The 113481-nt window shown below is 69.8% G+C and carries 104 protein-coding genes and 7 pseudogenes (1 of these 111 only partly in view); 58 read left to right on the forward strand and 53 right to left on the reverse strand.

The annotated features are described in order from the left end of the window. Positions 1 to 264, reverse strand: a 264-nt coding sequence (locus QIS96_RS04875; RefSeq protein WP_282541118.1) for a helix-turn-helix domain-containing protein, incomplete at its 3' end; no start/stop codon positions are given. Positions 265 to 334: 70 nt separating this feature from the next. On the opposite strand from QIS96_RS04875, the gene QIS96_RS04880 reads away from it, so the two are divergent. Beyond that, positions 335 to 628: an EthD family reductase gene (locus QIS96_RS04880; protein ID WP_282541356.1), complete on the forward strand. Its 294-nt coding sequence runs from the start codon at positions 335 to 337 to the stop codon at positions 626 to 628. Between the two features lie 231 nt (positions 629 to 859). Further along, entirely contained in the window at positions 860 to 1909 is a 1050-nt protein-coding gene (locus QIS96_RS04885; RefSeq protein WP_282541357.1) for an LLM class flavin-dependent oxidoreductase, read from the forward strand. Between the two features lie 188 nt (positions 1910 to 2097). On the opposite strand, the gene QIS96_RS04890 is transcribed toward QIS96_RS04885, so the two are convergent. After that, positions 2098 to 2301, reverse strand: a complete 204-nt coding sequence (locus QIS96_RS04890; protein ID WP_282541119.1) for a hypothetical protein — start codon at positions 2299 to 2301, stop codon at positions 2098 to 2100. A 576-nt stretch (positions 2302 to 2877) separates the two neighbouring features. Between QIS96_RS04890 and QIS96_RS04900 the strand changes: the two genes are divergently transcribed. Then, a complete protein-coding gene (locus tag QIS96_RS04900; RefSeq protein WP_282541120.1) occupies positions 2878 to 4707 on the forward strand; it encodes a TIGR03767 family metallophosphoesterase in 1830 nt (609 codons plus the stop codon). Positions 4708 to 5008: 301 nt separating this feature from the next. Here QIS96_RS04900 and QIS96_RS04910 read toward each other — a convergent pair whose 3' ends face one another. Further along, complete coding sequence (locus QIS96_RS04910) at positions 5009 to 5272, reverse strand: hypothetical protein (RefSeq protein WP_282541121.1); 264 nt, start codon at positions 5270 to 5272, stop codon at positions 5009 to 5011. 20 nt (positions 5273 to 5292) lie between these two features. Between QIS96_RS04910 and QIS96_RS04915 the strand changes: the two genes are divergently transcribed. Continuing rightward, positions 5293 to 5466 carry a hypothetical protein gene (locus QIS96_RS04915; protein WP_282541122.1) on the forward strand — a complete coding sequence of 58 codons (174 nt, stop codon included), beginning with the start codon at positions 5293 to 5295 and terminating at the stop codon, positions 5464 to 5466. 79 nt (positions 5467 to 5545) lie between these two features. Here the strand turns inward: QIS96_RS04915 and QIS96_RS04920 are convergent, their stop codons facing one another. Next, positions 5546 to 6013, reverse strand: a complete 468-nt coding sequence (locus QIS96_RS04920) for a hypothetical protein (protein WP_282541123.1) — start codon at positions 6011 to 6013, stop codon at positions 5546 to 5548. Between the two features lie 187 nt (positions 6014 to 6200). Here QIS96_RS04920 and QIS96_RS04925 point away from each other — a divergent pair, with 187 nt between their 5' ends. Then, the gene (locus QIS96_RS04925) at positions 6201 to 7118 is read left to right on the forward strand and encodes a hypothetical protein (RefSeq protein ID WP_282541124.1); all 918 of its coding nucleotides are present in this window, start codon (positions 6201 to 6203) and stop codon (positions 7116 to 7118) included. A gap of 439 nt (positions 7119 to 7557) precedes the next feature. Here the strand turns inward: QIS96_RS04925 and QIS96_RS04930 are convergent, their stop codons facing one another. The 4 genes and pseudogenes from QIS96_RS04930 to QIS96_RS04945 all read right to left on the reverse strand — a co-directional run. Next, on the reverse strand, positions 7558 to 8142 hold the full coding sequence (locus tag QIS96_RS04930) for a hypothetical protein (RefSeq protein WP_282541125.1): 585 nt from the start codon (positions 8140 to 8142) through the stop codon (positions 7558 to 7560). A 239-nt stretch (positions 8143 to 8381) separates the two neighbouring features. After that, positions 8382 to 8756, reverse strand: coding sequence for a DUF1707 SHOCT-like domain-containing protein (locus QIS96_RS04935; RefSeq protein ID WP_282541126.1), 375 nt, complete (start codon positions 8754 to 8756; stop codon positions 8382 to 8384). Positions 8757 to 8765: 9 nt separating this feature from the next. Further along, positions 8766 to 9335, reverse strand: a complete 570-nt coding sequence (locus tag QIS96_RS04940) for a winged helix-turn-helix domain-containing protein (protein ID WP_282541127.1) — start codon at positions 9333 to 9335, stop codon at positions 8766 to 8768. Positions 9336 to 9480: 145 nt separating this feature from the next. After that, positions 9481 to 9744 (reverse strand): annotated as a pseudogene (locus QIS96_RS04945) (ATP-binding protein); the annotation flags it as partial. A 413-nt stretch (positions 9745 to 10157) separates the two neighbouring features. On the opposite strand from QIS96_RS04945, the gene QIS96_RS04950 reads away from it, so the two are divergent. The 4 genes from QIS96_RS04950 to QIS96_RS37655 are packed head-to-tail and all read left to right on the forward strand — an operon-like array spanning position 10158 to position 12581. Further along, positions 10158 to 11117 (forward strand): site-specific integrase, encoded by a 960-nt coding sequence (locus QIS96_RS04950; RefSeq protein WP_282541128.1) that lies wholly within the window; start codon positions 10158 to 10160, stop codon positions 11115 to 11117. After that, the gene (locus tag QIS96_RS04955; RefSeq protein WP_282541129.1) at positions 11114 to 12043 is read left to right on the forward strand and encodes a tyrosine-type recombinase/integrase; all 930 of its coding nucleotides are present in this window, start codon (positions 11114 to 11116) and stop codon (positions 12041 to 12043) included. The genes QIS96_RS04950 and QIS96_RS04955 overlap by 4 nt, the downstream gene beginning before the upstream one ends. Beyond that, a complete protein-coding gene (locus tag QIS96_RS37965) occupies positions 12040 to 12480 on the forward strand; it encodes a site-specific integrase (RefSeq protein ID WP_282541130.1) in 441 nt (146 codons plus the stop codon). Before QIS96_RS04955 ends, QIS96_RS37965 begins: the two co-directional genes overlap by 4 nt. Next, entirely contained in the window at positions 12387 to 12581 is a 195-nt protein-coding gene (locus QIS96_RS37655; protein WP_456316811.1) for a hypothetical protein, read from the forward strand. The genes QIS96_RS37965 and QIS96_RS37655 overlap by 94 nt, the downstream gene beginning before the upstream one ends. Before the next feature lie 94 nt (positions 12582 to 12675). Here the strand turns inward: QIS96_RS37655 and QIS96_RS04965 are convergent. The 3 genes and pseudogenes from QIS96_RS04965 to QIS96_RS04975 form a co-directional block, all read right to left on the reverse strand. After that, positions 12676 to 13206: pseudogene (locus tag QIS96_RS04965) on the reverse strand (ATP-binding protein); the annotation flags it as partial. Then, a pseudogene (gene istA, locus QIS96_RS04970) lies at positions 13203 to 14841 on the reverse strand (IS21 family transposase). The pseudogenes istA and QIS96_RS04965, both read right to left, overlap by 4 nt. Before the next feature lie 198 nt (positions 14842 to 15039). Continuing rightward, positions 15040 to 15207: a proton-translocating transhydrogenase family protein gene (locus QIS96_RS04975; protein WP_282541132.1), complete on the reverse strand. Its 168-nt coding sequence runs from the start codon at positions 15205 to 15207 to the stop codon at positions 15040 to 15042. A 26-nt stretch (positions 15208 to 15233) separates the two neighbouring features. Here QIS96_RS04975 and QIS96_RS04980 point away from each other — a divergent pair, with 26 nt between their 5' ends. From QIS96_RS04980 to QIS96_RS04990, 3 genes are all read left to right on the forward strand, one after another. Next, complete coding sequence (locus QIS96_RS04980; protein ID WP_282541133.1) at positions 15234 to 15569, forward strand: hypothetical protein; 336 nt, start codon at positions 15234 to 15236, stop codon at positions 15567 to 15569. Positions 15570 to 15587: 18 nt separating this feature from the next. Further along, positions 15588 to 16625, forward strand: a complete 1038-nt coding sequence (gene add, locus QIS96_RS04985; protein WP_282541134.1) for an adenosine deaminase — start codon at positions 15588 to 15590, stop codon at positions 16623 to 16625. Between the two features lie 233 nt (positions 16626 to 16858). Then, positions 16859 to 17788, forward strand: coding sequence for a calcium-binding protein (locus tag QIS96_RS04990; protein WP_282541135.1), 930 nt, complete (start codon positions 16859 to 16861; stop codon positions 17786 to 17788). A 112-nt stretch (positions 17789 to 17900) separates the two neighbouring features. Here QIS96_RS04990 and QIS96_RS04995 read toward each other — a convergent pair. Then, a pseudogene (locus QIS96_RS04995) lies at positions 17901 to 18231 on the reverse strand (transposase); the annotation flags it as partial. A gap of 525 nt (positions 18232 to 18756) precedes the next feature. After that, positions 18757 to 19185 (reverse strand): HIT family protein, encoded by a 429-nt coding sequence (locus QIS96_RS05000; protein WP_282541136.1) that lies wholly within the window; start codon positions 19183 to 19185, stop codon positions 18757 to 18759. 123 nt (positions 19186 to 19308) lie between these two features. On the opposite strand from QIS96_RS05000, the gene QIS96_RS05005 reads away from it, so the two are divergent. Next, positions 19309 to 19962, forward strand: a complete 654-nt coding sequence (locus QIS96_RS05005) for a class I SAM-dependent DNA methyltransferase (protein ID WP_282541358.1) — start codon at positions 19309 to 19311, stop codon at positions 19960 to 19962. Between the two features lie 246 nt (positions 19963 to 20208). Continuing rightward, entirely contained in the window at positions 20209 to 20796 is a 588-nt protein-coding gene (locus QIS96_RS05010) for a hypothetical protein (protein ID WP_282541137.1), read from the forward strand. Positions 20797 to 20931: 135 nt separating this feature from the next. Here the strand turns inward: QIS96_RS05010 and QIS96_RS05015 are convergent, their stop codons facing one another. Continuing rightward, entirely contained in the window at positions 20932 to 24096 is a 3165-nt protein-coding gene (locus tag QIS96_RS05015; RefSeq protein ID WP_282541138.1) for a BTAD domain-containing putative transcriptional regulator, read from the reverse strand. A 129-nt stretch (positions 24097 to 24225) separates the two neighbouring features. On the opposite strand from QIS96_RS05015, the gene QIS96_RS05020 reads away from it, so the two are divergent. The 5 genes from QIS96_RS05020 to QIS96_RS05040 all read left to right on the forward strand — a co-directional run bounded on the left by QIS96_RS05020 (position 24226) and on the right by QIS96_RS05040 (position 28618). Continuing rightward, positions 24226 to 24975, forward strand: a complete 750-nt coding sequence (locus QIS96_RS05020) for an SDR family oxidoreductase (protein ID WP_282541139.1) — start codon at positions 24226 to 24228, stop codon at positions 24973 to 24975. Between the two features lie 74 nt (positions 24976 to 25049). Next, on the forward strand, positions 25050 to 25640 hold the full coding sequence (locus tag QIS96_RS05025) for an NAD(P)H oxidoreductase (protein ID WP_282541140.1): 591 nt from the start codon (positions 25050 to 25052) through the stop codon (positions 25638 to 25640). After that, positions 25637 to 27196, forward strand: a complete 1560-nt coding sequence (locus QIS96_RS05030; RefSeq protein WP_282541141.1) for an MFS transporter — start codon at positions 25637 to 25639, stop codon at positions 27194 to 27196. The genes QIS96_RS05025 and QIS96_RS05030 overlap by 4 nt, the downstream gene beginning before the upstream one ends. Before the next feature lie 512 nt (positions 27197 to 27708). After that, on the forward strand, positions 27709 to 28005 hold the full coding sequence (locus tag QIS96_RS05035) for a hypothetical protein (RefSeq protein WP_282541142.1): 297 nt from the start codon (positions 27709 to 27711) through the stop codon (positions 28003 to 28005). A 274-nt stretch (positions 28006 to 28279) separates the two neighbouring features. After that, positions 28280 to 28618, forward strand: a complete 339-nt coding sequence (locus tag QIS96_RS05040) for a low temperature requirement protein A (protein ID WP_282541143.1) — start codon at positions 28280 to 28282, stop codon at positions 28616 to 28618. Positions 28619 to 28662: 44 nt separating this feature from the next. Here the strand turns inward: QIS96_RS05040 and QIS96_RS05045 are convergent, their stop codons facing one another. The 4 genes from QIS96_RS05045 to QIS96_RS05060 all read right to left on the reverse strand — a co-directional run bounded on the left by QIS96_RS05045 (position 28663) and on the right by QIS96_RS05060 (position 33778). Continuing rightward, positions 28663 to 29115, reverse strand: a complete 453-nt coding sequence (locus QIS96_RS05045) for a VOC family protein (RefSeq protein ID WP_282541144.1) — start codon at positions 29113 to 29115, stop codon at positions 28663 to 28665. 308 nt (positions 29116 to 29423) lie between these two features. Then, complete coding sequence (locus tag QIS96_RS05050) at positions 29424 to 30158, reverse strand: dienelactone hydrolase family protein (protein WP_282541145.1); 735 nt, start codon at positions 30156 to 30158, stop codon at positions 29424 to 29426. A gap of 395 nt (positions 30159 to 30553) precedes the next feature. Continuing rightward, positions 30554 to 32227 (reverse strand): amidohydrolase, encoded by a 1674-nt coding sequence (locus QIS96_RS05055; protein ID WP_282541146.1) that lies wholly within the window; start codon positions 32225 to 32227, stop codon positions 30554 to 30556. 57 nt (positions 32228 to 32284) lie between these two features. Continuing rightward, on the reverse strand, positions 32285 to 33778 hold the full coding sequence (locus QIS96_RS05060) for an amino acid permease (RefSeq protein ID WP_282541147.1): 1494 nt from the start codon (positions 33776 to 33778) through the stop codon (positions 32285 to 32287). Positions 33779 to 33917: 139 nt separating this feature from the next. Here QIS96_RS05060 and QIS96_RS05065 point away from each other — a divergent pair, with 139 nt between their 5' ends. Then, the gene (locus tag QIS96_RS05065; RefSeq protein ID WP_282541148.1) at positions 33918 to 34946 is read left to right on the forward strand and encodes an Lrp/AsnC family transcriptional regulator; all 1029 of its coding nucleotides are present in this window, start codon (positions 33918 to 33920) and stop codon (positions 34944 to 34946) included. A 34-nt stretch (positions 34947 to 34980) separates the two neighbouring features. Here QIS96_RS05065 and QIS96_RS05070 read toward each other — a convergent pair whose 3' ends face one another. Next, positions 34981 to 36030, reverse strand: coding sequence for an Lrp/AsnC family transcriptional regulator (locus QIS96_RS05070; RefSeq protein WP_282541149.1), 1050 nt, complete (start codon positions 36028 to 36030; stop codon positions 34981 to 34983). A 119-nt stretch (positions 36031 to 36149) separates the two neighbouring features. On the opposite strand from QIS96_RS05070, the gene QIS96_RS05075 reads away from it, so the two are divergent. From QIS96_RS05075 to QIS96_RS05090, 4 genes are all read left to right on the forward strand, one after another. Continuing rightward, positions 36150 to 37340: a M20 metallopeptidase family protein gene (locus QIS96_RS05075; protein ID WP_282541150.1), complete on the forward strand. Its 1191-nt coding sequence runs from the start codon at positions 36150 to 36152 to the stop codon at positions 37338 to 37340. 72 nt (positions 37341 to 37412) lie between these two features. Beyond that, positions 37413 to 38834, forward strand: a complete 1422-nt coding sequence (locus QIS96_RS05080; RefSeq protein WP_282541151.1) for an MFS transporter — start codon at positions 37413 to 37415, stop codon at positions 38832 to 38834. Between the two features lie 412 nt (positions 38835 to 39246). Continuing rightward, positions 39247 to 39393 (forward strand): hypothetical protein, encoded by a 147-nt coding sequence (locus tag QIS96_RS05085; protein WP_282541152.1) that lies wholly within the window; start codon positions 39247 to 39249, stop codon positions 39391 to 39393. A gap of 62 nt (positions 39394 to 39455) precedes the next feature. Beyond that, complete coding sequence (locus QIS96_RS05090; RefSeq protein ID WP_282541153.1) at positions 39456 to 39866, forward strand: hypothetical protein; 411 nt, start codon at positions 39456 to 39458, stop codon at positions 39864 to 39866. A 95-nt stretch (positions 39867 to 39961) separates the two neighbouring features. Here the strand turns inward: QIS96_RS05090 and QIS96_RS05095 are convergent, their stop codons facing one another. The 6 genes from QIS96_RS05095 to sigJ form a co-directional block, all read right to left on the reverse strand. Next, positions 39962 to 40363, reverse strand: coding sequence for a hypothetical protein (locus QIS96_RS05095; protein WP_282541154.1), 402 nt, complete (start codon positions 40361 to 40363; stop codon positions 39962 to 39964). Positions 40364 to 40724: 361 nt separating this feature from the next. Next, positions 40725 to 43391 carry a SpoIIE family protein phosphatase gene (locus QIS96_RS05100; protein ID WP_282541155.1) on the reverse strand — a complete coding sequence of 889 codons (2667 nt, stop codon included), beginning with the start codon at positions 43389 to 43391 and terminating at the stop codon, positions 40725 to 40727. 208 nt (positions 43392 to 43599) lie between these two features. Further along, positions 43600 to 44058, reverse strand: a complete 459-nt coding sequence (locus tag QIS96_RS05105) for a carboxymuconolactone decarboxylase family protein (protein WP_282541156.1) — start codon at positions 44056 to 44058, stop codon at positions 43600 to 43602. A 100-nt stretch (positions 44059 to 44158) separates the two neighbouring features. After that, a complete protein-coding gene (locus QIS96_RS05110; RefSeq protein ID WP_282541157.1) occupies positions 44159 to 44626 on the reverse strand; it encodes a cupin domain-containing protein in 468 nt (155 codons plus the stop codon). Positions 44627 to 44641: 15 nt separating this feature from the next. Next, positions 44642 to 45562: an NADP-dependent oxidoreductase gene (locus QIS96_RS05115; RefSeq protein ID WP_282541158.1), complete on the reverse strand. Its 921-nt coding sequence runs from the start codon at positions 45560 to 45562 to the stop codon at positions 44642 to 44644. Positions 45563 to 45709: 147 nt separating this feature from the next. After that, complete coding sequence (sigJ, locus tag QIS96_RS05120; protein WP_282541159.1) at positions 45710 to 46600, reverse strand: RNA polymerase sigma factor SigJ; 891 nt, start codon at positions 46598 to 46600, stop codon at positions 45710 to 45712. A 187-nt stretch (positions 46601 to 46787) separates the two neighbouring features. On the opposite strand from sigJ, the gene QIS96_RS05125 reads away from it, so the two are divergent. Beyond that, positions 46788 to 47000 carry a hypothetical protein gene (locus QIS96_RS05125; RefSeq protein WP_282541160.1) on the forward strand — a complete coding sequence of 71 codons (213 nt, stop codon included), beginning with the start codon at positions 46788 to 46790 and terminating at the stop codon, positions 46998 to 47000. Between the two features lie 74 nt (positions 47001 to 47074). Further along, positions 47075 to 48436 carry a MocR-like pyridoxine biosynthesis transcription factor PdxR gene (gene pdxR, locus QIS96_RS05130; protein ID WP_282541161.1) on the forward strand — a complete coding sequence of 454 codons (1362 nt, stop codon included), beginning with the start codon at positions 47075 to 47077 and terminating at the stop codon, positions 48434 to 48436. A gap of 207 nt (positions 48437 to 48643) precedes the next feature. Here pdxR and QIS96_RS05135 read toward each other — a convergent pair whose 3' ends face one another. Continuing rightward, positions 48644 to 50392 carry a CocE/NonD family hydrolase gene (locus QIS96_RS05135; protein ID WP_282541162.1) on the reverse strand — a complete coding sequence of 583 codons (1749 nt, stop codon included), beginning with the start codon at positions 50390 to 50392 and terminating at the stop codon, positions 48644 to 48646. Next, positions 50364 to 51701: an MFS transporter gene (locus QIS96_RS05140; RefSeq protein WP_282541163.1), complete on the reverse strand. Its 1338-nt coding sequence runs from the start codon at positions 51699 to 51701 to the stop codon at positions 50364 to 50366. Before QIS96_RS05140 ends, QIS96_RS05135 begins: the two co-directional genes overlap by 29 nt. Positions 51702 to 51861: 160 nt before the next feature. On the opposite strand from QIS96_RS05140, the gene QIS96_RS05145 reads away from it, so the two are divergent. The 4 genes from QIS96_RS05145 (at position 51862) to QIS96_RS05160 (ending at position 56227) form a co-directional block, all read left to right on the forward strand. Next, a complete protein-coding gene (locus tag QIS96_RS05145; protein ID WP_282541164.1) occupies positions 51862 to 52638 on the forward strand; it encodes an IclR family transcriptional regulator in 777 nt (258 codons plus the stop codon). 375 nt (positions 52639 to 53013) lie between these two features. Beyond that, positions 53014 to 54210 carry an FAD-dependent monooxygenase gene (locus tag QIS96_RS05150; RefSeq protein WP_282541165.1) on the forward strand — a complete coding sequence of 399 codons (1197 nt, stop codon included), beginning with the start codon at positions 53014 to 53016 and terminating at the stop codon, positions 54208 to 54210. Positions 54211 to 54299: 89 nt separating this feature from the next. Further along, complete coding sequence (locus tag QIS96_RS05155; protein ID WP_282541166.1) at positions 54300 to 55166, forward strand: dioxygenase family protein; 867 nt, start codon at positions 54300 to 54302, stop codon at positions 55164 to 55166. Further along, positions 55163 to 56227 (forward strand): maleylacetate reductase, encoded by a 1065-nt coding sequence (locus QIS96_RS05160; protein WP_282541167.1) that lies wholly within the window; start codon positions 55163 to 55165, stop codon positions 56225 to 56227. Before QIS96_RS05155 ends, QIS96_RS05160 begins: the two co-directional genes overlap by 4 nt. A gap of 978 nt (positions 56228 to 57205) precedes the next feature. On the opposite strand, the gene QIS96_RS05165 is transcribed toward QIS96_RS05160, so the two are convergent. The 3 genes from QIS96_RS05165 to QIS96_RS05175 all read right to left on the reverse strand — a co-directional run bounded on the left by QIS96_RS05165 (position 57206) and on the right by QIS96_RS05175 (position 60074). After that, a complete protein-coding gene (locus QIS96_RS05165) occupies positions 57206 to 57805 on the reverse strand; it encodes a hypothetical protein (protein WP_282541168.1) in 600 nt (199 codons plus the stop codon). Between the two features lie 443 nt (positions 57806 to 58248). Continuing rightward, positions 58249 to 59130: an ABC-2 transporter permease gene (locus tag QIS96_RS05170; protein ID WP_282541169.1), complete on the reverse strand. Its 882-nt coding sequence runs from the start codon at positions 59128 to 59130 to the stop codon at positions 58249 to 58251. Then, on the reverse strand, positions 59127 to 60074 hold the full coding sequence (locus QIS96_RS05175) for an ABC transporter ATP-binding protein (protein ID WP_282541170.1): 948 nt from the start codon (positions 60072 to 60074) through the stop codon (positions 59127 to 59129). Before QIS96_RS05175 ends, QIS96_RS05170 begins: the two co-directional genes overlap by 4 nt. A gap of 96 nt (positions 60075 to 60170) precedes the next feature. Between QIS96_RS05175 and QIS96_RS05180 the strand changes: the two genes are divergently transcribed. Further along, complete coding sequence (locus QIS96_RS05180; protein WP_282541171.1) at positions 60171 to 60791, forward strand: hypothetical protein; 621 nt, start codon at positions 60171 to 60173, stop codon at positions 60789 to 60791. Positions 60792 to 60861: 70 nt separating this feature from the next. Here the strand turns inward: QIS96_RS05180 and QIS96_RS37805 are convergent, their stop codons facing one another. Continuing rightward, the gene (locus QIS96_RS37805) at positions 60862 to 60960 is read right to left on the reverse strand and encodes a hypothetical protein (RefSeq protein WP_282541359.1); all 99 of its coding nucleotides are present in this window, start codon (positions 60958 to 60960) and stop codon (positions 60862 to 60864) included. Positions 60961 to 61162: 202 nt separating this feature from the next. On the opposite strand from QIS96_RS37805, the gene QIS96_RS05195 reads away from it, so the two are divergent. From QIS96_RS05195 to QIS96_RS05215, 5 genes are all read left to right on the forward strand, one after another. Next, positions 61163 to 61492 (forward strand): type VII secretion target, encoded by a 330-nt coding sequence (locus QIS96_RS05195; RefSeq protein WP_282541172.1) that lies wholly within the window; start codon positions 61163 to 61165, stop codon positions 61490 to 61492. A 67-nt stretch (positions 61493 to 61559) separates the two neighbouring features. Continuing rightward, a complete protein-coding gene (locus QIS96_RS05200; RefSeq protein ID WP_282541173.1) occupies positions 61560 to 62885 on the forward strand; it encodes a hypothetical protein in 1326 nt (441 codons plus the stop codon). Positions 62886 to 62944: 59 nt separating this feature from the next. Then, positions 62945 to 63442: a hypothetical protein gene (locus QIS96_RS05205; RefSeq protein ID WP_282541174.1), complete on the forward strand. Its 498-nt coding sequence runs from the start codon at positions 62945 to 62947 to the stop codon at positions 63440 to 63442. Between the two features lie 52 nt (positions 63443 to 63494). Further along, a complete protein-coding gene (locus QIS96_RS05210) occupies positions 63495 to 64010 on the forward strand; it encodes a hypothetical protein (protein WP_282541175.1) in 516 nt (171 codons plus the stop codon). A gap of 908 nt (positions 64011 to 64918) precedes the next feature. Next, entirely contained in the window at positions 64919 to 65287 is a 369-nt protein-coding gene (locus QIS96_RS05215; RefSeq protein WP_282541176.1) for a hypothetical protein, read from the forward strand. 392 nt (positions 65288 to 65679) lie between these two features. Here QIS96_RS05215 and QIS96_RS05220 read toward each other — a convergent pair. Both QIS96_RS05220 and QIS96_RS05225 read right to left on the reverse strand, forming a co-directional pair. Continuing rightward, a pseudogene (locus tag QIS96_RS05220) lies at positions 65680 to 66515 on the reverse strand (IS5 family transposase). Between the two features lie 678 nt (positions 66516 to 67193). Then, the gene (locus QIS96_RS05225; protein ID WP_282541178.1) at positions 67194 to 67937 is read right to left on the reverse strand and encodes an IclR family transcriptional regulator; all 744 of its coding nucleotides are present in this window, start codon (positions 67935 to 67937) and stop codon (positions 67194 to 67196) included. A gap of 113 nt (positions 67938 to 68050) precedes the next feature. Here QIS96_RS05225 and QIS96_RS05230 point away from each other — a divergent pair, with 113 nt between their 5' ends. From QIS96_RS05230 to QIS96_RS05245, 4 genes are all read left to right on the forward strand, one after another. Beyond that, complete coding sequence (locus QIS96_RS05230) at positions 68051 to 69433, forward strand: SLC13 family permease (RefSeq protein WP_282541179.1); 1383 nt, start codon at positions 68051 to 68053, stop codon at positions 69431 to 69433. Positions 69434 to 69447: 14 nt separating this feature from the next. Further along, positions 69448 to 70224 (forward strand): enoyl-CoA hydratase/isomerase family protein, encoded by a 777-nt coding sequence (locus tag QIS96_RS05235; protein ID WP_282541180.1) that lies wholly within the window; start codon positions 69448 to 69450, stop codon positions 70222 to 70224. A 22-nt stretch (positions 70225 to 70246) separates the two neighbouring features. Beyond that, a complete protein-coding gene (locus QIS96_RS05240; RefSeq protein WP_282541181.1) occupies positions 70247 to 71674 on the forward strand; it encodes an acyl-CoA synthetase in 1428 nt (475 codons plus the stop codon). 329 nt (positions 71675 to 72003) lie between these two features. After that, a complete protein-coding gene (locus tag QIS96_RS05245) occupies positions 72004 to 75057 on the forward strand; it encodes an amidohydrolase family protein (protein WP_282541360.1) in 3054 nt (1017 codons plus the stop codon). A gap of 227 nt (positions 75058 to 75284) precedes the next feature. Here QIS96_RS05245 and QIS96_RS05250 read toward each other — a convergent pair whose 3' ends face one another. Beyond that, on the reverse strand, positions 75285 to 75626 hold the full coding sequence (locus tag QIS96_RS05250) for an aspartate racemase/maleate isomerase family protein (RefSeq protein WP_282541182.1): 342 nt from the start codon (positions 75624 to 75626) through the stop codon (positions 75285 to 75287). Here QIS96_RS05250 and QIS96_RS05255 point away from each other — a divergent pair. Continuing rightward, positions 75577 to 76020, forward strand: a pseudogene (locus tag QIS96_RS05255) (alpha/beta fold hydrolase); the annotation flags it as partial. The gene QIS96_RS05250 and the pseudogene QIS96_RS05255 overlap by 50 nt on opposite strands. 85 nt (positions 76021 to 76105) lie before the next feature. Continuing rightward, entirely contained in the window at positions 76106 to 76348 is a 243-nt protein-coding gene (locus tag QIS96_RS05260) for an alpha/beta fold hydrolase (RefSeq protein ID WP_282541371.1), read from the forward strand. Between the two features lie 657 nt (positions 76349 to 77005). Here QIS96_RS05260 and QIS96_RS05265 read toward each other — a convergent pair. The 4 genes from QIS96_RS05265 to QIS96_RS37660 are packed head-to-tail and all read right to left on the reverse strand — an operon-like array spanning position 77006 to position 82272. After that, the gene (locus tag QIS96_RS05265) at positions 77006 to 78991 is read right to left on the reverse strand and encodes a solute carrier family 23 protein (RefSeq protein WP_282541183.1); all 1986 of its coding nucleotides are present in this window, start codon (positions 78989 to 78991) and stop codon (positions 77006 to 77008) included. Next, complete coding sequence (locus QIS96_RS05270; RefSeq protein ID WP_282541184.1) at positions 78988 to 79614, reverse strand: glutathione S-transferase family protein; 627 nt, start codon at positions 79612 to 79614, stop codon at positions 78988 to 78990. The genes QIS96_RS05265 and QIS96_RS05270 overlap by 4 nt, the downstream gene beginning before the upstream one ends. 10 nt (positions 79615 to 79624) lie before the next feature. After that, a complete protein-coding gene (locus QIS96_RS05275) occupies positions 79625 to 81355 on the reverse strand; it encodes a Rieske 2Fe-2S domain-containing protein (protein ID WP_282541185.1) in 1731 nt (576 codons plus the stop codon). Beyond that, entirely contained in the window at positions 81355 to 82272 is a 918-nt protein-coding gene (locus QIS96_RS37660) for an aromatic ring-hydroxylating dioxygenase subunit alpha (RefSeq protein WP_349017366.1), read from the reverse strand. The genes QIS96_RS05275 and QIS96_RS37660 overlap by 1 nt, the downstream gene beginning before the upstream one ends. A gap of 847 nt (positions 82273 to 83119) precedes the next feature. On the opposite strand from QIS96_RS37660, the gene QIS96_RS05285 reads away from it, so the two are divergent. Continuing rightward, positions 83120 to 83512 (forward strand): CPCC family cysteine-rich protein, encoded by a 393-nt coding sequence (locus QIS96_RS05285; protein ID WP_282541187.1) that lies wholly within the window; start codon positions 83120 to 83122, stop codon positions 83510 to 83512. Next, positions 83509 to 83658 (forward strand): hypothetical protein, encoded by a 150-nt coding sequence (locus QIS96_RS05290; RefSeq protein WP_282541188.1) that lies wholly within the window; start codon positions 83509 to 83511, stop codon positions 83656 to 83658. The genes QIS96_RS05285 and QIS96_RS05290 overlap by 4 nt, the downstream gene beginning before the upstream one ends. Here QIS96_RS05290 and QIS96_RS05295 read toward each other — a convergent pair. Continuing rightward, a complete protein-coding gene (locus tag QIS96_RS05295; protein ID WP_282541189.1) occupies positions 83651 to 84058 on the reverse strand; it encodes a hypothetical protein in 408 nt (135 codons plus the stop codon). The genes QIS96_RS05290 and QIS96_RS05295 overlap by 8 nt on opposite strands. A gap of 399 nt (positions 84059 to 84457) precedes the next feature. Here QIS96_RS05295 and QIS96_RS05300 point away from each other — a divergent pair, with 399 nt between their 5' ends. Then, positions 84458 to 84712, forward strand: coding sequence for a hypothetical protein (locus QIS96_RS05300; protein WP_282541190.1), 255 nt, complete (start codon positions 84458 to 84460; stop codon positions 84710 to 84712). 295 nt (positions 84713 to 85007) lie between these two features. Here the strand turns inward: QIS96_RS05300 and QIS96_RS05305 are convergent, their stop codons facing one another. The 3 genes and pseudogenes from QIS96_RS05305 to QIS96_RS05315 form a co-directional block, all read right to left on the reverse strand. Next, positions 85008 to 86156 carry a baeRF2 domain-containing protein gene (locus tag QIS96_RS05305; RefSeq protein WP_282541191.1) on the reverse strand — a complete coding sequence of 383 codons (1149 nt, stop codon included), beginning with the start codon at positions 86154 to 86156 and terminating at the stop codon, positions 85008 to 85010. A gap of 38 nt (positions 86157 to 86194) precedes the next feature. Next, positions 86195 to 86555: pseudogene (locus QIS96_RS05310) on the reverse strand (DNA polymerase/3'-5' exonuclease PolX); the annotation flags it as partial. A gap of 186 nt (positions 86556 to 86741) precedes the next feature. Continuing rightward, on the reverse strand, positions 86742 to 87434 hold the full coding sequence (locus QIS96_RS05315) for a GmrSD restriction endonuclease domain-containing protein (RefSeq protein WP_282541192.1): 693 nt from the start codon (positions 87432 to 87434) through the stop codon (positions 86742 to 86744). Positions 87435 to 87888: 454 nt separating this feature from the next. Here QIS96_RS05315 and QIS96_RS05320 point away from each other — a divergent pair, with 454 nt between their 5' ends. Continuing rightward, complete coding sequence (locus QIS96_RS05320) at positions 87889 to 88371, forward strand: hypothetical protein (RefSeq protein WP_282541193.1); 483 nt, start codon at positions 87889 to 87891, stop codon at positions 88369 to 88371. 436 nt (positions 88372 to 88807) lie between these two features. Here QIS96_RS05320 and QIS96_RS05325 read toward each other — a convergent pair whose 3' ends face one another. Continuing rightward, positions 88808 to 89107, reverse strand: coding sequence for a hypothetical protein (locus QIS96_RS05325; RefSeq protein ID WP_282541194.1), 300 nt, complete (start codon positions 89105 to 89107; stop codon positions 88808 to 88810). A 153-nt stretch (positions 89108 to 89260) separates the two neighbouring features. Between QIS96_RS05325 and QIS96_RS05330 the strand changes: the two genes are divergently transcribed. Then, positions 89261 to 89674 (forward strand): contact-dependent growth inhibition system immunity protein, encoded by a 414-nt coding sequence (locus QIS96_RS05330; protein ID WP_282541195.1) that lies wholly within the window; start codon positions 89261 to 89263, stop codon positions 89672 to 89674. Between the two features lie 43 nt (positions 89675 to 89717). Here QIS96_RS05330 and QIS96_RS05335 read toward each other — a convergent pair whose 3' ends face one another. Further along, positions 89718 to 90956, reverse strand: a complete 1239-nt coding sequence (locus QIS96_RS05335) for a hypothetical protein (protein WP_282541196.1) — start codon at positions 90954 to 90956, stop codon at positions 89718 to 89720. Positions 90957 to 91253: 297 nt separating this feature from the next. Here QIS96_RS05335 and QIS96_RS05340 point away from each other — a divergent pair, with 297 nt between their 5' ends. Continuing rightward, positions 91254 to 92969, forward strand: a complete 1716-nt coding sequence (locus QIS96_RS05340) for a hypothetical protein (protein ID WP_282541197.1) — start codon at positions 91254 to 91256, stop codon at positions 92967 to 92969. Between the two features lie 94 nt (positions 92970 to 93063). Here QIS96_RS05340 and QIS96_RS05345 read toward each other — a convergent pair whose 3' ends face one another. The 4 genes from QIS96_RS05345 to QIS96_RS05360 all read right to left on the reverse strand — a co-directional run bounded on the left by QIS96_RS05345 (position 93064) and on the right by QIS96_RS05360 (position 98651). Further along, the gene (locus tag QIS96_RS05345) at positions 93064 to 94086 is read right to left on the reverse strand and encodes an endonuclease/exonuclease/phosphatase family protein (RefSeq protein WP_282541198.1); all 1023 of its coding nucleotides are present in this window, start codon (positions 94084 to 94086) and stop codon (positions 93064 to 93066) included. A gap of 47 nt (positions 94087 to 94133) precedes the next feature. Next, complete coding sequence (locus tag QIS96_RS05350; protein WP_282541199.1) at positions 94134 to 95081, reverse strand: endonuclease/exonuclease/phosphatase family protein; 948 nt, start codon at positions 95079 to 95081, stop codon at positions 94134 to 94136. A gap of 623 nt (positions 95082 to 95704) precedes the next feature. Continuing rightward, positions 95705 to 96733 (reverse strand): hypothetical protein, encoded by a 1029-nt coding sequence (locus QIS96_RS05355; protein WP_282541361.1) that lies wholly within the window; start codon positions 96731 to 96733, stop codon positions 95705 to 95707. A 142-nt stretch (positions 96734 to 96875) separates the two neighbouring features. Next, positions 96876 to 98651 (reverse strand): bifunctional metallophosphatase/5'-nucleotidase, encoded by a 1776-nt coding sequence (locus QIS96_RS05360; RefSeq protein ID WP_282541200.1) that lies wholly within the window; start codon positions 98649 to 98651, stop codon positions 96876 to 96878. 340 nt (positions 98652 to 98991) lie between these two features. On the opposite strand from QIS96_RS05360, the gene QIS96_RS05365 reads away from it, so the two are divergent. Next, positions 98992 to 99987, forward strand: coding sequence for an MBL fold metallo-hydrolase (locus QIS96_RS05365; protein ID WP_282541201.1), 996 nt, complete (start codon positions 98992 to 98994; stop codon positions 99985 to 99987). 143 nt (positions 99988 to 100130) lie between these two features. Here the strand turns inward: QIS96_RS05365 and QIS96_RS05370 are convergent, their stop codons facing one another. The 3 genes from QIS96_RS05370 to QIS96_RS05380 are packed head-to-tail and all read right to left on the reverse strand — an operon-like array spanning position 100131 to position 102813. Beyond that, the gene (locus QIS96_RS05370; RefSeq protein WP_282541202.1) at positions 100131 to 101672 is read right to left on the reverse strand and encodes a pyridoxal phosphate-dependent decarboxylase family protein; all 1542 of its coding nucleotides are present in this window, start codon (positions 101670 to 101672) and stop codon (positions 100131 to 100133) included. Between the two features lie 6 nt (positions 101673 to 101678). Continuing rightward, positions 101679 to 102278, reverse strand: a complete 600-nt coding sequence (locus QIS96_RS05375; protein ID WP_282541203.1) for a DUF6875 domain-containing protein — start codon at positions 102276 to 102278, stop codon at positions 101679 to 101681. After that, complete coding sequence (locus QIS96_RS05380; RefSeq protein ID WP_282541204.1) at positions 102268 to 102813, reverse strand: EF-hand domain-containing protein; 546 nt, start codon at positions 102811 to 102813, stop codon at positions 102268 to 102270. Before QIS96_RS05380 ends, QIS96_RS05375 begins: the two co-directional genes overlap by 11 nt. A gap of 357 nt (positions 102814 to 103170) precedes the next feature. Here QIS96_RS05380 and QIS96_RS05385 point away from each other — a divergent pair, with 357 nt between their 5' ends. After that, complete coding sequence (locus QIS96_RS05385; protein ID WP_282541205.1) at positions 103171 to 103491, forward strand: DMT family transporter; 321 nt, start codon at positions 103171 to 103173, stop codon at positions 103489 to 103491. 80 nt (positions 103492 to 103571) lie between these two features. After that, positions 103572 to 103973 (forward strand): DMT family transporter, encoded by a 402-nt coding sequence (locus QIS96_RS05390; protein WP_282541206.1) that lies wholly within the window; start codon positions 103572 to 103574, stop codon positions 103971 to 103973. A 212-nt stretch (positions 103974 to 104185) separates the two neighbouring features. On the opposite strand, the gene QIS96_RS05395 is transcribed toward QIS96_RS05390, so the two are convergent. Then, positions 104186 to 104938, reverse strand: a complete 753-nt coding sequence (locus QIS96_RS05395) for a helix-turn-helix transcriptional regulator (protein ID WP_282541207.1) — start codon at positions 104936 to 104938, stop codon at positions 104186 to 104188. A 183-nt stretch (positions 104939 to 105121) separates the two neighbouring features. Here QIS96_RS05395 and QIS96_RS05400 point away from each other — a divergent pair, with 183 nt between their 5' ends. Both QIS96_RS05400 and QIS96_RS05405 read left to right on the forward strand, forming a co-directional pair. Continuing rightward, entirely contained in the window at positions 105122 to 105793 is a 672-nt protein-coding gene (locus QIS96_RS05400) for a TetR family transcriptional regulator (RefSeq protein ID WP_282541208.1), read from the forward strand. 38 nt (positions 105794 to 105831) lie between these two features. Continuing rightward, entirely contained in the window at positions 105832 to 106473 is a 642-nt protein-coding gene (locus QIS96_RS05405) for a ScbR family autoregulator-binding transcription factor (RefSeq protein ID WP_282541209.1), read from the forward strand. Positions 106474 to 106532: 59 nt separating this feature from the next. On the opposite strand, the gene QIS96_RS05410 is transcribed toward QIS96_RS05405, so the two are convergent. Beyond that, a complete protein-coding gene (locus QIS96_RS05410) occupies positions 106533 to 107075 on the reverse strand; it encodes a TetR/AcrR family transcriptional regulator (RefSeq protein ID WP_282541362.1) in 543 nt (180 codons plus the stop codon). Positions 107076 to 107275: 200 nt separating this feature from the next. Here QIS96_RS05410 and QIS96_RS05415 point away from each other — a divergent pair, with 200 nt between their 5' ends. The 5 genes from QIS96_RS05415 to QIS96_RS05435 all read left to right on the forward strand — a co-directional run. Continuing rightward, positions 107276 to 108121 (forward strand): SDR family oxidoreductase, encoded by an 846-nt coding sequence (locus QIS96_RS05415; RefSeq protein WP_282541210.1) that lies wholly within the window; start codon positions 107276 to 107278, stop codon positions 108119 to 108121. A 270-nt stretch (positions 108122 to 108391) separates the two neighbouring features. After that, positions 108392 to 110503: an acetate--CoA ligase family protein gene (locus QIS96_RS05420; protein WP_282541211.1), complete on the forward strand. Its 2112-nt coding sequence runs from the start codon at positions 108392 to 108394 to the stop codon at positions 110501 to 110503. A 48-nt stretch (positions 110504 to 110551) separates the two neighbouring features. Then, positions 110552 to 111766 carry an acyl-CoA dehydrogenase family protein gene (locus QIS96_RS05425; RefSeq protein WP_282541212.1) on the forward strand — a complete coding sequence of 405 codons (1215 nt, stop codon included), beginning with the start codon at positions 110552 to 110554 and terminating at the stop codon, positions 111764 to 111766. 83 nt (positions 111767 to 111849) lie between these two features. Further along, on the forward strand, positions 111850 to 112605 hold the full coding sequence (locus QIS96_RS05430) for an enoyl-CoA hydratase/isomerase family protein (protein ID WP_282541213.1): 756 nt from the start codon (positions 111850 to 111852) through the stop codon (positions 112603 to 112605). A gap of 123 nt (positions 112606 to 112728) precedes the next feature. After that, on the forward strand, positions 112729 to 113481 hold the 5' portion of the coding sequence (locus QIS96_RS05435; RefSeq protein WP_282541214.1) for a purine-cytosine permease family protein. The gene runs 732 nt beyond the window's last position; only the first 753 of its 1485 coding nucleotides appear in the window; the start codon lies at positions 112729 to 112731; the stop codon falls past the right edge of the window.

The raw sequence follows: 113481 nt of genomic DNA on the forward strand, positions 1-113481 counted from the left end.
CTTAGCCAGCTCCGCCTCCAGCTGGGCGAACTGCTTCTCGCTCAGCCTCGGCAGCGACGCTGGTCCCTGCGACCGCAGAGCCCGCGGACCGCCCTCGTCCCACGTCCGCCGCCACCGCTGCACCGATCGGACGCTGACTCGCAGGTCGTTGGCGATCACCGAGCTCGACTCGCCCCGGGCGAACCTCTCAGCCGCCTTCAGCCGTAACTCCTCGCGGAACTGCTGCCGTTCGACGGTCAGCCCGCCCCCTTGTGGATACCGCATGCCCCGGTGATACCGCAGCAGACGACCAGCCGTCAGCCCCTACGACACCACGAGTTCAACCTCAGTAGTCCTGTATTCCGAGCCTGCGGACCCTGACCCCTTCCGCGATTACTACGTGACCAACCACCTTCCGCTGGTCGGGAATTGGCCCGGCCCGCTTGTGTGGCGCTACAGCTTCGACGTGGCGGCGACCGAGGGAGCAGCTCCGTATTTCGCGGTCTTCGAAGCCGACTTCGCTGACGCCGCCGCCATGGACGCGGCGCTGACGTCGCCGCACGGCGAACGGCTGTCCGCCGATGTCGCCGACTACGCCACCGGCGGTGTGGCCGTCATCACCTATCCGGTGCAGGACGGCACCGGCTGAGCGAGTCGGTACGCTCCGGTACGCGTTCGGTCGGCCGTTTGAGGCCGGCGTTTGAGGAGGCCCCTCCGGCAGGACTTTCGACCTTCCTGCCGCCTGCGTACGGGAGTTGCTTGCCGGCGGACAAGGGCGAAGTTGGATGAATCAGCGGCGCCAGGGCTGAAGGACGTGCGATGTGGGCAGAGCGCATGCGTAGGACGCCGCATGCCGTTTCCCGTATCGAAGGTGCTGCTTGTGAAGTTCAGCTATGCCATGCTCCCCGACTACCCCGTTGCCGAGTCCTTGGAGTCCATTCGATTAGCCGATGACCTGGGCTTTCACGCCTGTTACGCGGCCGACGAGACCTGGCACAAGGATCTGTGGCTGCTGTTCGCGGCGGCGGCCGGCCGTACCGAGCGGATTCGGCTCGGGCCGAGTGTGTCGCCGGTGACGTTGCGGGAGCCGACGCTGATCGCGCAGGCACTCGCCACCCTCGACGAGCTCACCGGCGGTCGGGCCGAAGGCGTGCTGTCCAGCGGCAACTTCGGGCTGCTCGCGCAGTACCGGATCGACTGGGCGCGTACGAAACCGCTGTCGCGCGTGAAGGAAGCGCTGCAGGTGATGCGTACGTTCCTGGACGAGGGCGCCATCACGCACGAGGGCGAGTTCTTCTCGTACGACGGGCTCTTCACCTTCGCGCGGCCCGTGCAGGAGCGGATGCCGTTGAAGCTCGGCGCGATGCGCGGGCCCAAGTCCTTCGAGGCAGCAGGGGAGTTGTCGGACGGCTGCCACCACGCGCTGAGCTACACCCGCGAGGCGTACGAGTACGCGGTGCGGCACATCCGTGCCGGGGCCGAGCGTGCCGGCAAGGACTGGCGCTCGCTCGACATCGGGGCCTGGGTGGTCTTCGCGACCGGGCCCGACTCGGCGGTCGCCAAGGAGGCGGCGCGCAGCATGGTCGGCATCTACGCCTCCTCCATGCCCGAGGAGCAGCTGCTCCGCAACGGGGTCGACCCGGCCGAACTGAAGCCGGTCATCGAGGCGATCGCCGCCGGAGACCTGGCCCGCGGCATCGAGCTGACCTCGCCGCAGGTCGCCGAGCGGCTCTCCATCGCGGGTACGCCCGAGGAGTGCCTGGACAAGATCCAGCGGGACATCGCGCCCACCGGCGTCAACCACATGATCTGCGCCATCACCGACCGCACCATGGTCAAGGCCTTCACCGGCCGCGACCTCACCGATGCGGCCGACGTGAACACCCAACTGCGGCTGATCAGCGAGCGGATCATGCCGGCTTTCGCCTGACCCGGTACGTGAACGGACCCGCGGGGTGCGGTCCTCGTACCCGATGAGGGCAACGCCGGCAGCGCGGCGGTGGGGTCGAGCTCGGCACGGATCCCGCCGAGGCGTGCTCGGGCGTGACGGGTCGAGCAGCGCACAAGCGGCGGCGCTCACCCCCGAGCTGGGGGTGAGCGCCGCCGCATGGGATGCCGTCAGCCGGCGTCCTCCGGAGCGATCGGCATGTGGCCGTCCTGCGGAGCGATCCCCGCGTGGTTCTCCGGCGGAGTGATCGACGCATGCTCGTCCTGCGGGGTGATCGTCGCATGCTCGTCCTGCGGCTCGACCCCCATGTGATCATCCTGCGGAGCGATCGACACGTGTTCGTCCTGCGGCGTGATCGACGCGTGTTCGTCCATGGTGAACCCCGTTCCGGTGTCGTCCTTGCCGGTCAGCTACGCAGATCACTGTGCACTCTCGTACTAAACGGCCACTAAACGGCCCTTCAGGTCGGCCGCGGAACCGTTGTCGAGGAGGTGGCTGCACCACACGCAGGCCGATCCGCACATCTGCTCTTTGCTGAGCCCCTTGGCACTGGGAAGGGCGGCCACCTTGCTCGCGCTTCACCGCCGGCGTAGTCCGCGGGGGTGGGGGTGTGTCCGGTGCGGCGCAGTTCGAGGAAGCGGAGCACGGAGTGGTCGAGGTAGAGGGGCAGGTCGTGGGAGCGGGCGGTGATGGTGGCGGCGCCCACCCCGCATACCGCACCACCCGCCCGCAGCTCGGGGCCGATGAGGGGCTGTTCGTCTCTGACGAGGCGGCGGGCGAGGTAGTCGTCGCGGTCCGGAGCTTGAGTCGATTCATGATGGCGGTCGTGAGCGGGGGGAGGCAGGGGCCGTGCACACGGACGGTCCACGTTCCGGCGTCGTTCATGTTCAGGACATTCCGGCCATCCAGGGTAATGAATGAGAGATTCCGCTTAGCCCCGGAGGACCCCCGTGGCCAGGACCGGACCTGGATCCGCCATCAACCGCCGTCACTTCCTGCTTACTTCCGGCGCCGCCGTTGCGGGAACGGGGGCGGCGTGGGCGCTGGTCCCCCGGCAGCGCCAGCACACCACTCCCCCGCCTGCCCCGGCCCCCGAGCCCGTGCGCCGCAGGCGGCCCGCGCCGTACGGAGCGACCACGCTCGACACCACGGCGCGCCACGAAGGCTCCGGGACCGGCGGCACCGGCGGTTACCGACGGCTGGGCCCCGGCCCCGGCTGGCCGCTGGTCGTACGGGAGGAGCTGACCGCGCCGCGGGCCGGGCGGCAGGACCGGCGTACCGCCCTGGCGTGCTTCGTCCAGCTCACCGACCTGCACCTGACCGACGTACAGAGCCCGCTGCGTACGGAGTTCATGCGCGCGCAGGGGCCGGGCTCGTGGCGGGCCCAGGAGGCACTGACGGCGGCGGGCGCGGTCGCGATGGTGGACCAGATCAACGCGCTCGGCGGCGGCCCGCACACCGGCCGGCCGCCCGCGTTCGTGATGAGCACGGGCGACAACGTCGACAACAACTCGTCCATCGAGCTGGAGTGGTTCCTGACGGCCCTGAGCGGCGGCCGGATCACGCCCAACACCGGTGACCCGACGACGTACGAGGGCGTGCAGAACTCCGGCCTCCCGCTGTTCTGGCACCCGGAGGAGGCCGGGCTGCGCGACGCCGACAAGCGGCGCGGCCTGCCCGCGCTGCCGGGCTTCCTCGACGCCGCGATCCGCCCCGTCACCAGCCCCGGACTGCGCATCCCGTGGTATTCGACGGTCGGCAACCACGACGACCTTCCGGGCGGCTGCCTCGCCCCGGCGGACCCGCTGCTGAGCGCGTACGTCACCGGCTCCCGGAAGCTGCTGACGATCCCGGAGGCCGACGTGGCGGCGTACGCGCGGGCGGTCCGGACGGGCGACGACCCCGCGAGCGAGATCCTGAAGGACATCCTGCCCCGGTACGCCTCGAAGGCGCGCACGGTGACGCCCGACGAGGGCCGCCGGATGTTCACCCCACACGAGTACCTGGCCGCTCACCTGGACCCGAAGTACACCGGGCCGGGTCCGGTCGGCCACGGCTACACCGAGGACAGCCTCGACGGCGACCGGATGTACTACGCGTTCGAGGTGGCCGAGAACGTCATCGGCATCAGCCTCGACACCACCTACCGCAGCGGTCACTACGAGGGCTCGCTCGGAACGGACCAACTCCGCTGGCTGGAGCGCACTCTGGCCGCCCACAGCTCCCGCTCCTACGACGCGGACGGCAGGCTCGTACGCAACGCGGCGGCCGACGACGCGCACGTCCTGATCTTCAGCCACCACAACAGCCCGGCGATGAAGCGCCGCCCGGACGCCTTCCGCCGGGAGGAGCCGCGCCATGACGGAGCGGAGCTCATCGCCCTCCTGAGCCGCTTCCCCAACGTCCTGGCGTGGATCAACGGCCACAGCCACGTCAACCGCATCACCCCGCACGCCCACCCGACCACCCCGCACCGCTCCTTCTGGGAGATCAACACCGCATCGCACGTGGACTATCCGCACCACGCGCGCGTGATCGAGCTGGTCGACAACGGCGACGGAACACTGTCCCTCCTGACCACTCTCATCGAATCCGCTGCCCCGCACCGTACGGACTTCGACGACCTGTCGGCGGTGGGCCTCGCGTCTCTGTACCGCGAGTTGTCCTACAACGCCCCGGGCGTGGCGGACGCCCTGACCTCCGGGGTCCACGAGGGCTGGGCGGGCGCGCCACGCGACCGCAACACGGAGCTGCTGGTCACAGCAGCTGGTCGATCGTGATCGGCGAGGAGCGGATGCGACGGCCCGTCGCGTGCTGGACGGCGTTGGCGATGGCTGCAGCCATGCCGACCAGGCCGATCTCACCGAGCGGAGGCAGGGGAGTCCGGGCGCAGGTCCAGCTGCCGGGTGGAACGCGACAGCGGCGACGTGGTGGGGGCTGGGTTGTGGGGCGACGGCCGTGGCGATGTCGGGCCAGCGGTCCAGGATGCTGCCGCCGGCGGTCGGGAGCTCCCAGGCTCGGTCGGCCATCAGCCCGTCGAGTACGGAGGCAACACCCCGGAGGGCTCCCACCCCTCCCGCTTCACCGTGGTCGGGCGGCGCCGCCGAGGGCTTGGGCCTGGCCGTCGTCCACGAGCGGGAGTCGACGCCCGCTGAACGCGATGCCCTGGAGCAGCTGCTTCTCGCCCGGGGCGCTGAGATCGCCGCCTGCTACGACGAGCAGCGGCCCACCCCGTAACCGGCCCGTCGACCCCCTCCTACCGCCGCCCAGGTCAGCACCGAGGCGGCCGACACCGGACACCTGCGGGCCGGGGCGCAGATCATGATGGAGGAGATCAGCCTCCACCTCACCTGTCCGGGGTCGCGGTGCTGCTGCGCCAACTCGCCGACGCCGCCGAGACACCCGCGACCGCCGTCGAACTCTCCGACCTGATCGGAGAACTCCGGTTCCTGGAGGGCAAGGTCGCCGACCACGCCCGCACCTTCGACCGCCTGGGCCTTCGTTCACGCCGGATGGCGGGCGCAGCCAAGCGAGAGTGACATTCAGGGGGCTGTGGGACACAAGCTCCCACAGCTCATCCGACACCAGCCGCTCAACAATCCCCACGACCTGTCGCGCCTACGACTTGCTGGAGCAGGTGGTTTCGGTCCAGGTCGCCTGGAGGTCACGGCAGACAACGGTGAGGGTGCCGTCCCAACAGGCGATCTCGTGGCTGCAGCCGTCCCTGTGCGGAAGGATCTCGTCGAGAATCACAGCCCCAAGGTCCGTCCCTCGGTCCTCGTCAACGGGATCGATGCGGAAGCCGGACACTCCCACGTAGCAGATCAGCAGGTCTTGGTCGTGCTTCCAGCAGTTGTGCTGGAACTCGACTTCCATCTCCTCACCACCGGCATCCCGGACGGCCCGGAGCGTCAGGTCCTTCACGCATCGCCCGCTGCGGAAGTCGTAGTGGTCCGGGGACGTGGCGAAAGCCCAGGCGCCCGGCGGCAGGTCATCAAAGATCGAGGGGAGGTGGCTCAGGTAGCGAGCCGGGTCCAAGACCCCTGACAGGTCGCCGACCCGCGCATCGAGATTGACGTACTCCATCGGCCTTCGCCCCCGCTCATGACTTCCCACGGCCGACGAATCGTCGCACGGACTCGCCCATGAGATGACGTCCAACTAGCGGCAATCACAAGGGAGTTCCGGCGTGGCAGGTGCGTAGATCGTGAAGGTTCACGGCCCCCCTGTCTCCGTGGGCTGCCACGAAGCCGGGGTCTTTATGGTGTCAGGCATGACCGAGCCGATACAGCCGCCGCACGACAGCGCACCCGGGCGACAGCTTCAGGAGCGGACCGACGGGATCCCCGGGATGCTCGAGCACGCGCAGGACATCATGGAGACCTGGGATGTCCCGGTCGATTTCTCCCCCGCATCGCTTCTGGTCCTGGAGGCGCTGCTGCTGGACCTGTATTCAGCCGGCCCCGCGCTCAACCTGGACGACGCCACGCTCCGAGCTGCTGCGGCCTACCTCGGGGAAAGCCTCGCCCACGTCACGGGTTGGGAGTGGGCGTGGAGCACGAGCCCCGCAGGATCCGGGCAGCCGGTCGTCCACCCCGACGCGGACCTGGACCCCATCGCGCCGTACGCACTGATGACCCGCGCACTCACCGCCCGCACCGGCACCGCGTTCGCAGTCGAGGCCAGGCGGCTGCGGAACGCCATGGCCGCGGCAGGCCGACCGGTGGCCGGCCCGGAGCCGGACCCGCAACTGGAGGAGTGGCTGGCCGAGCGCGAGGCGGATTTCCCGGCGTGGGCCGAGGAGGCGGGCGGCGCCGCGGACCGCTGGGACTTCGGCGTCGCGTCCCTGGACGACCTCGCCGCCGTACTGCGGTCCCGGTACGGGTCCAACGACGCACTGACCGAGGCCAGTGAAGCGGGCACCTTCGTCGACGGCGCGATCTGGTACGCGGGCGAGGTGGCCCGCCACACGAAGGGCGCCGTATGGCACGCACCCCCCTCCTGGGACTACGAACCCGACGACGACGAGGCGGACGCGTACGACAAGGACGAAGACCTCTGGTATGACTCACCGTTCGTCAAGCACCCCGACCGCTATATGCCGGTCACCGACATACCGATGGCCTGCTTCCACCTGGTGGTCTCCCGCGCCGACAAGAATCTCCGGACCTGGCTGAACGTCTTCGAGTGACCGTCTTGCGCTGCGGCTCTGCCGGTCCCGCCTGCCGGCGTACACCCCGTCGCAGCACCGTGCCGTCCGTCCCCCCACAGGCCGCCTCCCCCGGGTGCCATGAGCCGCGCGTACGCAGCGTCCGGCGCGTGGTCGAGGGCGGCGGCCGCGCCGAGGCCGAGACACTGCGAGCCGAGCTCGGCAAGCTCGACAACCCCGCCGACTCCCCGTACGCCGCGTGGTCCCGCGCGGCGTACGGGTGGGGTGGTCGCCGGACGGCACCGAGCAGCCCGTCTGAGCGTTCTACGACGGGCCCGAAACCGCCAGTTGGCGCGAGGTCGGGGCGTACCTGATGAGCGAGGAGAAAGCGATACGTCCCCACCCTGAAGGTGGTCGTGTGCAGGTCGGGGAGCCGGGGCTGCCCGACCGCTCCGCCACTCGCCTCGAGGAGTCGTCGCCCTCAGTGGACCGTTGCGCCCAGGTAGTCGAGGGCTGCACGGGCGAATCCCGGTGCGGTACGCGGGCATTGCCAGCGGGCGAGGATCTCCGGCCCGGAGAGATTCGCGGGCTCGGCCTCCTCGTCCTCAAGTGCGTCCAGGTAGTACGTGGAGAGCAGGTCCTCGGGGAGCAGGCCGTCGAGGACCTCCTCCACGGGGGAGCTCAGCAGCAGGTCCTCGGGAAGGTACTTGAGCACCTCGTCCACCTCGACGTCGTACGGATGCCAGGCGTGCTCGCACGACTGGCCTTCGTCACGGCTCGCGGCCCGGCGCAGTACGGCGACGGCCTCGTCCTCGACTCCCGGGCCGGGGTTGCCGAATGCCACGTAGGGGGCGACATGCAGCAGGCCCAAGGTCCAGAACAGCACGAGATCGCTCTGCGGCCCCGATCCTGACACCGCGCCCGCTGCTGATGCCGTTTCGTCCAGCCGGCGGGCGCAGTCCCGTGCCGTCTCGTCCTGGTCCCCGGCGGGGTAGCCCTGTCGGAGCGATTCCCAACCACCGAGCATTTCCTCCCAGTTGTCGGGCACAGGTATGACCGTCGACATGTATTCGTGTTTCCCTCCGCGAGGTCCCGGCTCCTCGGGCATTGGATCACACCGACGGGCGCCGTCACCCAAGGACGGCCACCACACCCGTGGCTGCGTCACTTGCCGTGGATGTCATGTCGACGCGAGTTTGGGAGTCACTTGCCGCTCGTCTGCATGATCAATGTCAATGAGAATTGATGTCACTCGGCCTTCGGAGCGATCGGGAACAGAGGCCATCGGCAGGAGTGATCACGGGGCTAGATCGGTCTCCTTGTTCGGGCATCTTCCACGGCCTGGGGCCGAGAGTCCCCTCGACGTGCCGCGCGTTGGCAGATGAGCCAGTAGATGAGCGCCGCGGGTGGCGCGACGCACAGCAGGACGATCAGCAGGCGGGAGTCGATCACATGAGTGTGTGACGGAGGCTGTTGCGATTCGCTCGGCAGGTCCCTCAAGAGGGCATCGAGTTGCCCTCGGGTGCGCGCTTCGTAGGCCGCGACCACGCGTTCTTCGAGTTCGGGAAGGGTCAGCCGACCAACTGCGTAGTGGTGTTGCAGTTGCGCTTCGACCTGGTCGCGGTCGGTGTCCGAGGCGCGTAACGCGGGGCTGGTGGTGTGCTCCTCGCTCTCATGCATGGTGGCCTCTCAGTCGGGGGTAGCGGCGTTCGGGGATGGGCGGTCTTGCAGGTCGACGACCGCGACAACCACACGCGTCCACACCCCTGGGGCATCGCAGTCTCCGAACCGGGCGGCAAGTTGTTCGATGTGACCGCGCAGCTCGGCGAGGGCCTCGTCGGTGAGTCGCAGCGCACCACGGTGCACGTCGATCTCCCGGCGGCCTCCGGCCTGCTTGGACTGGTAGGCAGCGTTGATGTCGGCCCAGGTGGCGTCCAGCATCGAGCCGAGGAACTCAGCCATCTCTTCCGGGTTCGCAGCATCGCTGGGTGGTTCTGTGACCGCGGGGGTGTAGACGCGCTCGACCTTGCCGCGGGCCAGCGGCCGGTATTCAGCGATCTCGATCAGCCCGGCCCGTTCCAGTTGATTGAGGTGGTAGTAGAGCCGGTCAGCTGGAAGGTCAACGAGGGCGGCGAGTTCGCGTGCGGACTGTGGCGTCTCCCACAGCGCCTCCAGGAGCCTGATGCGCAGGGGATCGGCAAGCGCCTTGTGCACACCGTGCCACCGCCGGATCGATGCACCGGAGCCTTGTGCGCTCACGAATCGCCTCCTTCAGTGCACCAGACTTCACTGATTGGAAAGTACTACAACCAGTGGGTTTGCGCGGCCAGTTGGAGTTGTTGATAGTGAGCCAGGGCAGGGATTTCCCTCCCGAACGGGCCGGTGCAATGCTTAGGCGACCGCGTCATCCAGCCGAGGCTTGCAGGGCTTGTGCCTTGGTGTGTGCGAGCCGGTAGGACTCGGTGCCGGTCTGGATGATCGCGCCGTTGAAGGTGAGGCGGTCGACGATGGCCGCGCAGAGACGGGGGTCGGTGAAGGTCTTCGTCCAGCCGCTGAAGGACTCGTTGGAGGCGATGGCGACGCTGTTCTTTTCCTCGCGTTCGGTCAGCACCTGGAACAGCAGCTCAGCGCCCCGCCGGTCGAGTTCCATGTAGCCCAGTTCGTCGATCTATGCGGACATCCGCATAGATCGACCTATGTCGAGCCCGCGACTATGCCGAGTTTGGGCTCGACGAGGCTCTCTTTCGCGTGAACGTCGGGGGGTTGGTCTCTGCATAGTCCCGCTGCCGGGCACGACCTTGATCGTGAGGGCAGGGGGCCCTCGGGGAGGGGGCGGCGGTGGCGAGTCCGCGCAGGAAGGCCGGTGCTCTTGCATCGCAGGTCGAGGGCTATCGGTCCTGGCTGGCGGAGCATGGCTATACGAAGCCAACGGTACGGAACATGCTCAAGGATCTGGGGCACGTCGGAATGTGGCTGTCCCAGCGGGGGCTTCAGGCCGTTGACCTCAACGAAGAGCGTGTACGGCAGTGCTTGTCCGACCAGCGGCAGGCCGGCCGTCGCCGAGTGCCGGGTCCGCGCGGCATGAGGCCGCTGCTAACGTACCTGCGCGAGGTCGCGGTCGTCCCGCCAGTACAGGCGGAGCCGTCCCCGCTGGACGGCGTGTTGGAGCAGTACCGAGCCTGGATGGCAGTCGAGCGCGGCCTGGCTGCGGCCACCATGGTGCGGTACGCGAGAACCGCCCGCCGCTTCCTGGCCGAGCAGGCGATGGTCGGCGGAGTTTTCGCACCGGGCGGCCTGACCGGAACGGACCTGAACGCCTTCCTGCTGCGGGAGTGCGGTCGCGTCTCGGCCGGTTCGGCGAAGGGGCGGGTGGCCGAACTCCGGTCGCTGATGCGGTTTCTCCACCTGCGCGGTCACACACCGATGAGGCTCGGCACGGCCGTGCCCCCGGTCGGCGGCTGGCGCCTGGCGGCCATCCCACCGACGATGGCCCCGAGTGACATCCAGCGGCTGCTGGACCACTGCCCGCGCGAGGACGCCGTCGGCATCCGCGACTACGCGATCCTGATGCTCCTGGCCCGCCTGGGGCTGCGCTCGATCGAGGTGGCCCGGCTTCAACTGGATGATATCGACTGGCGGTTGGGCGAGATCGCGATCCGCGGTAAAGGGCGCCGCGAGGACCGCCTCCCGCTGCCGAGCGACGTCGGCCAGGCCCTCGTCGCCTACCTCCACGAGTCCCGGCCCCGATCGAGTACCCGCCGGATCTTCGTCACCTGCAGGGCTCCCCGCGGACCGATCCGGGCGGACCTGGTGGGCGATGTGGTGGAACGGGCCTGCCTGCGAGCTGGGTTGCCCACGGTGGGCCCGCACCGGCTGCGGCACGCTCTGGCCGGGGAGATGCTGCGGCAAGGCTCCGGACTGACGGCGATCAGCCAAGTGCTCCGCCACCAGGACCTGGCCACCACCGCGCTCTACGCCAAGGTCGACTTCATCGCGCTGCGCGCGGTCGCACAGCCCTGGCCCGAGACGGGGGCAGCATGAGCGAGCTCGGCCAGGCACTACAGGACTACCTACGGCTTCGCCGGTCCCTCGGCCACAAGATGGCCGAGGCTGGCTGGCTGCTGCCGGACTTCATCGACTTCCTGGACGAGCGCGGGCAGACCAGGGTGACGGTTGCTGCCGCGCTGGCCTGGGTGAAGGAGCGTGAGGGCGAGACGGTGACAACGGTGAGCCCGCGGAGGATCACCGCGGTCCGCGGCTTCGCCCGCTATCTCAGCGGCATCGACCCGGCCACCGAGGTCCCGCCACTGGGCCTGGTGCCGCACCGGCAACGCTGGCGGCAGCCGTTCCTCTACTCCAACACCGACGTCACCGCCCTCATGACCGCCACCGAGATGCTCGGCCCGCCGCTGCGGGCAGCGACCTACCGCACGCTCGTCGGGCTGCTGGCCGCCTCCGGACTGCGCGTCGGCGAAGCGATCAACCTTGACCACGACGACATCGACTGGACAGAAGGCGTGCTCCGGATCCGCGAGACCAAGTTCGGCAAGTCCCGCCTGGTTCCTTTGCAGTCCAGCACCGTGAACGCGCTGCGGGAGTACGACACTTCACGCACCCAAGCGGTCCCGCGTCCCAAAGACCCGGCATTCTTCATCTCCCGCACCGCCCGGCGTCTGATCTACGCCGTCGTCGCCCCGACATTCCGGCAGTTGGTGACCACCGCACGTGTCGGCACCCGCGCACCGCACCCACCACGGCTGCATGACCTCAGGCACTCCTTCGCCATCCGCACCCTTCTGACCTGGTATCGCGCCGGTGTCGATGTCCAGGCGAAGATCCCGTCGCTGTCCACCTACCTGGGACACCGCGAACCGGCCTCCACCTACTGGTATCTCTCCGCAGCCCCGGAACTGCTCGGCCTGGCGGCGGCCCGCCGCGAAGGCGTCGGGAAGGCGGCCCGGTCATGACGCTGATCGCGCCGACCCTGCAGGCGTTCTTCACCGACCGGCTCGCCCGCGAGCGCCAGGTCAGTCCGCGCACCATCGCCGCCTACCGCGACGCGCTCCGTCTCCTGCTCTGCTTCGTCCAGCAACGCACGGGAACCAGACCGGAGAAACTGGACTGGAACGACCTGAACGCGGAAGTGATCTCCGCGTTCCTCAACCACCTGGAAGACGAGCGCGGCAACAGTGCCCGGACCCGCAACGTCCGGCTGACCGCGATCCGCTCCCTGTTCTCCTACGCGGCCCTCCAGCACCCCGAACACATCCTGCTCATCCGCACGTCCTGCGGCACAGTTGCGCGATGTCCTTGCTGCAGGCCGGAGTTGATACCACGGTCATCGCACTCTGGCTCGGCCACGCCGGCGTCCGGTCCACCGACGCCTACGTCCACGCGGACATGACCATCAAGGAGAAGGCCCTCGCCCGCACCACACCGGCGGGTGTCCGGCCGGGCCGCTACCAGCCCACCGACAAGGTCCTCGCGTTCCTCGAGCGTCTGTGATGCAGCCGCGACTATGCGGAGCACCACGGGTTCCCGGTCCGCATCTTCCGGATCCACGAACGTGTGGCTCGGCATAGTCGCGGGCTCGACATAGGTCGATGCATAAAAGATCGACGCGTCCGTAGCGGGCGATGGTCTTCGACAGCTGCTTGTCGTCGGCGGCCTCGACCAGCTCGTTGACGAGCTTGGTGGCCAGCGCGTAGCGGACCCGGAAGCCCTGCATGGCCGCCTCGGTGCCCAACGAGATCAGCAAGTGGGATTTGCCGGTGCCGGAGTCGCCGATCAGGCAGAGCGGCTCGCCCTTCTTGACCCACTCGCAAGTCGCGAGCGTGTTGACGGTGGCCGGGTCGACGTTGGGGTTGGCCTCGAAGTCGAAGGCCCGCAGGCTCTTCTCGCGAGGAAAGGACGCCGCCCGGATGCGGCGTTCGGACCGGCGCCGGGCCCGGTCGTCACACTCCGCCATCAACAGCGCAGCGAGGAAGGCCCGGTAGGACATCTGCTCGCGGGCCGCGCCGTCGGTCAATTCCTTGAACTGCTGTCGGATGGTGGGCAGCCGCAGCATGCGGCAAGCCTGGTCGATGGAGGCGGTCGCGGCTTCTTCGGTCAGCCCACGCTTGCGCATCATGATCCTTCTTTCTCGCTGGCCGTGCGGCCAGGCCGCCGTTGCAGAAGCTGGTCGTAGTGGGCCACCGAGGGCAGCGGCGGGGTGTCGGGCGGGAGATGGGACAGTTTCCAGTCAGCGAGCGAGGTGACCGACGCGGTCGGGCCCTCGTCCCCCGTCGCCGGCCCTGCTGCGGCATGGTCCGGAAGGGCGGGTTCGCCCTCGGACTCGCTGAGCTTCCGGGCCTCCAGGGCCACCGCATCGGCGGTCAGAGCCCCTGCGCGGTAGGCGGCGGCCAGCCCGGCCACCATTTGCTCGTGGTCCATGTGCCGGGCCAGCAGCAGCACTTCGATCAGGGCCCGGGTGCCGGCCGCGTCGCCGTGGGCGGCCTTCGCCGCGGACGACCACTTGTCGTGGACTGGCGTGAACCGGCCTGCTGAACGGGCCTGTTCGAGGGCCGTCGAGCCGGGAAAGGCGCCCGGCTTGCGCATCAGGGCCTCCAGGTAGTGGTCCAGGACTAGGCGGGAACCGTGTCGGCCACCGAGCCGCTCGTGGAGGGTGACCACGTTGCGGCCGTCATAGACGACGAGGTCGTTGGCGTGCAGCAGCACCCGCAGCTGACGCCCGATGTAGCGGACCGGAACCGAGTAGGCATTGCCGCGGACCCCGATCTGGCTGAACCGGTTGACCCTCGGGGTGAACCAGCGTCCCGTCTCGAACAGTTCGGTCGGCAGCGGCCTCAGCAGATCCCGTTCCTGGTCGAAGTAGTCGCCGATGGTGCGAGTGCGGCCCCGCAGCCGCCGCACCTCATCGGCCTGGTCCCACTGATCGACCATCGCGTTGAGCTCGGTTAGCGAAGCGACCTCGGGGACCGGAACGAAGTGGTTGCGTCGGAAGTAGCCGATCTGCCCCTCGTCCCCGCCCTTCTCATGAGCGCCCTCGATGCCGGGCCGGCAGTAGAACGCCTCAACTCCCCAATGCGACCGGAACGCCGTCCAACGGTCCGCCTCCACCCGCCCGCGGGAGAAGCCCAGCACGCGTTCGACCGCGGCCCGCAGATTGTCGTAGCGAATATGAGCCCTCGGGACACCGCCCAGGACCCGAAAGGCATGCACGTGCCCTTCGAAGAAGGCTTCCTGACCCGAAGTGGCGAACACCCGGTGCACCGCCTTGCCCGAATACGACAGCCGTAACGAGAAACAGATATACCCGGGTCAGCTGGCCCGCCAGGACCACGTGCAACTCGCCGAAATCCACCTCCGCTTCGGTCTGCGGCACGAACATCGCCTGCGGACCGACGCCGGCATCCCGCCGAATCTGCGGCCGACGGTCCCTCACATAAGTGCGGACCATGGGATACGAGATGTCGACGGCCCCGTGCTCGTCGACGAGCCGGTCGAAGATCCGTTGAGCGGTGTGCCGTTGCTTCGACGGCGCGTCCACATCCGCCCGCAGGATGTCGTCGATCAGCGGCTTGTAAGGATCAAGCCGTGACTCCCGCTGCCGCGGCTTGCGACGCTCCTCCGGCCACTGACCGTCCACAGCCCGCCGTACCGTCCGCCAGGTGACGTTGTACTTGCGCTGAAGAGCCCGCAGCGACATGCCGCCGCGGTGGTCACGGCGGATTGCGGCGTACAGATCGACCTTCGACTGAGACATCCCCATCGAGCCCCCTACGGCAGAAGCACAATCCACCGTCCCACCGCAAGCACCCAGGTGACATCAAAACAAACTGACACCGCAAACCCGGTCAGAAGGCGACTCCCACAGTCACCTCGAAACGACTCCCGCCCTCAGATACAAAGCCAACCACGCCCTGTCCGAGCTGAGCCGGCACCTCGAAAGCGGCTACGTCCTCTACGTTTCCGGTGACTCAACCTGCCACACGCTCGTCGCGGTACGGGCGAGGACCAGGCCGCCGAGCAGGACGACGCCGTGGATCGCGTTGGTACCGGACATCAGGGGGGTGTGCAGGGTGTTGGGAACCTTGGAGATCACGGCGTGGCCGACGAAGCCGGCCAGCACCAGGATCGCCCTTCACCCCCGGGCTGTTGCTCACCGTCCTCAACCTCAGCGGTTACGTCGGCATCCAGTTCGCCGCAGGGTGGCTCGCCCTCCTCTTCGGGCGCCGCACCACGGCCCTGTCCGTCAGCACCGGCATCACCACCGGCTGCCTGCTCGCCATCGCCCTCTACCTGGCAGGCGTGGAGATCGGCGGCATCAACATCGGACTCATCGCCCTGCTGGTCAACCTCGCCCTCGTCTTCGGACTCGGACGCCTCGGCCGCGGCACCGCACCCCACACCCCCATCGCCCGCACCCCCGCAGGCCACCGCGCCCCCACCTCATCGGCCCAACCCGCCCAGCACACCACCGTCAACCCCTGAGAGACGACAAGGAGCCCCGTGGACACCGAAACCTTCCTACGCCGCCTGCCCAAGGGCGACCTCCACCTCCACCTGGCCGGCGCCCTCCGCCCCGCCACACTGGTCGAACTCGCCCGCAAACACGACGTCCCCCTGCGCACCACCGACCCCCAGCACCTCTACAACTTCGCCGACTTCTACGACTTCCTCGACGTCGTCCGCGCCGCCGCCTCCTGCATCCGCGATCACGGCGACTTCGCCCGCGTCGCCTACGAATGCCTGGCCGACGCCGCACAGGCAGGAAACCTCAAATACGCGGAGATGTTCTTCAACCCCACCGACTACCTCCCCGCAGGCGTCCCCTACCGCACCATGGCCGAGGGCTACGCCGAGGGCATCCGCCAGGCCGAGGCCGACCTGGGCGTCACCGGACGCCTCATCCCCTCCATCAACCGCGAACTCGGCCCCGACACTGCACGCCAGATGCTGGACGCGGTGCTCGAGCACCGCATCGAGCAAGTCATCGGCATCGGCATGGACGGCGCCGAACGCAGCGGCCCGCCCGAGCAGTACGCCGAGGTCTATCAAGCAGCAGGCCGCGCAGGGCTGCGCCGCACCGCCCACACCTGCGAGGACAACCAGACCCTCGCCGAGGCCCCGCCCGCCAACATCACCACCACCCTCGACGCCCTCGGCTGCGACCGCATCGACCACGGCTACAACATCCTCGGCGACCCAGCCGTCGTACGGCGCTGCGCCGAGGAAGACACCCCCTTCACCGTCTGCTCCCACACCTGCGTCCCCCAGCGGCTGACCACCCGCTGGAAGACCCTGCGCACCATGCAGCGCGCTGGCCTGTTCATGGTCGTCTGCACCGACGACCCGCCGATGTACCGCACCGACATCGGCACCGCCTATGTCACCATCGCCCGCGAACTCGCCCAAACCCCCGCCGAAGCCGCGCAATCCGCCCTCGCCGCGCTCGACGCCACCTGGCTCGACGACACCGACAAGCGCGCACAACGCAAGGCCTTCACGGACGAAATCGCCGCCCTCACCATCGCACTGGAGAACTGAGGGCACGGGCGGAGGGCGCGCATCGCACCGAGGACGCCACGTCCCGTGACGCAACCCCTGTGCGACACGACACCGTGGGGTGATGGGCCTCACACGCCTCAACTGGCGCGCGCGTACAACCCTTTCGCTGGACCGATGATCAAAGCTGTGCGGCCGCTGTGGCCGTGCGCGATTCGGACCCGCCCGTCCGCGGCCTGCATCCGCCTGTCAACAATCGAAAATGGAGCTTCCACATGTCCCAGCACTCCCGCAGGAAGTGGACGTCCGGCAAGAAGGTGACCCTGGGCGTCAGCGCACTGGCCGCCTCCGGGCTCGCCGTCGGCCTGCTCGTCACGCCGTCCGCGACGGCGGGCGAGACCGGCGCGGCCGAGGCACTGGAGCAGAGCAGGGCCGCGGCCGCCGACGCGGCGGCGGCGAAGGACGCCGCGCCCAAGGCCAGGACCCTGGCCGCGAGCACGGCAGACGCCACCGTCGTCTCCGGTATCACTGTCAACGGCGGCAACAGCGCCCGCGTCGGGACGACGAACACGCAGACGATCACCGTGAAGTGGACGGTCAGCGGCGGGTCGACGCTCTACGGCAGCCACGCGGCGATCTGGCGCGGCACCGACCAGGACAGCGGACTGAAGCAGTACATGCTCTCCGAGCAGTTCGAGGCGGACACCGACCCCTGCATCCAGTCCGCCGACACCACGTTCAGCTGCACGGCCACCTTCAAGATCGACCCGCAGAGCGACCTGACGAACGAGGACGCCGGAGCCTGGAAGATCGAACTCTATGCGGTCACCGACGCGACCACCGACGTGGACACCGACAACGCCATGACCTGGCACCTCAAGCGCTGGTCCCGGCTGAGCAACAACGCGGCCCCCGAGCCGGTCGCCAAGGGCAAGACGATCACGATCACCGGCACGCTGGAGCGCGCCAACTGGGACACCCACAAGTACGCGGGCTACACCCAGCAGACCGTCCGCCTCCAGGAGCGTTCGCTGACCGGCTCGTACGCCACCACCAGCAGCCACCTCACCGGCACCGGCAGCCTGGCAGGCGTAGAGAAGCAGACTCGCACCGCCACCTCCGACCGCTGCTACCGCTACAAGTTCGAGGGCACCTCCACCACCCCGCCCGTCACCGCCACCGGTGACTGCGTGGACGTGCGCTGAGCCTGACGCCGCCGTCGCGGATCAGCCCACCGGCTGATCCGCGATTCCTCACGCTTCGAGATATCGCACCGGTGACGCCAAACCCCGTGACATAAGCTCTGGGCAACAGTGGTCGACCGCCGAACCGGAGGCCCTTCTCGCTGCGGATGCGGGCGCGTTCGCGGCGCTGGGCGGCCAGGAGCTCCGGGTGGCGGGCGTTGGTGTTGCGCCAGCGCAGCTAGCGGTGCAGCTCACAATCTGAACCGTGTGGTTGGGGTGGTCGGAGCTGGCGATGGTGAACTGCCGCACCGGCCCGAAGTGCCCCTCGATCGGGCCCAGGAGGCGTAAGTCGGGGTGAAGCACAGCTCGGCCTTGTTCCTCGCTGCCCACCGGCGGATCCGTCAATTCTTGTGCGCGGACAGGTTGTCGAGGATGACGGTCGGGACGCCGTCGACGCGAGCAGCAACCCGGTGAAGGTTTCCGGTCACAGCACTAGGCGCCGAGAGCGTCAACGCGCCCCCTCCTCAACCCGCGGTCCCGTCTTGCTTGCTGGGACGCGCGCGGGGGCGTCAGACATCAAGTGACGAGACAGTGTGGCCGGATTCGCTCTGCCCGCCCCCAACCGCTGGCTCTGCCCCGCCGAGCGGGACGTTCGACCTTTACGACGACCACCTCGTCTCGACCGAGCTGGCCTCTGCAGTGCGAACTGTCACGGGGGCAGAGCGCCGTGGCTGGGGCATCATCGGCATGCGCTGCTGACCGCGCTGGAGACAAGTCGTCCGGTTACGCCGAATGATGGCGCTTGACCCGCAGTTGAGGCGGATGGTTCCGCCAGGGTCAACCCTCGTAGGGGGTGGGACGGCGGTCCAGGTCGTGGATCCAGGCGGCGCAGGCTTCGGCTACCTGGACTAGCTCGGCGCGCAGCTTGGCAGGGTCTCGTTCGGCCCGACTTCGGCGACTTCCTCAGTGAGAATGTCGTTTCAGGTGCCTCAGCCCGCGCCGAAGGCGTCTCGCACCAGTTGCGGGCAGATTTGACGTAGTCCTGCCAGGGGAGTGGCAGCCCGTCGTCGCCGTACGCGGGGCCAGGTGCACGTGGAGGAGACGGTCTGCGTGGCGAGGGTGCCGACGCTGGTGATGACGTTGAGGTCGCAAGCGAGTTCGGCGCCCAGCTCGGCGGCGCGGGCCATCGTCAGGGCGGTGATGGCCGGGTCGACGACGGCGTTGTCGACGTGGCGGCGAGGGATGACCAGGGTGTGCCCGGAGTTGACGCCGCCGCGGGGCTTGATCCCGAAGGCGTCGTCCCAGTCGCGTACGACGGTGGCGGGCTCGGTGCCCGCAACGATGTGGCAGAACACGCACGTCTCGCTGATGGCCGGGGCACGGTGGACGAGCGGCCCGGCGATGTGGCGGTGGACCACGGTGGTGTCGGCGCCGCGGACGCGCAGCCAGTGGCGAATCTTCGGCTACGGCGACGGCACTTTTCCGGACTAAGACGTCATCCCGTTCGGGCTGTTGAATAGCCTGCAGGCGTGGAAATCGAGCTGAACACTGACGGCTGGTTGGAAGACACACGGACGTCCTATGACACCGTCGCCGCGAGCTATGCGGACCAGGTGCGCAACCTCCTGGACGAAACACCCGAGGAGCGCGCGGTCCTGGCGCTGTTCGCCGACCTGGTGGGCTCCAACGGTGGTGGGCCGGTCGCAGACGTGGGATGTGGGCCGGGGCGGATCACGGCTCACTTGCGCCAGTTGGGCGTGGACGCGTTGGGAGTCGACCTGTCGCCCGGGATGATCGAGGTGGCCCGGCGTGACCACCCCCGCCTGCGGTTCGAACTCGGCTCCATGACGGACCTCGACCTCGGCGATGGCTCGATGGCCGGCCTCGTCGCCTGGTACTCCCTGATCCACATCCCCGACAACGAGATCGGCACGGTCTTCAGGCACTTCCATCGAGTGCTGCAGCCAGGCGGACCGCTGCTCCTCAGCTTTCATGTCGGGGACGGGTCGAAGGCGAAGACGGAGGGCTACGGCGGCCACCCGATGAAGGTCCACGTCCATCGTCGTCGGCACAGCCAGATGATCGGCTGGCTCAACGAAGCCGGCTTCACCGTCGACGAACACAGGACACTCACCTCTGCCGAGAGCGCCCTCGGCGGAATCATCCTCGCGCGCCGTCAGCCTGACACCCAGTGAGATCCCTCATCTGGTAGGCCACCGGTAGCAGATGAGAGGGGCGGGGTAGCCAACGAAGGCGAGTAAGTGTTTGGCGGCATACGAGGTTCTCTCCCCAGGGGCGTACGGGCGAATGTCCGCGGCTGTGGCCGCCGCATGGCCGTTTCTGCGGGCCGGGCGTGGTGGCTGTCCTCGGGTGACGGCGTCCGCCGGTGTGATCCAATGCCCGCGGAGCCGGGACGGGACTCGCGGAGGGAACACGAACACATGTCGACGGTCATACCTGTGCCCGACAACTGGGAGGAGCTGGTCGGTGATTGGGACGGTCTCCGGAACGGCTACCCGCACGGGGACATGGACGAGACGGTACGGGACTGCGTCCGCCGGCTCGGCGAGACGCTGTCGGGGGCGGGCGCGGCGTCGGGTGCGGGGCCACGGGGCGATCTCGTGCTGTTCTGGACCTTGGGCCTGCTGACGGTCGCTCCCTACGTGGGCTTCGGCAACCCCGGTGCGGGAGTCGAGGACGAGGCCGTCGCCGTACTGCGCCGGGCCGCGCGCCGTGACGAAGGCCAGTCGTGCGCGCACGCCTGGCATCCCTACGACATCGACGTCGACGCGTTGCTCGAGGACCTTCCCCTCGAGATGGAGCTGCTGAGCTCCCCGGTCGACCAGGCCCTCGACGGCCTGCTTCCCGAGGATCTGCTTCCCCAGATCTACCGCGATCAACTCGAAGACGACGAGGCCGAACCCGCAAACCTCTCCGGGGCCGAGATCCTCGTCCGCTGGCAATGCCCGCGTACCGCACCGGGATTCGCCCGCGCGGCCCTCGACTACCTGGGCGCAACGGTCCGCTGAGGGCGGCGACTCCTCGGGGCGAGTAGTGGAGCGGTCGGGCAAGCACTCAGCAGGGTTCAGGGGAACTCGCGGAATGTCGCACACACGGGTCGTCCGGAGTGTGCATCGCACTGCGAACGGCGACCGCGGGCCCGGCTACCGGGCCACGGCCGCCGCCACCGCCGCCGAGGCGGGGCCCGCGGCCTCGCCGCGCCGGTATGCAGCTGTGAAGGCCGACTCGCCCAGCGCCTCCCGCGCCCGGTCGGTCGTGCGGTCCACATCGCCGCGCTCCGCCGGGGGCAGCGGGGCGCCGGTGGCGGCGCGGGCGGCGGCGGCCGCGCCCAGCAGCAAGGCCGCCGGCTCCGCCTGCCCGGCCAGCGCCGACGCGGCGGCCAGGCCCTCCAGGGCGAGGGCGACCGCGCGCGGGTCGCCGGTGCCGCGGGCTGCCGTGTATCCCTGCTGGTGGAGCGTCCATGCTCCGGCGGCGTCGCCGCGGAGTTCGGCGATGAAGCCGAGCTCGGCCAGTGGCAGCGCGTTGGCGCCGTCCAGGCCGACTTCTCGGTGCCACGCCAGCACCGCCCGCAGGTGTGTCTCCGCCTCGTCGAGGAGGCCCTCGCGGCGGGCTCCGAGCCCCAGCCCGAGCCGGGCGTTGAGCTCGCCGGCGCGGAATCCGAGTTCCGCGGCGGAGCGCCGGGATTGCTCGTGGTGGTCCCGGGCGGCGCCGAAGTCGCCGGTCAGCAGCGCGATCCGGCCGAGCCCTGAGAGCAGGTCGGCGGCCTGGGTGGTGATGCCGAACTCCCGTGCCGTCGCCAGCGCGTCCCGGTGCAGCCCGGTCGCCCGCGCGTAATCGCCGTGGATCTCGGCCAGCCGCGCCTGCGGATACACCAGCCACAGCCGCCCGCAGGCGTCGCCTACCGCGTCGAACAGGCGCAGGCTCCGGGCCGCGTCCCGCTCGGTGCCCGTGAGGTCGCCGTTCAGCAGCCGCTGCATCGACCGGTCGGAAAGCGCCGCTGCCTCGCCCCACTGGTCGCCGAGCGCAACGGCATCGGCCAGCGCCTGCTCGGTGAGCGCCTCACCCTCGGAGTAGTCGCCGGTGCCGGGCAGCGCGTGCGCCAGGAACCAGCGCGCCCATGCCAGTCCTGCCGCGTCGGCCACTGCCCCGTATTCCTTCAGCGCCGCCTCGCTGCGTGCGGTCCGGTCCTCGCCGTCGCCTGCGAGGATGGCCAGGCCGACGAGCCAGACGCGCGCCCGTGCACGCAGCGCTGTGTCGCCGCCCGTCGGATCGAGCGCGGCGGCCACCGAGCGGCGGGCCTCGGCGAGCCGGCCGCGCATGATCCAGTACCAGGCGAGGGCGTCGACGAGGCGGAGCGCGAACGCCGCGTCGCCGTTCTCGGTCGCCGTGTCGAGCGCCCGGCGCAGATTGGCGTTCTCCGCGTCCAGCACGGCCAGCCATTCGCGCTGGCCGGGGGCGCGCAGCCGCGGCTCGGCGGACTCGGCCAGGCCGGTGTAGTACGCCAGGTGGCGCTCGCGTACGGCCGTGAGCTCGCCGGCCTCGGCCATCCGCTCGACGCAGTACGCCGCGACCGACTCCAGCAGCCGGTAGCGCTCGCCCGCCACGACCACCAGCGAGCGGTCCACCAGCCGGGCCAGCACATCGAGTACGTCGTCGCCGTCCACACCGGCACCGCCGCACACCGCTTCGGCAGCCCGCAGCGTGCAGCCCTCGGCGTGCACGGCGAGCCGGCGCAGCACCGTGCGCTCCGGCCCGTTCAGCAGGTCCCAGCTCCAGTCGATCATCGCCCGCAGTGTCTGCTGTCTGGCAGGGGCGCCGCGGGGCCCGGCGCGCAACAGCCGGAACCGGTCGTCCAGGCGCTCCAGGAGCTGCTCCACGCCCAGCACCCGCACCCGGGTGGCGGCCAGCTCCAGCGCGAGCGGGATCCCGTCAAGACGCCGGCAGATGGCCGCCACCGCATCCCGGTTGCTGTCGTCGAGTACGAAGCCGGGCGCCGCGGCCGCGCTCCGGGCCGCGAACAGCTCGACGGCGCCTTCGGGTGTCAGCGGCGGCACCGCCCACAGGATCTCGCCGGCCAGCGCGAGTGGCTCCTGGCTCGTGGTCATCACCACCAGCCCCGGTGCGGTGCGCAGCAGCAGCTCGACCAGCGTCGCGGCCTGGTCCACGACGTGCTCGCAGTTGTCGAGCACCAGCAGCATCCGCTTGCCGCTCAGCACTTCGGCGAGCCGGCCCGCGGCGTCGGGGGCTGCGCCGCCCTCCGGCCGTACGCCCCAGGCTCCGTCGTCGCGCAGCCCCATCGTGGCGGCGATGACCTCGGCCAGGTCGGTTCCGGCGCCCGCGCCGACGAGTTCGACCAGCCACTCGCCGTCCGGGTAGCTGCCTTCCAGCCGTTGGGCGACGGCCAGCGCGAGCCGGGTTTTGCCGACGCCGCCGGGGCCGGTGAGGGTGACCAGCCGCCGCCCGGCGATGACCTCGGCCACCTCGGCGACGGCCTCGTCGCGGGCGATGAGGCCGCTGAGCGGGGCGAGGATGTTGCCGCGCGCCCTGGCCGGGGCGGCGGGGGCGACCGGCTCCTGCCGTAACAGCGCCCCGTGCAGCTCGGTCAGTTCCGGGCTCGGGTCGATGCCCAGCTCGTCGGCGAGCCGGGCGCGCAGGTCCGCGTAGCCGGCGAGCGCCTCGCTCTGCCGCCCGGACCGGTACAGCGCCCGCAGCTGTACCGCGCGCAGCCGCTCCCGCAGCGGATACCGGTCCACCAGACCGGCCAGCTCGCCGGTCAGCTGCGCGTGCTGGCCCGCCTCCAGCCGCGCCTCGGCCTGCTCCTCCAGTACGACGAGCCGGTCCTCCTCCAGCCGGTCGATCGCCGCCCGGGTGAAGGCGTGGCCGTCGAAGTCGGCGAACGCAGGTCCCCGCCACAGTGCCAGGGCGTCACCCAGCAGCCCGGCACGTACCCGCGCATCGGATGCGTCCCTGGCCTGCGCGGCGAGGGTGGCGAAGCGATGGGAGTCCAGCGCCCCCTCGGGCACGGACAGCTGGTAGCCGGGTGCACGGGAGACGACGAGGCCGCGCCCGCCCGGCTCGGCCTCGTCCAGCACGCGGCGCAGCTGGGAGACCTTCGCCTGCAGCGCCCGCGCCGGGTTGCCCGGCGGCTGTTCGCCCCACAGATCGTCGATCAGCCGGTGCGCGGCGACGGGCCGACCCGGATCCACGAGCAGGGAGGCGAGCAGGGTTCGGACCTTGAGCTCCGGGACCCGGACGGGACGCCCGTCATCGGTCCGGACAGCCATCTCCCCCAGCACCCCGAATTGCATGCGGCCCACCGTAACGGGCCGTCCGAACAGCTCCGAACCGGGCCGTAACCGCATCCGAGCCGGACCCGAACAGGTGGGCGGCACTGTTCTTCTCACCAGCGCACCGCACAACACCTCAAGGAGCAGATCATGGGACGCAATATCGGAAAGACGGCACTGGTCACCGGCGGCAGCCGCGGCATCGGCCGGGCCATCGCCCTGCGGCTGGCCGCGGACGGAGCCCGCGTCGGCGTGCACTACGCGGCCAACGAGACCGCGGCGAAGGAGACGGTCACCGCCATCGAGGCCGCGGGCGGCAGCGCCTTCCACTTCGGTACGGAGCTGGGTGTACCCGGCGATGCCGACGCGCTGTGGGAGGCCTTCGACGAGCACGCCGACGGGCTCGACATCCTGGTCAACAACGCGGGTGTCGCCGGGCCCGGCACCATCCACGACGTCAGCGAGGCCGCCTACGACAAGATCTTCGCGGTCAACGCCAAGGCGCCCTTCTTCGTCATCCAGAAGGGCCTGGACCGGCTGCGCGACGGCGGCCGCATCGTGAACGTCTCCTCCGGCGTCACCAAGGTCGCCTTCCCCGGCATGACCGCGTACGCCGCCAGCAAGGGTGCGGTGGAGGTGCTCACCCTGACCCTCGCGCAGACCCTGGGCGAGCGCGGCATCACTGTCAACGCCGTCTCCCCCGGCACCATCGAGACCGATATCCACCCCTGGATGGCCGACCCCGACGCCAAGGCGCACGCCGCCGCCTTCTCCGTCTTCAACCGCGTCGGGCAGCCCGACGATGTCGCCGACGTCGTCGCCTTCCTCGCCTCCCCCGACGCCCGCTGGATCACCGGCCAGAACATCGACGCCAGCGGCGGATCCGGCCTGGGCATCTGACAGCCCCGCCTCCCGCCACGCCACGTCTGCTGACACGCCACGTCTGCTGACACGCCTGCTGAAGAAGGACAGCCATGTCACACACCCTCCTCGTCGTCGCCCACCCCCGCACCGACTCGCTGACCGCCCAGGTTGCCGCCCGCCTGCACGCGGCCGTCAAGGACCGTGGCGACAGCATGGACATGCTCGACCTGTACGCCGAGGGCTTCGACCCGCGGCTGGGTGAGCCCGACGAGCCGGACTGGGAGGACCGGGAGAAGCGCTACTCCCCCGAGGTGCACGCCCACATGGAGCGCGTCGCCGCGGCCGACGAGATCATCGTGGTCTTCCCGGTGTGGTGGTTCGGCCTGCCGGCCATCGCCAAGGGCTGGATCGACCGGGTCTGGAACTACGGGTTCGCCTACGGCCGCAGCAAGCCGTGCCTGCGGGGCAAGCGGATGCGGTGGCTGGGCCTGGCCGGCGGGAGCGAGCAGGACTACGCGGACGCCGGCCTTGCCGCCGCGATGGACGTGCAACTGCGCGTGGGCGTCTCCGAGTTCTGCGGCATCGACGACGCGGCGGTGCACCTCGTGTACGGCACCGAACTCTCGGGCGTTCCCGCAACGGCCCGCCCCGACCACGTCCACCGGATCCTCGACACCGCAGAGGCGGCGATCTCGTCATGAACTCCCCCACCCCTGACCGCGCGGGCGCCCGCCAGTGGCTGGGCCTGGCCGTACTCCTCCTCCCCGTGGCGCTGATGACCGCCGACCTCGGCGTGCTGTGGCTGGCCACGCCATATCTGACCGCCGATCTGCGGCCGTCCAGCGCCGAGCAGCTGTGGATCACCGACATCTACGGCTTCCTCACCGCGGGCACTCTCGTGATCATGGGAACGCTCGGCGACCGCATCGGCCGCCGCAAGCTCCTCATCACCGGCGCGGCCGGCTTCGCCGCGGCCTCGGTGATCGCGGCGTACGCCCCCGACGCGGAGACGCTGATCGCCGCCCGCGCGGTGCTCGGCATCGCCGGCGCGGCGGTGCTGCCGTCGACGCTGGCGCTGATCAGCCACATGTTCGCCGACCCCCGCCAGCGGGCCACCGCCATCGCCATGTGGGTGACCGCGCTGTCCGTCGGCCTCGCCCTCGGACCGGTCGCCGGCGGGATGCTGCTGGACAGCTGGTGGTGGGGATCGACGTTCCTGATGAGCCTGCCGATCATGGTGCCGGTGCTCGTGGTCGCCCCGCTCCTGCTGCCCGAATACCGCGACCCGGCAGCCGGTCGCCTTGACCTGGCGAGCGTGGCCCTCTTCCTGCTGGCCGTGCTGCCCCTGGTCTACGGCATCAAGACGCTCGCCGAGCACGGCCCGGGTGCGGAGGCAGCGGCGGCGTTCGGCGCGGGCACGCTCTTCGCGGTCGCCTTCATCCGCCGCCAGCACGGGCTGCCGGCCCCGCTGCTCGACCTGCGGCTGTTCCGCCACCGGGCATTCACCGGCGCACTGCTCACGCTGCTGCTCGGAATGATCGCCCTGAACGGTGTCGAGTATCTGCTCCCGCAGTACCTCCAGGCCGTCACCGGTCTCTCGCCGCTTGCGGCCGGACTGTGGCTGCTGCCAGGTGCGGCAGGCCTGGTGGCCGGCTCGCAGCTGACGCCTCCGCTGGCCCGGCGGATCCGCCCCGCGCACGTCCTCGCCGGCGGCCTGTTCGTGTCACTCGCCGGATACACGGCAATGACCGCGACCACCGGTGTGGTGGCCCCGTCCCTGGCGCTCGCGGTGATCATGTTCGGGGTGGCGCCGATCAGCGTGCTGGGCACCGTCCTCGCGGTGGGCGCCGCACCCGACGAAAAGGCGGGCGCCGCGGCGGCCACCGGCCAGACCGCGTACGACCTGGGTCTGGCCCTCGGCATCGCGATCACCGGCAGCGTGGCCACCGCCGTCTATCGCGGCGGCATCCCGGCCGACGCCCCGCCGGAGGCGAAGGACACCCTGGGCGCGGCGTTGGCGGCGGCCGAGCGCCTGCCGGCCGGCGGCGCGGATCTGGCTGCGGCGGCCCGGGAGGCGTTCACCTCAGGACTGCAGACCGCGGCGACGGTGAGCGCAGGTTTCGCGCTGGTGACGGTGGCCGTGGTGCTGACCCTGCTGCGCCGGGTACCGCCGATCTCGGCGGCTGCGCCGGAGGAGCCGGTGGCGCGGGGTGCCGAAGCGCCGCAGGGGGAGGCGCAGTTGGCACGGCAGGCGTGAGCGGGCTGCCACGACCGGAGGCCCCCGTCCGAGCGGAACACATGCCCGATCTGACTCTGGAGGGCGCCTCGAACGGCATCGCGCCGTCGCCGAGCGGCTCGCGTACCGACTGCAAGAGGAGCAGCGGACCATCCGAGCCCTTGAGGGGGAGGCCGCCGAGTGGGCTCCTCGGCGCGAGGTCGCGTTTCGGGAGAGTCGGGAGAGGCGGTACGCGGTCGAGGAGACGTGGACGGACGACCTGCGGGTCCGACTCCGCCGTGGCGGTTGCCGCCGAAACCCGAACGCGCGACTGCCTTCCGGCCGAGGAGGCCGCGGCCCAGGGGCGCGACCGGCGACTCATGCCATGCGACCTGTGCTACCCGTTCGCCGGCCTCCGCGACGTGCGTATGCCGCGGGCGGAGAGCGACGAAGGAGCGTGGCCCCCTGTTTCGGACCTTGCCGAAACACCTGGAGTCCCTCACTCGGGCGGTTGACAGTCGTGACGAGTGACCACGATCGAAGGGGGAACGAGCGTGAAGATCAAGAAGACGGTGGCGCGTGCCACCGCGGTGGCACTGCTCGCGACAGGAGGCACGGCCGTCAGCACCGCCACCGCAGCGGCCGGCGAAAGCAACGGCTCGCCCACGGGCGGTGTGGCGCCGATGGGCGACACCGCCGGCTCGCCTGGCGGTTCGAGCTTGGCGGCGATGGGCGACGGCGACGGCTCGCCCGGCAGTTCGGGGATCGCGCCCGCAGGCGAGCCAGGCGGTTCGCCCAGCGGCGGTGTGGCGCCGCTGTTCGACGGCGATGGGGCGGGCGACGACTACTAGATGCCGGGCGTGCCCAGCGTCGCACCGTGGAGGTACGAGCGCTCCGATAGTCGTGCACCCGCCGCAGGGAACGGGCGGGCACCACGTCACCGCAAAAGGCCACATCCTCGGTCTCGCCCACGACGACGCTGCGGGACCTCCGGGTCACTGCACGGCAGCCGTCCCTGCGTGATCTCGCGACCGGGCTGCTGTCCCCGGTGGCGGTGGGAGCTACCTGCCGCGTACCACCATCGGGGATGCCCTCAGCGGCAAGCGCGCGTGCACCGACGTTGTGTTGCTGCACTTCGTAAAGGCGTACGGCGTTACCCGCGAGTCCGAAATCCAGCAGTGGATGAACGCGTGGAAGCGTGCACATCTGCACGTGCCGCTGATCGCCGGCGTGGTGCTGCTCGCGTTGGGACTCAAGAAGGTCCTGGAGTACGTGAGCGCCCCTGTGCACCACGGCCTCGCCGACCCGCTGAAGGGTGTCGGGCTCACCGCGCTGGTCGGAGACGTCACGTGGTACTTGCTGGGGCACGTCGCGTTCATGTGGTGTGTCCTGCACGTCTTCAACGTGCAGCGCGCGGTGCTGGCCGTCCTGGTGGCGTTCGAGAGGCGGTTCGGCCTGCCGTAAGGAGGAGAAGTAGCGGGCGGGAGCGCGGGTCCGCTGCCGCCCGATTACCTCGTTCCGGCGGGCGGGTCGGCGAACACCCCTTCCAGCATGCCGGTAGCCTGGCCGACCTCGATGAGATAACCGTCGGGGTCTCGGAGATAGCAGCGCAACTCGGCTTTCCGGTCGATGGGCGGGGTCAGGAATTCCGCCCCCTTGGCGCTCCATTCCCGGTAGCAGGCGTCGATGTCGGCCACACGGATGTTGAGGAAACTCGACGTGGTGTTGGGGTCATCGGGCGGCTGCAGCGTCACATCGGGCTTGTCGGGGGTCGGGCCGCCGCCGGGGTTCATGATGATCCAGCCATTGGCGAGCTTGATGATGCACGGGTTCTCTTCCAGCACCACGGTGCCGCCCAGGACATCCGCGTAGAAGGCGCGCGACCGGGGCACGTCCCGCACGGTCAAGAAGTGGGTGAGGAGCACCCCGGTGACCGGGGCAGGCAGGTCGCCTCGCTGCATTCGCGGGTCCCCTTCACTGGTGTCGACTGCTTCAAAACTCCAGGACCAACCTCACGCGTCGCTCCAACCCATAGTGCACCCGGAGTGGCTTTGTTCACGAGAACCGACAGCACATGTACGCGAGTTCGGGAGGCACTCGAAGCTCTGCAGAAATCGAACAGTTCATGACTTCAGGCAGAACGGGCCCCTGCCGAGACTTCAGCAGGGGCCCACGGTGTAGAGAGCTGCGGAGGGCCGGTACCTGTCCTCGATGAGCGGCATGCCATCTGACATCAGCTACCGCATGCTGCCGGTCTGACGGCCCGGCCTCACTTCAGATGGAGGGTGAGGAACTGGGCCGCGGCGTCCCCCGCGAACTGCGGGACGCCGGTGTGTCCGCCCATGTTGGCGTGCAGCGACTTCTCCTTGGAGCCGAAGGCGTCGAACAGGTCCAGGGCCGCCTGCCGGTCGTTCCCTTCGTCGTCCCACTGCAGCAGGACGTGCAGCGGAATGGTGACCTGCCGGGCCTCCTCGAACATGGCGCGAGGCACGAAACTCCCGGCGAACAGAACAGCGGCCGAGATGCGCGGTTCAACCACAGCCAGCCGGATGCCGAGGGAGATCACTCCCCCCGAGTACCCGACCGGACCACCGATCTCGGGCAGCGACAGCAGGGCGTCAAGGACGGCCTGCCATTCCGGGACCGCCTTGTCGACCAGCGGGAGGATGAGGGCGTCGACGATCTCGTCGCTGACCGGCGCGCCGGCCTCCATCGCCCGGCGCAAGTCAGCGCGGGCCTGCTCGCCGGCGGGCCAGCGGGGCCGGTCGCCGCTCCCGGGGAGCTCGATGGTGGCCGTGGCGAAGCCCTCCGCCGCGGAATGCCGGGCTCGGGCCACCAGTCGGGGGTACATCTTGCGCAGCCCGAGGGGAGGGTGGCCGAGCAGGATCAGCGGCGCCGGTACGGATGCGGATCCGGGCGTCCACAGGATGCCGGGGATCTCACCGAGGGTGAATTCGCGTTCGAGGACGCCGTCGTCGAGGCGCTGCTCAGAAGTGAAATGCATGGTCGTGCCTTTCGGGAGTGCACTGGAACGGCGCTCCCGGACGACCTGTCTATCGCCCGACCGTGACCCCGGAGGGGAGCACCCATGTCGATACTGCGTTCACGGGTACCACCTCCTCGATCTCTCGCACGGCCTCCGGAAATGTAGCGGTGGTCGCCCTCGTCCGCCAACGGGTTTTTGCGGAGTCTCCGTTGCGCCGCCGCAGAGCCGCCGCTCGGGAAGTGGGGTGCACCGGCGCTGTCGTTTCTCGTGATCACCGAACACGACGCACCGCCGATGCCTCCCGAACTCGTGTACATGTGCTGTCGGTTCTCGTGAACAGAGCCAGGGCGTGACGGCCGCAGCCGGCGCCGGCGTCCGAGGAGGACGCACGGGTGACGCGTGGGGCGGACCGGTCAGGCGGGCGGCAGCACGTCGGTGCCGTGGCGGACGACTCCGCCGACGACCGTGGCCAGGACGACCAGTTCACCGATCCGCTGCGGTGCGACGGCCAGCAGGTCGTCGGAGAGCACGGTGAAGTCGGCGAGCTTGCCCCGGCTGAGGCTGCCCTTGCGGTGCTCCTGGTGGTCGGCGTACGCGGAACCGTGGGTGTAGGCGCGCAGTGCCTGGTACGGGGTCAGGCACTCGGCGGGGCTCAGCACGCTGCCGTCGGGCAGCACACGCGAGACGAGGGCCTGGATGCCGAGGAGGGGGGAGCCGGAGACGACGGGGCAGTCGGAACTGCCGGGCACCTCGATCCCGGCGTCCAGGAGGCTGCGCTGCCGGTAGAGGTTGCGGCCGCGTTCGGGGCCGATGTTGCGCACGTACACGTCGCCGAGTTCGGAGAGGAACCGCCCCTGCGGTACGGGCACCACGCCGAGCCGTAGTACCTGCTCGACCTGCCGGTGGTCGGCGACGCCGAAGTGCTCGATGCGGTGTCGGACGTCGGGCCTGGGCAGCACCGACTGGGCGTGCTCGTACGCGTCGAGCACCGTCTGCACCGCGCGGTCCCCGATGGCGTGGGTGGCGACCTGCCAGCCGGCCAGGTGTGCCTGCAGAATGCGCTGGCGCAGGTTCTCGGCGTCCTCGTGCAGCAGTCCGCGCTGTCCGGGCTCGTCGACGTAGTGCTCGCACATCGCGGCGGTACGGGCCGTGAGCGCGCCGTCGCTGAAGATCTTCACGCCGCCGATGCGGAGCCGGTCGTCGCCGAGTCCGGTACGCAGGCCCAGGTCGAGCCCGAACGGGCCCTGTTGCGGCAGGAGTTGGTGGCTCTCACCGCTCGCCGGGTCGCCCAGCGGGTGCAGGACGCTCGCCTCGGGCATGACGGTCATCCGCACGCCCATGCGGTCCTGGTCGACGGCGGTCAGGTAGGCGGCGAGGTCCTGGGGGCCGTTGCCGGTGAGGCTGCCGGCGATGCCGGGCTCGGTGACGCTGGTGAGGCCGTCGGCCAGTGCGGCGCGCCCGCCGAGTTCGAGTGCGTCCAGGAACGCGTCGAAGGGCGCCGGGCGGATCAGCCGGTGCACCAGGTCCAGGCTGCGTTCGGCGATGACGCCCGTGGGTTCGCCGTCCGGCCGCCGCTCCACCCAGCAGCCCTCGCCGTCCGGCAGGTCGGCCGGGTTCTCGTACCCCATGCGCCGGATGGCCTCGGTGTTCACGACGCCGGAGTGGTGGGAGCAGTGCAACACCCAGGCCGGGCGGCCGCCCGCGGCCTTGTCCAGGCCTTCGCGGGTGATCGGGCCGCCGAGCTTGTCGTCGTCGTAGTTGACGGCAAGTACCCAGGCGTCGGGGGCGAGTCGGTCGGCGTGCCGGGCGACGGCGGCGTACAGGCCGTCCAGGTCACGGACCGCGGCGGGCGAGACGTCGCACATCCGCATCTCCAGACCGCGGGGTCCGAGATGGTGGTGGGCGTCGTGGAACCCGGGAACGACCGGGGCTCCGGCCAGGTCGTGGACACGGTCGGCCCGGCAGCCGGCCAACTCCTCGTCGAAGCCGACGATGACGCCCGCGACGACACCCAGGGAGTGTGCCGTGGGCCGGTCGGGGTCCATGGTCGTGAAGCGGCCGCCGGTGAACAGCGCGTCGAGTCGCATGTGGACATCGCCCTTTCTGGTGGCGGGGTGGGAGGGAGGGGGAAGGAGGACGGGGGCTCAGCGAGGTTCGGCGGGCGCACCGTCGGCGCTGTCGTGCGGGGTGCGGCGGCGCGTGGCGATCTCGTACGTCAGGTTGTGCACGACGAGGAGGGCGACCGCGGCGAACAGGCTGTAGTACCAGGTGGGTTGGGAGAAGTCGAAGACCATCGCGGCGAACACCGCGGCAAGGGCGGCCAGGCAGAGCCAGTCCGTCCAGGGCGCGCCCGGCATCCGGAACGCCACGGGGGCGATGCGTCCGGCGGCGACCTCGCGGCGGAAGCCGAGGTGGGACACGAAGATGGCGACCCAGCCGAAGAGGATGCACACCGCGCAGGCGTGCAGCGTGATCTCGAAGGCGTTCCCCGCACCGGCGAAGAAGATCAGCAGCAGTCCGGCGAGGCAGAACGTGCCGATCCCCAGGAGCGCGCCGACGGGCACCCCGTTCTTCGTCATGCGCGCGGCGGCACGCGGTGCGGTGCCGTTGGCCGCGAGGTTGCGCAGCATGCGGACGCTGGCGTACAGGGTCGCGTTGACGCCGGAGATCGCGGCGGTGAGCACCACGAAGTTCATGATCCCGCCGAGGTACGGGATGCCCAGGCTGCCGAGGGCGGTCACGAAGGGAGACTCGGCGCCGCTGTACCGCCGGGTGGGGAGCAGCATGGAGAGCACGACGATCGAGCCGAGGTAGAAGACCCCGATCCGCAGGACGACGCTCCTGATGGCCTTGGGCATCGCGCCGCCGGGGTCCTTGGCCTCGCCGGCGGAGATTCCGGCGATCTCGATGGCGGAGTACGAGAACACCACGGCCTGCATGACGATGACCGCGGGCCACACGCCGTTGGGGAACAGGCCTCCGTCCGCCCAAAGGTGGGTCACGGACGCCTCGTTGCGCACTCCGGCGGCGTCACCGAACGCGATGACGAGCACACCTGCGGCGAGGAAGAGCACGATGGCCGCGATCTTGACAGAGCTCGCGGCGACCTCGATGAAGCCGAAGGCGCGGGCGGTCAGCAGGTTGGACCCGGCGATCAGGCACAGCGCGAGCACGGAGGGCACCCACCCCGGCAGGTCGGGGAACCAGTACCCGGCGTACACGGCGACCGCGGCGGTCTCCGCCACGGCGGCCAGCGAGCCGAGAGTCACGTAGATCCAGCCGGTGAGGTGCGCGAAGCGCGGGCCGACGAATTCGCGGGCGTACGAGACGAAGGCGCCGGTCGTCGGCCGGTACACGACGAGCTCGCCGAGCGCCCGCATCAGCAGGTACACGACGACGCTGACGACGAGGTAGGAGAAGACGAGGCCGGGGCCGGCCGTGCGGAGCCGCTCGCCGAGGCCCAGGAAGAGCCCCACGCCCACCGCGCCGCCGATGGCGATCATCTGGATCTGCAGGTTCGACAGGGTCTGCCGGAATCCGTCGTCCCCTGGTTCTGCGTACTCGGAAAGAGCCTCGGCGGGGGCGAGGCCGTCGGCTTGCGGGGGGCCGTGGCCGAGGGCAGTTCGCTTGCTGCTCATGACGTGCCACTCCAGGAGGGGTCGACAGCTGGGGACGGTTGGGTGGGGGGGATGGCAGGAACCGTATGGTGCAGGTCGGTGACCACCGCTCGAATGCCCCATGCATGCAGCGGATGAGGACCAGATGTACTGTCCGTGCATGCTGGATGAGAAGGATCTTGTCCTTGTGCACGCCTTGCAGGAGGCGCCGAGGGCCTCCTGGGCCGTGCTGGCATCCGTGCTCGGCACTGACGCCCGCACCCTGGTCAGGCGGTACGCGCGGCTGCGTGACGTCGGTCTGCTGCGCGTGATGGCGACCTCGGGGCCGCGGCTCCTCGAACGTCAGCTCTTCGCGCACCTGCGGCTACGCACCGGGCCCGGCCGGGTCGCCCCCGTCGCCGAGGAGCTGGCCCGCTGGCCGCAGGCCTCCACCATCCGCCTCACCGACGGCTCGACGCAGATCTACGCCCTCCTCGTCGGCTCGGACCACACCCGCCTGGTGGAGACCGCTCAGCAGCGCGTGGCCGAACTCCCCGACGTCCGGGAGGCGGAGATCAACACGGTGCTGCTCGCCGGGGACGTCGGGCGTGCGGCTCGCCTCGACGCCCTGTCCCCGCAGCAGATCGGCAGACTGCGTGGCCAACAGACCGTCGGCGAGGGGCAGTCGACGCAGCCGGTCCGGCTGAGCGCCGAGGATTTCGAGCTGATCCGGCTGCTGCTCGAGGACGGGCGGACGGAGATCAGTGAACTCGCGGCCCGTCTCGGACGGGAGGCGAGCTCGGTGTCGCGGCGGGTCGCACGGCTCCGGAACGACGGCTGGCTCGACATCATCACCCTCGTCCCCGACAGGGCGTGGTCCTCGCCCCTGCGGGCGCTGCTGTGGTGCACAGTGGCCCCGCAGGATGTGGACGCGCTGCTGCGTACGGTCTCGGGCCGGCCCTGGGTCGGTTCGCTCACCGTGACGACGGGGCGGGCGAACGTCCTGGTGACGGTCAACCTCATGACTCGCTCGCAACTACCCGGCATCCAGGCCGAGTTGAGCACACTCTGCCCCTCGCTGCGGCTGCTTGAGGCGCAGCTGTCCGTCCGGGCGGTCAAGCTCCACATGCGGTTGCTCGCCGCCGGGGACCGGCTGTCGGACCCGGTGTCCGATCCGTTCTGGGACATCCGGCACGACTTTCTGCCGTGAGCGGCCTGGGCTGCCGGCGGGTGCGGGCGTTCCGTCAGCCGGAGGCCGTCCCGTCAGCCGGCTGCGGCGTACCTCCCGTCCGCGCAGGACTGGGCACCACCTCTCCCGTGCTGCGCCCCTCGGCGTCGATGAGCCACCCCATCCGCTTGGGGGCGCGCAGCATGAGGACGCTCTCCACGAGGCTCAGCTGCGGCAGCCGTTCGGCCAGCGTCCTCTCCACGCGCGGCACTTCCTGCGGCGCAGACAGCCATAGCGTGAACATCAAGTTCGTCTCGCCGGCCGTCGACGCACACAACCGCAGGTCGGGGAGCGTACGAAGGGAACGCACCGTCCGCTCCAACTGCTGCGCCGACACCTGGGCGAACCAGGTGCACACCACCGGCCACCGTGATCTCAACTGCGTGATCTCACAACGGAAGGACAGCAGCCCGGAGTTGGCCAGGCGGGAGATCTGGCGCCGCACGGTGGCGGGGTTGCGTCCGACGAGCGCGGCGATCTCCGCGGCGCTGCGCCGCCCGTCGTACGTCAGGGCCTGCACGAGCGGCCCGTAGGACGCGGGGATCTCCGTCATGCGGGCGGCCTCGGCACGCGGGACGAGGGCCTGGAACGCGGCCTGCTGATCACGGTCGAGTGCGTCGAGTCGCCAGTCGGCGCCCTCCCGGTGCATCTCGGTGGCGACGCGCGAACGGATGCTCCGAACGCCGGGGGCGCGGGGCAGGTCGTCGAGGACGAAGCGGGTCAGTGACTCCTGGTCCGGGACCACCACGGTCACCATCAGATCGCGGCCGCTCGCCGCCTCCTCCACCGTGACCGCGCGGGGGTCCCGGCAGAGCTGCTGGATCACCTCGTCCCGCTCCGCCGGCACCACCTCGACGTCGACGAACGCCACGGCGGCGTTCCGCAGATCGCGGGCGGGGTGGACCGTCACCCAGGCCCTGCCCGTGGACCGCAGCCGGTTCCAGCGGGTCGCCAGCGTCGTGGACGTGGAACCCAGCACACGCGCCGCGTCGGTCCAGCTCACTCGGGGTGCGATCTGCAGTGCGTGCAGCAGGGCCAGGTCCTGCTCGGCCAACACGGAATGCACGATTCACCTCCAGGAGGTCCGGGCGCTGCACGTTATTCGCCTTCTGAGCCGCAAGAGACATCACGAACGCACACTTCCTGTCAACCGCACCACGACCCCCGAACACGAGGAGGTGCCCGATGACGGTGCACGAGGACGCCCGCGAACTGCAGGGCGAACTGGCGGCGCTGCGGCACGCCCTGCACGCGGAACCGGAGATCGGTCTCGACCTGCCGCGCACCCAGGAAAAGGTGCTGAGCGCCCTGTCCGTTCTGCCCCTGGACATCACCACCGGTACGCGTACGACGTCGGTGACCGGAGTGCTGCGGGGCACCGGCGAAGGACCCGTCGTACTGCTGCGCGGCGACATGGACGCCCTGCCGGTGCAGGAGCGCAGCCAACTCCCTTACGCGTCCCGCGTCGACGGCACGATGCACGCCTGCGGGCACGACCTGCACACCACCATGCTGGTCGGTGCCGCCCGCCTGCTGGCCCACCACCGCGACCGGCTGCCGGGCGACGTCGTGTTCATGTTCCAGCCCGGCGAGGAGGGCTTCGACGGCGCGCAGGTCATGCTGGACGAGGGCGTCCTCGGCGCTGCGGGGCGCGGCGTGGACGTGGCGTACGGGATGCACGTGTTCGCGTCCAAGCTGCCGCAGGGGCATTTCGCGACCAGGCCGGGAACGATGCTCGCCGCGGCCGACGAGCTGCGCGTCACCGTGCACGGCGAGGGCGGGCACGGATCCGCGCCGCAGTTCGCCAGGGACCCGGTCGCCGCCGTGGCCGAGATGGTCACCACGCTGCAGACGATGGTGACGCGGAGGTTCGACGTGTTCGACCCGGTCGTGATCACCGTGGGCTCGCTGCATGCCGGGACCGTCGGCAACGTCATCCCGGATCGCGCCGTCTTCCAGGCCACGGTGCGCTCGTTCTCGCCGGGTGCTCGTGAACAGGCGGTCCGGCTGGCCTCCGAGACGCTGCAAGGCATCGCCCGCGCGCATGGCGTCGAGGTCGTGGTCGAGCATCTGCCGGGCTACCCGCCGACTCGCACGGACTCGGACGAGACGGCCTTCGTGGCCGACACGGTCCGCGAGGTCTTCGGCGAGGAGCGGCACCACACGCTCGAGCATCCCCTGACGGGCTCGGAGGACTTCTCCCGCGTACTGGAGGCCGTGCCCGGCAGCTTCGTGGGGCTCGGCGCGGTGCCGACGGATCTCGATCCGGAGCGGGCGCCGTACAACCACTCGCCGCTCGCCCGGTACGACGACGCGGTCCTGGCCGACGGCGCGGCTCTCTACGCCGAGTTGGCCCTGTCCCGCGCTCACCGGTGATCCGGCGGTTCCCGTCCCGACCCCGTCCCGTTCCCACCCGGTCCCGTTCCGTCCAGGAAGGACAACCCCAGCATGAGCAGCTCGAACGACGCGGTGAGCAGACCGGCGACGGCCGAGGAGGTGCCTGCCAAAGTCCGGCGCAAGGCGGTCGTCGCAGCGGCGATCGGCAACTTCGTCGAATGGTTCGAATTCGCGCTCTACGGGTTTTTCGCGTCGGCGATCGCGATGAACTTCTTCCCCGCCGCGGCGGGCGCACCGTCGCTGATCGCCACTTTCGCGGCCTTCGGTGTCTCCTTCGTCCTGCGGCCGCTCGGCGCTCTGGTCTTCGGCCACTACGGAGACCGGATGGGGCGCCGCGTCACCCTGTCCCTGGCCATCCTCGGCATGTCGGTCTCGACCTTCGCGATCGGACTGCTCCCCACCCACGCACAGGTCGGGATGCTCGCACCGGTCCTTCTTGTGGTGACCCGGGTGGTCCAGGGCTTCTCCGCGGGCGGCGAGTTCGGCGGTGCGACGGCCTACATGGTCGAGTACGCGCCTGCCAACCGCCGTGCTTTCTACGGGAGTTGGCAGTTCTTCACCCAGTTCCTCGCCGGTTTCGTGGCGGCCCTGGTCGGCGCGGTCCTCAGCTCGACGCTCTCCGGGGGCGACCTGGAGGCGTGGGGCTGGCGGGTCCCGTTCCTGCTGACGTTGCCGCTGGGCCTGATCGGTCTCTACCTGCGGCTGAAGATGGACGAGACGCCCGAGTTCCGGCGGGAGGAAGCCCGCCGCAAGGAGGGGCAGGTCCGGACGCCGGACAAGGCACCGCTCGTGGCTGTGGTGCGGGAGCACTGGACGAGCGTGCTCCGGATCGTCGGACTGCTCGTGGTGGGCACCACCGCGATCTACATGATGGAGGCGTTCTGGCCCGCCTTCCTGGTCGGCCAGGTGGGCATCGAGCAGTCGGAGATGTTCACGGCGATGATGATCGCCATCGCCGTGAAGATCGTGCTCATTCCGCTGTGGGCGCTCTGGTCCGACCGCGTCGGCCGCCGCAAACCGTTCCTGGTGGGTTCCGCCGCCCTGCTCGCCGTATCGGCCGTACCGGTCTACCAGCTGCTGTTGCAGGGCGAGTTCGCCACCACGGTGGCCGGCTATCTGCTGCTCGTGTTCGCGGTGTCGCCCATGACGGGATGCCTGGCCACTGCGATGGCGGAGGCGTTCCCCGCGGGCGTCCGCTACAGCGCCCTGTCTCTCGCGTACAGCATCGGCGTCTCGGTCTTCGGCGGCTTCAGCCCGCTGATCCTGGCCGCGCTGGTGGAGTACACCGGCAGCGAACTGTCCCCGGCGTACTACCTGACGGGAACGGCCGTCGTGTCCCTGCTTGCGGCGTTGCTGTTCCGTGAGACGGGTACACGGGGGCGAGTGCTCCCGAGCGACGACGCGGAGGGCTCCGTCGGCGACGGCACGGCGGCGAAGAGCACGCTGGTCGACGGGGCGGAACGGACGGCTTGACCGGGGCGGGACGGGGACAGCGCCCCGGGCCACGGCCGTTTTCCGCCCACCCCTGGGTCGTCCCCGATACACCGCGTCGTCACAGCACCGGCCTGGTACAACGCCTCCGGCAAGAGCTCCGGCACCTCGATCGTCGTCCCCAACCGACGCTCGGTCAGCAGCCACAACCCGTCCGACACGCTCCTCCTGGGCGGTAACGTCAGTGCTGGATCACGCCCCGGCGAGCCTCAAGCCCATGGAGTGGAAGGGCTTGATCGTGCCGGCCCGGGATGCAAACGATGGAACCCGAGTCACGTTCCACGCCGAAACGGGCGGTCCCTCAGTGCCCCAGTCCCCTGGCAGTTCAGTCGCGCGATGCCGTGTCGGAGGGGGTGGCACAGTGTCCGGTGCTGATCAACAGGAGGTGGGGACGATGGGTGACTTCTTCGAGCAGATCGTCGACGTCGAGGTGTCGGGCGAGGAGGCCGGGCAGCTCGCCGGGCGGATGGTCGACTGGATGGTGGCGGATGGTCGACTGGATGGTGAGCGAGGGCCTGATCACGCGGGAGATGTCCGGTGAGGGCGTGTACAGCCTGACCGTGGACGAGGGGCTATGTTCCGGGTCCGAACTGGAGGCAGGCGGTGGCCGATGCCTCGGATCCGAGCTGGCTGCCCGGCCCGGTGGCCGTCCTGGTCGGGCGCGATTACCACGTCGGTGGCCAGGGGGCGGACGAGGCGGAGTACGCCGTCTGCCCACGGTGCCGGGCCAGGACCGTGATCATCGACTATCCGGAGGAGTCCGAGCCCGACGAGGAGGCCTGGCAGCCGTTCCGGGAGGCCATCGCCACCTGGAAGAAGAGCGGTGAAGGGAACACGCCCTGCGCGGCGTGCGGTGTCAGTGTCCCGGTCACCGAATGGCAGTGGGACACCAACTTCGCTGTCGGCGCCCTCGCCTTCGACTTCTGGGGCTGGCCGCCCTTCTCCGTCGGCTTCTACGCGACGTTCAGCCGGCAGCTCGGACACCGCACGGTCGAACACATGGGCAAGTTCTGACGAGACCTCACGTAGGAGAAGACGTTCAACTGGCCCCAGCGGCCCACGCGAAGCCCCCCACGCACGCACCAGCCGGGCGGAATGGACAAGCTCAGTCACGGCTGAAAGCCGAGGATCTTCTGGGCATGCTGATCCTGTGGGGCGATCTCCTCGACTGTTCCGCGCGCTTGTCCGGTTCGGTCGGCCCCGCAGAGCAACCGGACGAGACAGTAGAGAGCGTCGCGGTCGCCGTCCTTTGCGCGCTTGTGGAGCATGGCTTCCATCCCGCGGTCGCGCAGCGCCCGGTTGAGCCGCCGGCGGGCGTGGACGTCCACGCGGGCCAGGTCCGTCAGCTCGGTGAGTCGTCCAGCGTTGACGAGCAAGTCCATGTGCCACAGATGGTTGCTGTGGGCGGTGTAGTCGGTGGAGTAGCACTCGGCGTGGGCGCTCACCAGGGCGATGGCGGTGTCCCAGTCGCCGGAGTGCTCGGCTGCCTGTGCCTGCTCGTGCCACGTCACCGGACGAGTATCGCCCAGCCCCGTCGAGGGGCAAGGGCCCAGCCGAGTCCGGAGCTCTTGGAGCGGAGGCCGATTGCTCAGCCGGCGGCGGCCCGACGGCACAGGCACCAGTGACGCCTCCGGACCAGCCGCGCGCCGCAGAGCACGCCGGCCCGGCCCCGGCCGTGCGGTCGAGCCTCGAGCGGTGCGGGACAGTGAGGTTCGGCGTGTGCTTGGACTGCATGGGCCTGCGGAGGAAGGAGCGCTTGAGGCGCCGTGCCGGGTGGCCGCCGTCGTACCAGGGTCTGGGTGGAGTCGGCGAGGGCGCGTCCGTGCTGGGCGGAGTGGCCGAGGAAAGCTCGCTTCTCACCCGACTCAGCTGTCACCAGTCCAGGTCGACGCTCAAGGGCAGCAGCACCTCCCGTGGCCCGGCTTCCAGCGACTGCTCCGCCCAGATGACCTTGCCCTTCGTCAGGTACCGCGTCCCCCACCGCTGCGCGAACTGGGCCACCAGGAACAGCCCCCGGCCGCCCTCCTCCGTCACGCCCGCCCGGCGCAGGTGCGGGGCGCTGACGGACCCGTCGGACACCTCGCAGATCAGACTGCGGCCGCGCAGCATCCGCACCCGAACGGGCTCGGATCCGTAGCGGATCGCGTTGGTGATCAGCTCGCTGAGGATCAGCTCGGTGCTGAAGCTCAGCTCCTCCAGTCCCCAGGCCTCCACCTGGCGGACGCAGGCAGTGCGCACCGGAGCGAGGGCGGCGGGGTCGGCCGGCACGTCCCACTCGGCCACGTGGGACGGGTCGAGCAGCCGGGTGTGGGCCGTCAGCAGCGCGATGTCGTCGTGGGGATGGGGCGGTCTCACGGTGTCGAACACGGTTTGGCAGGTCTCCTCCAAGGTCCCGCCGGCGACGTCGGCCAGTGTGCCGAGCAGCAGGTCCATTCCTGCGTCGAGGTCACGCTCGCGGTCCTCGACCAACCCGTCGGTGAACAGCACCAGCCGGCTGTCCGCGGGCAGGACGAGCTCGGCGGTCTCGAAGGGCTCCCCGCCCAGGCCCAGCGGCGGGGAGACGGGCACGTCGGGGAATTCCGCAGTGCCGTCGGGGCGTACGAGCGCGGGCCCGGGGTGGCCGGCACGGGCCACGGTGCAGCGGCCGTCGACAGGGTCGTAGACGGCGTACAGGCAGGTGGCTCCGGTGACCTGCGCGCTGCCGTCCTCTGCCGTCCGGTCCTCGTCGATCCGGGTGACCAGATCGTCCAGGTGGGCCAGGATCTCGTCGGGCGGTAGATCCAGGGCGGAGAAGTTGTGGACGGCGGTGCGCAGGCGGCCCATGGTCACGGCCGCGTGCAGACCGTGGCCGACGACGTCGCCGACCACCAGGGCGACGCGGGCCCCGGGCAGCGGGATGACGTCGAACCAGTCTCCGCCCACCCCGGCCTGGGCGGCGGGAAGGTAGCGGTGTGCCACGTCCAGGGCGTCCTGTGCGGGCAGTTCGCGCGGCAGCAGGCTGCGCTGCAGGGTCTCCGCCATGGTGCGCTCACGGGTGTAGCGGCGGGCGTTGTCGATGCACACCGCGGCGCGGGCGGTCAGCTCCTCGGCGATGGCCACGTCCTCCTGCTCGAAGGGCTCGGTCCGTTCCGAGCGCCAGAAGTCGGCCACCCCGAGGACGATTCCCCGCGCCTGGAGGGGAGCGGTGAGCAAGGAGTGGATGCCGTGGTCGAGGAGTCTCGCGGCGCGTTCCGGGTCGGGCGCTCGCCAGCCGTGGGCGGTGGACAGCTCGGCCTCCAGGACCGCGTGGCCGTGCTCCAAGCTGTGTGCCTGCGGTGTGGCGGGCGAGTATCTGATGATCTCGCCCACCGGGGTGAGGGGCTGATCGTCCCGAATGCCGACGAGCACCACACGGCGCATCGCCTCAGAACCCTCCGGCCCCTCGCCCCCCAGGACCGGTTCAAGCAGCTCGACCGTGACGAAGTCCGCGAACCGGGGGACCGCCACCTCCGCCAACTCCTCGGCCGTCCGCACCACGTCCAACGTGGCGCCGATCCGCACACTGGCGTCATACAGCAGGCTCAGCCGTTCCCTCGCCACCTCGGCCCTGCCGGACAGCGCCCGCAGCTCGGTGGTGTCCCGGATGGTGGCGACGCTGCCGGACGGCCCGCCGTGGGCATCTGTCGGTCGTACGTTGACGGCCAGCAGCAGGTCCCCCGCCGGGTGCACCTCGTCAGTGGCCCGCCGCCCCGAGGCCAGCAACTCCGCGGTGTCGGGCTCGAGTCCGAGGCCGCCGACGTGCCTGCCCTCAGCGTCCGGGGGCAGGTCCAGCAGCCGCCTCGCCTCGTCGTTCGCCAGCAGCACCCGGCCATCGCCGCCCGCGATGAGCACCCCCTCGCGGACGGCGTGCAGAACGGCGTCGTGGTGCTCGTACATCCTGGCCATCTCGGCCGGTCCGAGACCGTGGGTCTGGCGCCGCAGTCGTCGGCCGACGAGGGTGGTTCCCGCTGCGGCCAGGGCGAGCGCGGCAGCGGTGGCCCCGAGCAGCACCGGGAGTTGTTGGTACACCACATCGCGTACGTGCCTGATCGTGATGCCGACGGACACGCCCCCGAGGAATGTGCCGTCGGCACTGGTCACAGGGACGGCTGAGACGACTGAAGGGCCGAGGCTGGCCGTGAAGGTCTCGGAGATGGTCCGGCCGGCCAGCTCCTTCCTCACGACCGTTTCGGGGCCGACGATACGTTTGCCGATCCGGTCCCCGTCCGGATGGGTGAGGGCGATGCCGTGCTGGTCGAACACGATGACGGTGTCGACGCCGGAGCCCTTCCGGGCCTTTTCGGCGAGCGGCTGCAGCAGGGCGGTCGCGTCACTTCTCTTGATCGCATTCGCGACTCCGGGAGCGTTCGCGAATCCCTCGGCGACGCCGAGCGACCTGTGCTGGGCATCCTCTGTGTTCTGGTGTTGGGCCTGCAGTACGAGTGCGACCGCCGCGCCGGCGACGAGCAGCACCACCAGGACGAGCTGCAGAGCAAGCACCTGGCCCGCGACGGTGGGCACGCGCAGCAGGGAATGCCAGGACCTTTGCGAGGAGGAAAGCGAAGCTTCAGGCCCGGCCCTTTGATCGCGACGACGTCTGGAAAGCCAGAAATACCGGGACATACCGAAGTTCTAGCACCGCACCTGCCGTGACCGGCAGATTCGCCGCCCGCACCGCAGGAACGACGCCGCGAAGACCGGCAGGGCCAGGCACCCACCGAGGCCGAGGTCAGTTGCCGACGGGGTACCGGCTGGTGATCGCGACGCGGTTGAAGGCGTTCATCACCGTTGCCAGCCAGGCGGTTGCCGAGATCTGGTCTTCGGTGAGTACGGCCGCGGCGGCGTCGTAGTCCTCGTCGCTGACGTGTCCGTCCGTCACGCGTGTGATCGCCTCGGTCAGACGGAGGGCGGCGCGGTCGGTCTCGGAGAAGTAGCCGGCCTCTTCCCATCCGGGCAGAACCGCGATCCGGTCGGAGTTCTCGCCCTTCTTGAGGGCGTCGCGGGTGTGCATACGCAGGCAGAACGCGCAGCCGTTGATCTGGGAGGTGCGGATCTTCAGCAGCTCGACCAGGAGCGGGTCGAGGCCCGCTGCGGCCGCGGCGTGTTCCGCCTCCGCCGACAGGGCGATGAGTGCCTTGTAGGGGGCCGGGTGCTGCTTGCCGATGTTGACGCGCTGGGGGTGAGCCATGGTTCCTTCGATTCGTTCGGGTGGCCTGCGCGGCACCGTTGGGTGCCTCTTGGGCCCGGTGGTGGCTGGGAGTTGGGACAGGACCGCTGCGTGCCCCGGGTTACGGCCTCGGGTCGTCGACCTTGAGTTCGTCTCCGGTGTCGGAGACGAAGACGACCAGGAGCTTGGCGGGCTTGGTCCGGCTGGTGTTCTCGGTGAGCACGTGGTGGGCGCCCGGCTGCTCAACCCAGTTCTCGCCCTGGTGGTAGGTGTTCGCCGGCTTGTCGTCGAGCTTGCTGCGCACGGTGCCTTCGAGGACGTACGCGTGGACGAAGGCCTGGCCGTGCCGGTGCGGTGTCGCGCGCGCGTTGGGCGGGAAGTCGACGACCGCCGAGGTGAACGTCTTGCCCTTCACGTTCGGAAGGGCTTGCTGGAGCAGGGGCTTGAGGGTTTCGGCGGGGCGTTCCGAGGCCATGGCCGAGGAGGGAGCCTCGGCATGGGCGGCCGGGGTCGAGGTGGTGGTGCAGGCCGTGGCCGCAGTCAGCGTGGCGACGGCGAGGAGGCCGCCGGCGATCCGTATTCCGATCACGATGGGTCTCCTGGGTCAGTCTTCGGTGAGGCGGATGATCGTCTTGCCGGGGGTGCGCGTGCCGGGGGCGAATGCGGTGGGTGCTTCGGCGAGCGGCCGCACGGCGCCGACGGCCGGTGTGAGCCGGCCGTCCCTCACCCGCGTGGCGAGGTCGGCGAGGCGGGCGCGGTCGGGTTCGACGACGAAGAAGACCGCCCGCCCGTCCTTGGGCTGGACCTTGGGCGGCATGGCGATCGTGACGAGCGTGCCGCCGGCCCGGACCAGGGCGGCCGAGCGGTCGAGGATGTCGCCGCCGATCACGTCGAACACGACGTCGGCCTCGCCGACGTGCTCCAGCTTCTCGGCCTCCAGGTCGATGAAGGTGTCGACGCCGAGAGCGAGGGCCCTGTCCCGGTCGGACGCGCGGCCGGTGCCGATGACGCGCGCGCCGACCTCGCGGGCGAGCTGGACCGCGATCGAGCCGACGCCGCCCGCGGCGCCGTGGATCAGGACGGTCTGGCCGGTGGTGAGGCGGCCGTGGTCGAACAGGCCCTGCCAGGCGGTCAGCCCGGAGACCGGCAGGGCTGCGGCCACGGTGTGGTCGATGTCCGCGGGCAGCGGGGCGAGGTTGCGGGCTTCCACCGCGGTGTAGTCGGCGAGCGTGCCGTTGCGGGTCCAGTCGGCCAGGCCGAACACCCGCTGGCCGATGCTCAGGCCGGTCGTGCCGTATCCCAGCTCCACGACGACACCCGACAACTCGTGCCCGGGAACACTCGGCGTCCGATCACGGCCTGAGCGATCGGTCCACGTTCCCGGCCAGTCCAGCTCGCCACGGGTGAAGCCCGCGGCGTGCACCCGCACGATGACGTCGTTCTCGGCCGCATGGGGGTAGGGCATGTCCGCCAGGGACATCCCGGCAAGACCGGCGTCACGGTCTCGCACAGTGATGGCTTGCATCCAGGTGGTCCTTACCTCGGAGGGGCGACTCGAGCATGCAGCCCTGCACGCGCCGCACGATCGATCTCACCTGCTCGCGCGTGTTCCTTCGTCGCCCGTTCTGCTTTCTCATCAGGGAGACGAGGTAGCCCCTCCAGGTGTGACAGCTCAGACGCCCACGAGTTTGTCCGGGTTGATGACTCGGCGGTACGCGGTGATCACACCGTCCGTGATCTGGACGGTGTCGACGGAGTAGACCCGGCCTTCGCGGTAGAACACCAAGGCGAGTTCGCCGCCGACCTCGGCGAACTCGATGCGGTCCGGATGCCACTGGTGCCCCACCCGCACCATGACCTCGGCGACGCGCTCACCGCCGTGGATGAGCTTGCGTGCCGCGAGGGCCTTGCCCCCGCCGTCGGTGACGTACACGGCGTCCGGATGCAGGAGCTTGACCAAGCCGGCCAGATCCCCGGCCTCGTAGGCGGCGCGGAACACTGTGAGGACGCGTTCGCGTTCCGCCTTCGACGCCTGGGGCATGGACTGCTTCGCCTTGGCCACCCGCCGTCGTGCCCGGGAGGCGAGCTGCCGGGCACCCGGTGCGGAGACGTCCAGCACCTCGGCGATCCGGCCGAACTCAAGACCGAAGACATCGTGCAGGACGAAAGCCACCCGCTCCGGCGGGGACAGCTCCTCCATGATCAGGAGCATCGCCGAACTGACGGACTCGTCGACGAGGACTGCCTGCGATGCGTCCGGCCCGGTCAGCAGCGGTTCCGGAAGCCACGGCCCGACATAGGTCTCCCGACGGACCCGGGCGCTCTTGAGGATGTCGTACGACCGCCGCGCGGCCACCGTCACCAGCCAGGCCCGCAGATCGTCGACGCGCCGCAGGTCCGCTCCGGCCGCCCGCAGCCACACGTCCTGGGCCACGTCATCGGCGTCGGCCACACTCCCCAGAAGCCGGTAGGCCACCCCGAAAACTGCGGGCCGGTGCTGCTTCCATCCGGCACCGAGCGAGTCCTCCTGCTCAGACCGTTCTGGTCCGTGCCCGTCACCCATGCCCATCGCACCCTCCTCCAGCTTGCGGGGCCGGAATGATCGCCATGCGGCCCGGGTCACGAAAACCCGGCACGGTCACGCGGCACCGCCTCCGCGCGCCGGTGCTCCCTCGCCTGCGGGCAGACGTCGGACCAGGGATCGCGATACATAACGGTCGACGGTGAACACCATGCCATTTCGAGGAGCCATGGCCGGCCTGGCCGACGTGGCCATTGCGCTGAACACCGAGCAGGACAGCGGGCTTTCCGGATGTACGAAGACGGTCATCGAAAGACCGAAGACAGCAACAGCGCCGCACTCAGCCAGGCCGACCCACTTGCGCTGTTCATGCGGCGGTGCAATCGATCCACTGCCCGTCGCCCTGCCGCTCCATTCCCTTTTTGTGGGCGTGAATTCATGAGCCCACCGTAAATTCGCTCCCTACTACTGGTCCATGAACCTGTACCAGTCCGTACGCCATAGACTGGACCAGTTATGGACCTGCATCTGGACTTGGACCCCGCCCTGCCACGGAGAGTCGCGGTGGAAGGTGCTGTGCGGGCCGCGATTCGCACCGGTCGGCTGCGGGCGTCCGACCCGCTGCCCTCCACCCGCGCCCTCGCCGCCCAGCTCGGCATCGCGCGGGGAACGGTGGTCCAGGCATACGCCCAACTAGCCGCCGAAGGATGGCTGATCACCCGGCAGGGAGCACCCGCGAGGGTGGTCCGTGACGGCGGCGGCGAGCCGTCCCCGGCGGCTTCGCCCGGCCCGTACCTGGCCGAGGTTCCCGCGCGATGGGATCTTCGCCCGGGGCTGCCGGACGCGTCGCTCTTTCCGGGCAGGGCCTGGGTGACGGCCGTGCGCGCTGCGACCCGCTCCGACGCCGATGTGTACGGCTACGGCGATCCGCGAGGCCGTCCCGAACTGCGCCGCGTGCTCGCCGACTACCTCAGCCGTGCCCGAGGCGTGGTCACCGACCCCGCGCAGATCCTGGTGACCAGCGGCTTCACGAACGGACTGGCCCTGGCAGCCGAGGCGTTGAGCGATCTGGGCCTGCGGCACGTCGCGATGGAAGACCCCTGCCTGGACGTGCATCGCCGGGTGATCGCGCAGGCCGGGCTGACCATTCACCCGGTTCCCGTGGACGCAAACGGACTTGACGTCACCGCGCTCGCCGCCACACCCGCCCGCGCGGTACTTGTGGCGCCGGCCCACCAATTTCCCATGGGCGCCACCCTGAACCCCGTACGGCGCGGGAAGCTCCTCGAATGGGCGCGGCGGGTGGACGGTTATGTGATCGAGGACGACTACGACGGCGAGTACCGCTTCGACCGCAAGCCAGTCAGTGCCCTCCAGGCCCTCGATCCGGCACGGGTCGTCTACGGGGGAACCACTTCCAAGGTCCTTTCCCCCGCGATGCGGCTCGGCTGGCTGGCACTCCCGCCCCGGCTGTGCAGGCCCGTGTTCGACAGGTTGCAGAGCGAACAAGCCCCTGCCCTGGATCAGTTGGCGCTGGCTCAGCTGATCCGCGACGGCCATTTCGACCGGCAGGTCCGCCGCACGCGCAGCGAGTACGGACGCCGGCGCGATCACCTCGTCGCCGCCGGCCTGCCGCTCACGGGCATCGCCGCCGGCCTGCACGCCGTACTGCCCCTCCAGGACGAAGAGGCCCTGATCACCCGAGCCCGGCAACAGTCCCTCGCGCTCCTGGGCCTTGGCCCGTTCTGGCATGGCCCGCCCCGCGCACAGGGCGTCATCGTCGGATACAGCCGACTGCCGCAAAGCACCGTCTACATGGCGCTCGACCAGCTCATCGCCCTGGCCGGTGACAGCCGGCCGGGAGGGACCGGCCGGTGAGCCGAACTGCACCTGGCAGCGGGTGTTCACCGTGCTGCTGGCCCAGGCCGGTGCGGACGAGGACCTGGACCTGGACCGGGTCGTCGCGGTGGGATCCGCCATCGCCCGCGCCCACCAACACGCCACCGGGGCCCGCACAAAGGGGCCACGACCGGCCCAGCCGTACGACCATGCAGCTGGCTCACCCGGTGATCGACAAGATGCTCCCTAGAGGTTGGTGACTGGCACAAGCAGGTGGGACGGGAACCGGCCTCCGGTGTGGATGGTGTGCGTCCCGGTGTTCACGGTGTCCTCGTGGCGGGCGAAGACGAGGGGCTTCGGGTACCGGTTGATGTCAGTTCCTTGTACGACGACGCGCAGGCTGTCGCCCGCACGGTAGCGCGTACCCGATGCCAGGATCTCGATGTCGAGCCGGGTGACGTCGCCGGGCTGGAGCTGAAGGGACCGCTGGTGCTTGAGCACCGGCATGTACTCGGTGCTTTCCGCTTCATCGAGTTCTCGGTGCGACGCCCGGATCCAGCCGACTGCGGCCGGCCCGTCGTCGAGATGGCCGTAGTAGGGGAAGTGAACGATCCGGCCCTCGCGATCGATCTTCCAGACGGCGACGAACAGGTCCATGTCTGCCGCCTCGGCGGACACGTACAACGCGAGCTTCATGTGTCCGACGAGGTCGAGGTCTTCCTGGAAGGTCACCTCGAACTCGGCGCGGTGCCGGCCCGGCCCGCTGCCTGCCCCGTCGTAGACCGCGACATGCTCGTCCTGCACGCGGTCCCAGGTGAGGGAGCCGTTGTCGGCGTCGAGGAAGAGTTGCCGGTATGTCGTGCGGGCCAGTGGCCATTCCTGCTCGTTCACCATCTCGCCGTGGCTGGTCGATTCCCGTACCTCGAGTCGCACCGGTGGCCATGACGCGACCTCGGTTTCCTGCCCCCGCAGGAAGTGGTCGAAGAAGGCGCGGAGCCGGTCGACGTTCTCAGGCCGGTAGTAGTAAGCCCACTTCTTCTGGCCGTGAACCTCCAACCACTTCTGGTCGGACGAGATGCGCTTGTAGCCTTCCAGGGTGCCGCGCGTGTGGAGGCCTTGGTCGCACCAGCTGGCCACGACGTACGCGGGAGTCTGGATCTTCTCCAAGTTCGAGGCCTTGCTTCGCCAGAACGCGTCGTCGAACGGGTGCTCCGCGGTCTCGAGCTCGAGGTCCTCGATCTGAGTGCGGCTCGCGCCCCATCGGTCCCAGAGATAGGGCCACATCCATGTCGACGGGATGCCGCCGTGACGCACGACCTCGCGGTAGGGGTCGGTGAATCCTTCCCATGGGTTGATGGCCGCGAGGTGAGGTGGGGCCAGCTCGGCTACCCGCCACTGCGCCGCGGCCAGGTAAGAGACTCCGGTGAGGCCTACGCGTCCGTTGCTCCAGTCCCGGGTTCCGGCCCACTCGATCAGGTCGTAGTGCGCCTCTGCTTCCTCCGGGGAGAGGTATGTTGCGACGCCTTCGGAGTTCCAGGTGCCGGGTAGGTCGGCCAGGACGACGGCGTACCCGTGAGCGACCCAGTACATCGGGTCCGGGCTCTCGAATACGGTGTGCCGGGAGGTCCATTCCTGGTCGACCTCCCCGTTGGGGAAGATGACTTGGATCGGCAGTGGGTTGTGTTTGCCGTACGGCATCCAACTGACCAGCGTGGGCGCTTCGTCGGCGGTGAGGGGCCGGAAAACGTCGACGTAGATGCGATCGCCGGTACGCATCGTCACCGCGATGTCTCTCTCGATCAGCATGCCGTCCTCTTCGGTGCGGCGATACTCGGGCAGGCGGCCCCCTCGAGACTCAGGACTCATGCGGGGCCTTCGCAGGCGGTAGCTGCCGAAGGCGGGTTGCTGGGTCATGGAACTCCTCCTCCTGTTTCGTGGACGGCTGATTCCGGGCCGGTCCTCGGTGTCAGCCGACGGGCTCGCGTCGCGTGCCACTGACTTCGTCCTCGTGTCCGGAGAACCGCTTCAGGACGAGTACTGCCGGGATGGCGAGGGCAGTCAGCACTGCGAACAGAACGAACAGGTTCGCGGGGGTCCACTGCCGGTCGAGCAGAGCGCCGACGAGTACCGGTGACAAGATGCCGCCCACACGGCCGGCCGCGACTGCCAAGCCCATTGCCGTGGTTCGCACCGTGGCCGGATAGAGATCGGGCACGATCGCGAACATGCCCGAGATCCCTGCCTGGATCGCGAGGCCGACCGCTGCGGCGGCGGCCAGTGTTGCCGCCGGGCCGTGGCCGAGAGCGATGCCCGTCGTCACGAACGCGACGGCGATCACGCCGAAGGAAGCTGCGGTCAGCGGGCGGACCGCCACGCGAAGTGCCAGAAGGCCGAAGGCAATCGTGGCGATGACACCGCCGACGTTCAACAGGCCACCGCCGCTCATGCCTTGCTCGGCTGACAGTCCGCTCTGCTCCAGGAGTCTGGGGGTCCAACTGGTGGCAAAGTAGAACGCTGCCATGAGGACGAAGAAGGCGAGCCAGACGAGCGCGGTCTTGGCGCCATTACGGCCCCCGACCATGTCCGCTCTGGCCCCCCGCTCCGGGCGTTCGTTCGCCGTCGGCAGGGCGGCAACGGGGGCGTGGCCCATGCGCGCCAGCAGCGAGTTGACCCGGCCAAGGGCTCCTGCCGGCCTGCGTGCCACGAGGTAGTCGACGGACTCGGGGAGCCACAGACTGATGACCACCGTCATCAGCCCGGTGACGATCGCGCCGCAGACGAACGGTCCACGCCAGCCGTACTCGTTGGCCAGGAGCGTGGATACCGCACCACCGAGTACACCACCGAGTGGAAATCCCATGGTGCAGAGCGTGACGGCCGTTCCACGCCTCCGGGACGGCGAGTACTCGGCGACGAGGACGGGCAGGCTCGCCACCATCCCACCGATTCCAAGGCCGGTCAGCAGCCGGGCCCCGGCCAGCCACACAGGGCCGGCGGCGAACGCGGCCAGCGCCATGCCGATGCCGGAGAAGGTCAGACAGGCAATCGTCAGCGGCCTCCTGCCCACCCGGTCGGCTTGCGGCGCGATGAGTGCCGATCCCAGGGCCATGCCGACCAGACCGCTGCTCAGCAGCAGACCAATCTGGCTTTCGTTGAGCGACCACTCCCTCGCGACACCCGAGGCGGTGAAGGCCATGACGAGGATGTCGAAGCCGTCGATCATGATCATGACGAGGCAGATGGCGACGACGCCCACTTGGAATCGGCTGACGGGCGCATGGTCGATGATTTCGCGAATGGACAACGGAGGTCCTCTCTGCAGGCCGGAGTCACCATGGGCTCCGAGTCGCCGAGTAGCGGTAGAGCCGCATCGTGGCAGGGCGATCGCGTGACGCACTTCCCCGGATGTTCATTCAATGAATAGACTTTTCGGGAGGGTCGCGGCCTCGGAAAGGAGCTTTTGCGTGCCTCGAAGCAACGAGCCCGGACGGACCGTAGGGTCGCGGCAACTGGACATCCTGTTCGCGTTCCGCCCTGGGCGCTCCCGCCTCACACTGGCCGACCTCACCCGCGACACCGGTCTGCCGCACGCGACGGTGCGCAGGCACGTGCATGAGCTGCTGAGCGCAGGCGCCCTCGAGCGAGGCGAGGACGGTCGGTTCACCGTCGGCCTGCGACTGTGGCAGCTCGGCACGCTCGCACCACTGAGCCTGCCGTTGCGCACAGTTGCGCTCCCCTTCATGGAAGACCTGCACACCGCGCTCGACGAGCACGTGCAGCTCGCCGTACGCGACGGCGACCACGCCGTGCTGATCGAGCGCTTCTCCAGCCGCCGGGCGATATCCATCGTGTCCCAGGTGGGCCAGCACCTGCCGTTGCACTGCTCTGCCGTGGGCAAGGTGCTGCTCGCACACGCTTCAGAAGAGACGATCTCTCGGGTGGCCGATTCGCGTCTGAGGCGGTTCACCGACCGCACCATCACCGACCCCGTAGAACTCCGTCAGGTGCTGGCAGAGTGTCGAAGCACCGGATTCGGCATCTCCCGCGAAGAGTTGAGCGTCAACGCCGACTCCGTGGCCACCAGGATCCTGAACTCGCAGGGCAACGTCGTCGCAGCGCTGTCCGTCGTCGTGCGGACCGGTTCGGTCAACCTGTCCACGGTTCGCCCCTCGGTGATCACCGCCGGGTTGTCCGTCTCTCGGTGCCTCGGGTGGACCCCCGCCGTGGGGGTGCAGTCCTGACGGCCGAGCTGGGGTCCATGTCGCGAACCCGTTCCGGACGATCCGACGCCAGTGTCCGCCTCATCGTTGGCCCGCGCGTCGCTGCGCCCCTGCGCGACGGGTTCAGGTCTCGCGTGGTGATCTCGCCGACGGCGCGGCCCGCGCGGGTCAATACGGTGAGGGCGGTCCCTCGTACCCGCAGGTCGGCCGCCATAGCCGCGCCGCACCCGGCCAGGGTTGGTCGATCGGCTTTCCGGTCCTCGTGCCGCAGCGCGGTCGCAAGGCGGCCACCAGAGCAGTGGAGTCATTCAATGAACATCATGGCTGGTGCGAGGCCGTTCGCGCGGTGATGCTCTCGACCGTACCGATCCCGCGTTTCGAGAGGTGATGACCGTCATGAGCCTTGCTGAGCAGCCACAGATCGCGATCGTGGGTGGTGGGATCGGCGGCATGGCTGCCGCTGCGTTCCTCCGGCGTGCCGGTCTCCGAGCGCAGGTGTACGAACAGGCGCGGGCCCTCACCGAAGTCGGCGCAGGCCTCGTCGTCGCTCCGAATGTCGTGAAGCTGCTGCGTCGCCTGGACGGCTTCCCCCAGCTTCTGGACCGGGCCGTACAGCTTGAGGTCGGGTGGGAGTTCCGTCGCTGGGAGAACGGCCAGGTGCTCTCTTCCGAGCCCCTCGCGGAGGCCTGCGAACAGCTTTTCGGCGAGCGCACCTACACCGTGCACAGAGCGGATCTGCTGAACATGCTCCGATCCTCGGTGCCCGAGAGCGACGTACACCTGGGTCGTCGGTGTCGCTCGATCGACGTCAACGGCCGCACGACGCGCCTGCACTTCGCCGACGGCACCACTGCCGAGGCTGACGTGGTCATCGGTGCGGACGGCATCCACTCCGCGTTCCGCGACATCGTCGCGGAACCGTCGGCGCCGACGGAGTCGGGCCTGTGCGTCTATCGCGCGCTGGTCCCCGCCGACAGTGCCCCAGCCTTCGCACGCCGTCGGATTCAGTCGCTGTGGCTCGGCCCTGGCCGCCATCTCGTGCACTATCCGATCGCCGCCGGGACCCTCATCAACCTGGTGGCGTTCGCCCCGGCACCACCACACGCAGAGGAGTCCTGGACCGCTACCTCAACGGTGGAGGAGTTCCTGCACGAGTTCGACGGCTGGCACCCGGACCTGGTCGACCTCATTCGTGCCGGCGGAACTCCGGGACGGTCGGCGTTGCGCGACCGGGCGCCATTGTCTCGGTGGACCAAGGGTCGTGTCACGCTGCTCGGCGATGCCGCGCACGCGATGTTGCCGTTCTTCGCTCAAGGGGCGGCGCAGGCGATCGAGGACGCCGCAGCGCTGGCCACTTGCCTCGCCGCCACACCACACGATCCGGAACAAGCACTCGACCGCTATCAGAACCTCCGCATCGAACGGACCCATCGTCTGCAAGCAGCGAGCCGTGGCCGTGCGCAGGCCAACCATCTGCCTGACGGACCCGAGCAGCAGTCACGGGACGCCGCCATGGCGTGCGTCGACCCTCTGCGGGAAAACGAATGGATCTACGGCTACGACGCCGAATCTGCGGTCCACACCGGCCTATGACCCCCGCCTCTCAGCTACCGATCCACCAACCCGAAGGCGGCGACCGCCGACGGCTGTTGTTCGCGGCCCTGCCGCATCGAGGAGACGAGATGGACTTCGACGAGGACACGGCGACCACCGCTGTGACGGACAGTTTCACCAACACCCCCGACGCGAGGCTGAAGCACATCCTGGGCATCGTCACACGGCACCTGCACGATGCCGTCCGAGAGCTCGCGCTGACCCAAGAAGAGTGGGCGCGGGCGATCGACTTCCTCACAGCCGTCGGGCAGAAGTGCGACGACACACGGCAGGAGTTCGTTCTGCTCTCCGACATCCTCGGGGTCTCCATGCTGGTGGAGACGATCAACGAGGGTGCCGAATGCACCGAGAGCACGGTCCTCGGCCCCTTCCACATGACCGAGTCGCCCGCGCGGGAGCTCGGTGACTCGATCGATCTCGTCGGCACCGGGACCCCCTGTGTCATCACCGGCACGGTGAACGACGCCGACGGCGCAGCGCTGCCCGGCGCGGTCGTAGACGTGTGGCAGTGCGACGAGAACGGCTTGTACGACGTCCAGCAGCCCGACGTGCAGCCGGCCGGCAACGGCCGCGGCCTGTTCCGTGCGGACGACGAGGGGCGGTTCTGGTTCCGCACCGTGGTGCCGAGCCACTACCCGATCCCCACCGACGGACCGGTCGGCGCACTGCTGACAGCGACGCGCCGGCATCCGTACCGTCCGGCCCACGTGCACGTGCTGGCCTCGGCCCCCGGACACGAAGAGCTGGTCACCCATATGTTCGTCGCGGACAGCCCCTACCTGGACAGCGACGCCGTCTTCGCAGTCAAGGCAAGCCTGGTGACCGACTTCGCACCGTCCACCGACGCCGCACTCGCCGCGCGCCATGGCGTCGAAGTCCCGTTCCGCCACGCCCACTTCGACGTCCGGCTCTGCCCGAAGAACCCCACCTCATGAACGGAACCGCCCCCATGCCCCTCCCCGCCTTCGTCTACGACGCCCTGCCGATGCGCGTCGTCTTCGGCAACGGCAGCCTCGACAGGCTGCCCGAGGAGATCGACCGACTCGGCCTTCGCCGGGTCCTGGTCCTGTGCACACCCGAGCAGCAGAACCTCGCCGGACAGGCGGCCGAGCTCATCGGCCCACGGGCGGCGGGCACCTTGGCACAGGCCCGGATGCACGTGCCCGTCGAGACGGTGGCCGACGCCGCCGCCGAGGCCGAGCGTCTCGACGCGGACGGCTACCTCGCCGTCGGCGGCGGATCCACGATCGGCCTGGGCAAGGCCCTGGCGCTGAAGTTCGGGGCTCCCGTGGTCGCGGTCCCCACCACGTACGCGGGCTCGGAGATGACGCCGATCTGGGGCCTGACCGAGAACGCGCAGAAGCGGACCGGCCGGGACCCGGCGGTGCTGCCGCGCAGCGTCGTCTACGACCCCGATCTCACCCTGACGCTCCCGCCTGAGGTCTCGGCCACCAGTGGGCTGAACGCCCTCGCGCACGCGGTCGAGGCGCTCTACGCACCGGACGGGTCACCGGTCATCGCGGCGATGGCCGAACAGGGCGTGCGCGACCTGGCGGCCGCGCTGCCGGCGCTCGTCGCCGACCCCCGGGACCGGGGCGCCCGCGCCGCCGCGCTCCAGGGCGCATGGCTGTGCGGGGCCTGCCTCGGGGCCACGACCATGGGCCTGCACCACAAGCTCTGCCACGCCCTGGGAGGCACCTTGGACCTGCCCCACGCCCAGACCCACGCCGTCGTGCTGCCGCACGTGGCCGCCTTCAACCTGCCCGCCGCGCCGCAGGCCGAGGCGGCGCTGTCCCGGGCCCTGGACACCGACGACCCGTCAGCCGCGCTCGCGGCCCTCGCGGACACCGTGGGCGCACCGCGTCGGCTCTCGCAACTCGGCGTGAGTGCGGCCGATCTGCCCCGGATCGTGGAGGCGGTCCTGGCGAACCCGTACTCCAACCCCCGCCCGGTGGGCCGCGCCGACCTCGAGCAACTTCTGACAGGTGCGCTGTGACGACTCTCGTCGGCAACGAGGTGATGTGACCTGCAGGAAGCGCGGTGGTGTCTTTCTTGTGCGGGCAGCCGTGACTGCCCGCACACCCTCCACCTCGTCCGCAGCCTGTACACCGCCAGCCCCACCAGATCCGTTCGTCCGCTGGCCGCCGGGCCATGCGGGCTTCGGGTCGATGCCGTCGGGCCTGCAAGCCCGGATGTAGGTGGAGGAGTCGGCGACCTCGTCCGGCTCCATCGGAGCGAGCGGCGTGGTGATGGTGCTCTAGGGCATGACAGCTCCTCAGACAGGGCCGCCCCACGGGGGCGCGGCGGCCTCGGAATCGATGCTCGAGCCGGGGGCCCTGTGGACAGAGTCCAGCCACTGACGGGGAGACCTCTCACGCGGCGGGGGTTCTTCAAGACCGGCGGCGTCACACCAGCCAGGTGCTTCCTGGACAGCCATCTCGAACCGGTTGAGTGAACCTGGTCTGATCCACCGTCACGAGCCATCGACATCCGCGGAGGGCGAGGGGTGGTCCTCGGGCTCGGGGCTGGGGTCCGAGTGCGGGCGCCGGGCTTCGATCACGCTTCGGCGCCGGCTGCAGCGGCCGGGAGGCGGAGCTGCTCAGCAGGGCCCGTTCCCTGGGGGGCGAACAGCGGCACTGACCACGGGCCGACCAGGCCGGGCGGGCGCACTCGCTGCCCGATCTCAGGCTCAGGCTCAGGCTCAGGCTCAGGCTCAGGCTCAGGCTCAGGCTGTGTGACCCAAGCACTGTGACTGACGATTGAACTCCCCTGTGGGATCGGGAAGTTGCCTCAAAACGAGCAGTGGCGCGAGTGAGTGTGCAGACAGTTGGGCACTGTGAACGAAATCTTGTTCCGGCTGGATGAGTTGCTGTTCCCGCCGATCGCGGATATCGCGGTGCTGTCAGCGGATGTGCGTGTCGCGATAGTGCGTGTCGATGTGCGGTGCACGGCCGCAGGTGCCTCGTGTCTGGGTTCAGCAGCGCAGGCCGACAATGCCCCAGGCACGGCGCTCAGCCTCCGTGACCACCTCTCCCCAGTCCGTCAGGAAGTCGGCGAACGATTCGAAGGTACTGATCCACCTGCCGGGATCCGCGGCATGCCGGGTGAACGGCTCACGTAGAGATTCGAGGTGGGGCACCGCCTGCCGCCACCATGAGGCGATCAGCGACACGTGGTCGGGCGGACACCACAACAACAGGTCCGCGTTCCAGGTGCACGTCCGTTCTGAGAACGCGGAACGCGCACCGGTGGTGTCCTCCAGGCCGTGCCAGAACAGGGCGTCGTTGAACTGGTCCAGCACTTCACGCACTTGTGGCTCGACGAAGTCGCGCATGTGATCCCAGCGGTGACCGGCCCAGAAGTGGGGTTTGTACGAGCCGAGCGTGTTACGCAGGGCATACCTGCCGTACCAGTCCGCACCCGGCTGAACGGGCCACGACCAGCCATGCTCGAAGAGATCGTCGCTGTACGCCTCCCCGAAGGCAGCCTCGATCAGCAGTTCTTCCCGGTCATCGACCGGAACCGACTCCACCCGCGGCCAGTCCACGATCACCACCTCTATCCCCACACCCATTGGGCCAGCGTAGGCCTCGATACAGTCAGGTAAGTCTGACTTTCAGTCAGACCTGTCGGGTGGCTGCCGCTGCCCTTGGGTAAGGACGTGGACGCCGTCCCGTTCAGAGCGCGGTGTGGCAGACGCGCTTCGAGACGCAGCTCGAAGCGCTGGACGAAAGCTCGAGGGAATCGGCCCAGTCGGAATTGCGGTCGCTGCTGGAGGAGCAGGGCCCTGCTGGGGGTGTTTCGGGCAGGCCACGGGGGAACCGCGGTGGGCCGGGATGTGAACCTCCAAGCCCTTGTCCGGGCGGCGTCGCCGGCGGGCGCCGGAGTTGCTGAGGTCTCCGGCCGTCCGGCTCGGGCGATCGCCCGGACGGTCAGCTGGCACCGGGGCACCGGGCCGGCGGTGCCGCACACGCCGGACCCCTTCAGGTCATGTGTGGGGAACGACGCCTGGTCTGCTCACACGTCACGTTTGTGCACGACGGCCACGGCAACCGCTGCCGCCACCAGCGACCATGCCCCGAACACGATCCACCCCTCGGTGACCGATACCGGGTACTTGTCCACGCTGTAGTTCCGTTCAGGGTTCTGCACCAGAGCTCGCCATGCGGTGAGCGGCATCGCGTTGCCGATCTCCTTGACCCACCGATAGGTCTCGCCCATGAACAGCGTGGGCAGCAACAGGAGCACACCGACGACAGCGACGACGGTGCCCGCGGCGTGGCGGACGAGTGCGCCGAGGGCCATGCCGACGAGGGCGCACAGCGGCGCGAGCAGCACGGACGCGGCGACGGCCCGCAGTGCGCCGGGGTCGCCGATGGACATGCCGTGGTGTTCCTGCAGGATCGCCTGGGTGACGCCGAACGAGGCGCCCGCGGCAACTGTGCCGAGGACGAGCATGACGGCCGCCATGACGGTCGCCTTGGCTGTCATCACCGTACGGCGTGCGGGAACGGCGGCGAAGGTGGTGCGGATGAGTCCGCTGGTGTACTCGCCGAAGACGGCAAGGGCGCCGACACTGCCCGCGATGACCATGAGGAGTTGCCGGGCCGGGTCGACGAAGGCGGACGCCAGGGGATCGAACAGCATCTGCGGCAGCTCGGCACGCCCCGGCGGCGGGGCAGGCGGCAGTTCGGGCTGCTGCGCCAGCCGATCGGCGTGCGACAGAGCGGAGTTGACGTTGATCCCGACGACGGCCAGGAGGCCCACCCCGAGGACCCCGTAGGTGGAACGCAGCGACCACAGTTTGATCCACTCGGCGATGAGGAGGTGGTGGAACCGGCCTGGTGGGGCGAGAGCGGTCACGTGAGCTTCGGGCTCGGTGGCTGTCTGTGTGGTCATCGTGCGTCTCCTGCGCTGTATTCGACGCTGTCGGCGGTGAGCCCCATGAACGCCTCTTCCAAGGAGGCGGAGCGCGGGGAGAGTTCGTGCAGCAGGACCCGGTTGCGGAAGGCGAGCTCGCCGATGCGATCCGCGCCCATGCCGGTCACCGTGCACGACCCGTCGGACTCGCCGCGGACGGCCGCCCCCTCCTCGGCGAGGACGGACATCAGCCGGGCGGCCTCGGGCGTTCGGACGGTCACCGTCAACCGGGTGCCGCGGGCTGCGAACTCCGCCAGGCTCTCCGCGGCGATCAGCTCGCCCCGGCCGATGACGATCAGCTGCTGGGCGGTGTGCTCCATCTCGCGCATCAGATGGCTGGAGACCAGCACCGTACGGCCCTCGGCGGCCAGCCGACGGAACAGGCCGCGCACCCACAACACACCCTCCGGGTCAAGGCCGTTGAGCGGCTCGTCGAACAGCAGGACGGGCAGGTCGCCGAGCAACGCGGTCGCGATGCCGAGCCGTTGCTTCATTCCCAGCGAGAACCCCTCGATGCGGCGACGGGCAACGGTGGCAAGGCCCACCTCCTCCAGGACTTCGCCGACCCGGCGGCGCGGCAGCCCGTTGCTGTGCGCCAGTGCCGACAGGTGCGACCGTGCGCTGCGTCCGCCGTGTACGTCATGGGCGTCGAGCAGGGCCCCGACGTGCCGCAGTCCTCGTGGGCGTCCCCGGAACGGCCGGCCGTCGACGGTGACGGTGCCGCCGCTGGGTTCGTTCAGGCCGAGGATCATCCGCAGCGTGGTGGACTTACCTGCGCCGTTGGGGCCGAGGAACCCGGTGACATGGCCGGGGCGGACGGTGAAGGTCAGGCGGTCGACGGCGGTGGTGGCGCCGTATCGCTTCGTCAGGTCGTTGGCGTCGATCACCCGGCCCACGGTGCCGTGGCCGGGTCCGTACGGCATCGGCCCGCGAGCCACACTCCGAGGACGCGTTTGTAGCCTCGGGGCGTACGCCTTGAGGCCGACGACCTGGCGTCGGCCCGTACTTATCATCGCGGCATGAGCGTCTCACACCGCGCCGCCCTGTCCTGGCGCTTGCGGCCCGCCGCGGCGCAGGCCCTGGCCTGGTGCGGGGCTCTGGCCTACCCGATCCTGTTGTACGGCGCGGTCCTCGACGAACACGAGCCCACCGGTGCACGGCTCCTCCTGCCGGCCGTGCTCTCGGTTCTGACCATTCCTCTGCTTCTGCGTCGACCGTTTCCGGCTCTGCTGCTGATGCTCGCCGGCTCGTTCGCGGCAACCGTGACGGCGGCCTCGCAGTTGGCCTCGGCGTTCCCCTTCATGGCACCGGGGCAGGCGTGGCAGATCGGCTGCCTGCAGGCTGTGCTGACGGATCTCGCCGTCGCCTGGATCGCCGCCACCCGGACGCGCCGGACCGCACTCACCGCTGCGGCGCTGACGCTCGTCGAGCAGATCGCCGCCGCGGGCCACTACCCGGTGCGGCATGAGCTCGGTGACGGTGAACATGCCACGGGCGGCCATCAGTTCGCACAGGCGCCATCGGTAGCTGATCTGGCGTGGCATCAGGAGGTCCTTCCCGGCCGCAGGGCGGCCTCGGTGGTGGCGTCGAAGGCGCGGCGCAGGGAGCGGGTGCGGAAGTCGGAGGAGACGCAGGTGTAGATCGCGGTGGTGGGGGCGTGGTCGTGGCCGACCTGCTGTTGGACGAACAGTGGGTCGTGGCCGTCTTCGATCAGGTGGGTGATGTAGGACCTGCGTAGCGCTCGCGCAGGTCGGCGCCGAGCGTCACCAGGTGGGGGACGGAGCGGGAGAGGCGGTCGAGCCGGGGCACCTTCAACGTGTCGTCCTCGCGCAGTACTTGGAGGACAAGGTCGAACTTGGGGCAGGACCTTCGCGCCGCTCGCGGTCCCTATGAGTAGGGGGCTCACTCAACTCCGGTGAGTGGCCAGAGTTAGACTCAGGGTGGAGATGGCCGCGTCAAAAAGTCTGGCCCGTCCGCTCCAACTGGATCGTAAACGAAATGGGGACATGGCGTGTCAGCCGGGACGGACATCAAGGATCCGGCAGCGCTCAGCCGTGCAGGTAGCGGCGCAGGCGAGATCGCGGGACAGATGCGAAGCGCCGGCGCGCATCCGGTGGACGAGACGCGCTCGGCATCCCGCGACTTCGGCACAGACAACTGGGACGGCGGGCTGGACAAGGCGCTCTCCGGACTGGCAGAGATCTGGTCGGCTCAAGTCTCCGCGCTTGTGGCCGACTGCAACAGCCTCGCCAGTCAGTGCGCCAGATCGGGAATGCTGTACCAGCGCACCGAAGCAGCGAATACGCAGAACATGGATTCCTTGCGGAGCGATTTCGGCTAGAGCAGGACCTTCAACACCGCCACACAGCCAGTCCGACGCACGACGCCACGGGGAACCCGCACACTCCATGCCGAAGTACGAGCAGCTGTACCACCTCAACCTCAGCAACCTCAAAGCAGCCGCTGGCCGTTGGGAAGAAACCGCCACCAAGCTGAAAGAGCTGGACACCGCCTACGGCGACCAAGTGGCCCGCCCCTTCAAACAGGCCGACTGGACCCAGCCGATCCTGACGGCGGCCAAGGCCGACGGTGACGTGCGCGCCGCCCAACAGCAGTACGAGAACGCCCACAAGGAAGCCAAAGGAATCGCAGGCGTTCTCACATCACTGCACACCGAGCTCAAGAAGGCCAAGGACGATCTCCACCACCTTGCCGACGTTGAAGCCAAGGAACAGGACCTCCAGGTCAGCCCTACGGGCACCGTCACTCCACGCAACGACCTCTCCCAGGACACCGCCGCCCGCCACGATCTGGATGGCCAGGCCGCGATCCGGGAACAGCAGGAAACCTGCGAGGCATTTGCCCGTCGCGTGGAACGCGTACTGAAGCGCGCCGCCGAAGCCGACGAGACTGCCTGCTGGGCCCTGGGCCGTGATCTCGGAAAGAGTAGAAGCGACTTCAACTCAAAGGTCGTCACCTCCCTCACCGACGCCGACGCCACCCGTGCAGCCGAGAAGAAGCAGGACGCCGGTGGGAAGGCCGACGGGTGGGTCGCCGAAGGCGAGGGCGAAGCCTCCGGGCCCGGTGCCGATGCATCGACCACCGGACCGGAGGCCGCGAGCGGCAAGCTGGCCGAAGCAGAAGCGCACGCTGACCTCGGACGTGCGAGCGCGGAGGGCTCGCTCACCAACGGCCCGATGAAGCTCGCCGGGGAGGCTGAAGCCTATGTGGGCGCCAAGACCTCCGCGGCCGGCGGCATCACGCATGAAGGCATCAAGGGCGAGGCGACTGCATTCGCGGGCGCCGAAGCCTCGGCCAAGGGCACCGCCGACGCAGGCCCCGTCGGGGTGTATGGAAGGGCGGAGGCCAAGGCCGGCGCCGAGGCCGGGGTCAGCGCCGGGGCCGGTCTCGACGGGCTGCACGCAGGCGCGGAAGCGTTCGCCGGGGCGAAGGCCTCCGCTGCGGGTGGCGCGGACATCGGTGGCCTCGGGGCCGGCGGAACGGTCGAGGGGTGGGCCGGAATCGGTGCCGAGGCCGAGGCGACTCTTGGCAAGGGCGAGGATGGCAAGTGGCACATCGGCGCCAAGGCAGGTGCAGCCCTTGGGATCGGCGGAGAGGTCGGCTTCGAGGTCACTGTTGATCCGGGGAAGATCGCCGATACGGCCAGCGATGCGGCCAACGCCGTCGGTGATGCAGCCGACTGGGTCGGCGACGGGGTCGGCAGCCTGTTCTGACTCACGTTCCCCGCAGGCCTACTGACGTAGGCACACCGCCACAGTAAGGAGGGCCCGAAATGGCCTCGACCCTGCCCGTGCCGATCGAGTTTGAACTGCCGGAAGGCTGGCACGCCGCACCACCTGACGAAGTCGGTGCACCAGGCGCGGCGTTCATCGCGCTCTACCCGCAAGCGGACGCCGGGTTCACCGCGAACATCACGATCGACGGTGAGTACCGTCCCGACGCGGCGACGTTGCCCCAGATTGCCCACGAGTCGGTGGAGCGCCTGCGTCAGGCCGACGCGATCGTCGAGGTCACCGCAAGCCGCGAGATCGGCTCCACGGACGCACCCGGACTCACACAGACACTGGCCATCGCAGCCGTCGTTAGTGGGGTGCCTCACGACCTCGTCCAGTCTCAGGTGTACCTGTCCCTGCTGGATGCCACCGACCCGCACAGGCGGGCGGTGATCCGCCTGGTCCTGACATCCACCGCAGCCCAGCACCACGAAGTCCTGGACGACTTCCAGGACTTCGTGCGCACTGTCCGTCCGGATAGTGGCGCGGCCTCCTAGCCTCCTCCGCGGCGCCTCATGCCGCCTAACCAACTCCCCGTAGGTTGATCTCATGGGACTCTTCGACAAGCTGACCGGTACCAAGCGCCCCGCCGACGGCATCGCCCCGCGATCCGCAGCCGAGGTTCACGCGTCCCTGCTAGGCCTCAACCGGCCTGACGTCCCGTACGTCATCAGGGATGGCCGCGAGGAGGGCGCCGATCTGGTGGCAGAGTGGCGCATCCTGGATCCGGCTTGGCAGACCTTCTTCGTCCGCACCCAAGTGAGCCGAGTGTTCCAGGTGCGCATGCGTCTGGTTCCGGACAAGAACGAAGTGCGTTCCCTCGACCAGCAGTACGAGGTCACGTGGGTCGGCAATACGCCAAGCCTCGCCATCTCGGCCGAGGCCCAACGCGGCCAGGTACAGACGGTCTCCAAACGCTGGACGCTTGGGGGCGGTGAGGAGGTTGGCAAAGCCGAAGTGACCGAGACGTTCCACTTCGACAGCTCCGACCTGAAGAACCCTCTGCAGGAAACCGTTCTGGGCGCGGGATGGACTTGGCGTGGAGTGATCACCGGCAAGCTGTGAAGCCAGCGGCCGCGAACTCTCGTGCGGTCCCCACTTCGAGCAGCCGGGCAAGGCCGGCCTCGGTGATCCCGCCCGCTGTCGCAAGCCTCTCCCAGGCCGCACCACCGGTATCTTCGGCCTCGCGAAGCAACACGGCGGCGCTTTCGAGGGCATCGGCGGAGAACTCCGTGGCGTGTCCAGGCCCGGCACGCGCGCGTGGCAGCCGAGGCGATCCCGGAAGCGGCGAGCTCCAGGAAGGCGGCGCCGCTGCCCAGGGGCGGCGGTTGACCGAACTCGGGCGTTCGCGTGCGACTGAGAACGAGACACAGCCGCTCCAACAGGATGTCCTCCGGCCACCCGCCATGGACGAAGTCGGCCACCACGAGCGAGAACCACCGAGCCTGCGGGCGGTCCTCACGAAACCATGTGGTGCCCCTCGCCAGCCGTTCGATCAGACACTCGACGAACGGCGCGGTGCCCGCAGGGTGTTGCTACGCCCCAGGCACGAGCACGACAGTTTCGAGGCCTGCATCGCCTGGCTGCTCCTCGCCGGGAGCAAGGACGCAGATTTCCGGCTCCGCTGGCGCGTCCTGCGCCCGGAACGGATCACGGTGTGGCCGGCAGCCTCGAACGTGACCAGCCCCTTGTGCCCTGGGACTGTGCAGCCCCGAGCCCGCGCCGCTCGACGTGCTCGCGCCGTTTGCGAAGACGACGGTAGCGGCCCCGCCCCTTCAAGTCTGGACTGATAGGGGATCACCTATCAATCCGGGTAAGAGTGCTATCAGTTTGGGGTGTTTGTCGCCGATCGACTGGTGGAAGCTTGATCTGCCCGCCGGGATCGTCCGGCAGTTTCGAATGTCTGGGTAGCGCTGGCACGTTAACGGGGGCACCAAAGACCGCACAGACCACTACGGGGAAGGAAGACGCTCATGCGCCTCACTCGAATTCTCGCCACCGCCGGCGCCTCGCTCGCTCTGGCCGCCACTCTCACCGGACCGGCCGCCGCCGAGGGGCCCTCACTGCGCGGCGCGTGCCCGGACCGCGGCAACGAGGCGTCCATCTACGGGGCCTGGGCGCGCTGGGACGTCAACTGCAACCAGGACGGCACTGTCAGCGTCACCGGAGAACTCCAAGACACGGCAGCAGACGGCGAATGCGCGCAAGCCGACGCCGTCAACCCCGCCAACAACCACCACCAGTACGTCAACGCCAACGGCTGGGGACAAGCCGTGGCCATCAATTTCAACCTCGGCCAGGGCAACATCGGCGAACTGCGGATCCGCACCATCAACTGCTGAGACCGGCCGTTCGCGGGCCAGCCCGGTGGGACGTTGTCGGTAAATCCAGGGCTTGCACGACGACGGCCCGTATGACCCCGTTGGGTCTGTGCAGGCCGTCGTCGTGTTCGGAGTTGACCGACGGCGTCCCAAATCTGCATGTTCGGGACGTCGTCGATCTACGCGAGAGGGGTAGGCGGACGCTTGGTGCAGACTCGGCTCAGCGCCCAAAGATGAGGGAGCTGAGTCGGGTGAACAGCCGGTTGGCTCGTGCGACCGTTGCCGGGTCGATCAGCAGTGCCAGGGCAGCATGCTCGTTGAGCCTGGTGCGCCTGCCCGCATACACGCCCGCGGGCTCGCGCCGCAGCGAGGCCGTCCGGAACGAAAACTGGCGCTAGGTCGTGTCCGTAAAGTCATGGGAGCCAGAGGGTGAGGCAGGCGAGGGTGACCTCGGCTTGGTAGTGGCGGGCGCGTTTGTCGTAGCGGGTGGCCAGGGCCGGGTTCTGTTTGAGTCTGCTGAAGCAGCGTTCGACGGTGTTGCGGCGTCGGTAGGCGGTGCGGTCGAGTCGGCAGAGGCTTTCACCGCGGCGGAGCCTGCCGTTGATCTGGTCGATCCGTTCCGGGATGGTGCAGGCGATGCCGCGTCGTCGCAGGTAGGCGCGGATCTTCCGGGCCGAGTCCCCCTTGTCCGCGGCCACGCGGCCGGGCCGGGTCCGGGGACGCCCCGGACCTGGCCCGTTGATGCGGATGCGGTCCATGACGGGTTCGAACTGGGTGCAGTCGTTGACGTTTCCGCCGGTGAGCGTGAAGGCGAGGGGGCGGCCCTGGCCGTCGCAGGCCAGATGGATTTTGCTGGTCAGCCCGCCCCGGGGCCGGCCGAGCGCCTCGCCCGGCCAGTCCTGCCCCTGTTTCGGGCTCCGGCCGCGTGCTGTTGCGCGCGGACCGTGGTCGAGTCGACGCAGACGATCGTCCAGTCCACGGCCCCGACGGCGTCGGAGTGCTGCTGGACGTGGGCCGGCAACCGGTCCCAGGTGCCGTCGGCCGACCACAGCCGGAAGCGTTCGTAGACCGTCTTCCACGGCCCGTAATGCTCGGGCAGGTCACGCCAGGCCGCACCGGTGGACAGCTTCCACAGAATCCCGTTCACGACCTGGCGCCGGTCCCGCATCGTCCTGCCCATCCGCCCCGGCGCCGGCAACGGCTCGATCAACACCCAAGCCTCATCCGTCAGTTCATGTCGACGCACCACAAACAGACCAACGAACCACCAACTTTCCGGACACGACCTAGGCCTTGATCGGCCCTGATATGCGGCGACTGCGTTCGGATTTCTCAGCATGCTGTGTGGAATCAGAAGGCGATTCCTCCGACTGATGTGCACGCTTCCACGCGTTCATCCACTGTTGGATTCGGACTCGCGGGTCACGCCGCACGCCTTTACGAAGTGCAGCAACACGACGCCGGTGCATGCGCGCTTGCCGCTGAGGACGGCCCCGATGGTCGTACGCAGCAGGTAACTCCCACCGCCACCGGGGACAGCAGCCCGGTCACCGAGATCACGCAGGGACGGCTGCCGTGCAGCGACCCGGAGTCCCGCATGGCCAGGAGGAGCTCGGTGGCGGCGGCGGCTCGCGTCGGGGATTGACGGAACGTCATGTGTCCATCGCAGCAAGGTAGTTGTGTGATGCTGGGCTCTGCCGGAAACGTTGCCCGGCGCTCCCCGGGAGCGGCGGCTTCCGGCTCGCCGGGGAGAAGCAGCGCAGCCGTCGGCGCAGCCGGAGCGATGGCCGTGAGTCTCTCGCCCTGACGGGCACCGTGATCCGCCGTCGTGCCGCCGACGCGCTCCGTACGCGCGTCCGCGTCCGCGGCACCCGAGTCCGCAGGCCCGCGAGGCGTGGCGGCAGGCTCTGCTGGAGCGGGGGCTCGCTCACAGTGCGGCGTGGATTCGTTGCACGGTTTCGCGTACTGCCTTGCCGAACGTCTCGAAGGTCTCCGGGGCGATGCGGATGCTCGGACCGGATACGGAAACGGACCCGATGGGCTCGCCTTGCGCGTCGACGATCGCGGCGCCGATGGCGGTGATGCCCTTGCTGAGCCCCTCCGGGTTCACCGAATACCCTCGCCGTCGCACCTTCTCGATGGTTTCCCGCAAGGTGTCCGGATCAGTAATGGTCTGATCGGTCCGCGGAGCGAGTCGGCCGGTCAGGCAGTCCGCGAGGAACCCCTCGCCGCTCGCAGCCAGGAAGGCCAGGCCGGACGCCGAGGCGTGCAAGGGGATGCGCGATCCGAGCGGCAGAAACGCCCGCAGCGGATGCGAGGTGTCCAGTCGTTCGATGAGGACCAGTTCCCGGCCGTCCAGGGCCGTGAGATGGATGGTCTCGGTCGTGGTGAGTTGCAGGTCGTTCAGGAACGGCATTGCCGTTTCACGGAAGAACTGATGGTCGCGGGCCTGGCTGCCGACGGAGAACGCGCGGTAGGTGAGGCTCCAGCGCGTCGGCTGTGTGCTGGTCGGTCGCAGCCAGCCGACCTCGTGCAGCGTGAGCAGGGCCCGCTGAACGCTGGACTTCGGCAAGCCGACCGCGCGGCCGAGCTCGGAAAGACCCACCGGTTGCATCTCGGCTACCGCCTCAAGCACGCGGAATGCGGACACCACGCTGTTGGTGGCGGACATACGGCCTCCGTTCAATCTCTTGACGTCCAGTCACCTGCGAACTAGCTTTCGCGGACCGGTTCACCCAGTAGACCACTGTGCCGCACAGTGGACCGAGTGGGAAGTGTTGGTAGATGACGATCGAGCTCACGGCATTGCTGATCTTTGTTGGCGTCTTCGCGCTGTCCACGTGGCGCAATGCGCACCTGGGCGTGTTGATGTTCGCCGCGGCGGCGGGCGTCGGGCTGGGGCTGGCCCAGATGCCCCTCGACGACATCGTCGCCGGCTTTCCGATCGACATCCTGGTGCTGCTGGTCGGCGTCACCTACTTCTTCGGCATCGCGCACGCCGACGGCACGATCGACCGCATCCTTGAGGCCGCGCTCGCTGGAGTCGGCCATCGGCGGGTGCTGCTGCCGACTGTGTTCTTCCTGCTCACTGCGGGCATTGCCGCCATGGGCTCCCCGCTGGGCGGGTTGGTGATGGCACCGATCGGCATGGGGGTCGCCGCCAGGCGCGGCATCGATCCGATGCTGATGGCACTGTCGATCGGTACCGGTCTCAGCGCGGGAGGTTTCGCGCCGACCAGCCTGTTCGGCATCGTCACGTACGGCACCGCACAGCGCGCCGGAGTCGACCTGAACCCCATGGTGCTGTTCGTGGTCGCCGTGGTGATCAATCTGCTTCTGCTGCTCGCCGCTCACGTCCTTTTCGGCGGGCGGCAGTTGCTGCGCCGCACCGAAGTCTCCACAGTGGAGGCACCCGTCCCGAGCGAGCAGCCGGCCACGGTCGGCTCCGGCGCCTCGCTCGGCTCCGGCGGCTCCGCCGTCGTCTCCGTTCCCGAATCGCGCCTGCCGAGCAGCAGCCCGGGGCTGGGCGCCGGCGGCCGGCGAAAGCCGTTCGCCGGCGGCCAGGTTGCCACCGTGGTCGCCATGGCCGGGCTCGTCGGCACTGTCATCGCTCTGTCGCTGGCCGGCCGCGATCCCGATATCGGCGTGCTCGCGCTTGCGTTCGGCGCGGGACTGACGCTGCTGAATCCTGCGGCGGCGAAGAAGGCCCTTCCGCACATCGACTGGTCCACAGTCCTGTTGGTGGGAGGCATCATCACCTTCGTCGGCGTCCTCGACCACATGGGTGCGATCGAGATGTTCGGTGAGTACGCCACCCACATCGGCGTGCCGTTGCTGGCCACGCTGTTCATTTGTCTTGTCGCGGGTCTGGTGTCGGCTTTTGCCTCCACCACAGGCATGCTCGCGGCGCTCGTACCCCTGGCACTGCCCCTGGTGGCCTCGGGCTCGATCCCGGGTTGGGCGCTGATCTGCGCGATCGGTGTGTGCGCCTCCATAGTCGACGTCTCCCCGTTCTCCACCGTCGGCGCGACCCTGGTGGCAACCACCGTCGACGAAGGCCAACGGCCGCGCATGACCCGCCTGTTGACACGCTGGGGTCTGACGATGGTCGTGGTCGGACCCGTCCTGCTGGTCGGCACTCTGGTCGCGCCGGGCATGGCTCTGTGAACGGCGGCACTCGCATGGCATCGACATCACCCGCAACGGTCTCGCTGGCCGTCGACCGCACGGTCGCACGCGTCACCATCGACAACCCCACGCGGGCCAACGCCTTGAACCGCTCGATGCTGAAGGCGCTGGGAGACCACCTCGGCACGGTCACACGCCGCAGGGACGTCTCGGTGGTCGTTCTCACCGGAGCCGGTCCCAATTTCTGTGCCGGACTTGAGATCTCGGAAATCTCCGAGCGCCCAGCAGCCCGTATCGAAGAAGAATTCGTCCGCGTCGAGGAGGTCCTCGCCGGTTGCCCGAAACCCACGATCGCGGCCATCCGCGGCCACTGCGTCGGCGGTGGAACCCAACTGGCCGCAGCCTGTGACCTGCGCATCGCCTCCACACAGGCCGGCTTCGCCATCACTCCCGCCAAACTCGGTCTGATCTATCCCGCCAGCTCCATCGACCGGCTGGTGCGCATCATCGGCCCGGCCGCGACGAAACGTCTGATCTTCACCGCCGACGCCATCACGGCTTCCACCGCCCTGCACTACGGCCTGGTCACCGACGTCGTCGAGGAGGAGGCACTCGACGCCACCGTGCACCGTATGGCGGCCACGATCGCGTCGCGGGCTCCGAACACTCTCACCGCCGCCAAGCAGATGACTGATGAGGCGTCGGCCAACGGCCGCGTATCCGGCGAACTGCACCGCCGATGGCGCACGGCACCGAATCACGAACTCGGCATCGGACTGGCCGCCTTCGCCGCCAGAGCCGAGCCGGTATTCGGTACCCACAACTCGTAACCCACGAAAGGCGCCCTCCCCCATGCTCTTGACATCGCTCGATCCCAGCTCTCCGAGCGCGGTCGACACCGCAGCGGCGATCGCCGTCGGCCCGGACAGCATGTCGCGGACGCAGGTGTACGAGACGGCAAGCGCGCTCGCCGTCTCCCTTCCCGGCACCGGCCCGGCCGCGGTCCACGCGACGCCGACCCTGGAGACGGTCATCGCTGTCACCGCGTGCCTGCTCGCCGGGGTGACAGTGGTCCCGGTACCGCCCGACTCCGGCAGCGCCGAACTGCGGCACATCCTCACCGACGCCAAGGTCAACTACTGGGCAGGGGCGCCGCACCCCGGCTCCGACCTGCCTGCGATTCCCGTCGACCTCCGCGGTCGCGGCACGGCGGCAGCCCTGACCGCACCGGCCGACGACGACCTCGCGATGATCATGTACACCTCGGGAACCACCGGTGCGCCCAAGGGAGTCAGACTCAGCCACCGCGCCCTTGGGGCCGGCATCGACGCCCTCGCCGACGCGTGGCAGTGGACCCCTGACGACACCGTGGTTCACGGCCTGCCCCTGTTTCACCTGCACGGCCTGGTGCTCGGCGTGCTCGGGTCACTGCGGATCGGTTCGAGGGTGGTGCATACCGAGAAGCCGCGCCCGGAGCGGTACGCCGCGGCGCGCGGCACGATGTACTTCGCCGTACCCACCGTGTGGTCCCGCGTCGCCGCCGATGAGCCCTCGGCACGAGCGTTGCGCCGGGCGCGCCTGCTGGTTTCCGGGAGCGCTCCCCTCCCCACGCCGGTGTTCGACCGGCTCGCCGAACTCACCGGCAGCGCTCCCATCGAGCGCTACGGCATGAGCGAAACCATGATCACCCTCAGTACCCGCGCCGACGGGCCGCGTATCCCGGGCTCGGTGGGACACCCCGTGCGCGGAGTGGAGACCCGACTGGTCGCCGAGTACGGACAACTCGTGCCGGACGACGGGGTGAGCATCGGACGGCTGCAGGTCCGCGGCCCGATGCTGTTCGACGGCTACCTCGACCGGCCCGAGGCGACCGCGGCCGCGTGGACCGATGACGGCTGGTTCGTCACCGGCGACGTCGCCACTCGGGACGCCGCCGGATTTCACCGCATCGTCGGACGCGAATCGGTCGACCTGATCAAGTCCGGCGGCTACCGCATCGGCGCCGGCGAGGTCGAAACCGCGCTGCTCGCCCATCCGTCGGTGCGGGAGGCCGCGATCGTCGGACAGGCCGACCCGGATCTCGGGCAACGCGTAGTCGCCTATGTCGTCGCCGAAGACCCCGACCGGTCGGCGCTCGCCGGCACGCTGATCTCCTGGGTGGCCGAGACCCTGTCCCACCACAAGCGCCCGCGCGAGGTCGTCTTCCTCGACGAACTCCCGCGCAACGCCATGGGCAAGGTGCAGAAGCAACAGCTGCAGCAGCTGTCACCCAGGCCGTGACGCTGCGCGCGCGGTCAACTGGGCCGCGCCGCACGACCGTTGCCGCTTTTCCTGTCCCTGTCCCTGTCCCTGTCCCTGTCCCACATGAGTCTCCTTGTTCGCCGGAGCCCTGGCGTCCCAGTGCCGTGCCGGTAAACCCTCGGGCCGGGCAGGGCAACTCATGAGTCATGGCGCCCCGTGGTGGGCGCCTCGTCGTACGGCTGAAAGGTTGTGCTGTGGACGTAGCGCATGCTCTGCAATCACCGGACGATGGCGGGGCCGACCGACGGACGCGGCCCTTCCCGGTCTCCCGCCGCGGGTTCCTGGCAGGTGCCGGGGCTGCGGTGGCGATGACCTCGTTGGCCGGCCGGACTGCCGACGCGGCCGTGGCCCGCACCAGCGGCAGCGGCGAACTGCGGCTGGGCGCGGGCACCACGTTCGGGGCGAGACTCTCGCCCGACGGCCGGTGGATCGCCTTGGACCTTCTGGGCGTCCTGTGGGTGATGCCGGCGTCGGGCGGGCAGGCGCGGCGGCTGACCAGCGACCTGTTCGACATCGCCCAGCCCGACTGGTCCCCGGACAGCAGCCAGTTGGTCTTCCAGTCCTACCGGGACGGTGTCTTCAACCTCTGGACCGTACGGCCCGACGGCAGCGGGCTGCGGCAGTTGACCACGGGGCCCTTCGACCACCGGGAGCCGCGTTGGTCGCCGGACGGGCGCACGATCGTCTTCTCGGGCGACGCCTCGGGCAGCTACGCGATCTACACGTACGACGTCGGCGGCGGACGGGTCGACGTGCTCGCTGACGGTTACGGCGAGGAGTACGAGCCGGCGTGGTCGCCGGACGGCAACCGGGTGGCCTTCGTGGTGGCGAACACCCGCATCGACGTGGTGGACCGCACCACCGGCGGGCGCAGCACCCACATCACCGTGCCCGCGGGCCAGGTGATCCACCAGCCGGAGTGGACCCCGGACGGAACGGACCTGGTCCACCATCTGACGTACGACGGCCGATGCGACCTCATGATCCGGAACACGCCGCTCGTGGACGACGAGGAGACGTTCCCGTTCAGGGTGTCGTGGCTCGACCGTGAGCGTTTCCTCTACACCGCCAACGGCGAGATCCATGTGCGGTCGCTGGGCGGCGAAGGCACGAAGACCATCGGTTTCTCCGCCGCCGTCACCACCAGGAAGCCGACGTACACCAAGCGCCGGTCCGACTTCGAGAGCACGCGGCCGCGCCCGGTGCGTGGCATAGGAAGCCCGGTGCTGTCCCCCGACGGTGAGCAGGTCGCCTTCCGCGCCCTCAACGACATCTACGTCATGAAGATCGGCCGGGCACCGCAGGCGTTGACCCGGGACCACTGGTGGAAGTGCGACCCCGCCTGGTCGCCCGACGGGAAGCAGTTGGCGTACTCGACGGACCGGGGCGGGACTCTCGACATCTGGATCAGGAACCTCGACACGGGCCAGGACCGGCAACTGACCGACCTCGGGAGCAGGGCGGCGGTGTCGGCGGCGTGGTCTCCCAGCGGAAAGGAGCTCGCCTTCCTGGACCAGGACGGCGCGGTGTGGACCGTGGACGTGGCCAGCGGCGCCGTCCGCCGCGTCTTCACCGCGACGTTCGAGCCGGGAAAGCCCACCTGGTCCCCCGACGGCGAAACGATCGCCCTGGCCGCGGTGAAACCGTACTCGGCGAGGTTCCGTGAAGGGCTGAGCCAGATCCTGCTCATCAACCGGGCCACGGGGCAGGGCAGATACGTCGAAGCAGTGGCAGGCCGCTCGATCCAGACCCGGGGGGACGACGGACCGGTCTGGTCCCCCGACGGCACCCGGATGACGTTCGCGGTCGCGAGCGTCCTGTACACCGTGGACGTCGCCAAGGACGGAACGCCGACCGGTGAGCCCCGGCAGATCACCGACGAAGTGACCGACGCCCCGTCATGGAGCGGGGATTCGAAGAAACTCCTGTACCTCAACAACGGCAGGCTCCGCCTCGTATCGGCGAACGGCGGACGGCCTCGCACAGTCACCGTGCCGCTGACATGGACCGCCGTCCGGCCGCCGGCCCGTACGGTGGTCCACGCGGGCCGGATGTGGGACGGCGTCCGCCGAGAGATCCGCTGTGGCGTCGACATCGTCGTCGAAGGACACCGGATCACGGCCGTCGAACCGCATGCCGAGGGCCGGGCGGGCAAGCGCATCGACGCGCGCGACCGGCTGGTGATGCCCGGCCTCATCGACATGCACCACCACCGGGAGATGCAGGGCTACGCCTACGGCGACCGGCAGGGACGACTCTGGCTCTCCCTGGGTGTGACGACCACGAGGTCCCCGGGAAGCCCCGCCTACCACATGGTCGAGGAACGCGAGGCCACCCGGTCCGGTGCCCGGATCGCGCCCAGGTACTTCGGAACGGGCGAAGCGGTCGACGGGCCGCGCATCTACTACAACTTCATGCGCCCCACCTTCAGTGACGCACAGCTGAAGCTGGAGCTGGAGCACGCGGAGAGCCTGGAGTACGACCTCATGAAGTGCTACGTCCGCCTGCCGGTCGTGTGGCACAAGCGCGTTGCCGCCTTCGCGCAGGGCATCGGAATCCCCGTCACCTCGCACTACCACTACCCGGCCATGGCCTTCGGCGGTGACGGGATGGAACACACGGGAGCGACGAACCGGTTCGGCTACTCGCGCACCGTGACCCCGCTCGGCACAGCCCACTCCGACGTCACGGACCTCTTCGTGGCATCGGACATGGCCCGGACCCCGACCCTCTTCAACTCGACCACCCTCTACCGGGAGGACACGTCCCTGGTCGAGGACCGTCGGGTGCAGACGCTCAATCCGCCATGGCGGATGGCCGCCCTGCGGGAGAGCGCCGAAGCGGCGGGCCGGACCGACCAGCGAGCGCGCCGTGAGAACCTCGAGGCGCAGGTCCGGCAGGCACTCGAGATCTTCCGTCGAGGAGGCCGGGTCGTCCTCGGCACCGACGCCCCGATCGACCACGCGGCGGTCAGCCTGCACATGAACCTGCGGGCGATGGTCACGTACGGATTCACCCCGTACGAGGCACTGGTGACCGCGACGAGTCTGGCCGGCGAGACACTGGGCGATGACCTGGGCCGGATCGCACCCGGGATGTACGCCGACCTCGCCGTCGTCGACGGTGATCCGCTCACCGACATCAAGGACGCCGCCAACGTCGAACAGGTGCTCGTGTCGGGGACCGCGCACACGGTCGATTCCCTGATGCAGCCGTTCTCGGCGATGTCCGCGGCGGGTTCGCGGAAGCCGGACGGCAACACCGTGCTGGCTCCCGTTCCCGACCATCCGGCCAACAAGAAATTCTGGTGGCACGGACACGAGTACGTCGAGAAGGCACAGCACGCGTGCTGCAGCGGGTGAGGACCGCTGAAGCACGTCCGGCAGGACACCGCGAGGCGAACCCTCAGAGCCGCTGCCGCTGAGGGACCTGGGCAAGGGGAGGACTTTGCCCAGGCGCCAGCGGGCCGGGAGGCACCGGTGGATCGCTGATGGGCGGCAACTCGCCCACGTCGTATGCCTACCGTCCCCCTCCCGGCCTGGACAGCTCGGTCAACTCATCGACTCCGCATGTGCGGTCGGTCCGGCCGCTACTCGAAACGGCCCGCGAGCAGAGCGCCGTACCCGCTTGGGCGGGCGGGGATGTCCAGAGTGCGCAGCAAGTGCCAGAGCAGGGCCTGGTTACTTGTCACGACGGGGAGACCGAGCCGGTCTTCGATGTGCTGTATCTGGTCGGCGATGCGAATGCCCGCGCAGCTCAGGAGCACGCCGTCGATCGTCGACGGGTCGAGCGAGGAGGCGAGGTCGAGCCATTTGCCGGGCTCGATCAGGGCCTGCTCCTTCGGTGTCGCACACGGTATGCCCCGGTGGGTGACGACCTCGATGCCCTGCTCCTTGAGGAACTGCTCCTCCGCCTCGGCCTTCGTGCGCAACGTGCCCGCCCTGGCCGAGCACTTCGAGCTGCACGCTCTCGACATGCTGGGTCACGGCTACACCGACAACCCGGGCGGGGATCTGCGCATCCCGCGCTACGTGCGGCACGTACTCGACTACCTCGACAGCAGCGGCATCGAGCGGGCCCACTTCATCGGCGAGTCCCTCGGCGGCTGGGTGGCCGGCCGGCTCGCCGCGGACCACCCCGACCGGGTCGGACGGCTCGTCCTCGTCACCCCGGGCGGCACCGTGGCCAACCCCGAGGTCATGGACCGTATCCGCACCAACACCAAGGCTGCGGTCACCAGCGACGACCGCGACCTCACCCGCCGGCGCCTCGAACTGCTCATGCACGCCCCGGAGAACGTCTCCGAGGAACTCGTCGACGTGCGTCACGCCATCTACCACCGGCCCGAGTTCGTCCTACCACCGGCCCGAGTTCGTCGCCGGAATCGACGAACTGCTGTGCCTGCAGAGGATGGAGAACCGGACCGAGGACCTCCTCAGCCCCGAGCAGATGGCACGGATCACCGCGCCGACCCAGATCGTCTGGGGCGCGCAGAACCCCTTCGGCGACGTGCCGGAGGCGCACCGGATGCAGCAGTCGATCCCCGGCTCGGCTCTGGAGATCTTCCCCGAGTGCGGCCACTGGCCCCAGCACGAGCACGCGGACCGGTTCAACAAGCTCGCGCTGGAGTTCCTGGGCCGGGACCGGGCATGACCGCCCCCGCCGCAGCGGCTTGAGCCGGACTGGATACCGGGCTGCGGGCCGCAGCCGCGCCACCGGGAGCGAACGGGCCTGCTGGAGAAGGTCGTTGAGGCGCTCACGCGGCCGCGGCCGCTGATCGAGGGTGCAGGCGTGGCCGGTGATCCGATCGAATGCGGTCGGCCCGGCTGGGCGGACAGCCGCGGTCGGGTGCGGCGGAGTACGACCCGGATCGGTGGACGCCGGCCGACGTGCTGCGTGGGCAGCGGGAGCAGGAAGCCGTCCCGCTGGTCGCCGAGCCTGCCGCGATCACTACCTGGCAGGGATTCGAAGCGCTCGCCACTACTCCCCCACCGGCCCCGTCGGCGGCGGGTCCTCCTACGTGCTGGGCTGCCAGGCCGCCGGGCCGGACGCGCCCGCCGAAGGCGAGACGCTACAACTCGGCCGGGCTGGCCGAGTTGTGCGCGCGATGGTGGGACTGGGCGATCCGGCCCACAGTGCCGACGTGGTCGGCCCGTGGCGAAGCGGGCGCGGACGGCCTGCCGCAGCAGTGCCCCTTGGACGGCTGCTGCTGCGGCACCGGCCGGCAGCGTGCAGGCTGTCCCGCATCGCCGCCGGTCGTCGGCGGTCCGGAAACGGTCACTTCGGATGCGCGCCCGTGGGTTTGGGCGCTCAGTCACCGACCCGTCGGTCACCAGGAGGCCGGAAGACGGGGTGGTGCGGGTGCGCGGCAGCGGGGGGCGATGTCGGCGTCTGCCCCGGAGGTTCCATGCGGGAAACCGTCTCGGTGGACACCAGGTCATGGAATCGGTGATCGGCGATGCGCGCGATCTCCGCGACGGCGAAGTGGCGTTCCTGTGCGGGAGTGTTGTGCAGACGTTGCGAACCTGTCGCCAGCACTGCCTGGAGGTGTGGCTGCTCGCGCAGGCACATGACCAGCGGGAAGCCGAAGCGTTCTCGGTAGGCGTGGGTGAGTGCCGCGAGTTGCTCCGTATCCCGCTGGGCCAGCTGGGTCAGACCCGGCGTCGAGTGGTCGCGCAGGGACATGTCGTCCCCGTCCCCGGAGGCGGACGTCGGCCCTCCCAGGTCGGGGTAGCACGCCAGCAGCCGGTGCAGATCTTCCTCGCTGGAGTCGAAGAAGGCCTCCTGAAGGGCTGCCCGCAGCTCGTTCGCATCGGTGAACGGTCGCCGGCTGTACGCGCGATCGACGGCCTCGGTCGGGCCTTGGTACAGGGAAGCGAAGGTTGTGGTGAACTCCTCGGCGGTCATGGTGTTGACGTGTTCCAGCCGGAGCCGTTCTGCGTGCGGCGGTGCTTGGCCGGTGGTCCTGCGTCGACGGCCGAGATGGTGGAAGAGCAGGTTCAAGGCGATGGCGGTGAGGGCTCCCAGGGTGATTCCGCTGCCGACGAAGATCTGTGCCCAGTCCGGTACGGCTTCTTTGACCTGCGGCACGGCGGTGACGTACATGGCGACCCCGATGCTGGCGGCGACGATCACCGAGTTGCGGTGATCGCCGAAGTCGACCCGGGACAGGATCTGGAACCCGACCACGGAGACCATGGCGAACATGGCCAGGGAGGCGCCGCCGAGCACGGGGTTCGGGATGGCTGTGACGGCGGCCGCGAACTTCGGCACCAGGCCGAGCAGGATCATGAAGACTCCGGCGGCGCTGATCACCCAGCGGCTGCGCACCCTGGTGAGGCGTACCAGGCCCACGTTCTCACTGAAGCAGGTGTAGGGGAACGAGTTCAGGGTGCCGCCGACCGCCACCGAGAGGCCGTCCGCTCGCATCGCGCGGGCGAGGTCGTCGCCCCGGATCGGCCGGTCGACGATCTCCGAGACGGCGAACACCGCGCCGGTGGTCTCGATGGCGGTGATCAGCATGACCACCATCATCGTGATGACCGCGCCGACCGAGAACTGTGGGATGCCGAAGTGGAACGGGGTCGACAATCCCAGCCAGGAGGCGGCCGCGACGTCGTGGAAGTCGGTGTCTCCCAGCGCCCAGGCCACGGTGGTGCCGAGGGCGAGGCCGAGTAGTACCCCGACCGTGGACAGGAATCCGCGCGACACCTTGTGCACGAGGACGATGACGGCAAGGGTGCCGAGCGCATAGGCCATGTTCCGGGCGCTGCCCGGCTGGAAGGAAGGGCCGTCGCCCCCCGCCGCGCTCGCCGCGGCCACCGGAAGCAGTGCCAGGCCGATGATGGTGATCACCGATCCCGTCACAACCGGCGGGAAGAACCGCACGACGCGACTGAACAGGGGTGCGATGGCGAACGTGATCAGACCGCAGACGATGACGGCTCCGTAGACCGTCCGAAGGCCCTGTGTGCCACCGCCCGCACCCAGACCGATGGCGATCATCGGGGACACCGCGACGAATGCCACTCCTTGGAGCAGAGGCAGCCGTACGCCCACCTTCCAGAAGCCGACCGACTGGATGATGGAGGCGATCCCGCAGGTCAGCAGGGCGGCGTTGATGAGGTGGACGAGCTGCCCGTTGGTCAGGCCGAGTGCCGATGCCACGAGGATCGGGATGACGATCGCCCCACCGGCGAAGAACGCCAGCACGTGCTGGAATCCGTAGACCGCGAGCTTTCCCGCCGGGAGCGTCTCGTCCACCGGGTGGCGGCGGGTCCGGCCACCGCCGCTCATGACGGAAGTCCGGCGGCGGTGGGGAAGATGCCGGACATCAGGGGGAAGCCCGGCACACGCTTGACGCGGTCGCACCAGCGCCGGACGGCAGGGTAGTCCAGCCGGGAGACGCCCCCTTCCTCGCAGAGGGCGACGTCACCGAAGCAGGCGATGTCGGCGAGGGTGAACCCGCCGGCGAGGAAGTCCTCGTGCTGTTGCTCCTGGAACCACAGGTGCCGGTCCATGACGCGCAGCAACCGGTGTGCCTCCTGCTGGGCCGGCAGCAGGTCCAGTGGGTCACCGAAGGATTCGTGCCGGCGGGCCGCTCCGGCGCAGGCGGTGAGAGCGCGGGCGAAGGCCAGCCAGTCCAGGATGGCGGCGAACTTGGCCGGCTCGTCGTGAGGCAGGAGCCGCTCGTCGTGGTCGTAGATCCGGGCCAGGTACAGCAGGGCCGATGAGGCGTCGTGCAGCACGGCCGGGGGGTCGGCGCGGTCGTCCGCGAGGACCAGGGCCGGGCGGCCGCTGTCGGTGTCGGTGTCGTACTCCTCCAGGGCCACGGAACGGAAGTCCAAGCCGAGGACACCCAGCAGCGCGCGCACCTGATGGCACTCGGCGGACGTCTCGTCGTCGTAGAGAGTGATCATGGGCAGCTCCTCACAGGTCGAGAGTCAGCCGGGGGGTGAGCGACCGGGACACGCAGGTCATGACGGAGTCGCCTGCCGCCCGCTCCTCGTCGTCGAGGTAGACGTCCTGGTGGTCCGGTCGGCCGTCGATGACGGCCACCCGGCATGTGCCGCATGCGCCCTGCTCGCACGAGGAGGGCACTCCTACTCCGGCCGCACGCACGGTCTCGAGGATGCTGCGCCCCGGCTCCACGGTCAGGTTCAGGACGGACCGGGCGAGGACGACCTCGAATCGACTGCTGTGGTCGAGCGTGCGGTCGTTCCGGAAGTACTCGAAGTGCACGCTGTCCCGCGGCCAGCCGGTCCGGCCGGCGACATCCCGTGCGACGTCGAGCATGGGTGGAGGTCCGCAGAAGTAGACCTGGCTGTCCTCGCCGGCCGCGCCGAGAAGCCGCTCCAACTCGGCCTCGGTGGCCGCGGGATCGAGGCCGGTGACGGTTCGGACGCTGCCGAGCGCCGCCAGTCGTTCGCGAAAGGCCACGTCGGCTTCGCCAGCGGCGAAGTAGTGCAACGCGTACGAGAGCCGCTGGTGCTCCAGCGTCTGCGCCATCGCGAGCAGGGGGGTGATTCCGATTCCCCCGGCTATCAGGAGTGTGCGGGTGCGGTCTCGCCGGAGGGGAAAGCCGTTGCGTGGCAGTGACACGGCGAGCACGTCCCCCTCGCGCACCCGCTCGTGCACGGCTGCCGATCCACCTGCCGAGCCGGGGGTGAGCTTTACGCCTATGACGTAGTGGTGGGTCTCGCCAGGTCCGTTCACCAAGGAGTACTGCCGCACCAGCCCGCCGGGAAGGGCGACATCGAGGTGGGCGCCCGCTTGGCCCGTGGGGAGCGGACGGTCGTCCACCGGTCCCAGCTCCAGGCCGCGGACGCCGGCTCCGGCCGACCACGTTCTGACCACCCGGACCCGGGTCGGCAGGTCGTGGTGGCCGCTGCTCTCGGGCAGGGAAGCCAGGTGCTTCGGGACGGGTTCGTAGCGGGGCAGGAGCGGTGCCGGTGCGGCTTCGTCCGCTGCCCGGTCCTGGGCGGTGTCCCGCAACCGCGTCAGGGCGGCGTCGAAGTGCCGCAGGATCCGCAAGCGCTCGCCCGCCGGTCCCTGGCTGCTCAGCACGCCCCGGATGACGGCGCGGTCGGAGTCCATCGGCTGCACGACGAGGAAGCCCACGCTCTCCAGCTCGACGACCAGGTCCCCGCGTCGTTTCGCGGTCGGCGGCTGCGCATCCGGGAGAGCGGGCGGCTGCTCCAAGAGGAGGGTGATCACGTCCGCGGGCCGGGCCCGCACCGGCACAGGACGCAGGACCAGCCCCTGGCCGAGCGCGGGCGGCTCACCGGTGGGTTGCCCCACCGCCGTCCAGACCATTCCTCCGCTCGTGCGGACCGGGTAGGTGCCGTTACGGATCGTTCGTGCCGGCGCATCCGCGGGGTGGGCCGGGATGTACGTGCAGGCCGCCGTCCGGTTGGCGTACCGCCAGCCGTGGTATTGGCACTTCAGCTCGCGGCCGTCGTTCACGGCGATCGACAGTCGCACCCCCCGGTGCAGGCAGCGGTTCTCCCACACGTTGATGTGCTCGTCGTCTGCCCGCCAGAGGGCAAGCTCCTGGCCCAGTAGCTGGCCGTGAAAGACGTGCCGGTGGACGAGATCGCTCTCGGAAGCGACCGGGTGCCAGGCGTTCTCCGCGCGCAGCAGCAGTTCTTCCGCACTCATCACGCGGCCCCCGCAATGACCCCGTAGCGGACCCCCAGCTGACCGAGCCATCTTCGGTAGGCGACGGCGGATTTGTCGGCCCGGATCGGCGTCTCGGCCCTCGGGTCGAGCGGCAGCCTGCGTGGCAATTGGTTCTCCAGGATGGGCTTGTCCTGACCGAAGATCGACATTTGGAAGCGGCGCAGGGCCCAGTCGGGCTGGTCGTCGTCCAGGAGGCAGAGCCACATGTGGGCGCGGATGCGTTCCTGGTCGAGTGCCTGCACGAACAGGGCGATGGCGTCGAGCCGTCCCTCGTACCCGGGGCTCGACTTGTACAGCACGGAGCAGTGGGGGTGCGGGACCCGGTACACGTAGTCGACGTCCGCCCCGCCCTGGGCGCCGAGCGCGGCCTGGGGCTGGTAGAAGACGCAGTCCGTTGCGAGGATTTCCTGGTCGGCCACGGAGACTTCGACGGTGTAGTCCTTCACCTCCGTGTGCGGCTCGTCGCCCAGGACAGCGGTGTGGACGAAGGGGAAATGCCCCATGTCGAGGAAGTTCTCGACGGCCCGGGGGGCTGAGGTGTGGAGCATGACGGAGCCGGCGTGGAGGAGGCGTCGGTCACGTTCTTCGGCTTCCGGGATGGGAAATATCGGACGAGGTGTGCCCAACGACGTCCACAGGCAGCCGTACTGCTCGATCACCGGCAGGGTGGGGCCTGTGGGCCCTTCAGCAGGCCAGACGGTCGGCTGAGGACCGTCGGGCGGTCGCCGCCATACGGCGGGCCTGCCCTCGGGAGATCGGCCCAGCGTCAGGGGAACGCCGAGTAGCCGATCATGTCGCACGCGGTTCCGGGGCATGGCCTCGACGGCCCCCAGGGGGTGCCAGAGGTCGAGCAGGACTTTGTCCTCGCACGGTTGGTTCAGGGATTTCGGAGCCATGGGAGGTCTCCCTGCACAGACGCTCGGGAGGGGAGGGGTGACGGCAGGGTGAGCCGTCCCGCTCCGGAGGTCGACGTCGACGACCACGGATTTGGCGGAGATCACTCCCAAGCTGGTGCCGGCTAGAAGGAAACATCAGTCGAGACACGACATTCAAGACCCGTGAACGAAGATCTTTCGGGCGCGGACGGAGACGCCGGCCCCCGGGAAGAAGCCGATTCCACCACGGCACGAAACGGGAAGGAGGACGCGTGAAGCACGAGGAAGTCACCAGCGGCAGTGTCGCCCGCGCCATCACCCAGATCCGACAGACTCTCCAGAGCACACCTACGTCCAGCGGCTCTCAACTCCGCGCGTGCCTTGACGAATTGACGGCCCTTCAGGCGCGGCTGGAACGCGGAGAGCCCCCTGAGGCGGAGACCTGCCCGAATGCCCTGGCCAGGACAGCGCGGTAGGCGTCGGCGGCCGGCTTGGCCTTGGCCGGCGGCAGGACTCGGGTTCCCTCGATGAGGCAAGAACTCGGCCTGGGCGGCCAGGTCCCGGAACGCCGAGTCTGACAGAGTGTCATCAATCAAGGGATACGACACAGCTCCTCAATCGATCACGGATCACCTGACGTTCCCGCGTATCAGATGATGCTGGTGGCAAGGCACCGGACGAGACTGCGCTGGGTGTTGTTGTCGGGGCACCGGTCCAGCTCCGTGCGGTGTTCGTGGATGACCTGGACATAGACGGCGACGCTCTCGCGAAGCCGGCCGTGTCCTGCGGACTGGATGCGGACTGGCTGGGCACCTCAGGGCAGAGAAATCCATGGCACGTCGGCGGAGCCTGCGACGAGACTGCACAGGTGAGCGACTCCTGCCCCTGCCCCTGCCCCTGCTGCGGACACCGCGTACTGGGCGCGATGCCTGGCTCGTACGAGATCTGCTCAGTCTGCTTCTGGGAGGACGACGGGGTCCAGTTCCGCTGGCCGGCCATGGGCGGCGGCGCGAACAAGGTCTCCCTGATCGAGGCCCAGCGGAGCTACCAGAACTTCGGGGCCTGCGACGAGCACGGCCGCCGATACGTCCGCCCTCCGACCGAGGACGAGCCGCTCGACCCCGCCTGGCGCCCCATCGACCTGACACGCGATTCCTTCGAGGACTGGGACGCCGAGGACCGCGCCCCGTGGCCCGACGACCGCTCGGTGCTCTGCTGGTGGCTGCCCACTTTCTGGCGCCGGAACCACTCCGTGTCATGACCTCCCACATCGAGTCACTGGTCCAGCAGCTCGGCGGCAAGGCTCACAAGTCCTACGTCCCCCGAGCGGAGCTGGTCTGGATCCGCGCCGACGCCATACCGCCGTCGTCAACGGCCTGCTCTCCCTCAGCGGCTTCGGTCAGCTGACCGCCTTCGAGGTCTTCGAGGAGGTGGGCAATCCCCGTTGCGGCCCCGCTCCCATCGGCATGCTGGACAGCGACAACCCGACCGTCCACGAATGGGCGGCCATGGCCCTGCCGAGCCTGGAGATCGACGACGCGGGGCGGCGCTGTTGGGCTACCTGCGCCAGCAGCTCGGCGACCGCCATGCGGTTGTGCGCGTGCTGCCGGCGCAGGCGCAGCCCGGCAGGTAGCAGGTCAGCCGTCAGAGGGCCGGGCTGATGCCGGTGGCCGATCCCGGCGCGGTGGAGTTCGGCGGCCGTCGAGGTGACCGGCGCGGCGTGGTCGTCGTAGCCGGTGCCGAGCAGCTCCCCGGCGTCCGGGTCGTACTCCTCCCTGCGCAGCGAGCGCCGCGAGCCGGGAGTCAATCAGCTCGCCGCCCTGATGCACCATCAGGCCGAGCGCGTCAGCGCGTACGTCAGCGAACAGCTCGCTTCGGCCGGACTGAACGCGCCCGAGGCCGCCGTCGAGGACAGGCCCCGGTCGCCGCTCGGCCGGACCGAGGACGCCAAGCGGTGCCGGGATCTTACGGGCGAGGTCGGCGCGGTGCTCAGCGGGCACGACGCGGTCACCCGAGCCCCGTGGTATCCGTCGGAGCCAGGAGACGGGCTAGTGGTCACCGTGGAGGCCGCAGCGGAGACGTACGAGGTGACAGAGGACAGCCGCGCACTCCGGCACGTCGAACACACCGCACCTGCCGACGAGTTGGCTGGATGGTTCGCCGGGCCGCCCGAGTTCGGCGACGCCGACCCGTCGAGACTCCATGGATGGAGGCCGGTGCCGACCGGCTCACCATCAGCCAAGGCGGCCAGATCGTCCACCAGGGGCGCCACGCCCTGGCCCGCCCGGACACGGCCCAACCGAGGATCACCACCGCCGCGAGCGCCGACGGCGTCGGCCTGGCCGTCGCCCACGAACGAGAGTCGACGCCAACCGCACACGACGCCCTGCAGGCCCGGATCATCGCGTGGCGCCGAGGCCGCCGCCTGCCTGGGCGGCCCGAACGGCGTGAGGCGCGGTGAGCGAGCCCATGGCGGCGACCGCCCGACCGGCCGCGCCCGAAGACGAGCACAATGGGTGGTTCGTCACGGTTGCACTACGCCAACGACCCGCGTATCCGGCAACTCGCGCAAGCCCGTTGGCGGCTGAGCTCTGGAGGGCACCCGCGAGCAGTGGCTGATGCTCGGCAAGGACAACCCCGAAGCGCTGATTCCAAATTTTCACTCCCCAACTGGCCCCCGACTCACGGATGTTGGACCGCGCCCGCTTCACCGTCATCGGGAACGATTCAGGGTCTTCCCTTGGCCTCCCCGCTTCTCAAGCGCTCCAGCGCAGCACCGCGCCGAGGCCGCCCGCCGGGCCCTGCATTCCCTCGGGGACCAGGAGCACCTCGGCGTCGGCTGCCGCGGCGGACCGCAGCAGGGCGTCGTCCGCGCGTGCCGGCGCCGGTTTGCTGACACCCATGGCCCGCGCCTCGCCGCGCTGTACGGCGAGTTGGTCGACGCCGGGCCCGATCCAGACGTCGCGGCCCGCGTCGGCCCCGTTCTGGCCGAGGAGCAGTGTGCCGACCTGGTGGCTGCGGGCCGCGTCCACGACGGCCGGCACTCCTTCGGCCGCGTTTCCCGGGTTGCTGTCGGCACCGCGTGCGCCGTGCTCGCCGGGGCGGCCTCGGCCGGCCCGGAAACGGTTGAGGGCCTCTTCGAGGTGGGCCTGCGTGTACTGCTCGCAGGCCTGCGCGATCTGGCGATCCAGTACGGCCTTGGAGGCGCCCGGCGACCTGCCGCCGTTCTCGGCCTCCACGGTGACCGCCCGGAGCTGCTCGGGCAGCCGGTTGTACACGGCCCGGCGCTCGCGGGAGTCGCCGGTCAGGACGAGCAGCTGGGCGCCGTTCGAAGGCCATTGCCGGGCGAGCTCGTCCGCGATGATGTCGGCGGTCTCGTTCCAGGTGTTCTCGACCTTGTTCCGGTAGTGCCACTCGTGCCTGTCTGCGGGGACGCTGCGGTGTCCGCGGCCCCGCCACTCCTTGCCGTTCGCCGTGGCCACGGTCTGGCTGCGCAGTGTCTCGCGCAGCTCGATGTCGGCGCCGGTGTGGTCGATGTAAGCGACCAGGCACGTCGGCTCCTCACCGATGAGGGCGGGGAGTGGTGCGATGTGCGGCAGGAGTGACCAGGTCGCCTCGGTGGGGACCGGGGTCACGCCGAGTGGGATGTCGAGCACGACCTCGGCGCCCGTGGCGAAGAGGGCCCGGCCGGGAGGTGCCCCGGATGCCGGTTCGTGCGCGAGCCGGTCCATCACCGCCCGGCAGGTGTACGCGTTGGCGCCCCCGTCGATGAGCTGCGATGCGACGGAGCGCTCACGGAGCTTCTGCTGTTGCTGCGCGTCCTCGGTCGTGCGTGTGGTGTCGATGTACACAGAGGCCCAGGGGCCCAGACGTTCGAAGAGCGGTTTGAGGAAACCGAGTTCCATGATCTTCCCCCTGATCGGGGACAGTGCGTACTACCAGGTTAGGACGAGGCCGATGTACCGGCAGATCCCTGCTTGTGAAGAAAGCGGCGCAGGCGCGGCAAGGGGCCAGGTGTTGATCACCTCGTCCGCGGTCAGCCGACCGCGCTGTGCAGTGCCCACTCCGTAACGCAAGTACCCCAAGTGAAGCGTCGTGTGCGTGTCGGTGTTGATGGCGAACTTCACGCCGTACTCCTTGGCGGGCAGAATGCGCTCGTCGCTGAGGTCGAGCCGGTCGGGGTCCGAGTTGATCTCGCGAGCCGTCCCGGTGCGGGCGCAGGCGGCGGACACCGCGTCGAGGCCCACGTCTATGCCCGGCCGCTTGCCGATCTTCCGGGTGGTCGGGTGTCCGATGATGTCGACCCTGCACGGCTACCAGGAGACGCTTCCATAGGCCTAGGGCGTTTCTTCTGGATCACCTCGCTGACCAGATGAGGATGCCTGCGATGTGGAGTGCGGCGAGCTCGTCTCGACCGAGCTGGCCTCTGCAGTGTGAACTGTCGCTCGGCGAGGCCGGCGGGTGTCGAGCGGGCCGCCGGCCCAGGCCGGCTACGGCGCGGGGGTGTGGTGGACGACGGTGGTCTCGCAGGCCTCGGCGAATACCTTCAGGGCGTCGGCTTCGGCCTGGTCCGCGCTCAGGCCCCAGCGGAGCTTGGTGGCGGTCCACTCGGCGATGTAGCGGCACTGCGCGTCCGGGTTCGGGGGCATCCACTGCGCCGGGTCCTTGTCGGCCTTCTGACGGTTCGTCCGCGCGGTCACCGCCACGAGGGAGGCCTCGGCGTCCAGGTCGTTCGCGTACGCCTCCCGCCGCGCGGGAGTCCACTTCGAGGCGCCCGAGTCCCAGGCCTCCGCGAGCGGGGTCATATGGCCGACGGCGAGCTTGCCTGACTTGTCGACTTCCTGCCCGTCGTAGTACGAGGTCCACATGCCGCCGGAGAGCTTGCAGCCCGCCGCGACGTCCGGGGCCTCGACCGCCTCCGCGACAAGGACCTCCGCCCGGGTGTTGCAGCCGTCGTCCGCGTCCAGGCCGGCGTTCCAGTGCTTGAACTTGCTGCGGGTGTACCCCTGGCGGGATTCCTCAGCGACAGGGATCTGCCCGACCGCGTCTTCAAGTGCCAGTACTCCGGCGGCGCCGGCCGACGGTGCCGCGGCAGCCGGGGACGGCAGAGCGAGAGGGGTCAGGGCGAGAGGGGTCAGGGCGAGGGCGAGCGCGGCCGAGCCACGCAGCAGCTTCTTGATCACGACCGAAGAGGTACCGGCCGCCGGCCGACCCCCAGCCCAGGTTTCACACATGCCTCAGCCGCACGGGCGAACAGGTTCACCGGGGAAACGATCCTCTCAACTCCGCTCACCAGCAGGGCGGGTGACCTGGAAGACGAGCCCGGCCCGGCGTTCCGCTCTGCCCGAAGACGGCACGGAGCCGAGGCCGGCTTCCTCGGCCCTGTGAGCAGCGCCAAACTTCGTTGAGACGCACGCGTGGTGGGCCTACCGCGGCACCCTCAACCCGTCGCAGGCAGCGCGGGCACGCGGGGCCTGCTCGTGCGGGTGGCGCGGGGAACCCGAGTGCGGACACGCTCTTTCGGGCGCGGCCGAAAGAGCGTGCGAGGCGACGAAATCGTTCGTAGCGTCACTGGCGATCTGTTGTACGGAGATGCGTCGCCCCTGGGGGGGAAGCGGCGCGGAACAGGGGGATCAGATGCGTGCACGACGACTGTTCGTCACGGCGGCCGGTACCGGAATCATGGCGTTTGCCGTCGCGGGGACCGCTGTGGCCCAGCCGACCGGGGCGTCGAGCCAGGACCGGCTCACCCGTACAGCCAAAGAGGTTCGGCCCATGGGTGACGGGTGCACCTTCTGGTGGTGCGGCACCGTCGGCAATGAGGCCAATACTCGCGTCAAGATCTGCGAGTCCTGGGGCAGGGACGGCACCAACCAGGCCTACCAGAAGAAGGCGGCCTGCAAGTCCGGCCGCACCTCGTATGTGAAGCCCGGACAGACCCGCGGCATGGACACCAACGAGGACCTGGACGCCCTCTATGTACCGAAGGGCAAGACGTTCAAGGGCTCCTACGTATGCACGTTCGGCGGCTCGAAGGGCAAGATGACCTGGACCCACAAGAAGAGCGGCTGGTGGAAGTTCGGCACCGACTGTGAGGTGCTCATCCGCTCGATTTCCTGAGGGCCGTTCACATCCCCGGTGGGTCAACGCCTGGCGTCGGACGCAGCTCCGGAGTGGCGTGCTCATGCTTTGAGCATTCAGGCGTTCCGCTTGCGCAAGGAGAGGTCGTAGCTGTCGTTGGGCGCCCGCCGGGGATGACGTGCACGGCACCAAGTCGGCTCCTGCCCAACCGGGTTGCGCCGGCCGACGTCGCGCCGCGTCTGCTCGCGATGGTCCGCTCGAGGCGGCCAACGCCCCACGCGACGGTGCTCGTCGAGGTGCCGGCGCCTCGGGCGGCTGATCGACTGCACCCCGCTGCCGTGCGCCGCTTCGCGGGCGACGGGGCTTGAGGAACATCGGCACAAGGCTGCGCCCGACGACTTCGAAGCCCCGCTGGCAACACGCTCCGAGACTGACCGAGACTCGTTGCTCGCGCGCACCACGAAGCGTCTGCTGGTCAGACGGGATCGGTGAACGAGATCGGCTTGCCGGTGGCGCGGGCGTATGCGATCTCCCTGCTCGTGGACTCGCCGATATACCCGCCGGGGTTGACGACCAGAACCCGGTCAGCCAGGTCGATCTTGCGGAGGTGGAGGGCGTCCAGCACGGTCTTCTGCTCGTTGGTGATCAACTCGTCTGCTTCGCCCGGCGCGACGACGATGACACCTGCGACGGTCAGATCACGGTTCGCCGCACGCATCTCGTCCACGAAGCGGGTAGAGCCGCAGATGCAGACAATCTCAGGTCGGTCGGGCACGGCTCAGTCCTTCGGTCGAACGGCAGCCTGAATCCGCCGCCTGTCCCGTACGCGCTCCCCCACCCCCTCCGCGATATAGCCAACTCATCGTGGCATCAGCACAGTTCATGGACCAGATCGCCTTCGGGCACCCTCCCGCCGACAATGAGCCCCATGGACCAACTGCTGCATCTCGACCGCACGCTCGATGAGCTGGACCCACCCCGCTGGGCGCCTCCGGGCTCTGACGCAACCCATTTGGTGCGCAAGGTGCATGAGTTGCGGCGGGTTCCGCTGGGCGAACTCAGCCCGGCGGACCTGCGTACCCTCGTGGCTCAGCAGGTGGCGTTGCCGTACGTCCTTCCGCTCGCAGTGCGCTTGCTGCTTGAGGAACCGCTGCTCGACGCCTACTTCTACGAGGGCGACCTGCTGCTTGCCACCGTGAAAGCCCCTGCTTCGGCCTGGGCCCTGTTCCCAGACCTCCAGGCGGGCTTGCGCACCGTGCTCACGACCTTGCCGGAAGGCGTGGTGGCCAGCCTGCCCCGCGGCGCCGCCGAGGAACTCGCCCGCTTCGTCACCCCAGCCTGAATCGCACCGACCAGGGCAGCTTTTCCGCCCTCCGGGGGACCGCCTATGCGTCGTCGGCCCGCTGCCACTCGTGGGGGCTGCCGAGGTAGCGGTACAGGTCACCGGTGTCCGGGTTGGTGGCGAAGAGGCTGCCGTCGGCTGTGCTGATCCGGCCCGCGGGGCCGCCGATCTTCGTCCAGGCGTCGTCCTTGCCGGTCCATTCGTAGACGCCGCTGAGGTCGGGCGACAGGCCGTAGAGCCGCCCGCCGCTCACGACGAACGACCTGCCGGGACCTCCGATACGGATCCATGTGTCTGGGCGGCCGCTGAACCGGTGGATGTCACCGCTGTGGGGGTTCGTGGCGAAGAGGCCGCCCGCGCCCGCGAAGAGCCTGCGTGCCGGGCCGCCGATGCGCTGCCACTTGGCGCCGAGTGCGCTCCACCGGTAGACGGCGCTGCGGTCCGCGGCCAGGGCGTAGACGCGCCCGCCGGCCGCGACGAAGGAACCGAGGGGGACGGGCTTGCCTTGTGGAGTACGGGCGGTGGTGGCCGGCTTGGACCTGGGCTTGGGGTTGGGGTTGTGGTCTGGGTTGGGGTTCGGGGGTGTTGCGGGTGGCTTCGGTGCCGGGGTGGCGGGTTTTGGGGCGGCCGGCTTCTGCGGGGCTGACGGGGCGGAGTCGGCGGCCTCGCCTACGGGCTCCTCGACGACCTTGTCGTAACGCAGAGCTGTGTATGCGGAGAGCGGAGGGCCCGCGAGGCGGTCGGCGTTGAGGCTGCCGAAGGCCTTGTGGGCGGGGCGCGAGCGGTTGCTCTGCTGGTAGTAGTGGAAGGTGCCCTCGGCGCGGTTCTCCCAGCCGCCGAACAGGACCACGTGGGACGGCGAGTTGAGGATGTCTCCCGGCTTCAGCTCAGTGAACGAGATCCTCTCGGCTACGCTGCCGAGGCTGCGGGTCGTCAGACTCCGGGGCAGCTGCCAGGCCATGGAGACGAAGCCGGAGCAGTCCTGTCGGTAGGCGCCGCCGGTGGTCTCGTCGGACCACCAACTGAACGGCGCCTGGAGCCCGTTGGAGCTGAACGGCACCTTCTGGTCGACCCATGACCTGGCACGGGCGACGATCTGCCGACGGGTCACCTTCCCGCCGGGTGCGGTGTGGGCGCCGAGGGTGCCGGTGGAGACGACGGGGCGGGCGCTCGCCTGGGCGGTGTCGGCCTGGGCGGGCGTGGAGGAAACGGCACCCGCCGCGAGGACCCAGACGACGAGCGCCGGTGCGCAGCGCCTGATGGACGTACGAATTCGAGACAAGTCAGCTCCCGGTATTGGACGAAAACCGATCACGGCCTGTTTTCCCGCGTGAACCTGGTGTGGGGCGTGGAGAGTTGGCGCGGCGGTCAGCGTGGAAGGCCCGCTGCCCACCTTGCTCGGCGGGGTGGCCGGCCGGGCGGCTTGGGCGCGAAATTGCAGGCCACAGTGGTGTGAGGGGGTGGACAACGGGGGTTGTCCACGGACAACGGGAGGGACATGGCCAGAGCAGGGCGACCCCAGGGAGCGCCGAAGGGAGCGAGTGCAGCGGCGAACGAACTCGCCCGATTTCTACGGGACTTGACCGACGGGCTGGGCGTACGGGAACTCGCCGAGCGCTACAAGGACGACGCCGGGCGGGGCGGCCGCACGGTGTGGAGCGAGTACCGCTCGGGTGCCCGCCTCATCCCGCTGGGGCGTCTGAACCTCGTCGTGAAGGACCGGGTACGCGATGCGAGAGGCCGCCAGGAAATGCTGGCCAAGGCGCGCCGCCTGCACGACGCGGCGCTCGCGGCGGAGGCGGAGACCGCCCCCGCACCGGGTGCCGAGGAATCCCTCCGGCAGGCACAGGCTGACCTGGAGTCGTCACGCCGCTTGGTACAGCGTCTCCTGGGCATCATCGACAACCTCCAGCAGCAGAGCCCGGCCGTGGAGCAGGCGGCGTCCGGGGAGACCCGCCAACTGGACCAGGTCCGGCGACAGTTGACGAAGGCTCAGGACGCCCACGAAACCGCGACGCGAGCCGTGGCGGACATCCAGGCCCGCCTCCGGGACGGCGTGGAGGAGGAACAGCGGGAGCCGGACAGGGCCGAGGCAACGGCCGAAGCAAAGGCCGAGGCGAAGACAGACGCCAAGACAGACGCCAAGACAGAGTCAGGGGAAGAAGCCGAGGCAGAGCCTGAACCAGAGGCCGGAGCCGAGGTCGCCGATGATGCGGCGGGAACAACCGGCAAGGAAGAGCGCGGACCGGCACCGCACCGGGCCGGCCGCTACCGGCGCGCCCTGATCGGTGCGAGCACGGTCGCGCTCCTCGTCGCCGGTGCCGCCGTCGCCGGGCTTCTTCACCAGCATCGGGAGACCGCGGGCGCGCCCCCGAAGCAGCCCGGCGCCACCCCCACCGCCAAGACACCGTCGGGAGCAGCTCGCACACCCCCCACCCCCGGACCCGGCGTCTCCGCCACCGGACCAGCGGTCATCGGTGACCCGGGACGGGACCGGAAAGGGCCCGCCGATGCTTCCGGTCCGCTCTACGCCGTGAGTCTCGACCGGAGCAAGGTGCTGCGCTGGACCGGCGAAGGTACCGAATGGGCCGAGGTCGGTGGCGTGGCGGGCGAGATTTACGCAGGGGGTGCCGGGGTCTTCGCCACCGACCCCGTCGACGGGCGGATCTTCCGCTACGACGGGGCCCCGGGCACCTGGACCTACATCGGGTCCGCAGGGGCCGAATTCGCCCTCGGCGGGGAGAAGTTGTACGCGCTCACGCCAGGGCGCGACGCCGTCATGCGCTACGACCGCGCCGCAAAGAAGTGGACTCCCATCGGCGGGCCCGCCGGGCACATCTACGCCGGCGGTGCGGGGCTCTTCGCCACCCGGCCCGGCGACGGACATCTCATTCGCCGCCAGAGCGACGGCACCTGGACCCGCATCGGCAACCCGGGAGCGAGCTTCGCCGTCGGTGCCGACGACCTCTACGGCCTGTCCCCCGACCGTAAGAGCATCTTCCAGTGGACGCGCAGAGGCGATGTGTGGACCCGGATCGGTGGTGCCGCCGACTCCCTCCACGCGGGCGGCGCAGGCCTCTTCGCCGTCGACTCGGCCACGGGTCGTATCAAGCGGTACACGGGCACACCGGAACGTTGGACAGACATCGGCCCCAAGAGCGCCATGCTCAGCGTCGGCGACCGGCATGTCTACCGCCTCGCCTCCGATCGCCGCACCCTGTGGCGCTGGACGGGCAACGGGACCGAGTGGACCCGCGTCGGCGGCTCCGCCGCAGCCATCGCCAGCACGGACTGAGGACGCGGTACGAGGCGGGCACGGCCCGCGAACGGGATGTGGGCGGAAGGTGTGCGGGCCGGGAGGGTTCCCGGCCCGCACACCTTTCAGCTGGTCAGAGCATCACCCCTGCCCACAACGGCACATGATCCGAATGCAGTGCCTGCGTCGCGTCCGACCACCGCACCTCCACCGACGGCGGCACATACAGCGCGTCCATCTTCATGCCGCTGTTGTGGGTCGCCTCGCCGGAACGGCAGTACGTCGAGGTCGGCCAGCCCGCCGGGCCCCGGACCAGCTTCGTCTCGCGGATCTCGTTGCCGCAGGGGCTGTTGGCCTCCTTGAACTCTCCCTCCGCGTCCCGCTGGTAGCCCGGCGCGTAGAAGTGGTCGGCCGTCGCCGACAGCGGGTCGTCGTTGAAGTCGCCGCCGAGCAGCTTCGTGTACCCGGGGTACTCGTCCCGCAGGATCTCCCGAGCCCTGGACGCCTCCGCGATACGCAAGTCGCGGTCGTCATGCGTCAGATGTGCCGAGCAGGCGACCAGCCGTCTGGTCTCGGACCGTACGCAGAGCATCTCGCGGCGCTCCTTCGTCGCGTACTCCGTCGCGCGTTCGTGGTCACCGGCCGCCCTGAAGCGGTCGATCACATCGCCCGTCAGCTCGTGGGACCGGACCGTCGGGGACAGAACCGACGAGGCCAGGGACGGGGAAAGCGCCGACGGGGAAGGCGCCGACGGGGACAGGGCATGAGGCGACAGGGCGGATGGCGCCCGGCTGCCGGCCGCCGCGAAGACGTCCTTGCGGACGATCACCGCGTTGCCGAACGGCACATCGCCGTGCCGGCAGGTCGCGCCGCTGAGGTCGCCTCGCCGTACCGCGTCGAAATAGACGGCGTACTCACCGGACAGCCGGTCGCGGAGCGTGTTGCTCCAGTCCTCGCAGCCTTCCTGTACGGCGACGAAGGCCGGCCGCCGCTCCTGGACACTGCGGACCAGCGCCTCGGGCGCTTCCACTCCCTTCACCCCGTGCTCGGCGTTGCCGCCGGCCATGTTGAACGTACCGATCTGGTACTCGGAGGCCGCGAACGGCTCGCTCGCGCCGGACGGGGCCGGGAAAGCCATGACAGCGGCCAGCAGCATTGCGGTCAGGGCAAGTGCCCTGCGGGTGCAGGTACGCATGGGTTCCCTCACCAGCCGCTGACCGGTTCGACGACGCCCTTGAGGATCGAGTGGTCGCTCAGCCGCTCGCCGAACCTCGGAAGCGTGAACAGTCCGGGCAGGCCCTCGACGGTCCCGGGATAGTCCACACTCGCGCCGACCAGGTCCCACCCGTAGTCGCTGAAGAAGACGTGATCGAGCTTGCCCTCCGGGTGCGTGGCACGCTGCAGGTTGACATCGGCCTCGAAGTTCCCCTCGTACAGCGGCTGCAAAGGCCGAGTGTCCGGCCTGGCGTTCAAGTCGCCGCCGATGACGGTCCGGTAGCCCTGGGCCTGGAGGTGGAAGGTCTGGTCGCGGAAGTTCCACCCGCTGCGGACCCGGCTCTCCTCGTCCGGATCAGCCACCTTGTTGAGGAAATGGCTGCTGCAGGCGAACAGCAGGTTGCCGGTGTCCTTGATGCAGGCCGCGCCCTGCCTGACGTCCTGGACGAACGACATGTTCTCGCCGTGGAGTTCACTGCCGGGCAGCTTCTTCATGGCGACCAGGACTCCGGCCTCATCGGTGGGCGGGCCGCCCGGCGGGACGTTCCGCTTGTCGGCGGAGCACAGGTTCACCTTGTGGAGGTCGTCGGCCCGGTCGGTGGGGCCCACGAGGTTCCCCTTCTCGTACCTGGGCACCACGGGGGCGGCGCGGAACTGCACCTGCCAGCCCTCCCCCAGCCGCTCCTGCAAAGGCTCGGCGTGCAGCCCCCGACAGACCTCCTGCAGCATGACAACCGCCACACTCGGATCGTCCTCGACCGCCTCGACGACCAGGCCGACCTTCTCAGCCGGCTTCTCCCACGCCGTGCACCCGTCCCAGGCACCACACATGTTCCAGCTCAGCACCGAGACGTACTTCGGCAGCCGAGGGACGTCCGCGGCACTGGCCACCCCACCGGGGGCCAGCAGCACCGCTGCGAACAGCGCGACTGCCACCACACGGCAGACACGCGAACAACGACAGAGAATCCTACGCACCACACAACCTCCGAAGGTCGTTGCCAACAGGTGCGCACACCTTCCGGGAAACCGCCGTTGTCCACCGGCCACGACCGCGAATCCGCAGGCCGGCAACAGGACAACCCCCATTGACCACGGACAACGACCGCAGACTCCCGTCCGCCCAAGCGCGACCACCACCTCAACCGGCAGGGGCCCATCTTCCGCAGCGTGCGCGAGCCGCGCTTGAAGTGCGAACGGCCTTTGCTGCAGGGGCTGTTGTGTGCCGCGAACTTGCCGCCGCTCCGGCGTTGTCGGTCGCCGGTGCTAGGGGGCGTCTCTCCGATCTTTGCGGATCAGGCCGCGGCGTCTGGTGCGTGCTCTCGGCGTGCGCCCGGATCTCCCTCGTACTGGACGTACTTGGGTGATTCGGGCGTGCGGCGATGGGGGTACCTCCCTGCTCGAGCGCAGCCGAGAGCTTGGGGGAGCGTGCCAGGCGCCGCGGACCCGCAAAGATCGGGGAGACGCCCCCTAGCGTCGCCCGTCACGGCCAACCGTTCGTACCCCTACTCCGCAGACACGACTCGTCCTGTGCTCGATGGTCCCGAGAAGTGACAGCACTACTGCACGCTCCAGCGGTGCGGATGCGAGCGGGTGGCGGGGCAGGAGAAGACGTTCAACTGGCCCCAACGGCCCACGGCGACCTCGGTCGGCAAGGCGGATCGGTGCGCGGGCAGGTCTCGGTCCTCGAGCGGTTTCCAACTGCCGTTGCCGCCGTCCCACTCACGGCTGTCGATCGTCAGCAGCAGGTCCATCGGTGCGCCGCAGGCGTGGCAGTCCATGGGCGAGGGATCGGTCACGTGCCAGGACGCGAAGCCTCCGACGCGCCAGCCGGGCGGAATCGACAGGTCGTACTGGTAGGCGGGCGGTCCGGGTGCGTCGTCCGGCGCAGCCGAGGCCTCCTCCTCAAGGGCTTCCTCCCAGGCGTCGATCCGAGCACACAACTCGTCGGGAAGCAGGCCGGCGAACGGATACGTGGTCACCTGCTCCGGGTGCAGCACGCAGGGTTGCGGCACGTACCCCTCGAAGCCCACGACGGCCGGCCGGGGCGGTGCGGGCAGCATCTCCGTCACCTCCGAGGACCGGTGCCATCGGAGGTCGAGCGACATTCCGTATCCGGTCCTTCCGTGCCGGTCGAAGGGGCACCAGAACACCTGGAGCAGATCGGCGCCGTCCGGGCCCGCCGGCAGGTCGGGGAGGTCACGCCGGTAGAACTGGGCGACGCCCAGCATCGGCAGCGGGTCGGTGTCCGCCAACCCGGCGACGCGGTGTTTCTGCGCCAGCTCCTTCAGAAGTGCTCGCTCCTGCTCCGTCGGGCCGGCGTCCGGGGCGCGGTCCCAGGCCGCTGCGAGGACCTGGCGCTCCCGGTGGATGTCGGCCGGGCGCCGGCCGGCGCCCCGCGCGTGCGGCTCGGTGCACACCGGCCACGGTTCGTCTCTCGGCCACAGCAGGGGCCCGCCCACGGAACTGGACGAGATATCTGGGCTGCCCGGCCGCGGGTGCAACCGAGTGGTGGTCCCGCGGTAGGCGGCCAACTCGGGGAAGAGCGCCTCGACATCGAGCGGGCGTGGCGGCGTGGTCCTCGTCATGAACACGACCCTAATCACCGACAGGCCGCAGCCACCGGCCTCATCCGTGACGCCGACGGCTCGGATGTCGACGACGAAGTCGAGGTGGCGCCCGGACCCGAGCACCTCATCACGGTCGACCACCACAACGACGAACGCCCGTCTACCCGTTGAGGAACGTGATCCGGCCGGGGGCGGGCGGGGCGAGGGGAGTCTCCGCGCTGGAGTGGGCCTCCAGGTAGTGGACCAGCGCGTCCAGGTCGATCACCTCGCCGCCCTCGCGGTCCGTTCCCTTGGTGAACGTGGGGAAGCCGTCGCCGCCGCCGGCGAGGAAGTCGCTCACGGTGACGCGGTACTTCGCGGTGGGCCGCACCCGCTCGCCGTTCACCTTGACGGTGTCCGTCAGGACCCGGTCGGCGCCCGTACGGCTCATGTCGAGCGAGTAGCGGAGCTTCGAGGAGAGCTGCAGAATGCGAGGGTTTCGCGCGTTCAGGCCGGTGAACTGCTCCTTCAGGACGTCGAGCAGCTGCTCGCCGGTGAGCGTCATCGTCGTCAGCGTGGTCCCGAAGGGCTGGGTGCGGTACGCGTCGGCGTACGTGATCGCTCCGTCGCCCTTGTGCACGAGGTCGGCGCGCAGATCCCCCGGGGTGAGGACGGCCACCTCGGCCTCGTAACCGCGGGTGGCCTCCACCTGCGCGTCCGCAATCAGACTGCCGAGCGGGGTCTCCTTCGTGGTGGCGCCGCGGCCTGGGATGTCGGCCGAGATGTAGCCGACGGTTCGGTTCGCGACCGTCGCGGAACGCTCGCGCCAGGTGTCGATGAGCTTGTTCATCGCGGGCTGCTTCGGGGTGCTGACGGGCACGGCGTGGTTCTGCGCGGTCACGGTGCGGCGGACGACGTCCCCGCTGTCGTCCAGGTCGAAGCGCAGCTCGGTGAAGGAACGGCCGAAGGAGTCGGCCTGCGTCACCGTCCGGGGCCTGCCGGCGGGGTCGGTGACGGTGCACTCGTACGACGCGTGGGAGTGGCCGCTGACGATGAGGTCGACCGCGCTCGTCGCCCGCTCGGCGATCTCCTTGATCCGGCCGCGCAGCTGGGATCCGGGCTCGTCGGCGTCGCAGTTCCCGCCGCCCGCCGCCCCGTTCTCGGCCTCGCCCTCGTGGATCAGGAGCACCTGGGCGTCAACTCCCTGCTCTTTCAACTCCTTTGAGTAGCGTTCGACGACGGGGATCTCGTCGTGGAACTCCACGTCGCGGATCTGGGCGGCGTTGACCGCCTCGGGCGCGTCCTTGGTGATCAGGCCGATGAACCCGATCTTCTGTCCGCCGGGCAGCGTCTTGACCGTGTACGGCCGCAGCAGCGGATCGGTGCTGCCCTTCCGCGTCACGTTGGCGGCGAGATACGGGTAGTCGGTGCCGTCGTACGCGCCGCCGGGGGCACAGCCGTCCTCGGGGTGGCAGCCTCCGTACGCCATGCGCTTCAGCTCGTCCGGTCCCTCGTCGAACTCGTGGTTGCCCACTGAGGTGACGTCGAGCCCGAGTTGCTCCAGAGCGTGGACGGTCGGTTCGTCGTGGAAGAGCGCGGAGAGGAGCGGGCTGCCGCCGATCATGTCCCCGGCGCCGACCGTCAGGGAGTTGGGCCGGCCGGCGCGGGACTTGTCCATCAGCGTGGCCAGTTGGGGCAGTCCGCCCGCCTGTACCGGAGCTCCGCCACCGCGCGCGACCTGCCCGGCCGGACCCTCGACGGGGTCGAGGTTGCCGTGCAGGTCGTTCAGGGCGAGGAGTTGTACGGGCACGCCGGCGCGCGCGGCCGGGGCCGGGGCCGGCGCGACAGCGGTCGCGGAGTCAGTCGCGGATGCGGCGGGCACGCACAGGGCGAGCCCGATCGCGGCCGCCGCATATCGAGAGAAGCGAGGGCGCAGGCCCTTCGAGGTTTCGATCACGCCCTGACGTTATGTAGTCACGCAGAGTAATGACGTTGGACACACCGCACCTCTCCCAACTGGTCTGACCACCGCGAGTGAACCGACCGCCGCCGAGCCAGGTCGTGCACGCCCCTTGTTGCCCCGCGCACCCCGCACTACGCTCCTCTCACCCCTGAATTGCTAAGCGCTTAACCAAAATCTCTGAGCAGGAGGCGCCATGGGACAGGTCGTGGACGACAGTTCCGGGTCGGCGGAGCCAGGGCAGGGCGGCCCCGGGCGGCGATGGTTTCTGAGGTCGTCGGCCGTGGCCGTCACCGCGGCGGGAGGGTTGGGCACGTCACCCTCGTACGCCTCTGCCGTGCCACCGCGCGAACGGCCGGAGACCGGCAGCAGCAGGCTCGTGCTTCTCGGCACTCTCGGCGGGCCGCCACCGGAGCCGTCTGCGACGGGCATCGCCACCGCCCTGGCCGTACGGGACCGGGTCTACGTCATCGACTGCGGTCGCGGCGCCGTCTCCCAGTACGTCCGGGCCGGGCTGAAACTCTCCCGGCTGCGCGGCCTCTACGTCACACACCTGCACGCCGACCACGTCTGCGACCTCCACGACTTCTTCCTGCTCGGCGGCTTCGGCCCGAACGACGCGGGCGACCGCGTGCGCGAACCCGTACCGGTGTACGGCCCGGGACCCGCGGGGGCGCTGCCGCCAGGGCGGCCCGGTGCGCCGGTGGTCTGCCCGGACGAGCCGACGCCGGGGACCGCGGCGCTGATGCGGCATCAGGTCGCGGCGTTCGCCTACCAGACCAATCTGTTCATGCGGTACTCGAACATCTCCGACCCGCGCGAACTGATGGACGTCCACGAGGTCGAGGTTCCCGTGGTCGGTGCGAGTGCACTCGGGGAGACGGCACCGGACATGGAGCCGTTCCCGGTCTCGGACGACGGAGTCGTGCGGGTGACGGCGACCCTCGTGCCGCACGGGCCGGTCTTTCCGTCCTTCGCGTACCGCTTCGACACCCCGGACGGCTCGGTCGTCTTCTCCGGGGACACGGCCGCCTCCGGCAACGTGGAGCGGCTCGCCCACGGAGCCGACGTACTCGTCCATGAGGCGATCGACCTGGAGGCGCAGCGAGCGGCCGGGACGCCGCCCGAAGTCCTCGCGCATCTCGCCGAGTCGCACACCTCCGTCGACGAGGTCGGGCCCCTGGCCGAACGGGCCGGCGTCTCGACGCTCGTGCTCAGCCACCTCATGCCCACCGGTGTCCCCACGTCGACCTGGTACCGCCGGGCCCGCCGCGGCTTCACCGGCAAGGTCGTGATCGGGAAGGACCTCATGGAACTCCCCCTCCGCGCCTGACCAACGTGCACCCCGGCCGTGCCCTTGCCTGGGCGCGGCGGTGTGCGGCCTGCGGTGTGCGGTGTGCGGTGTGCGGTGAGGTCGAACTGGTCGACGGGTGCGGCCAGTTGATCTCGATGCTGCACAGCGCCCAGCCGGGCCTGCTACCCGCTCCGGTGTCCCGTGCCGGTGAGACGGTCGGCTTCGGCGCGGATGCGAGACCAGGCATGGGCGATGTGGTCGGCGGTGGTGGCAGTGCCGCCTGCTGCCATGCGCAGGGTGAAGCGGCCGTTGACGTCGGTGCTGCTGAGCAGGATGTCACCGCCGGCGTTGAGGCGCTTCAGGAGCTGGGCGTTGACGGAACAGTCGGCCCGCAGGCGGAAGCAGACCAGGCCGAACGGGCTCGGGGCGACGACCTCGAAGCGATCGTCGCCACGGACCAAGTCGGCGAAGATCCGGGCGAGTTCGACGCCCCGGCGCAGGTGGGCACGGAGGCCGTCGGCTCCGTACCAGCGCAGGGTGAACCACAGTTTGAGGGCGCGGAAGGGGCGGCCGAGCGGGATCTGCCAGTCCCGGTAGTCGGGCGCCTGCCGCGGGTCGCCGGTCACCTCCCGCAGATAGCTCTGGGTGACGGTCATGGCTTGGGTGACCGCTGCCGGATCGGCGAACCACATGGGGCTGCATTCGAAGCCGGTGAGCAGCCATTTGTGGGTGTTGACGCTGTAGCTGTCGGCGTGTTCGAGGCCGTCGTTGATCCACCGCAGTTCGGGGCAGATCGCTGCGACACCGGCGTACGCGCCGTCGACGTGGAGCCACACGTCGTGGCTGCGGCAGATGTCGGCGACGGCCGGGAGGGGGTCGATCGCGGTGGTGGACGTGGTGCCGATGGTGGCGATGGCGGCGACCGGTGTGAGGCCCGCGGACAGGTCTGCTTCGACGGCCTGGCGCAGCAGGTCGGGCCGCAGGGCCTGAGTGTGCGATTCGACGGGGATGCGGCGCAGTTGCAGGTCCCCCAGGCCGCTCAGGCGCACGGCCTTGTGTACCGAGCAGTTGGCCTCGGTGGAGGTGTAGACGGTGTAACCGGGGCCGCTTCCGTGGTTGCGCCACTGTTCGCCGGCGCGGCGCCACAGGGCCGCGGTCAGGGCGACGAGCATGGCGGAGGAGGCGGTGTCCTGGATGACTCCGCCGCGGGTGAAGCGGTCCGGCAGCGCCATGAGGTCGGCGAGCCAGTCCATGACCCGTTGTTCGAGCTCGGTGGCGGCCGGGTTGGTGGCCCAGGCCATGCCCTGGGCGTTCAGCCCGGCGGTGAGCATCTGCGCCAGTACGGCAGGGCCCGAGGTGGTCATGGGGAAGAACCCGAGGAAGCCCGGGTGCTGCCAGTGCGCCATGCCGGGAAGGATCAGCGTGTCCAGGTCCTGCAGGAGTGTCCCGAAGTCCTCCCCTGTCTCCGGGGCCTGTGCGGGCAGCCGGTCGGCGACCTGCCCCGGAGTGACCGGCGGAGTGACGGGGCGGCTCGGCAGGTCCTGCCAGTAGTCGGCGATCCAGTCGACCACGGCATGGCCGCAGCGGCGGAATTCCCCCGGCGACATGTGGCTCGGGCCCACGCCCGTACTGCCGGCGCCCACTCCCGTACCGCTGTCGGTGGCCGTGGGGAGGTCGGGTCCGCTGCCGCCCGAGGGGGTGGGGCGGCTCGTGGGGAGGGGCACGGTCACTCACCTGGTGTGCTGGTCGGTGTCGGCTTGCGGGAAGTGGGCCCGGTAGGCGGCCCGATGCTCCGGGGTCCGGTCGAGGAAGACGTGGTCGGAGCGGACCATGTGGCGTACTGCCAGCAGCGGTACGGGGCTGCGCAGCGGGCGGAACGCGGGGTTGCGCACACCCGGTGCGGAGGGTGGGCCGTCGTGGAACTCGCCGATCATCAGCCCCTGTTGGGCCACGGAGGTCTTCAACTGCCGCTGTGTGCCCTCGATGAGCTCTGCTTGACGGCTCCGCGGCACGGTGGGGAACGCCGCCAGCAGGGCGTGGTCGGCATCGGCGCCGCAGGATCGGTCGAACCAGTGCACGTAGCCGCGCATGATCCGGGTCAGCTCTCCCACCTCGCTCACCGGGTACGGCCACACCACGCCGTACAACGCTTCCCGTTCCAGGGCGCGCACGGTGTAGGGGCATACCGGTCCGTCCCGCCCCAGGTCCGGGTGCGAGTGGCAGAGGTACTCGCGCACCCACTGCTCCAATGCCTGCCACACCCCGTCGCCCCACGCGTCCCCTTGATGCTCACTCAGGAGCCGGGGAGCACACCACTGCTCAACCTTCATCGAACTCGTCGTGGGGCTCGTCGGTGGTGTAGAAGGTGACCGCCGAGGCGATGACCTCGTCGACGCTGACCACCCCGTCGCCGTCCGCGTCGACTCGCGCCGCGTCAGCCGGCGCCCCGGACGCGGTGGCCCCCATCGCCCGCAGCATCCGCGCCCATTCGGCCACGTGCACGGTGCCGTCGCCGTTCACGTCCGCGATGTCCACGACGGCGGTCGCCCATGGGCGGATCACCTGGGTGAACCCGTCCGCGTCGCCCCGCAGCCGTGCATGGGCGGCGCGTACGAACTCCTCCCGCGTGAGGGCGCCGTCGCGGTCACTGTCCGCCGCCTCTGCAAGGCCGGTGAAGTAGTGGCGGGCGCCCTCCACCAGCGCCTGTCCCTTCGGGGACCGCTCGGGCAGGTCGTACTGGCCGAGGATTCGCCTGGCCATGCCCTCGAAGTCGCTGATGGTGACGTGGCTGTCGCCATCGCTGTCGAACGTGGCGAAGCGTGCCGCCAACTTCTTCCCGTACGCGTCGTTGTCCAGCGCTGTCATGCCGGCCTCCAGAAGATGCGTCGACTTGAGAGCCGGCAGGGCCGACACTCACCCCCGCCCCATCGTCACACGATGTAGCGATTTACTTACTGTCTGGCATCACCCATCCGGGGCTCGCGGCGGACCTCGCCGGCCGGGGCCGCCTGGCGCCGCCGCCGTCGAGCGGCCGGCAGCGGGCGTGTGCACTTGGACGCGGCCCGGATAATTTCCGAACGGGAATTACCGACGGGTGTCCGGTTCACGCCATGGCGATTACCTGCCGCCCTTTTCGCTGGACGGGCGGCGACAGAAACGGTGAACATATTCCAGGAAGCGGACGTGGATTCCGCCTCTCCTCCCGTTGAAAGGTTTTCTGTCATGCACTGGCTCTACCTGGCCATCGCCGTCGCGTTCGAGATCACGGTGGCGTTGTCCGCCGGCAAGGCCGAGGGGTTCACCAACCGCAAGTGGACGGCGGCGACGCTGATCAGCGGTGCACTGGCGACGTTCGCGCTGAGCAAGGCGCTGCTGACGTTCAACGTCGGCGTGGGGTACGCGCTGTGGACCTCGGTGGCCGGAGTCGGCATCACGCTCCTCGGCGCGCTGCTGTTCGGCCAGCGCCTGAGCTGGGGCAAGGGGATCGGCATCCTCGCCGTCATCGGCGGCGTGGTCGGTCTCCAGCTCAGCGGCGGCGCCTGATCCCCGCCTCTCCGTCCGCCTGCTCGTCCGCCCGTATCCGACTCCCCCGTACGCGAAAACCCGAAAGGACCTCCCTTCTCATGTCTGCGAACAACCAGTCCTCGGCCCGCTCCTGGCTGATGCTGCTCCTGGCCGGGGCGTTCGAGATCGTCTACGCGCTCGCCGTCGGCGGTAGCGAGGGCTTCACCGTGCCGACCTGGTCGCTGGTCGGCATCGTGTTCTTCCTGTTGACCTTGTGGGCGTTGAGCATGGCGTTGCGCACCATCGACGTCGGCATCGGCTACGCCGTGTGGGCCGGCATCGGGGCGGTCGGCGCGGCCGTGCTCGGCCCGGTGTTCTTCGACGAGACCCTGACCTTCGTGCAGTACCTGTGGCTCGGCCTGATCATCGCCGGTGTCGTCTGGCTGAAGCTGGCCGACAGGCCCTCCGCCGCCGAGGAGACCGTCGACCAGCCGCGGCAGGCACAGGCCGTCGGCGTCTGACCCCGCGACGGCCCGAACGGCCGTGACGCGCAGCAGGAGCCATGCCCCGGTGTTTACGCCGCACCGTGACGCCGGGGGCCTTGGCGGATTTCCCCGCCAAGCCCTTCAGTTTCCTCAAGTGATAATTCCGACGCCGCCGAGATATTCGCCGTTTTGATACTTCGCGAACGCAAATAACGTACGGGGTAATTCTTTATGTTCCACACGGGGCGTCAGTCGAGCAGGCCCAGTTCCTTGGCGCGCATGCCGGCCTCGAAGCGGCTTCGGACGCCCAGCTCCGTCATGGCCTTGGCGACGAGCCGGCTCAGTGTGCGGGGCGAGATGTCCATCTGCCGGGCGATCCGGTCGTCTTTCATCCCGATGCTCATCAGCTGCAGTGCGGTGAGTTGTTCACAGGTCAGCGTCTCGGTCATCGTCGCGCCGACCGGTGCGCTGGAGGCCCAGCTGTGCTCGTACATCTCGGCGAGTACCGCAACGTCCCCCGGCTCGCGGAATACCTGTTCGCCCCGCCGCCCCGGTTCGGCCCCCCTTGCCAGCACCACGCACTCGCGGTCGATGACGGCCGTGAAGACCTGTCGCACCGACATGAGCCGGCACAACACCCCCAGGTCGGCGGCCCGTTCGAAGTGGGCGTCGGCCCCGTCGAGCGCCGCGAACTGCCGCGGATACAGGGCGCGCACCTTGACGCCCGCATTGCGCAGCACCTCGTACCGGGCCTCGGTCTCGTCCGTCGAGGTGGGCAGCGCATGGGCGAACCACGCCTCCCGGCGCGCATCGAGGATCAGGTCAACCCCCGAGGCGCTCCGGCGAGCGGCCACCTCGGGCGTCTGACCGGCCACCTTGGGCGTCCCTGCGGGCAGCCGCATTCGGTGCCGGCGGATCAACTGCAGTACGCGGACCTGTGCCGCCTCGATCTCCTCGAGCTCGTCACAGCTCAGCGTGGGCGGCAACGCCGGATGACCCATCGTGTGACCCCTCCCTTTTCGGCCTGAGCGCAGCGCGATCCGCCCGTCCGCGCGCCGACTCCCGTCAGCGCGCGGACAGTTGATCGTTCAGCGCCCCGGCAACGTAACAAAAAAAACGCTCGCTATGTTAAGCGTAAGGTTGCCTTCACACCCCCCTCCCGGACCGACCATGAAGGGCTGACGATGCGCCAGGAACGCGCTGTCCACACCCGGCACCGCCTCGTGCGGGCGGCCGCGGGCGAGTTCGCGCGCAATGGCGGTGCCGGTACGTCGCTGGGCCGGGTCTGCGCCGCGGCCGAAGCGACGATGGGGGCGCTGACCTTCCATTTCCCCACCAAGCAGCAGTTGACGGACGCCGTACGCAAGCAGGGCCTCGACACCACTCGCGCCGCCGCGAGAGCGGCCGTCCGGCCGGGCCCGCGCCTTCAGTCCGTCATCGACATCACGCACACCGCGGCTCTGCTCCTCCAGGACAACGTCGTCGTGCGCGCCGCGAACCGACTGTGCCAAGAGGGTCCGGACGGGCGGCAGGAGTGGTACGCCGCATGGCTGGGCATCGTGCGCACGCTGGCCGAACAGGCGGCCAAGGGCGGCGAGTTGAACGCCCGGACGCAGCCCCGGCAGGTGGTGCTCCTGGCGGCCTGCTTCGTCGCCGGCATCGAGACCTCCGCCGCCGCCGTCGCCATCGGCCGGGGCTCGACGGAGAGTTCGCGCCGGCAGCTGGTCCAGCTGTGGCAGACAGCGATCCCTTCGGTGGCGGCGGCCGAGCTCTGCCAGGCCCTTTCGCCCGACTCCTCGGTGCACGGCGCCGGTGGAGGACGGTGTGCGGCCGACGGCCACACACCCGTAACATAAGGAACGTTTGGTTTCTTCCGAAAGGTGGCGGGTGCAACATGAGGGCGCTCAAGCAGGATCGCGCCGAGCAGACCCGGCAGCGGCTGCTGCGTGCGGCCGCCGAGGTGTTCGACGAGCTCGGCTACGCCGGCACCAGCGTCACGAAGATCGTCCAGCGCGCGGGCGTGACCCCCGGCGCGATGTACTTCCACTTCAAGTCGAAGGACGATCTCGCCCGCGCGGTGATCCGCGCCATGCCGGACACCGTTCTCCCGCTGACGGAGGGCTCTGGGCTGCAGCACCTGGTGGACGTGATCCTCGTGTGGTCCCAGCAACTGCAGCACAATCCCATGATGCGCGCGGGCGTCAGGCTCGTCGTCGAGCAGAGCGCGTTCGGGCAGTCCGACGCCTCGTCCTTCCGCGACTGGGAGCGGATTCTCACCGAATCTCTCGTCAAGGCACAGGAGTTGGGCCAACTGCGGGACTCGGTCGTCCCGGAGGAGGTCGCGCAGCTGGTGCTCGGCGCCACTACGGGCATCCAGCAGTACTCCCTGATCGCCTCCGGCCGTCAGGATCTTCCGCAACGTGTCGAGAGCCTCTTCCGCATCCTCGTGTCCGGCATCGCCCCCGAGGAAGTGGCCGACATGATCGACGCCTCGGTGGAACGCGGCATTCGCCTGTACGAGGCCGGGCCTCAGTGAGTGTGTGAGGGCGGGTGGTGCGGCCTTGCCCGGCACCCGTCCCCCAATTACCGCTTGCCTTACAGGAGTTGACGCTTGATGTCGCACCCGACACCAAGCGGTCCGGCCGCGGTCGGGTCGCGGCGGCGCCCGTAGCCGAGCGGGAAGTGGTCGTCGCCGTAGAAGCCCCAGGTGAGCCCTGGACGTTCGGCGTCCGCGCGGAAGACACCCTGGCGCTGTCCGCGCCGCGCGATCCGGCGGACCGTGTCCTGCCAGCGGTCGTAGTACTCGTTGTGCGCTGCGCGGAGTTCGGGACGCAACGCCGCCTCGGCCCAGTGCTGCAGCCGGATCGACCACTCGTCGCGGACCTGCCCGGGACGCGGCAGCTGCAGGTCGATGAGTTTCAGCATCCGCCCGTGCGCGTCGTCGATGGCCCGCAGTTCCGCGCTCTGCCGCGCGAAGGCCTGGCTCACGCAGTGCTTCAGCGCTTCGGCGAGGACGTCGTTCTTGCCCGGGAAGTGGTAGCGCACCGTTCCTGTGCTGGTGCCGCAGGCACGCGCGATGTCCGCGATGCGCACAGAGTGAGAGCCGCGCTCGGCGATGAGCTGCCAGGTCGCCTCCAGAACGCGGCGTCGCCGGTCGTCGTCCCCTGCGCCGGGGCCGGGTCCGTTTCCGGCGCCCTCGCATGGTGGGGCATCGGCAACTCCCTTGGCAAGAGCGGAAATCGACCTCCGCACAGCCCTTGACGAGTGTTGTGTTGCGATGGCTGACTGACGCATCAGTCACCCGCAACAGCAACAGTCCGCAGACCTCAGGAGGCGCTGTGCGCATCAACTCCCCCCTGCCGTACGCCGGCGTCCTCAGGCCGGACGTCCATGCCGGTCGAACGGCGCTGGTGACCGGCGGCGGAACCGGCATCGGCCGGGCGACGGCCCTGGCTCTCGCGGCGGCCGGTGCGAGGGTCCTGGTGTGCGGCCGACGGTCCGAACCGCTCGCGCGGGTCGTCGAGGAGATCGAGGCCTTCGGCGGTGCGGCCCTCGCGATGTCCGCCGACATCCGGGACCCCGAGCAGGTCACCGCGGTGGTCGACCGGGCGCTCGGCGCCTTCGGCCGGATCGACGTCCTGGTCAACAACGCGGGCGGCCAGTTCTCCGCCCCCGCCGAGGAGATCACCCCGAACGGCTGGCGCGCCGTGCATCGCCTGGCCGTCGACGCCACCTGGGCCATGACCCGGGAAGTGGCCCGGCGCGCGATGATCCCGCAGGGCGGTGGCGCGGTGTTCTTCATCGCGTTCTCGCCGCGCCGCGGCATCCCCGGATTCGCGCACGCCGCCGCGGCGCGGGCCGCGGTGGAGAACCTGGCCGCGGGCCTGAGCCTGGAGTGGAGCCGGTACGGCGTCCGTACGGTGTGCGTGGCTCCCGGCACGATCGCCACGGACGGGCTCGACGGCAACTACTCCGCCGAGGACCGCGAGCGCTGGGCCCGTTCCGTGCCGCTCGGCCGCCTCGGCACCCCGGACGACGTGGCCGGCGTCCTCTCCTTCCTCGCCTCGCCGGGCGGCGCGTACGTCACGGGGACCACGGTCGTCGTGGACGGCGGCGCGGACGCGTGGGGCGCGGGCCATCCGGTGCCGGACCTCGCGGAGCAGCCGGTGCCCGAGCCGGCGTGAGGCCCCCTCGGTCACCCGAGGGGCCACTTCCGCGCCGCTCCGCCGTCGCCCTTCAGGCCGTACGCAGCACTCCGTACGCCTATAGCCGTGCACCCGTAGCCGTACGCCCCTAGCCGTGCGCCCCTCCATCGGCAACCAGGCCGGATCCAGCCGCACTTGATCCCGCCCGTGCCCAACCCAGCCCAGCCCTGCCCAGCCCAGCCCTGCCCTGCCCTGCCGCATCCACCCCCGCCCCGCACCCTCCCCGCACCCGCCGCCCCGGAGGCCCTCATGACCGTCGACGCAGCGCACCCGACGCCGCCCCTTCCCGACCACCCGCCCGAGCGGGGCCCGAGCGCGCCCCGCGATCTGCGCGCCTTGTTCAGTCCCAACGCCGTCGCCGTGGTCGGGGCCAGCAACGACACCTCCAAGTGGGGCAACTGGATCGGCGTGCAGGCCCTGCGGATGCGCGAGCGCCGGCCGGTGTTCCTGGTCAACCGGCGCGGTGAGCCCGTCCTCGGGCAGCCCGTGTACCCGTCCATGGCCGCGCTGCCCCAGCAGGTGGACCTCGCCGTGATCGCCGTACCCGCCGCCGGGTTCGAGGCCGCCGTCGACGACGCGCTCGACGCCGGGGCCAAGGCCGTCGTGGCGATCACCGCCGGGTTCGCCGAGACCGGGCAGGAGGGGCGGGAGGTGCAGACGCGGCTCGCGGAACGGGTGCGCGCGGCCGGGGCCGTACTGCTCGGGCCGAACTGCCTGGGCGTGCTCGACAGCAGCAGCGGGCTGTGTCTGTCGTCCAATCCGCTGCCGCCCGGACCCGTGGGGCTGATCTCGCAGAGCGGCAACATGGCCCTCGAACTCAGCCGCATCCTCGCCGAACGCGGCCTCGGCTTCTCCCGGTTCGCCTCGCTCGGCAACCAGGCGGACATCACCGTCGCCGACCTGATCCGCGCCTACACCGTGCACCCCGAGACCGAGCTGATCGCCGTCTACAGCGAGGACTTCGGGGACGGCCGGGACTTCGTCGCCGCCGCGGCCGCGGCGAACGCCGTGGGCAAGCCCGTCGTTCTCCTCACCATCGGGTCCAGCGCCGCGTCCGTGCGCGGCGCGCAGTCCCACACCGGGGCCCTGGCCAGCGACAGCTCCGTCATCGACGCGGCCTGCCGGGCGGGCGGCGTCGACCGGGTGGCCAGCCCGCGCCAGATGGCCGGACTGCTCGAATCCCTGCACCTGTTCGGCGCCGCCCCGGCCCGCCGCACCGCCGTGCTCGCCGACGGCGGGGGCCACGCCGCCGTCGCCAGTGACCTCGCCGAGGCGCACGGCCTGACCGTCCCGGAGTTCTCCCCCGGCCTCGCGGCCGACCTGCGCGCCGAGCTCATCCCGTCCGCGGGCGTCGGCAACCCCGTGGACCTCGCGGGCGCGGGCGAGCGGGACATCACCTCGTTCCCCCGCGCCCTGCGCGTCCTCCTCGACGCGCCAGAGGTGGAATCGGTCCTGATCACCGGCTACTTCGGCGGCTACGGCGAGTACGGGCCCGACCTTGCCGCCGCCGAACTCGCGGCCGCCACCGAGATGGGCGAGCTCGTCCGGCACCGCGCTAAGCCGATCGCCGTGCACACGATGTTCCACCAGGGCGCCGCCGCCGAGGAGTTGCAGCGGCTCGGCGTCCCGGTGTTCCGGGCCGTGGAGGAGGCCGCGCGCTCCCTCGGCATGCTGGCCCGGCACACCCCCGTCGCCCCGGCGGTCCGCGAACTGCCCGCCCCCGCGGCCCCGTTGACCGACGACGGCTACTGGGCCGCCCGCGAGCTGATGCGCACCGCGGGCGTCGACTTCCCCGCGGCCCGTCGCGTCGGCACGCCCGACGAGGCGGTGGAGGCGGCCCGCGCGATCGGCGGCCCCGTCGTCGTCAAGGCGCTCGGGCTGCTGCACAAGTCCGACGCGGGCGGCGTGGCGCTCGGCCTGCGCACCCCGGAGGCCGTGCACGCCGCGGTCGTGGACATGGCCGGCCGCCTGAACCCTCCCGGCTACTGCGTCGAGGCGATGGCCGACCTGAGCGAGGGCGTCGAACTCATCGTCGGCGTACGGCAGGACCCGCGCTTCGGGCCCGTCGCGATGGTCGGCCTCGGCGGGGTCACGACCGAGGTACTGCGCGACGTCGCCTTCGGCCTCGCCCCGCTCACCCCCGCCGCCGCCCGCCGGCTCCTGGCCGAGCTGCACGCGAAGGCCCTGCTCCACGGGGTGCGCGGCCGGCCTGCGGTCGACCTGGACGCGGTCTCCCGCACCGTCGCCGCGATCACCGAGGCCGCCGCGGCCCACCCGGAGATCGCCGAACTGGAGGTCAACCCGCTGCTCGCCACCCCGTACGGCTGCCTCGGTCTGGACGCCCGCGTCGTCCTCGGCTGACGCCTGCCCCGCCCCCGTATCGGAACCCTCAACTCAGGAGGAAACACAGTGGAGTTCACCCTCACCCCCCGGCTCGCCGAGCTCAAGGAGCGCGCCGCCTCGCTCACCGGCAAGATCATGCCGTACGAGGACGCGTGCGAGCACGACAACGGCCTCTCGCCGGAGGCGCACGCGGCGATCCGCGAGGAGGTGCTCGCGCACGGCCTGCAGGCCGTCAACATGCCCGTCGAGTGGGGCGGCGCCGGGCTTTCCGTACTGGAGCAGGTCGTCGTGCAGGACGAGCTCGGCAAGCTCACCAACGCGCTCTGGGACGCGGTCTGGCGGCCCGCCAACTGCCTGCGCGCCTGCACCCCCGAGCAGCGGGAGCGCTACCTGATCCCGGACATCCTCGGCAACCGCCGCGACGCCGTCGCCATCACCGAGGAGCACGCAGGATCGGACCCGTCGCGGATCACCACGACGGCCACCCGGGACGGCGACGGGTACCTCATCAACGGCGAGAAGTGGTTCGTCACCGTCGGCGACGTCGCCGATTTCCTGATCGTCCTCGCCTATGTGCGGCCGGACGACGAGCCGACGATGTTCCTCGTCGACAAGGACACCCCCGGCATCTCCGTGAAGCGCACCCCGCGCTACACCCACACGTTCGTGTACGAGCACCCGGAGTTCCTCTTCGAGAACGTCCGCGTCGGGCCGGAGGCCGTGCTCGGGCGGATCGGCGAGGGGTACGACCTGACGCGCGACTGGTTCACCGAGGAGCGCCTGATGATCGCGGCCCGCACCATCGGCGCCGCCGAGCGCGCGCTGCGCCTCGCCGTCGACTGGGCCAAGGAGCGCGAGCAGGGCGGGGATCTCCTCATCAACCGCCAGATGATCCAGGCGTACATCGCCGACTCGGTCACCGAGATCGCCACCAACCGGGCGTTCACGCACCAGGTGGCCTGGGAGTTCGACCAGGGCGGCGACCGCAAGACGCTGCACGCCAAGGCGGCCACCGCGAAGCTCGCCGCGTCCGAGGCGTCCAACCGGATCGTGGACCGCTGCCTGCAGATCTTCGGCGGCCGCGGCTACATGCGGGAGAACGCGGTCGAGCGGCTGTGGCGCGAGCTGCGCGTCGACCGCATCTGGGAGGGCACCTCCGAGATCCAGCGCCTGGTCATCGCGAACGAGGCCGCCAAGCGCGGCCTGGACGACCTGCTGTCCTTCACGACGCGCACAGGCAGTGCGGTCAGCGCGAACGGCACGACCAGCCCGGCGAGTTGAGCCCGCCACTCCTTCCTGTACCGCCGCACACCGAGCCCGCACCGCCGTCGGCGGCCCCCTTCACGACCGGAGACACCCACGCCATGTCCCCCACGACCGCCGAGCCCGCCCTCGCCGACGGCGCCGTCACCGTCCAACTCCGCGGCGCCTCCCGCGACATCGCCCTCATCACCCTGAACCGCCCGCGCAAGCTCAACGCGCTCTCCACCCACATGGAGGCCGCGCTCCTCGACACCCTGCGCAGCAGTGATGTCACCGGGTCCCGTGCCGTCATCGTCACCGGCACCGAGTGCGCCTTCTCGGCCGGCGCCGACACCGGCGAGCTGCGCGACATGACCCCGCAGGCCATCGCCGCGTACTACCGCGGATCGGGCGCCGTGTACGAGGAGTTCGCGGCGCTCCCCCAGCCCACGGTCGCCGCGATCAGCGGCTACTGCATGGGCGGCGGCCTGGAGCTCGCCCTCGCCGCCGACTTCCGTGTCGCCGCCCCGGACGCCGTGTTCGCGCTCCCGGAGATCGGCCTCGGCATCCTGCCCGGCTCCGGCGGCATCGCCCGTCTCGTACGCGAGGTCGGCCCGGCCCGCACCCGCGACCTGGTGCTGCGCGGCCGCCGCTTCGACTCCCAAGAGGCTTACGCCTGGGGCCTGTTGACCGAGATCGCCGAGGACTCGGAGGCCGTGACGGAGCGTGCCCTGACCCTCGCCGCCAAGCTCACCGCCCATACGCCGCTCGCCCTGGCCCTCGCCAAGCGGGTGGTGGACGCGGCGGCCGACGCCCCGAAGGAGACGGCGCTGCTCCTCGAACACCTCGCGTACGCGGCCCTCAACCGGACCGGCTGAGGGCCGCGCGCCGCACCGCACCACAGGGGGAAGCCCAGCCACCGAACGCGACCACGACCACCGCACCCGTCGCCCGTACTCCCGGTACTCCCGTACGCCCGTACACCCCAGGAGGTCCACCCCATGACAGTCACCACGTCGAGCACGGGGCATTCCCCGCAGCAACCGGAGCCCGCCCGCTCCGGCCGGCGTCCCGTCGTCGAGACCCGGTCCATCGACTACGTGCCGCTCGCCGAGCGGCACGGGAAGGTCTGGCACCTCTTCCCCGTGTGGTTCGCGGGCGACGCCCATCTGGCCACGGTCGCCACCGGCGCGATCGGCGTCGCCCTCGGCGGCAACCTGATCTGGACGGCGATCGCCATCGTCCTCGGCAACGCGCTCGGCACGTTCTTCATGGCGTTCCACTCCACGCAGGGGCCGCAGCTCGGACTGCCGCAAATGGTGCAGTCCCGGCCGCAGTTCGGCTTCGTGGGGGCGCTGCTCGTCTGGATCGTCGCCCTGGTCACGTACATCGGCTACACGGCCTTCAACCAGGTCCTCGTCGGCTCCACCATGGAGCATCTGGCCGGCACGCCCGTGGGCGTCAGCTATGTCGCGTACGCCGCGCTCGCCATCGTCCTGGCGATCGTCGGCTACGACTTCATCCACCGGGCCTCACGCTGGCTGACGTATCTGATGACGGCGGGCCTCGTCGTCTTCTCCGTCGGCGTCCTCGTCGTGGCGCCGTTCTCCGCCGACCAGTTGGACCTCGGCGCCTTTACGCTCGCCCCGTTCCTGATCCAGCTGTTCCACGCGGCGGTGTACCAGCTGTCCTGGTCGATCTACGTCTCGGACTACTCCCGCTACCTCCCGCCGACCGTGGGCGTGCGCTCCTCG

Source organism: Streptomyces cavernicola, from assembly GCF_029968035.1.
Taxonomy (GTDB): Bacteria; Actinomycetota; Actinomycetes; order Streptomycetales; family Streptomycetaceae; genus Streptomyces; species Streptomyces cavernicola.

Bases quoted from the DNA above. Each gene is read 5' to 3' on its own strand.
- QIS96_RS04890 (WP_282541119.1), bottom strand. From the start codon at position 2,301: ATGGACGAACACGCGTCGATCACGCCGCAGGACGAACACGTGTCGATC.
- QIS96_RS04920 (WP_282541123.1), bottom strand. From the start codon at position 6,013: ATGGAGTACGTCAATCTCGATGCGCGGGTCGGCGACCTGTCAGGGGTC.
- QIS96_RS04925 (WP_282541124.1), top strand. From the start codon at position 6,201: ATGACCGAGCCGATACAGCCGCCGCACGACAGCGCACCCGGGCGACAG.
- QIS96_RS04930 (WP_282541125.1), bottom strand. From the start codon at position 8,142: ATGTCGACGGTCATACCTGTGCCCGACAACTGGGAGGAAATGCTCGGT.
- QIS96_RS04935 (WP_282541126.1), bottom strand. From the start codon at position 8,756: ATGCATGAGAGCGAGGAGCACACCACCAGCCCCGCGTTACGCGCCTCG.
- QIS96_RS04950 (WP_282541128.1), top strand. From the start codon at position 10,158: ATGAGGCCGCTGCTAACGTACCTGCGCGAGGTCGCGGTCGTCCCGCCA.
- QIS96_RS04955 (WP_282541129.1), top strand. From the start codon at position 11,114: ATGAGCGAGCTCGGCCAGGCACTACAGGACTACCTACGGCTTCGCCGG.
- QIS96_RS37965 (WP_282541130.1), top strand. From the start codon at position 12,040: ATGACGCTGATCGCGCCGACCCTGCAGGCGTTCTTCACCGACCGGCTC.
- QIS96_RS04990 (WP_282541135.1), top strand. From the start codon at position 16,859: ATGTCCCAGCACTCCCGCAGGAAGTGGACGTCCGGCAAGAAGGTGACC.
- QIS96_RS05010 (WP_282541137.1), top strand. From the start codon at position 20,209: ATGTCGACGGTCATACCTGTGCCCGACAACTGGGAGGAGCTGGTCGGT.
- QIS96_RS05015 (WP_282541138.1), bottom strand. From the start codon at position 24,096: ATGCAATTCGGGGTGCTGGGGGAGATGGCTGTCCGGACCGATGACGGG.
- QIS96_RS05020 (WP_282541139.1), top strand. From the start codon at position 24,226: ATGGGACGCAATATCGGAAAGACGGCACTGGTCACCGGCGGCAGCCGC.
- QIS96_RS05025 (WP_282541140.1), top strand. From the start codon at position 25,050: ATGTCACACACCCTCCTCGTCGTCGCCCACCCCCGCACCGACTCGCTG.
- QIS96_RS05030 (WP_282541141.1), top strand. From the start codon at position 25,637: ATGAACTCCCCCACCCCTGACCGCGCGGGCGCCCGCCAGTGGCTGGGC.
- QIS96_RS05045 (WP_282541144.1), bottom strand. From the start codon at position 29,115: ATGCAGCGAGGCGACCTGCCTGCCCCGGTCACCGGGGTGCTCCTCACC.
- QIS96_RS05050 (WP_282541145.1), bottom strand. From the start codon at position 30,158: ATGCATTTCACTTCTGAGCAGCGCCTCGACGACGGCGTCCTCGAACGC.
- QIS96_RS05055 (WP_282541146.1), bottom strand. From the start codon at position 32,227: ATGCGACTCGACGCGCTGTTCACCGGCGGCCGCTTCACGACCATGGAC.
- QIS96_RS05060 (WP_282541147.1), bottom strand. From the start codon at position 33,778: ATGAGCAGCAAGCGAACTGCCCTCGGCCACGGCCCCCCGCAAGCCGAC.
- QIS96_RS05065 (WP_282541148.1), top strand. From the start codon at position 33,918: ATGCTGGATGAGAAGGATCTTGTCCTTGTGCACGCCTTGCAGGAGGCG.
- QIS96_RS05075 (WP_282541150.1), top strand. From the start codon at position 36,150: ATGACGGTGCACGAGGACGCCCGCGAACTGCAGGGCGAACTGGCGGCG.
- QIS96_RS05080 (WP_282541151.1), top strand. From the start codon at position 37,413: ATGAGCAGCTCGAACGACGCGGTGAGCAGACCGGCGACGGCCGAGGAG.
- QIS96_RS05085 (WP_282541152.1), top strand. From the start codon at position 39,247: ATGGGTGACTTCTTCGAGCAGATCGTCGACGTCGAGGTGTCGGGCGAG.
- QIS96_RS05105 (WP_282541156.1), bottom strand. From the start codon at position 44,058: ATGGCTCACCCCCAGCGCGTCAACATCGGCAAGCAGCACCCGGCCCCC.
- QIS96_RS05115 (WP_282541158.1), bottom strand. From the start codon at position 45,562: ATGCAAGCCATCACTGTGCGAGACCGTGACGCCGGTCTTGCCGGGATG.
- sigJ (WP_282541159.1), bottom strand. From the start codon at position 46,600: ATGGGTGACGGGCACGGACCAGAACGGTCTGAGCAGGAGGACTCGCTC.
- QIS96_RS05125 (WP_282541160.1), top strand. From the start codon at position 46,788: ATGGCCGGCCTGGCCGACGTGGCCATTGCGCTGAACACCGAGCAGGAC.
- pdxR (WP_282541161.1), top strand. From the start codon at position 47,075: ATGGACCTGCATCTGGACTTGGACCCCGCCCTGCCACGGAGAGTCGCG.
- QIS96_RS05150 (WP_282541165.1), top strand. From the start codon at position 53,014: ATGAGCCTTGCTGAGCAGCCACAGATCGCGATCGTGGGTGGTGGGATC.
- QIS96_RS05155 (WP_282541166.1), top strand. From the start codon at position 54,300: ATGGACTTCGACGAGGACACGGCGACCACCGCTGTGACGGACAGTTTC.
- QIS96_RS05160 (WP_282541167.1), top strand. From the start codon at position 55,163: ATGAACGGAACCGCCCCCATGCCCCTCCCCGCCTTCGTCTACGACGCC.
- QIS96_RS05165 (WP_282541168.1), bottom strand. From the start codon at position 57,805: ATGGGTGTGGGGATAGAGGTGGTGATCGTGGACTGGCCGCGGGTGGAG.
- QIS96_RS05170 (WP_282541169.1), bottom strand. From the start codon at position 59,130: ATGACCACACAGACAGCCACCGAGCCCGAAGCTCACGTGACCGCTCTC.
- QIS96_RS05175 (WP_282541170.1), bottom strand. From the start codon at position 60,074: ATGCCGTACGGACCCGGCCACGGCACCGTGGGCCGGGTGATCGACGCC.
- QIS96_RS05180 (WP_282541171.1), top strand. From the start codon at position 60,171: ATGAGCGTCTCACACCGCGCCGCCCTGTCCTGGCGCTTGCGGCCCGCC.
- QIS96_RS05200 (WP_282541173.1), top strand. From the start codon at position 61,560: ATGCCGAAGTACGAGCAGCTGTACCACCTCAACCTCAGCAACCTCAAA.
- QIS96_RS05205 (WP_282541174.1), top strand. From the start codon at position 62,945: ATGGCCTCGACCCTGCCCGTGCCGATCGAGTTTGAACTGCCGGAAGGC.
- QIS96_RS05210 (WP_282541175.1), top strand. From the start codon at position 63,495: ATGGGACTCTTCGACAAGCTGACCGGTACCAAGCGCCCCGCCGACGGC.
- QIS96_RS05215 (WP_282541176.1), top strand. From the start codon at position 64,919: ATGCGCCTCACTCGAATTCTCGCCACCGCCGGCGCCTCGCTCGCTCTG.
- QIS96_RS05225 (WP_282541178.1), bottom strand. From the start codon at position 67,937: ATGTCCGCCACCAACAGCGTGGTGTCCGCATTCCGCGTGCTTGAGGCG.
- QIS96_RS05230 (WP_282541179.1), top strand. From the start codon at position 68,051: ATGACGATCGAGCTCACGGCATTGCTGATCTTTGTTGGCGTCTTCGCG.
- QIS96_RS05235 (WP_282541180.1), top strand. From the start codon at position 69,448: ATGGCATCGACATCACCCGCAACGGTCTCGCTGGCCGTCGACCGCACG.
- QIS96_RS05240 (WP_282541181.1), top strand. From the start codon at position 70,247: ATGCTCTTGACATCGCTCGATCCCAGCTCTCCGAGCGCGGTCGACACC.
- QIS96_RS05245 (WP_282541360.1), top strand. From the start codon at position 72,004: ATGACCTCGTTGGCCGGCCGGACTGCCGACGCGGCCGTGGCCCGCACC.
- QIS96_RS05260 (WP_282541371.1), top strand. From the start codon at position 76,106: ATGGAGAACCGGACCGAGGACCTCCTCAGCCCCGAGCAGATGGCACGG.
- QIS96_RS05265 (WP_282541183.1), bottom strand. From the start codon at position 78,991: ATGAGCGGCGGTGGCCGGACCCGCCGCCACCCGGTGGACGAGACGCTC.
- QIS96_RS05270 (WP_282541184.1), bottom strand. From the start codon at position 79,614: ATGATCACTCTCTACGACGACGAGACGTCCGCCGAGTGCCATCAGGTG.
- QIS96_RS05275 (WP_282541185.1), bottom strand. From the start codon at position 81,355: ATGAGTGCGGAAGAACTGCTGCTGCGCGCGGAGAACGCCTGGCACCCG.
- QIS96_RS37660 (WP_349017366.1), bottom strand. From the start codon at position 82,272: ATGGCTCCGAAATCCCTGAACCAACCGTGCGAGGACAAAGTCCTGCTC.
- QIS96_RS05290 (WP_282541188.1), top strand. From the start codon at position 83,509: ATGACCTCCCACATCGAGTCACTGGTCCAGCAGCTCGGCGGCAAGGCT.
- QIS96_RS05300 (WP_282541190.1), top strand. From the start codon at position 84,458: ATGGAGGCCGGTGCCGACCGGCTCACCATCAGCCAAGGCGGCCAGATC.
- QIS96_RS05305 (WP_282541191.1), bottom strand. From the start codon at position 86,156: ATGGAACTCGGTTTCCTCAAACCGCTCTTCGAACGTCTGGGCCCCTGG.
- QIS96_RS05320 (WP_282541193.1), top strand. From the start codon at position 87,889: ATGCGTGCACGACGACTGTTCGTCACGGCGGCCGGTACCGGAATCATG.
- QIS96_RS05330 (WP_282541195.1), top strand. From the start codon at position 89,261: ATGGACCAACTGCTGCATCTCGACCGCACGCTCGATGAGCTGGACCCA.
- QIS96_RS05345 (WP_282541198.1), bottom strand. From the start codon at position 94,086: ATGCTGCTGGCCGCTGTCATGGCTTTCCCGGCCCCGTCCGGCGCGAGC.
- QIS96_RS05355 (WP_282541361.1), bottom strand. From the start codon at position 96,733: ATGACGAGGACCACGCCGCCACGCCCGCTCGATGTCGAGGCGCTCTTC.
- QIS96_RS05375 (WP_282541203.1), bottom strand. From the start codon at position 102,278: ATGAAGGTTGAGCAGTGGTGTGCTCCCCGGCTCCTGAGTGAGCATCAA.
- QIS96_RS05380 (WP_282541204.1), bottom strand. From the start codon at position 102,813: ATGACAGCGCTGGACAACGACGCGTACGGGAAGAAGTTGGCGGCACGC.
- QIS96_RS05385 (WP_282541205.1), top strand. From the start codon at position 103,171: ATGCACTGGCTCTACCTGGCCATCGCCGTCGCGTTCGAGATCACGGTG.
- QIS96_RS05390 (WP_282541206.1), top strand. From the start codon at position 103,572: ATGTCTGCGAACAACCAGTCCTCGGCCCGCTCCTGGCTGATGCTGCTC.
- QIS96_RS05395 (WP_282541207.1), bottom strand. From the start codon at position 104,938: ATGGGTCATCCGGCGTTGCCGCCCACGCTGAGCTGTGACGAGCTCGAG.
- QIS96_RS05400 (WP_282541208.1), top strand. From the start codon at position 105,122: ATGCGCCAGGAACGCGCTGTCCACACCCGGCACCGCCTCGTGCGGGCG.
- QIS96_RS05405 (WP_282541209.1), top strand. From the start codon at position 105,832: ATGAGGGCGCTCAAGCAGGATCGCGCCGAGCAGACCCGGCAGCGGCTG.
- QIS96_RS05420 (WP_282541211.1), top strand. From the start codon at position 108,392: ATGACCGTCGACGCAGCGCACCCGACGCCGCCCCTTCCCGACCACCCG.
- QIS96_RS05430 (WP_282541213.1), top strand. From the start codon at position 111,850: ATGTCCCCCACGACCGCCGAGCCCGCCCTCGCCGACGGCGCCGTCACC.